This window comes from Nocardia heshunensis (assembly GCF_054782115.1).
This window is the reverse complement of sequence record NZ_BAAGTC010000009.1, coordinates 562567-674661: the sequence shown is the minus strand read 5'-3', so window position 1 is coordinate 674661 and position 112095 is coordinate 562567. Positions and strand designations below refer to the sequence as shown.

Genomic DNA, 112095 nt, shown 5'->3' with positions numbered 1-112095 from the left:
CGGACTTGCGGTGGGGCGAAGCGATCTGACCGCGCGGGTGACCCGCATGCGGATGCTCGCGGCGGGCGTGCCGATGATGGTGCTCGGCTACGGAGGGGCGTGGCTGCTGGGTCGCTTCGGCGATGTCGCTCCCAACGAGTGGGCTCGATTGCGCACGGCCGAAGCGCATTCCGGCTCGACATTCGAGATCGTGGGGTCGGTGGGGTTCGCGCTGACGGTGATCGCCGTACTGCTCCTCGCCGCGAATCGGTTGCACCACATCCTGTTCCCCGTCATCGCCGTCGGAACCCTGCCGTTGACGGTGTATTCGGCGCACATCATCGCGGTGTGGCTGCTCGGCGACATGGTGGCGGAATCCTCCGGCAATGCCCTGCTGGTCGTCTTCCTCGCGGTCACCATCGCGGCGTCGACGCTGTGGGTGCTGACCGTGGGTCGGGGGCCGTTGGAGCGCGGGATGTCCTGGTTGTCGGATCGGGCCACTGCGGGGCGGGCTGTCGCGATTGGATGACAGTCCGGTCGGTACCGGGCAGAATGCGGGACGGCGCGGCCGGGTCCGGCCGGCCGCGACGTGAGACAAGGGGATTCGGGTGCCCAGCAGTCAGATGATCGCCGCACGTCAGCGCTTCTTCGGCGAGGACGCCGTGGATCCGGCCACCGGTGCGGTGCGCGACGATCGAGTGCTGGTGTCCTGGTTCGGGTGCGCGAGTTTCGCGGTCGCCCTGGGCGGGGTGGTGTTCCTGCTGGACGCGTGGGTGCCGCGCGGCGCGACCTCTGGGTATGTGCCGACCTCGCCGGAGGAGGTGGCCGCGCTGGCGCCGGTCGCGATCTTCATCGGGCACGGGCATTTCGACCACGCCGCCGATGCCGGGACGATCGCGCGGGCCAGTGGCGCGGTGGTGCACGGCACCGCGGAGCACTGCGCGACGGTCCGCAAGCAGGTGGCCGGGTCCGAATTGTCTTGTAAGGAACTGGGTTCCAGCACTTCCGCGCCGGGTGAGCGGCACGATTTCGAACTCGCCCCGGGGCTGTCGGTCACGGCCGTCCGGCACATCCACTCCGCACGCACGCCGCGACACGAGGGGCACGATGCCTCGAGTCCCGTGCGGCCGCGGCCGTGCCTGTGCGACATTCGCACGTACCCACCGAATCTGACCGATGCCGGTCATCTGGCGCGCAATCTGTTCGCGCCCGAAGGCGGGGTGCTGCTGTACCAGTTCCGGCTCGGCGAGTTCGTGCTGACCTGGCATGATTCGTCCGGCCCGCTGTTGGACAAGGCTCCCGGCGTGCTGGATGTGCTGCGCGGCCTGCCCGCCTCGGACGTGCATATCGGCGCGGTGCAGGGCTTCAATCAGTTCACCAACGGGCTGCGTGATCCGCGCAGTTATGTCGAGGCGCTGCGGCCGAAGGTGTTCGTGCCCAACCATCACGACAACTGGCTGCCGGTGATGACCGCGCGCGGCGAGGCATTCCGCACCCCTGTGCACGAGGAACTGGCCCGGATCCCCGAGGCGCAGCGACCCGAGATCCGCATGCTGCTCGACCGCGACGACTACCTCGCGCCGGGCTGCCTGGCTTTCGACCTGCCGAAATCCTGAGCGCCACCGCCTGATTCAGGCGATCATTCCGGGTCCCGCTTCCGGGGCGACGTCACGTGCGGTGAGTTCCTTTCCGCACGAATCACATTCGAGATGCACGTGCGCCTCGCCCGGGCAGTCGCGATGCCGGTAGTAGACCGGCGGCCCGTCCGGGGCCATGTGGGTGTCGCCCCAGTCCCGGAAGGCCATGAGGATCGGGTACACGTCGTGCCCCTTGGCGGTGAGCCGGTACTCCGCGTAGGTGCCGGTCTCGGTCGGCTGCTTGGCCAGAATCCCGTGCTCCACCAGGCGATCCAGCCGATCCTGCAGCCGGCCGCGGGAGATGCCGAGGTACGCCTGGAAGCCGTTGAAGCGGCGCACCCCGGAGAAGGCCGCCTTGAGGATGAGCAGTGTCCACCGGTCGCCGAAGACCACCAGCGCCCGGGTGATCGAGCACGGCTCGTCGGAAAGTTCCTCGTACCGCATCTTCCGATCCTACCCATCTGGTCCTAATATGAGACTGCATTGGAGCGGTCTCGAAATGGGACCACATTCGGAGGGTGAGACATGTCCGACCGCTATGCCACGCTGGAATCACTACTGGCCGACCGCTACACCTGCCGGGCCTTCCGCCCCGAGCCGGTCCCCCGCGCCGATATCGAAGCGATCCTGCGGCTGGCCCAGCGCACACCATCGTGGTGCAACACGCAGCCGTGGCAGCTGGTCATCACCGAGGATCCGGCCGCCACCGACCGGTTCCGCAAGGCGCTGCTGGATCACATCGACGGCGCGGCCATCGCCACCGACATCCCGTTCCCCGCTTCATACGAGGGCGTCTACCGCGACCGCCGCCGGGAATGCGGCGGGGCCCTGTACACCGCGGTCGGCGTCGCGCGCGGCGATCACACGGGCAGCATGCGCCAAATGCTGCGCAACTACGAGCTTTTCGACGCCCCGCACGTCGCGATCCTGACCACCGAGGCAGATCTCGGGACGTACGGTGCGGTCGACTGCGGGCTGTATCTGACGTCGTTCCTGCTGGCGGCGCAGAGCCTCGGCGTGGCCACCGCCCCGCAGGCCGCGCTCGCGACCTACTCGCCGTTCCTGCGGGAGTACTTCGACCTGCCCGCGAATCGCCAGGTGCTGGCCGGAGTGTCGTTCGGGTACGCGGAGGACGCGCATGCCGCCAACGGTTTCCGGACCTCGCGGGCAACGCTCGATCAGGTGGTCACCTGGCACGGCTGATCAGCGGAAGCGGAGCACCATGGTGACGCTGACGGTCCCGGCCGGATTGGCCTTGCGGGTGCCCTCCACCTCGACGAAGCCGAGCCGCTCGTAGAGCCGCAGCGCCGGATTCTCCAGGCGGACACTCAAACTGACGGCGTCGTAGGTGTCGCGCGCGGCGTCGAGCAGGGCCGACATCAGGGCCGTACCCAGCCCCGTGCCACGACTCTCGGGAGCGACACCGATGGCCAGCTCCGGAGTGTCGGCGTCGACATAGCCGTAGGCGGGGTCCGCGGGATCGAACAGGCGCAGCCAGGCAGCACCCAGCGGTACCCCGTCGAACCCGCCGACCACGCCGAGATCGCCTGCCGCGCCCCAGCCTTCGACGTAATGGCCGAGGTGCGGGACGTCTCGCAGCTCGTCGGGCGAGTGCCTGCCCTGCTCCCGGGAGTAGGAGGCTTCATAGAGCATCGCCCAGAGGAGTTTCTCGTCGGCGGGTTCAGCGGGTCGAACGAACATTCGTTCAGCCGATCACGAATTCTGCCGAGGTGCCAGTGAATTCGCTGTTGGCTCCCGCGCCGTCGCGGCTGTCGCCGGTGTAGCTGATCCGGTATCGCCCCGAGGGTGCATCGTCCGGAACCGTCCACTGGATGCGGATGGTCGACGCGGCGGGCTGCCCGTCCGGGCGGGACCAATGCAGTTCGGTGCACCAGTCGTTGTCGTCGTAGCTGCGCCGCCAGTTGTCACCGGAGCCCTGCTGGATTTCGAAGTAGGTGCCGTCCAGCCGGAAGTCGTTGTTGGGGTGCGCACCCACGAACTCAACCGAAACCGTCTGCCCCGCACCATAGTTCGCATCCGGCTGGGTGAGCACATCGCCGAAGGCGCGCCCGGCGTGCGGCAGGTCCGCGGGCACCGGCGGCAGGAAGTTCGGCTGCAGCCCGAAGCTCCAATCGAGCGGCGCGGGTCCTCGTCCGAGGTCGATGCGCGCCGCCAAAGCCTTTGCCAGCCGGTCGAATTCCTGCATGTGCGCCGACAGCGTCCACCGGCCGTACAGGGTCTCACCGCCCTCGTACTGCTGGGTCGCGTACTCCTCCGGCGTGGTGACATACCCGTTGTAGCCGTTCGAATAGCCCTGCACGAGCACATTCTCGATCGGCACATTGAGCGCCCGCGCCACGATCCGCCGAATCCGCAACCCGGACACCACCGTGTACTCCGACGGCCCCGACGCCAACACCAGATCACCGATCCGCATCAACTGCAACGGCACCACCTGCGGCACCCACGGCCGCGGCGGCAGGATCCCCAGCGGCGCCAGAATCAGCTTGGGCGCCTGCACATCCCGCATCCACTGCTCGATCGGCGAGTTCAGCCCGCCGAGCGCGGCCACCATCGGATTCGAGTCGCCCTCTTGCAGGAACGACAGCTGGGAGTTCCAGTTGTCCTCCGTGCTGGTCGCCATCGCCGCCGCACCCATCATGGCGGGCGAGGTGCGCGCGGGCTTCCCATCCGGCGTGTAGTCGCCGTCGATGGCGGTATCGGAGAGGTCCACATAGTGCAGCACCGAGTCCACACCGGCGCTCGTCATCGGCGACGCGGCATCGAAAGCCTTTCGGCCCGCCTGATATTGGCGCTCGCCGATCATGGCGCAGTTGGTGCGATTGTCCTCGGTGGGACCCGACGGGTGCATCGGCCGGATCCAGAGGTTGGGGGTCATATCCCCCGGGTTGGTCTGTGGGAAGGCCGCCACGAATGCCGGTGCGCCTTCGAGATGACGCACACCCATCTCGTCGTGCTCCCAGCGATAACTGGCATAGCCCTTGTTGTCCGCGGAGATGAGGGTGTTGCGATCGGTCAGGCTCGTGCCGTGCGTGGCGAACCAGGTAATCGCCCCAACGTCCCTGCCGCCCTTACGGAACCGCAGCACCGTGATCTTCGGATCGATCGCGTCCGGAAACTCCGCCTTGTCCTCGGCCGGGTTCTCCTCGAACGCCACCCGCGACCGATTGGCACTCGCATCGTGCAACTCGCCATGCCCGAGCATGATCGACCCCGGCCCGATGTTCTCGTGCGCATTCACGATCGCCTTGACGATCCCGTTCACCTCGGCATCATGCGAGTTCTGCTGAAACCCCATGGCCGCTAGCGAATACGCATACTCACGAGCGCTGCCACCGCACGAGTTGTGGTTGTGCGTGGCATTGATATTGACGTTCCGCTCGGTGTACAGCCCACCGAACCGCTGCTGCAACTGCTGCATCACCACCAGGTGCACCGACTGGAACAGGCAAGCATTGTCGGTGTTGACGAACGCAACCCGATCCCCGGTGGCCTGATCCACCACGATGTAGGCCCGCGCATAACACCGCGTGAGGAGTCCGGTCGTCACCTGATCGGCCTCGGAGTACCCCATCATCCCCTGCCCGGCAGGAGCCCCGGTGATATCCGCGATCCCCACCCCGACCTGGTAATCCTGCCCCGCGGCCTGCTGCCGATTCGGCTGCACCCCAACCGCATTCGCACCAACCACCACGCCGGCCCCCACGCCACCAACCGCAGCGCCCACCAGCACAGCCCGCCGGGACAGCGTCATAACACCCTCACTTCCACACCGCAGCATGCGAACCCCGGCCCGCACCCACAAAAGAGTGAACCCGTTCTATTTCAGGTTTCCCGCAGACTAGTCGGTCACTTGACCAATTTCTAGCCGAGTACCCCGACGACCGCCCGCCACCCTAACCCCGCCCGCCCCGCACCCCGGGCCGCACACGCCGAATATCAGCAGGTCACCGCGCTTCCGCCAACCGAATCAGCGCCTCCCGAACCAACTCCGGCCGCTCATCCACAATGAAGTGCCCACACCCCTCCACATACTCCACCGTGTAGTCATCCGCCCGAGCCGTCTCCGCCGCGGCCAACGAGTAATGCACGGCAGCATCCCCCTTCCCGAACAACGCCCGAACCGGCACCGTCGCCGCCCGAACCTCCGGCCTCCGCACCGAAGCAGGAATCTCCTTCAGCAGAAACGTCCGATACGTATCGGTCGCCGCCCGAGCCACTATCGGATCCCTGAACCGCTGCGAAAAGACCTCGATGGTCTCCCGATCCATCCCATGCCCCTCCGACATGGCATTCCCGAACAACCACTCCAAGAACCGAGTCCGCCGCTGCAACGGCACCCCCACACTCGCCATCAGCGGCTGATAAGCCAACAGCCGCCAAGCCTGCCGAGCCACATCCCCCTTCGGCGCCCACGGATGCGCCATGTTCAACACCAGGAACCCACCGAACCGCTCCGGCTCCCGCAGAACCATCCGATACCCGATGAACCCACCCCAGTCATGCCCCGTCAGCAGCACGTCCTGCTCGAGCCCCAACGCATCCATCAGCGCCAGCACATCCGAAGCCACATCGTCCTTGGCCCAGCGATGCGGCGCCGCCCCCGACCACCCGTACCCCGGCAGATCCGGCGCGATAATCCGCAGCCCTTCAGGGGGATTCGCCAACAGGTCCCGGTAGACGAAGTGATGCTGCGGCCACCCGTGGAGCGCGAGCACCGGCCGTCCCTCCCCCGCCTCGGTCACGTGAAATCTCACGCCTCGCGCCGAGACAAAGCTCCGACGAACGCCTGAGATAGCGGGTAGATCTCGATCAGCAGCCATGACTCACGCTAACCCTCCACGCCCCCGACGAACCCGGAGAATTCTTCGACGATCGCTGCCCCGCCGGACATTCGGCTAGTCGGCGACGTGGAGTCGGCGCATACAGCGGACGACCAGATCTGCCGGGGAAGCGTTGCGCTCGGCGGTGTCGTCTTGGGCCCACAGTTCCAGTGCCACCCGAATGGCACCCGCGGCGGCCGCCGCAGTCAGTCGATTGTGGAACGGATCTCCTTGTGGCCCGGTCAATTCCGTCAGAATGCGGTACAGCTCGCGTTCGGCGTCGAGGTTGATGCGTTGCCAGACGGCCCGGAGTCTCGGGTCGGTGTCCATGGCACGCAGTAGGCCGCGGGTGGTCTCCAGGTCGTCATGGCCGTCTACCGGGGCCATCGAAGCGACGGCGGCGGATTCGAATTCAGGGAGGGTGGGCAGGCGGGGTGGGCCGGTGGCTATGTCGACCAGCCAGCGTTGGGCGCCCGCCGCGAGCATCGGTTCGACGGCCTCCTCCTTGGTGCCGCAGTAGCGATAGAAGGTGCGCAGGGCTACGCCGGATTCGGCGGCGATCTGCTCGGCCGTGACCGCGGCGGTGCCGTGGGTGGCGAAGAGGCGGGCTGCGGTTCGGGCTATTTCCATGCGGGTTTCGGTCTTGCGGCGTTCCGCCAGGGACGGGCGGCGGGCGGGTTCGAGGGGTTGGGCGGACATATCACCTCCTTTGACGTGGGACTTGCATGAATCCTAATCGACGGGATGCCAGGGTGGCACGTTGTGCCAATCAGGCGTACCGTGTCAGGCAGAGACAGCTAGTTGTAGGAGGAATCGCAATGGAGCGTTTTGACGGGCGTCGAGTAGTGGTGACCGGAGCCGGGTCGGGGATCGGGCGGGCTACCGTGCATCGGATCCTGGCCGAGGGTGGGCAGGTCGTTGGCGCGGACGTGAATGAGGCCGGGCTGGCGGAGACTGCGAAGCAGGCCGCCGAGAACGGGAATGGGGATCGACTCACCACGGTGACGATCGATATCTCCAACGAAGAATCCGTGAAAGCTGGCGTGGCCGCGGCGGTCGAGACCCTCGGCGGGATCGATGCGCTGATCAATGCTGCGGGCATTCTGCGGTCCGCGCACACGCACGACATGCCGTTGGCCGACTTCAACAAGATCATTACGGTCAACCTGACCGGGACCTTCCTGATGATCAAGGAAGCACTCCCCCGACTGCTGGAATCGGACAAGGGTGTGATCGTGAACTTCACCTCTACGTCCGCGTTCTTCGCGCATCCCTACATGGCCGCGTATGCCGCGTCCAAGGGCGGGATCATGTCCATGACCCATGCACTGGCGGCGGAGTACTCCAAGCAGGGACTGCGGGTGGTTGCCGTTGCACCGGGCTCGATTTCGAGTGATATGACCGATGGGCGGGGGCCGGGGCTGCCGGCGGATGCCGATCTGAGCCTGTTCATGAAGCTCGCGCCGGGGATCGGGCAGGGGTTCGCCTCGCCGGATACCGTGGCGGGCGTCGTCGCCATGCTGGCCTCGGATGACGGGGCGTTCATCACCGGCACCGAGATCCGGATCGACGGCGGCACGCACTACTGACAGCCGCATTGCGAACGGCCCCGCCGGAGGATTCCCGCGGGGCCGTTGCCGTGCAAGGGGTTTCAGGGTTGCCACTACCCGATTTGCAAGTTTTGCGATCTACGGCATAGTGCGTGCCATACGGTTTGAGCGATGCCAGACCGTAAGGGGGTTGAGTCCATGTCGCCGATAGTGGCAATTGCCTGCTGGCACAACAACACCGGTTGACCGATCCCGCCATGCTCGAACGTTGTTGTGTACAGGAAAGGTTGGGCTTCACCCATGGCGAAGCACCGTAGGCAGACGGCAACTCAGCGCGTATTGGTGCGCGCCGCCGTCTCGGCCATCCCGATGACCGCGGCGCTGGGTATCAGCGCCGTCGCCCACGCCGCGCCGCAACCCGGTGTGACCCAGCCGGATCCGGGCTCCCCCAATGCCGGTGCCGCCCAGCCGGGCGTCAGCACACCCGCGCCGCCGACTCAGAAGGTCTCGCCGCAGGACGATGCGCACGGCGTGGCGCCGCAAAGCGATTACGCACCGACCAGGCCGGACCCGAAGCGCGACTATCCCGCCGCTCCGATCGAGCCGGGCGATCTGCACGCACCGGAACCGACACCGGATATCGGCGTGATCGTCCCCACCAACCCGCGCGAACTGCGCGCCGGTGATCTCACCGCCATTGCCCCGGACTTCCTCAGCGACGATCAGGTCGCCCAGGTCAACAGCGCACTGGCGGGCCCCGAGGCCCAGATCTCCCAGTTCACCCGGTCCGTCGGCGTCGCTCCCAGCCGCGCCGACCATATCGCGGCGGGCGCCTTGGCGGGAGCCGCGGGCGGCGCAGTCATCGGTTGCATCGCGGGCGCGGCCATCGCCACCCTCCCGGCGGGCCCCCTCGCTCCCATCATCGCCCCGCTCACCGCACCGCCCGGATGCGTGGTCGGCGCCGTGATCGGTCTGGCGACCGGCACCCTCCTCGGCGCCGGAGCGGGCGCGCTGATCTGACAGTGCACGTGCGAACGGCCCGGCGGGAGGAATCCTGCGGGGCCGTTGCCGTCCAACGGGTTTCAGGGTGGTTCCGGGGGAAAAGTCATACATGAGGACCATTCGGCCCTGAATTCACAGGGAATTGGTTCCGGTCCGGGGCGATCTCGGGCATCGTTTGTGACCATGAAGTCGATATCCTTACGCCGGACCGTCGCCCATGTGGCCGCTGTCGGCGCGATCGCTCTGATTCCTCTTGCCGCAGTGACAGTTCCGGCCTCCGCGGATGTCCCGCTCCAGCCCACCCCGAGCGATGTGGCGTGGCCGCATCACGACGACGGCTGGAACAACGGCTGGGACAACGACGACTGGCACCACCGCCACGACCGGGACCGCGACGACTGGAACCGGGACCGGGACGACTGGAACCGCGGCGACGACGACTGGAATCGCGGCAACTGCTGCTGGCGTCAGATGCTGCCGCCCACCGGCAGCTGGTAACCCCGCCACAGACGAATACCTCGCGCATAACCCCCTTCATGCGCGAAATGCGAAGGCCCGCCAGGAGATCCCTGGCGGGCCTTCGCATTGACGAAAAGCCGGAAACCTTAGGCGGTTTCGGTGATCGGGCGATCGACCCAGCTCATCAGGCCGCGCAGCTTGGCACCGGTGACCTCGATCGGGTGCTCGGCGTTGGCCTTGCGCAGACCCTCGAGCTCCTTGTTGCCGCCCTCGACGTTGGCGACGAGGCGCTTGACGAAGGTGCCGTCCTGGATGTCGGTCAGGATCGCCTTCATGCGCTCCTTGGTCCCGGCGTCGATGACGCGCGGGCCCGACAGGTAGCCACCGAACTCGGCGGTGTCGGAGACCGAGTAGTTCATGCGGGCGATGCCGCCCTCGTACATCAGGTCGACGATCAGCTTGAGCTCGTGCAGCACCTCGAAGTAGGCCATCTCCGGCGCGTAGCCCGCCTCGACCATGACCTCGAAGCCGACCTTGACCAGTTCCTCGGTGCCACCGCAGAGCACGGCCTGCTCACCGAAGAGGTCGGTCTCGGTCTCTTCCTTGAAGGTGGTCTTGATGACGCCCGCGCGGGTGCCGCCGATGCCCTTGGCGTAGGACAGCGCCAGCGCCTGGCCCTCGCCGGTCGGGTCCTGGTCGATGGCGATCAGGGCCGGAACGCCCTTGCCGTCGACGAACTGGCGACGCACCAGGTGGCCGGGGCCCTTCGGGGCGACCATGCCGACGGTGACATCGGCCGGAGCCTTGATCAGGCCGAAGTGGATGTTGAGGCCGTGGCCGAAGAACAGCGCGTTGCCCGCGACCAGGTGCGGCTCGATGTCGTTGGTGAAGATCGAGGCCTGCGCGGTGTCGGGCGCGAGGACCATGATGACGTCGGCCCACTCGGCGACCTCGGCCGGAGTGCCGACGGTGAGGCCGGCTTCCTCGGCCTTGGCGCGGGACTTCGAGCCCTCCTTGAGGCCGATGCGGACGTCGACGCCCGAGTCGCGCAGGCTCAGCGAGTGCGCGTGGCCCTGGCTGCCGTAGCCGATGACGGCGACCTTCTTGCCCTGGATGATCGACAGGTCAGCGTCGTCGTCATAGAACATCTCGACTGCCACTTTGGTCAGCTCCTTCTTGGATTCAGTGATTAAGCGTTGTGGATCCCGGCCAAAAGCATGCCGGGATGACGAGCGGGTGGCCGCCGTGGCGGCCGGTTACTAGCGAGTCGCGGTGATGGACTTGGGTCCACGGCCCACAGCGACGACGCCGGACTGCACGATCTCTCGAATACCGTACGGCTCCAGCATGCGCAGCAGCGCGTCCAGCTTGGAGCGGGTGCCGGTGGCCTCGATGGTCAGCGCGTCGGGCGACACGTCGATCACCTTGGCGCGGAACAGGTTCACCGACTCGATGACCTGGGTGCGCACGCTCGCGTCGGCGCGCACCTTGACCAGGATCAGTTCGCGGGCCACCGAGGACTCGGCATCCTGCTCGACGATCTTGATCACGTTGACCAGCTTGTTGAGCTGCTTGGTGACCTGCTCGAGCGGCAGATCCTCCACCGTCACGACGATGGTCATGCGCGAGATCTCGGGGATCTCGGTACCGCCGACCGCGAGCGACTGGATATTGAAGCCACGCCGGGAGAACAGGGACGCCACGCGCGCGAGCACGCCCGGCTTGTCCTCCACCAGCACGGACAGGGTGTGGGTGGTGGTCATTCCTGCGACCCCTTCTCGTGCGACATGGCCTCGTGGATGACGGCCGGTTCGGCGATCGACTCGTCGTCGTCGAACAGCGGGCGGATGCCGCGCGCGGCCATGATCTCGTCGTTGGACGTACCGGCGGCGACCATCGGCCACACCTGCGCGTCCTTGCCGACGATGAAGTCGATCACCACGGGACGGTCGTTGATCGACTGCGCCTCGCGGATCGCGGCCTCCACGTCCTCTTCCTTCTCCACGCGAATGCCGTGGCAGCCCAGGGCTTCCGCGAGCTTCACGAAGTCGGGGATGCGCAGGGTGTGGGTGCCCAGATCGGTGTTGGAGTAGCGCTTCTCGTAGAACAGGGTCTGCCACTGGCGGACCATGCCCAGGTTGCCGTTGTTGATCAGCGCGACCTTGATCGGCACGCCCTCGACGGCACAGGTGGCCAGCTCCTGATTGGTCATCTGGAAGCAGCCGTCACCGTCGATGGCCCAGACCTCGCGGTCCGGCATGCCCATCTTGGCGCCCATGGCGGCGGGCACGGCGTAGCCCATGGTGCCCAGGCCACCGGAGTTCAGCCAGGTGCGCGGCTTCTCGTACTTGACGAACTGCGCGGCCCACATCTGGTGCTGACCGACGCCCGCGCAGTAGATCGCGTCGGGACCGGCCATCTGGCCCAGCTTCTCGATCACGAATTCCGGCGAGAGCGAACCGTCGGACGGGGTCTTCCAGCCCAGCGGGTAGCTGTCGCGGATGCCCGACAGGTAGGACCACCACTCGGTGAGATCCAGCAGCGGGGCCTTGCCCGACGCGGCCGGGTCGGCCTTCAGGGTCTCGATGAGCTCGGTGATGACCTCACGGCAGTCGCCCACGATCGGGACGTCCGCGTGGCGGTTCTTGCCGATCTCGGCGGGGTCGATGTCGGCGTGGATCACCTTGGCGTTCACCGCGAACGAGTCCAGCTGACCGGTGACGCGGTCGTCGAAACGCGCGCCCAGGGTGATCAGCAGATCCGAACGCTGCAGTGCCGCAACGGCTCCCACGGTGCCGTGCATACCCGGCATACCCATGTTGAGGGTGTGTGAGTCCGGGAACGCGCCGCGCGCCATCAGGGTGGTGACCACCGGGATGCCGGTCAGCTCGGCCAGCTCCAGTAGTTCCTCGTTGGCGTCGGCCTTGATGACGCCGCCGCCGACGTAGAGCACGGGCTGCTTGGCGTCCATGATCATCCGGGCGGCCTCGCGCACCTGCTTGCCGTGCGGCTTGGTGACCGGACGGTAGCCGGGCAGCTTCATTTCCGGCGGCCAGGAGAACGTGGTCTGCGCCTGCAGCACGTCCTTCGGGATGTCGACCAGGACGGCGCCCGGGCGGCCGGTGGAGGCCAGGTGGAACGCCTCGGCGAGCATCCGCGGGATATCGATCGGGTCGGTCACCAGGAAGTTGTGCTTGGTGCACGCCATGGTGATGCCGGAGATGTCGGCTTCCTGGAAGGCGTCGGTGCCGATCAGCGAACGGCCGACCTGACCGGTGATGGCCACCAGCGGCACCGAGTCCATCTGCGCGTCGGCGATCGGGGTGACCAGGTTGGTCGCGCCGGGACCGGAGGTCGCCATGCAGACGCCGACCTTGCCGGTGGCCTGGGCGTAACCGGTCGCGGCGTGACCCGCGCCCTGCTCGTGACGCACCAGCACGTGGCGGACCTTGACCGAATCGAACAGCGGGTCGTAGACGGGAAGAACAGCACCGCCCGGAATACCGAAAATCGTGTCGACGCCGAGCTCCTCGAGGGAGCGGACAACAGACTGCGCGCCGGTGACCCGCTCGGGCGGGACCTGGCGACGATTCGGGGTAGCAGCCACAGCCGGGGTCGGCTGGGCCGTAGGCGCGGGCTTACGGGCCGAGGGCCCGGGCCGTGCGGTAGGTGCGCTCACCGTCTTGGTTCCTTTACTGCTTGTCGTTCCAGTTCATGGACTTGCCTGAACACAAAAAAGCCCCCGACAGCCAGGTGGCTGTTCGAGGGTGGCGCGTCGCAGCTGCGAGCTGACGTAAATGACCTACAGTCGTCGGCTCAGCGCTGGACGCGCCGGCCGATTACGAGAAGCTCGGTTCGATTCACGCGCTCGACGGTAATTGCGCGTTGGTCGATGAGTCAAACAGCTGACCTATTGGGTCTCATTATGTGAGACAGTGCGGTTGATCGGGTCCGTTCACCGTGATGCAAGGATGTGGGTGTGTCCTCACAGCATCAGTCCGTGCCACCTGCTCGATCGTCCCACACGCCCGAGTCCGAATCGGACGCGGGTCAGGTGATCCGCATCCCCCGGCTCGCTCACATGGGCGTGTTCATCCTGCTGTTCTGCGTCGCGTTCCCGTTCTTCGGCTGGCCGCAGGTGCTGTGGGTGCTGTTCGCGATCCCGCTCGTGGTGGCGATCTGGGTCGAGCGCACCCGGACCACCGTCTCGGACAATGGGATCGACACCCGCACTCTTTTCGGCTCGCGCCACGTCGACTGGTCCGATGTGAAGGGACTGCGCATCCCCAAGCGCGGCTACCTGCAGGTGCACCTGGCCGACGACTCCGATGTGACCTTGCCCGCAGTCGGCTACGGACAGCTCGCGACTCTGGTCGCCGCCTCGAACGGCCGCATCCCGGACCCCTTCGCCGAGCCCGAGGAAGAGGCCGCGGAAACCGTGGAAGAGGACGACGACAAGGGCGAGTCCGCGCCGGAGTAACGTTGAGGCCCGCCGGAGCACGTCTTTGCGGAAATGTTCCGGCGTAGTCGCCACAGCCCCCTGCGACACGAACCGAGGACCTGACCCATGCCACCGCTTCGCTCACGCACCACCACCGTCGGCCGCAATGCCGCGGGCGCTCGCGCCCTCTGGCGCGCGACCGGTCTCGAGGATTCCGACTTCGGGAAGCCGATCGTCGCCATCGCGAACTCCTACACCCAGTTCGTGCCCGGCCACGTGCATCTCAAGGACGTCGGCGAGATCGTGGCCGAGGCGGTACGGGCTGCCGGTGGCGTCCCGCGTGAGTTCCACACCATCGCCGTGGACGACGGCATCGCCATGGGACACGGCGGCATGCTGTACTCGCTGCCCTCGCGCGAGATCATCGCGGACTCCGTGGAGTACATGGCCAACGCCCACACCGCGGACGCGCTGGTCTGTATCTCCAACTGCGACAAGATCACTCCCGGCATGCTGAACGCCGCCATGCGGCTCAACATCCCCGCCGTGTTCGTCTCCGGCGGTCCGATGGAGGCCGGTAAGGCCGTGGTCGTCGGCGGCGTGGCCCAGGCTCCGACCGACCTGATCACCGCCATCTCCGCGAGCGCCTCGCCGAACGTGACCGATGACGGCCTGTCCGAGGTCGAGCGCTCCGCGTGCCCGACCTGCGGCTCCTGCTCGGGCATGTTCACCGCCAACTCGATGAACTGCCTCACCGAGGCGCTGGGCCTGTCGCTGCCGGGCAACGGCTCGACGCTGGCCACGCACTCGGCCCGCCGCGCCCTGTTCCAGAAGGCCGGACGGGTGATCGTGGACATCGCCACCCGCTGGTACCGCGACGACGACGCCTCGGTGCTGCCGCGAAATGTGGCCAATGCCAAGGCTTTCCACAACGCCATGGCCCTCGATGTGGCCATGGGCGGTTCCACCAACACCGTGCTGCACACCCTCGCCGCCGCGCAGGAGGGTGAGATCGAGTTCGATCTGCAGAGCATCGACGAGATCTCGCGCGGCGTGCCGTGCCTGTCGAAGGTGTCGCCGAACTCCGATTACCACATGGAGGACGTGCACCGCGCCGGTGGCATTCCGGCCATCCTCGGCGAGCTGCGCCGCGCCGGTCTGCTGAAGACCGACGTCACCACCGTGCACACCAAGTCGTTCGACGAGTGGCTCGATACCTGGGACATCCGCTCCGGCAAGGCTTCCGAGGAAGCCGTCGAGCTGTTCCACGCCGCGCCCGGCGGGGTCCGCACCACCGTGCCGTTCTCCACCGACAACCGCTGGTCCTCGCTGGACACCGACGCCGAGGGCGGCTGCATCCGCGACAAGGCGCACGCCTACACCGTCGAGGGCGGGCTGTGCGTGCTGCGCGGCAACATCGCTCCGGACGGCGCGATCCTCAAGACCGCGGGCATCGACGAAGACCTGTTCACCTTCGAGGGCCCGGCCGTGGTGGTCGAGTCCCAGGAGGAGGCGGTCTCCAAGATCCTGAACAAGGAGATCAAGCCCGGCGATGTGGTCGTGGTCCGCTACGAGGGCCCCAAGGGTGGTCCCGGCATGCAGGAGATGCTGCACCCCACCTCGTTCCTGAAGGGCGTCGGCCTGGGCAAGGTCTGCGCGCTCATCACCGACGGGCGTTTCTCCGGCGGCACCTCGGGCCTGTCCATCGGCCACATGTCCCCGGAGGCGGCGGCCGGCGGGTCCATCGGCCTGATCGAGAACGGTGACCGCATCCGCATCGACGTGCACACCCGCGCGCTCGAATTGCTGGTCCCCGAAGAGGTTCTCGCGGAGCGCCGCGTGAAAATGGAAGCGTCCGAACGGCCTTGGCAGCCCGTGAATCGCGAGCGCCCGGTGACGACGGCGCTGCGCGCCTACGCCGCGCTCGCCACTTCCGCCGACAAGGGTGCCGTCCGGTACGTGCCGTAATTCAGGAAAGCAAGGGAATGACAATCGAATACATCGGCAAGGCGGACACGATGCTTGCCGAGTACACGGCCATGCTCGCGCGGTCGGATGCCCGCAACGCCGAAGCGAAGGCGCTGCTGGCCGAGGCCGAGGAATTGGCCGCCGAAGTGCGGCATCTGGAGTCGACGGAGTTCATGATGACTCCGGACGAGATCGCGCAGAGCACCGCGCACAAGGCGATGCTCAGCCAGCAGATCGACATGAAGTCGAGTCGGGTGCTGAATCTCCACCGGGAGACCTTCCAGGAGTGGGAATCCTGGACCTCACGGCAATACTGAGGTGAAAGAAAGCGGCCGGGATGATCTGAGATCATCCCGGCCGCTTCGTATTCGGGGGGGTCGTTCAGAACGGGCCGATACCGGCCAGCGGGTTGCCGCCGTGCAGATAGACGTACGTCAGGATGGCCGCTGCCACGGCTGCCACGAAGGCCGCCAGTGAGCCCATGAACGGCCTGGTCGACCAGCCGCGGTTGCGGTCCAGCGACAGTCGGCCGGGGCCGGTGAGGATCAGCACGGTGGTCAGGCCGACCAGGATCGATTCCAGCTCGGTGGAATTCGCCTTGGCCGAGTACTGGAATCCGGGCACCATGCCCTGCTTCCACATCCACGCGTCGAGGATCACCGCGAGCAGCGCGCCCGCCGCCAACGGCGACGCCAGGCCGATGACGACCAGCACGCCACCGCCGAGTTCACCGGCGATGAGCATGGGCGCGGCGATGTCGACGTGCTTCCAGCCGCCGTTCTCCATGGCGGTCTTGATGCCGTCGAGGCCCGGCCCGTGGAACCAGCCGGTGGCCTTCTGCAGGCCGTGGTAGATGAAGGTGCCGCCGATGACCAAGCGCAGCAACAGCAATCCCAGGTCCAGGGTGCCGCGCCGGTCGTCGCGACGGCGGGGGCGGCCGTTGCCGTCGGCGGGCGCGGACGGCGCGGGCGGGATGCTGGCGAAGGAGTAGGTCGGGGACGGCTCGGCGGTGGTGGAGTTGGCCGCGCCCGGAATCGCATTGCGCACCTGCGAGTAGAGCGGGACCTCAGGATCGAGACCGAGTTCCTCGTCGGTGCGTGGCAACTTCTCGGTGGTCTGGACATCGGTGCGGGGCAGTTTCTCGGTGGTCTGCACACCACCGGTCATGCCGGTCTGGACGCCGGACACGGAGGCGAACTGCTCGGTCGGCGAATCGAAGGGGCTGCGGACCGGTTCACCGGCCGGTCGCGGCGCTGCGGGCGTGGTGTCGCCCGGCACGGCGGACGGCTCGGTCGGCTTGTCAGTCACGCGGGCCAGACTATTAGCCGGAAGGCTGCGACACACAGCAGAACACGGGCGTGTCCAACGTCCGATTCGTGACACGTGTGGCAGAACGACATCGCATCCACCCTCCGGCGACCCCTCGATCGAAAGATTTGCGCCACCCCGTCCGCGCATCGGCGGCAGGTTTTCCGTAACGTTCCAGGCATGAGTTTGGTTGCCGCTGGCCGGGTCGGGGTGGGCGCACGCAGGGTCGTGCTGGGTGTGACCCTCGGCGCGCTGCTGCTGTCCGGCTGCGCTCGCTTCGACGATCGCGCGTCGAGCCCGTTCACGACCGAGCCGACCTGGCAGGACGCCGAGCCCAACAGCACCACGCCGAAAGCGCCGCCCACCAACGCGAAACGACCGGATCTGCCGTGCGTGGATCCCGAGATCGCGGTGGTGGTGTCGTGCCTGGACACCACCGGCGGGCTGGTCGCGTTGCCCGACGGCGGCAGCGCGCTGGTGGCCGAACGCACCACGGGCCGGATCCTCAAGGTGGTCGCCACCGACGAAGGTGAACCGCCCGCGCCCGTCGAGATCGCCAAGCTGGATATCGATCCGGCCGGGGACGGCGGCGTGACCGGGCTGGCGCTCTCGCCCACCTTCAGCGAGGACGGGCTGCTCTACGCCTACATCACCACTGCCAGTGACAACCGGGTGGTGCGCATCGCCACCGACGGCGGCGGCGTGCCCAAGCCGATCCTGACCGGAATCCCGAAGGGGCTCAACGGCAATCGCGGCTCCATCGACTTCCTGCGGGATCGCATGGTGGTGCTGACCGGGGACGCGGGCAATCCGGCGCTGGCGGGCGACAATTCCTCGCTGGCGGGCAAGCTGCTCAGCATCGACTCCCCCGCGCCCGGCGCGACCGCGAATGTGATGGTGTCCGGGATCGGCGTGGCGGGCGGAGTGTGCACGGACGGTAAGGATTCCATCTGGTTCACCGACCGCACCGCCACCGAGGACCGGCTGCAGCGGGTCGGGCCGGACGGGGTCGCGGTGAAGGCGTGGACGTGGTCGGATCATCCGGGCGTGGCGGGCTGTGCGGCCGCCTCCGACGGGGTGGCGATCTCGCTCACCAATCAGAAGGGGCTGGCGATCGCCACGGCCGACAAGACGTCGCACGCGGTGACCGCGGCGCCGTCGGTGCTGGCACAGGACAAGTACGGGCGGCTCGACGGCACGGCGCTCGCGGGTGACGGCAATATCTGGGTGGCGACGGTGAACAAGCCGGACGGCAATCCCAATCAGTACGACGATCGCGTGGTGCGGATTCCGCCGCCGACCTCGGGCGGGGTCGGCGAGCGAAGCTAGTTCGATCAGCAACACTGCGGCGCACAGCGAATGCTGTGCGCCGCAGTGTTGTTCAGGGCACGTTCGGACAGTGTTGCACTGGCCGGTGTGGGTACCAATCCGAGTGAAATCCCAGTGTTTACATCCGCGGACCGGGGCACCTACCGTGAATGAGCAATCTAGTGGCAACACTGGAGGAATCAGATGGGCAGCGTCGATTTGGGTTCAGCGGCTTTGAATCTCGCGGATGTGGTCACCTCGATCACCGCGAACATCACCTACCTGCTGCACTCTTGGGGCAGCGCGTAGGTCACTCGACCGGCATCTGCAGTTCGATGACCCACTCGTCGGACGCGGGATCGCCGGGAGCCTCGAGGTAGACCTCACGAATGGGAGCGTTGGGCTTGTAACCGTTTTCGTCGGCCCAGCGCCCCATGGCCTCGAAGGCCACACACAGATCCGTCAGCTTGCCGCGATGCGCCAGCGTGGCCGCCCGCGACACCTCCGGCAACAACAGCAGATCCAGCGGGCCCCCGGGGGCCGCGGTGCCCGCGACCTGGTGCGCGACGTGCACGCGCAAACCCTCGTCCAGCTCTTCGTAATACACGATGGGCGCGCCGGTGATGGTGAGACCGGCCTCCGGAATCGCCTTCGCCATCCGGGAATACAGCCGCTCGATGATCGGCCCGACCGCGGCCTCGCCGGATTCGGCGGCCACATCGGTCATTTCGGCGACATAGGTGGCCGACAGCGGTTTCACGATGATTTCCTGCTCGGGCATGACGCCCTCCCTTTCGATACGCAGGAGCCTCGCCTCGACACTCGCGAGCCGTGCGGTATCCGCGGCCACCTGGGTGGCCAACTGAGCGCGGCGCAGTTGCAGCATGCCGTGCAACCGTTCCGCCGACAGTTGCCCGTCGAGCATCTCGGCCACCTGGGTGAGGGTGAACCCGAGATCCTTCAACGCGACGATCCGATTGAGCCGTGCCAGCTGATCGGCCGCATAGAACCGATAGCCCGAACACGGATCCACCTCGAACGGCAACAGCAGTCCGATCTCGTCGTAATGGCGCAGCATCCGCACGGACACCGACCCGAACCTGGCGAAGTCTCCAATACTGAACATGACTCCTCCAGGTTTAGGACCTCACACGGTGTGAGGGTCAAGCCTCATGATCGCTCAGAAAGCTCGGGGCGCGCGGCTAGTGCCGCGCGCCCCGAAACAAGAATTGGGGCGAGTGGAGTCAGGACCGTGGCGCACGATAGCCCTGCGGCTCGATTCCCTCGGCCGCGGCGGCGAAACGCGCGGCGGTGGCCCGCAGGTCACGGGCCAGTTCCGGGTTGTCCAGGACGTCGAAGTCGACGGTCAGGGCGCCGAGCAGGAAGGTCAGCGATCGCGCGTCCTCCGAGCCGATGTGCAGCAGGCAGTGGTGATCGTCGACGGGTTCGAGGCGGCCGTAGGTGGCGGTGGCGCGGGCCGCGTCGGAATCGGCGGACGCGTGCAGGCGCAGTGTGGCCCGGAACGGCCAGCGCTGGGCGATACCGGCGGCGACGAAGGCGGCGGCATCGTCGCCCGGCAGTGCGCGGGGCAGGAAGCGCGGGCCGACAGGGGTTTTCGGCTCCATGCGATCCACCCGGAAGGTGCGCCAATCCTCGCGGCCGACATCCCAGGCCACCAGATACCAGCGTCGGCCCCAGCTCACCAATTGATGCGGTTCGACGGTCCGCGGCGTCTCCGAGCCCGCGTAGTGGAAGCGCAGTCGCTGTTCGTCTCGGCAGGCTGCGGCAATCGTGGTGAGTACGTCGGCACCGATCGCGGGTGTGGTCTCCGGGGTCTGGACGGTGGCGATCTGCAAGGCGTCCAGGCGATTTCGCAACCGGTCGGGCAGCACCTGCTCGAGTTTCACCAGTGCGCGCAGCGCGGTCTCACTCTGGCCCGCGACCCCGCTGTCGGTGGCGGTGCGCAGGGCGATGGCGATGGCCACCGCCTCCTCGTCGTCGAGCAGCAGCGGCGGCAACTCCGCGCCCGCGCCGAGCCAGTAGCCGCCGGTGATGCCCTTGGCGGCCTGCACCGGATAGTCCAGGGCACGCAGCTTGTCGATATCGCGGCGCACGGTGCGGGTGGTGATGCCCAGCCGGTCGGCCAGATCCTGCCCGGACCATTCGCGGCGCATCTGCAACAGGCCGAGCAGCCGCAGCAATCGGGCGGAGGTTTCTTTCACAGTGAAAAGTGTGCCAGGACTATAGGACCGAAGCTGTCCTATAGTCCCTCTAGGGTTTGTCTTATGAACAACGAGGCCATCACTCCCTTCCGCATCGACATCGACCAGTCCGCGCTGGACGATCTGCACAGCCGGCTCGCCGGGGCGCGGTGGCCGGATGAGCTGCCCGGGGTCGGCTGGGAGTACGGCATCCCGCGCGAGTACCTGCGGGAGCTGGCCGAGTACTGGCGCACCTCCTACGACTGGCGCGCACACGAGGCGGAGCTCAACAAGATTCCGCAGTTCACCACCGAAATCGATGGGCAGAACGTGCATTTCCTGCATGTCCGCTCCGCGCAGGCGGATGCGCTGCCGTTGGTCCTGACCCACGGCTGGCCGGGCTCGATCGTCGAATTCCTCGATGTGATCGGCCCGCTCACCGATCCGGCCGCGCACGGCGGCGATCCGGCGCAGGCGTTCCACGTGGTGATCCCGTCCCTGCCCGGCTTCGGATTCTCCGGCCCGACCACCGAAACCGGTTGGAACACCGGGCGAGCGGCGGCCGCCTGGGCGGAACTGATGCGGCGCTTGGGTTATCAGCGCTACGGCGTGCAGGGCGGCGATATGGGCGCGTTCGTCTCCGCCGAGCTGGGGCGCATCGACGCCGAACACGTTGTCGGCGTGCACCTCAACGCCGCCACATTCGGGTTCATCCCGTTCGGCAAGGTCTCCGACGAGGAGCGGGCCACCCTCACCGAATCCGAGCAGGCGCGCCTGGAACGCCTCGCCGACTTCCTCGGTGACGACAACGGCTACTTCCAACTCCAGGCCACCCGGCCCCAGACCCTCTCCTACGCCCTGGTCGACTCCCCGATCGGCCAGCTGGCCTGGATCATGGAGAAGTTCAAGGCCTGGACCTTCCCGTCCACCGCCCTGCCGGAGGCAAGCATCGACCGAGATCGCCTGCTCACCAACGTGATGCTCTACTGGCTCACCGGCACCGCAGGCTCCGCCGCCCGCCTCTACTACGAGAACATGCACGTCCGCAATTACCACGCCACGCCGTCCCCCACCCCGATCGGCGTCGCAGTCTTCGCCCAGGACATCGCGATCCGCCGCTACGGCGAGCAACTCAACAACCTGGTGCACTGGTCGGAATTCGACCGCGGCGGCCACTTCGCGGCCCTCGAGGCCCCGGACCTCTTCACCGCCGACCTCCGTACGTTCTTCACCGCCCTGCCCTGATCCGCCACCTCGACACCCCGGCGGCGGTGACGCGCCCTGCGTCACCGCCGTTGCGCGGGAAAGGCACTCCCATGGCTCCGGTGCTCGACCGGCGAAAGCTCAACCGCGCCACCCTCGCTCGCCAATCCTTGCTGGCCCGCAGCGATATGACGGTCGCGCAAACCGTGCGTCACCTGATCGGCCTGCAAGCGCAGACCCCGCACAGCTGGTACCTCGGATTCTTCTCGCGCCTCGCCGATTTCACCCCCGACCGGGCCGCCGAACCGCTGTCCGACGGCCGCCTGGTGCGGATCGCGTTGATGCGCTCGACGATTCACCTGGTAACCCCCGAGGACGCGGCCGCACTGCGACCTCTCATCCAGCCGGTCCTGGACCGCGACCTGCACCACAACCATCTGCACGGCAAGCCACTCGCGGACATCGACATGACCGCCCTGGAAGCGGCCGCGGCCGAATTGCTGAGCGAAAAGCCGCGCACCAACAAGGATCTCGGCGTCCTGCTCGGTGAGCGCTGGCCCGAATGCGCCCCCGCCTCACTCGTCTACGCCGCACGCACCCGACTGCCGCTGGTGCAGGTGCCGCCCCGCGGTGTCTGGGGCCGCAGCGGACCGATCGCCCACACCACCCTGAGCGCCTGGCTCGACTCCGAGCCGACCACCACCTTGTCCCTCGACGAGATGGTGCTGCGGTACCTCGCCGCCTTCGGCCCGGCCACCGTCGCGGACGTCCAAACCTGGTCCGGCCTGACCCGCCTGCTCGAATTCACCGATCCGGCGGCGACAACCCGCGCGGTGGTCTTCGACCATCCGATCTGAGCGCTGGGTAGAAACGCCTGTGGCGCACGGCAATCGCCGTGCGCCACAGGGTTGTTCGGGGTTCCGTCAGCCTTCGACGCCGCAGGCGGCGAGGACGAGTTCGCGGACTCGGGCGGCGTCGGCTTGGCCTCGGGTGGCCTTCATGACGTCGCCGACGACCTTGCCGGCGGCCTGGATTTTGCCGGAGCGGATCTTTTCGGCGATGTCGGGGTTGGCGGCGAGGGCCTTTTCGACTTCGGACTGGAGGGCGGAGTCGTCGGAGACCATGCCGAGGCCCTTGGCTTCGACGATGGCGGCGGGGTCGCCCTCACCGGCGAGGACGTAGTCGACGACCTGCTTGGCGACCTTGTTGTTGATGGTCTTGGCCTCGACCAGGCCCGCGACCTCGGCGACCTGCTTGGGGGTGATGGCGAGGTCTTCCAGCGAAACCTCGTGCTCCTTGGCCTTTTCCGTCAGGTAGGCGACCCACCAGGAGCGGGCGGCGTCCACCGAGGCACCGGCGTCGACGGTGGCGATGATCAGGTCCAGGGCACCGGCGTTGACCAGGTCGCGGAAGACCTCGTCGGAGAGGTTCCAATCCGACTGGATGCGGGCGCGGCGCAGCCACGGGTATTCGGGGATGGTGCCGCGCAGTTCCTCGACCCAGGCGGCGTCGGGGGCGACGGGCTCGAGGTCGGGCTCGGGGAAGTAGCGGTAGTCCTCGGCGGACTCCTTGATGCGGCCGGAGGAGGTGGTGCCGTCGGTCTCGTGGAAGTGGCGGGTCTCCATCAGGATTTCGCCGCCCTCGGACAGCACCACGGCCTGCCGCCGCATCTCGAAACGCACCGCGACCTCGACGCTCTTGAGCGAGTTCACGTTCTTGGTCTCGGTGCGGGTGCCGAATTCCTTGGCGCCCTTGGGCATCAGCGAGACGTTGACGTCGCAGCGCATCGAGCCCTGCTCCATCTTCACGTCGGAGACGTCGAGGGACTTGAGCACCTCGCGCAGCGCGGTCACGTAGGCGCGCGCCACCTCGGGGGCGCGTTCACCGGCACCCTCGATGGTCTTGGTGACGATCTCGATGAGCGGCACACCGGCGCGGTTGTAGTCGAGCAGCGAGTGCGAGGCGCCGTGGATGCGACCGGTCGCGCCACCGACGTGCAGCGACTTACCGGTGTCCTCCTCCATGTGCGCGCGCTCGATCTCGACACGGAAGATCTCCCCGTCGTCGAGCACCACATCGAGGTAGCCGTTGGTGGCGATCGGCTCGTCGTACTGGCTGATCTGGTAGTTCTTCGGCTGGTCCGGGTAGAAGTAGTTCTTGCGCGCGAACCGCCCCCACGGGGTGATGGAACAGTTCAGCGCGAGCCCGATGCGGATCGCGGACTCGACGGCCTTCTCGTTCACCACCGGCAGCGAGCCCGGCAACCCCAGGCAGACCGGGCACACCTGGGTGTTGGGCTCGGCGCCGAATTCGGTCGGGCACCCACAGAACATCTTGGTCGCGGTGCCCAGCTCGACATGTACCTCCATGCCCAACACCGGATCGAACCGGTCGATGACATCGGAGTAGTCCATCAAGTCCACGGTCGCTGCGCTCATGCGCACCATCCTATTAGTGACCGGTCCGACCACCGTCGAGGTGGTCGGACCGGGCGAGCTGGGCAGCCGGACAAGAACAATCAATCGATGGCGATGGCCTCCACGATGGGCAACCGCGCCGCGCGCAAGGCGGGCGGGATCGCGCCCAGGAGGGACAGCACGAGCGCGATGATCGCGTACGCCACCAGCAGCGGGCTGGCGTGATACGGGATGTCCATGGCGATGGCATGGCCGAGGGCGAAGGTGGACAGGTAGTGCACCGCCGAGCCGATCGCCAGACCCAGCAGCGCACCGGTCACCCCGATGCCCGCCGCCTCGGTGAGCACCGTGCGCAGCAGGAACTTGCGACTCGTGCCCATGGCCCGCAGTACCCCGAGTTCGCGACGGCGGTCGAGCACCGACAGCATCAGGGTGTTGAGCAGGGCGACGGCCGAGACCATGACAACGATCCAGAGAATGGCGGCGCTGATCGCGGTGCCCTGCTGGACACTCGACGAAATCGCGGTCACCGCTTGCCGTCCGGTATCGACGTGGATGTCGGCGGGCACGGCGGCACGGACGGCGGCCATCACCGCGGCATGATCCGCGCCGGGCGCGAAATCAAGGCCGAGGATCGTCTCACCGGGACGCTGATACCACTGCCGCATGATGTCCAGGTCCATCAGGACCACGCCCGCGACGGCCGAGAAGTACGGCACCACCTTCAGGACCGTGACCTGATGCTCACCGCTCGGAGTCGGCAGGGTCAGCGGCGAGCCCTCGTGCACGCCGAGCGTGCGGGCTACGTCGCGGGAGATGACGATGCCGGTACCGGCGGCCATCTGCGCCAGTTCCGTGGGGCTCACGCCGTCGAGTGCCTGGGTGCGCGCGACGGCGACGCCGCTCTCGTAGGCCTGCAGCATCACTCGGCCGCGGCCCAGCGTGGCGAAAGCCATTTGCGCCGAACCGACTCCGGCCACGCCGGGAATGGCGCGCAACTTCTCCTTCAGATCCGCGGGCAGCAGCGGACCGGTCGGGAACTGTGCCATGTCGGTCGGGCTCACGAAGATATCGGTGCGCGCGAGGCCCTCGAAGCTGTCGGTGGCGGCGGAGACCATATTGCGGCTGGCATTGCCGATGGCCACGATGGCGGTCACCCCGATCATGACGGTCATGACGGTGGCCCAGACCCGGCGCGGGGCGCGTTCGATGGTGGTCGCGCCCAATGCGCCGGGCGCACCGAACAGGCGGGCCACCCCGGCGACGGCGCGCACGATGGGCTCGGTGGCCGCGAAGCACAGGAACACCGCGCCCGCGATGGACAGCGAGACGGCCGTGATGGACAGCTTGCCGAGGTCGGCGCGGGCGACCACGATCGCGCCCACCACCAGCGCCAGGCCGAGAGTCGCCGAGGCCCAGCGGATCAGCGGCCGGACGGTGTCGGCCGTACCGACGCCGACCGGGGCCAGCGCCTCGATCGGCGCGACCTTGTAGACCTGCCGAGCGGCAATGGCGGCCGCCGCGACGCTGGCCAGCACACAGGCCAGGACCGCCACCGGCACCGCGTACCCGGGCACCTCGTATTCGGTGCGCGACTCCACGGAGTTCATGATCGCGGCGGGCAGCTGGTTGATCGCGGCGCGGCCCATGAAGATTCCGATGATGGACCCGATGATGCCGCCCCACAGCCCGAGCAGCGCGGCCTCGGTGATCAGGTCCCGCACCATCGGTGTGCGCTTGCCGCCCATGGCCCGCAGCAGCGACAGCGTCGGACGGCGTTGCGCCACGGCCATACTCATCGCGTTGTAGATGAGGAACGAGGAGACGATGAGCGCCGATGCCGAGGAGGCGAGCGTCGAATACCGCACCAGCGTGACCGCCCCGCCCGCCTGCGCGGTGCGCAGATCGGGGTCGGCGACCACGGCGTGACCGTTCACCACCTTCGTGATGTCCGAACGCAACTGCCCCACATCGGCATTCGGCGCGGCGACGATCTGGATCGAGTCCAGGCGCCCGGCCCGGTCGGTGATCTTCTGCGCCACCGGCAGCAACGCGATCACGAGGTGCCCGCCGTTGATCTTGGCGGCGGCGCCGTCGTCGATCACCCCGGCGACGGTCGCGGTGACGGTGCCGAGCTGGAACTTGTCACCTTCCTTGTGCCCCATGGCCGATCCGACCAGCACCCCGTTGGACACCGTGAGCAGCTTGCTCGCCTGATCCTTCAGAGTGCCGCCGAGATCGCTGCCCAACTGCGCCACCGACGCGTCCGCGCCGATCAGCAACGCCCGATTGTCATCGGCGCCGATGGCCTGCCGCAGCATGGGTACCGCCGTGCCGACCCCCTTCACGGTGCGGATCTGTTGCAGCAGACTCTGATCGAAGCCCGCGTCGGTGACGCCGCTGACCTCCAGCGCCGCATTGCCGCCGAGGCTCTTGGCGAGCTTGTCCACCGATCCGGTGATGGAGCCGGAGATGCTGAACACCGAAACCAGCAGTCCTGCAGAGACTCCCATCACCACCATGGACATCATGGTGCGCCCGCGGTGGGCGAGCAGTTCGCCGATATTGAACAGCCGTAGCCGATCCCAGGCCGCCCGGATCACGCGCGCACCGCCCCGGCGTCGTCGGCGGTATCGGTCTCGGTGTCGGTCTCGATGGACACGGAGAGCTCTTCCGGCACCGTCCGGACTTCCCCGTCGTCGGTGCGCTCGACCCGGTCGATGGAACCGATCCGCCCGTCGCGCAGGTTGATCACGCGATCGCAGTAGCGCACCGCACCCATGTCATGGGTCACCATCACCACGGAGTTGCCCTCCTTGGTGATGTCTGCGAGCAGCTGCAGAATCGACGCCCCGGTCTTGGAATCCAGGTTGCCGGTGGGCTCGTCGGCGAGGATCAACGGCGGATCCATGATCAGCGCCCGCGCCACCGCGACCCGCTGCATCTGCCCGCCGGACAGCTCGGCCGGGCGATGCTCGGCGCGCTCACCGAGCCCGACCAGGTCCAGCAGTTCCAGCGCCCGCGGCTTGGCCTTGCGCAATCCGGTGCCGTCCAGCAGTTTCGGGATGGCGACGTTCTCCCACGCGGTCAGCGTGGGCAGCAGGTTGAAGAACTGGAAGATGAAACCGACCCGGTGCCGCCGGAATTCGGATTGCCGGTCGTCGTCGAGGTCGCCGATCTCCTTGTCCTGGAATCGAATCGATCCCGAATCGGGTGAGTCCAGCGCACCGAGCAGATGCAGCAGCGTGCTCTTGCCCGAACCGGACGGCCCGACGATGGCGGTGAACTCCCCCGCATCGATGCGCAGGCTGACCCGATCCAGGGCGTGCACGGTCTGCTCGCCCACCCGGTATTCCTTGGTGACGTCGGTCAATTCCAGCATTCCCTGTTCCCCTTTAGCTTGTTACCAGCCGGTATATATCAGCTGGCCAGCGCTCGCGCATGTGGACGGCGGAAATACAGGCCATCGGTGTCGTACGCGTCGAGGATCGCGCGCAGCGCCGGCTGCTCGGCGGCCAGCTCGGCGCGCACCTGCTGCACCGACTTGCCTTGCGCCAGTGCGTGATCCAACTTGACGTTGAAATGGTTGTCCCAACGGTGCCGCAGCGTGAGCAGCAAGCCGGCGGGCCCGCCGAACAGGCGCTCGAGCTCCGGCAGGTCCTCGAACAATGTGGGATCGGCGGGATTCAGGGGATGTTTGCCGCGTGCGACCCGATCGAGCACGGTGTGCACGATGTCGGTGCGAGCGTGAAAGTCAGCCCAGGACATGGCCCCAACCTCTTCTTCGGTCAGATACTGCGTGGTGCGCCGCGTCTCGTGGCGGGCGCGATTCCGTTGTCCCCAAGCTACGGTCGCCGCCCCACCCGTGTCGTCGTGCCGCAGACGCGACTTGGCCTCCTACCCCGGTAGGAGACCAGCCCCTGCCACCGAACGATTTACGCCGTCTGATTCGAAGGATAGCCTTGCAGATTGACGGGTTCTCCGCCCGTGAAAGGAAGGAGATCCCCGACCCTCACGGATCGGGATTTCTGCTTCATCGACGACTGCCCGCCCGGAGCGCTCCGTTGAGGTCTTACGCCATCTCCACAGACTGCGACCGCTCGCCCAGCGGCCAGAATGTTCTTCGCGGCATTGATGTCCCGATCATGAGACACCCCGCAGCTGTCGCACGTCCAGGTACGCGTGCCCAAAGCCAGCTCTGCCACCACAGTGCCACAGGCCGAACATCTCTTGGACGACGGATACCATCGGTCGATCGCAATCAACCGACGTCCGTACCACGCGGCTTTGTACTCGAGCATGGCCCGAAACTCTCGCCAGGCGGCGTCGGAAATCGCGCGGGCCAGGCAATGGTTTCCGACCATATTCCCAACGGCGAGATCTTCGATCACGAGCGTTTGGTTCTCACGCACGAGCCGAGTAGTCAGCTTCTGCAAGCCGTCTCGCCGCCGATCGGCGATCCGAACGTAAACGCGCGCAACTTTTCGACGCGCCTTTTCCCGGTTCGCCGAGTTCCCCTTTTTTCGGGCCAGCCGACGTTGCGCACGTGCGAGCCGCTGCCGATCACGCCGTTCGTGCCGCGGGTTCTCGACCTTCTCACCGGTGGACAAAGTGAGCAGATGGTGGAGACCGACGTCGATACCGATCGCGCCATCCGTTTCCGGCAGCGGATGCACCGTGGCGTCCTCGCACAGCAGAGAAACGAACCAGCGTCCGGCCGCATCTCTCGTTACCGTGACCGTCGATGGCTGACAATCCTCGGGCAGCGGCCTCGACCATACGATCCGCAGCGGCTCCCGCATCTTCGCCAAGGTCAGAACCTGACCCCGGAGCACGAACCCGGATCGGGTGTACTCAGCGGACGCGCGCGAGCGTTTGCGCGACTTGAATCGCGGATGATCAGCGCGCTTTGCCCAGAAATTGACGAAAGCAGTCTGCAAATGCCGGAGGGCCTGCTGCAAGGGGACCGAAGACACCTCACTCAGGTACGCGAGTTCCTCAGTCCGCTTCCAGGCAGTGAGCATCGCCGAGGTTTGTCCGTAACCGATCCTCTCGCCACATGCCTGCGCAGCGGTGCGTGCTTGCAGTGCAAGGTTGTACACCTTCCGCACGCTCCCGAAGGTGCGCTCCAACTCTGCAGCCTGACCTGCCGTCGGGTAGAAGCGAAATTTGAACGCCCGCTTGACCGGCGCAAATCCCATGCGCCCCATGGTAATAAACCTGATCCGAAAATGCCCGCGCTTTTCGGGGTGATCGATTTGCCGGAATTCAGGAACAATTCGGCCGGTAGGGAGAAGCGATGAACGTGACCCTAGCCACCCCCGAGGCGATCGGCCAGGTGTGGCGGGACTTGCGGGAGTGGCTGTCGGACAGCGCTGCCCGAGGCCGCGGGTTCTTGCGCAATCCGCTCGCGGTCTACCGGAGCTGGGTGGACGACAACGGTTTCGACTACCCCGTCTCCATGGTGTTGCTGGCCGATCTGATGGTGTTCACCATCGGTGTGATCTGCTTCGCGCAACGCGTCGCGGCCGGCTACTTCCCTGGCGGTCTGGCACTGGCCGCACTGATCGTCATCATCATGACCGGGCCACCCTGCGTGATCCTGAACTTCCCGCCCCGCCCAGTGCTGCTCGCGGCACTGGCCATGGTGGCGGTGGCCCTTTTCCTGGCGCAACCGGTGTCGTTCGATCTCGCGCCTCTGATGCTGATCGTCATCACCGGCGAGATCGCGGCCATCGCCCGTACCGCGATCGGCACGGCGGTGGGACTGGCCATGTTCGCCGAGCTGCTGTTCTTCCGGTTCGTCGGCCATACGGACGGCGTGGCGTTTCCGTGGTTCGCGCTCGGCATCCTGTTCGGCTGGTTCACCGGTCAGCTGCTCAACTATCAGCGGCGGTATCTCTATCAGGAGCGCGACTATCAGCACATTCGCGCGCTGCAGGCGGCCGGCGAGGAGCGTCGGCGCATCGCGCGCGAGGTACACGATGTCATCGCGCACTCGCTGAGCATCACGCTGCTGCACGTGACCGCCGCCCGGCACGCGCTGCAGACCGACCGGGATGTGGACGAGGCCGTCGACGCGCTCGCCGATGCCGAACGGCTGGGCCGCCAGGCCATGGCCGACATCCGCCGCACGGTCGGCCTGCTCGACGGGCAACCGGCCTCGCTGCGCCCGGAACCCGGCCTCGACGACATCGAGGACCTGGTCTCGGATTTCGTGCGCGCGGGCATGACGATCGACTTCCGCGCGACCGGCGACCCCCGGGAGGTCTCGGCCGGTCTCGGGCTGGCCGCGTACCGGATCTGTCAGGAGTCGCTGGCCAATATCGCCAAACACGCGCCCGGCGCGCAGGCTCAACTGCGAATCATGCTGCACCCCAGACACATCGATCTGGCGGTGACCAACACCCTGCCGCCCGGGGCGCTGCCGCGACCCGGCAACGGCATGGGCATCACCGGCATGCGCCAGCGCCTGGCGGTGCTCGGCGGCAGCCTCACCGCCGGACTCGAGGACGACACCTGGCAGGTGCGCGCCCGCATTCCGACCACCGGCCAGTTCCCGTGTATCGCCGCGGCCGAACAGGGTCTGCGCACCGTGCTCACGACCATGACCCACAAGCCCCTGCAGGAGGGTGTGTGACCGACCGTTCGGACGAGGAGTTGATCGGCGTCCTCGTGGTCGACGATCAAGAGCTGGTGCGCGGCGGTCTGCGCCGAATCCTGCGCCGCCGGGACGGATTCCTGCTCAGCGAGGCCGCGGACGGGGACGAGGTGCCCACGGCGGTGGACACGCACCGCCCCGACGTGGTGCTGATGGATCTGCGCATGAAACGCATCGGCGGCATCGAGGCCACCCGCACCCTGCGCACCCGCGCCGACGCGCCCCCGGTACTGGTGCTGACCACCTTCGACGACGACCAGCTGCTCTCCGGCGCGATCCGGGCGGGCGCGGCGGGATTCATTCTCAAGGACTCCCCCGCCGAGGATCTGATCCGCGCGGTGCGCACGGTGGCCACCGGCGGTTCGTGGCTGGACCCGACCGTCACCCCGCGTGTCCTGACGACCTACCGTTCGGCGCGTCCCACCCCCGCGCCCGGTGGCAATCGCCTGGCAGAGCTGACCGTTCGCGAGCTCGAGGTGCTCGAACTCATCGGCAGAGGCCGCCTCAACGCTGAGATCGCAGCCACACTCGGTATCTCGGAGGTAACGGTGAAGAGCCACGTGGGACATATCTTCGGGAAGCTTGGGTTACGCGACCGTTCGGCGGCCATCGTCTTTGCGTTTGACCACGGCGTAGTGGCACCGGGAGAATCCACCCCCTAGAGGGGTGGGTCGCGGGTTCCAGTCCGCTTCCCTCCCGATGAGTTGGAGGTTGGACGGGGTGGATGCACCGCCATCGCGGGCCGGAAGCAGGTTCGGGCCGTACGAATTGCAGTCGCTGCTGGGCAGAGGCGGCATGGGTGAGGTCTACGAGGCCTACGACACCTCCAAGGATCGGGTGGTAGCCCTCAAGCTGCTACCGAGCGAGCTCGCCGAGGATCCCGCCTACCAAGAGCGCTTCCGCCGCGAATCGCAGGCGGCCGCGCGGCTGGCGGAACCGCACATCATCCCCATCCACGACTGGGGCGAGATCGGCGGTCAGCTCTACATCGACATGCGGCTGGTGCGCGGGCAGGATCTGCGGTCGCTGCTGGATCGGTTCGGGCCGATGCCGCCGCTGCGCGTGGTCGGGATCATCGAGCAGGTCGCGGCGGCGCTGGACGCGGCGCACTACTCGGGGCTGGTGCACCGGGACGTCAAACCCGCGAACATCCTTGTCACCGAGGCGGATTTCGCCTATCTCGCGGATTTCGGTATCGCGCGCGCGGAGGGCGACGCCACCATCACCATGGCGGGCACGGCCGTCGGTTCCTACGCCTACATGGCTCCCGAGCGGTTCGACTCCGGACCGGTCTCCGGCCGCGCGGACATCTACTCGCTGGGCTGTGTGCTGCACGAATGTCTCACCGGCCAGCGGCCTTTCCCCACCCAGAACATGAGCGCGCTGGTGCGCGCGCACCTCTCGGAGCCGCCACCGCCGGCGAGCCTGCTGCACCCCGGGATTCCGCCCACGCTGGACGGCGTGATCGCGAAGGCGCTGGCGAAGGATCCGAACGCCCGCTTCTACACCGCGGGCGAATTCGCCCGGGCCGCGCGGATGGCGCTGGTGGGCGGCCGGACCGCGCCGCCGCCGCAGCCGCCGCGTCCGGGTGGCCGCACGGTGCCGCCGGGGCCGCCGTTGGGTCCGCCGCCGTTCGGCCCGCCGACCACGGTGCTGCCGAATCAGGGCCCGCGGAATCAGGGAGTGCCGACCGGTCGGGACTCTGAACCGACGCTGCTGCAACCCAATTCACCGAACACACCACCGCCCGCACCCAAGCTGACCACCGCCACCGGCTCCATCCCGGCCTACATCACCGGTTCGTTCCCGGCCGCCGAGGAGCCCTCGCCCACCGGTGATCTGCCGGTGATCCTGCCCTCGGATCCGACCCGGGTGCGGGTCAGCGACTTCCACTTCACTCCGCTGCCGCCCGAGGCGCAGGAACAGGCGGCCTGGGGGCACGCGCGAGCGCAGCAGCAGGACTTTCCCTACGCGCCCGCACCGGATCCCGCGCTGTATCCGACCGCCGAGCACGCCATCGTGTCGGGCCCGGCCTTCGAGCCGCGCAAGCGCCGCCGGGGCAAGTCGGTGGCGCTGCCGGTGATCATCGGCGTGCTGGTGATCGCGGTGGCCGCGATCGCCGGTGCGGTCGGCTGGCAAGTCCTCGACGGCTCCGGCAACGAAGCACCCATAACGACGGCAGCACAGGGTGTTCCGGGGACCACCGCGCCGCGCTCGCAATCCGCGGGCCCGACGGTGACCACCACGGCGCCCGCCACCACGGCGCAGCTGCCGCCGGGAGCGACGCCCTGTCCACCGACGTACGGGACGCTCGGCGGCTACACCTCCTCCGCGGTCGGAAACACCGGGACCTCATGTCCTTTCGCGGAAGCGGTTCGCCAAGCCTATGCCGACGCAACTTCTGGTCGGCCGGGCGCGACGGTTACTGTGAATGCAGTAAGTCCGGTGACGGGCCGGTCTTACACGATGAACTGCACGGCTGCAGGCAAATTGGTGACCTGCAACGGTGGTGAGAACGCGGTGGTGTATGTCTACTGATCCAATTCCGGCCTGTCGCAAGGGGTTTGTGCGCGGGCTGGCCTTGGCGGCTGTCCTGGCCGTGTCCGGTTGCGGCGTGAATCTCGGTGCGGTGCACCATGCTTCGGCGCAGGCCGATGAGATCAAGCAGGTCGGCGACAGCTCCGAACTACCGTCCCCGAATATGATCGCGCCCGGTTTGCCTGAATTGTTCGGGCTGCCGAAATCCGTCGCGTTCGCAGCGGATTTCGCGGATCTGCGCAACGGCCTCGACGGTCGCGTCGGCGTGGCCGTCATGCCCGTCGGCGGCGGCGAGGTCACCCAGCTCGGCGACTGGACCACCGGTATCGCCTGGTCCACCATCAAGGTCCCGCTCGCCCTGGCCGCGCTGCGGCACGATCCGGACGGCATGCGCGCCACCGCCGAGGCCGCCATCACGTTCTCCGACAACGATGCGGCGCAACAACTCTGGACCTCGCTGGGCAACGGCAGCCAGGCCGCCGACGCGGTCGAGGCGGTGCTGCGCGAGGCCGGTGACACCAGCACCGACGTCGCCGCGCGCCACACCAAACTGGCCGCCCTGGAATCCGATGATCTGCTCGCCTTCGGCGCCACCGACTGGTCGCTGGCCGATCAGGTGCACTTCGCCTCCAAGCTGCCGTGCCTGCCGCGCGCCAATTCCGTTGTCTCGCTGATGAGCGAGATCACCCCCAGCCAGAGCTGGGGTCTGGGCCGGTTGATCGGCGCGGAATTCAAGGGCGGCTGGGGTCCCGACGACGACACCGGCAAATACACCGTCCGCCAGTTCGGTCTGGTCCCCACGCTGAACGGTCCGGTGGCCGTGGCGCTGGCGGCCGAACCCACCTCCGGCAGCTTCGACGACGCCACCGACATGATGGACAAGCTCGCCCTGCTGGTCGGCGATCACCTGCCCGACCTACGCGGCGGACTCTGCTCGCACTAGCCCGGGCCGTTCCCGAAAAACCCTCCTGGCCAGCCTATTTGCCCCGTGTCACGGTGCCACACAACAATCCTTGCGATTGACCGGGCATAGGTGTGTCCGCTAGGAACAGGGAACGCACCGGGACTCGGGGCAGATGGAGGTTCGGTGTGAAAACGCGTTGGCGCGGACGACGGTTCGCGCACGGGTGCCTCGCACTGACCTCGCTGGTCACGGCGCTGACCCTGGTGGCCGGATGTTCGAGCAAGCCGGTTCTGGTGCCGGACAAGACATCCAGCGCGGCCGCGCCGACGGTCACCATCCCGGCCACGGTGATGGCGCTGCCCGGCACGCTGGCCTGGGATTTCAACACCACGCTGGCGCCGACGCTGGCGGGCAAGGTGGGGCTGGCGGTGCTGCCCGTCGGTGGCGACAAGGTGGTGGCGCTCGGGGATTGGACCTCGGGGCCCGGCTGGTCGACCATGAAGGTCCCGTTGACGCTGGCCGCGCTGCGCAAGAACCCGGGCAATCAGGCGGCCGCGGTCAATGCCATCGAATACTCCGACAACACCGCGGCCGACACCCTCTGGCAGTCGCTCGGCAGCCCGGAGGTGGCGGCTCAGGCCGTCCAGGACGTGTTGCGCGAGGGCGGCGACAGTGAGACCACCGTGCCCGCCGCCCGGACCCGGCCCGACTACTCCGCTTTCGGCCAGGCCGACTGGTCGCTGGCCAATCAGCTGAAATTCACCGCGAAACTGCCGTGCCTGCCGCAATCCGACGTGGTGACCTCACTGATGGGCAAGATCAGCTCGGGGCAGCGCTGGGGTCTGGGCACCCTCGACGGGGCGGTGTTCAAGGGCGGCTGGGGACCCGATCCCAACGGTGACTACCTGGTCAGGCAGTTGGGATTGCTCCCCGTCGCGGGCGGGCAGATCGCCATTGCCATTGCCACCCAACCCAAATCCGGGTCCTTCGACGACGGCACCGCCATCCTCACCAAAATCGCCACGCTGATCGGCAAACACCTCGACGAACTCCAGGGCGCGGGCTGCCCCGCCGGGTAGCCGGGCAGTTGTAACCAGCGCTTCACGGGGGTGGAGCCCACCGAGCGTCACCTTCAGGGCAAGATGGGCACCATGCGCATCGGAGTCTTGACCGGAGGCGGAGACTGCCCTGGCCTCAATGCCGTGATCCGTGCTGTCGTTCGTACCGCGAACGGCCGGTGGGGGGATGCGATCGTCGGCTTCCAGGACGGTTGGCGCGGGCTACTCGAGGATCGCAAGATCCAGATCCTCAACAACGACCGCACCGACCGCCTGCTCACCAAGGGCGGCACCATCCTCGGCACCGCCCGCACCAATCCGGATGTGCTGCGCGCCGGGCTGCCCCGCATCAAGCAGACCCTCGACGACAACGGCATCGACGCGCTCATCCCGATCGGCGGCGAGGGCACGCTGACGGCCGCCTCCTGGCTGGCCGACGAGGGCGTGCCCGTGGTGGGCGTGCCCAAGACCATCGACAACGACATCGACTGCACCGACACCACCTTCGGCCACGACACCGCGGTCGCCATCGCCACCGAGGCCATCGACCGGCTGCACACCACCGCGGAATCGCATCAGCGCGTCATGCTCGTCGAGGTGATGGGACGGCACGCCGGCTGGATCGCCATCAACTCCGGCATCGCCTCCGGCGCGCACCTGACCCTGGTGCCCGAGGTGCCGTTCGACGTGGACGAGGTCTGCGCCATGGTGAAACGCCGCTTCCAGCGCGGTGATTCGCACTTCATCTGCGTGGTGGCCGAGGGCGCGCACCCGGACCCGAGCTCCTTCAGCCTGCGCGACGGTGGCATCGACGAGTTCGGGCATGTCCGATTCACCGGCGTGGCACAGCAACTCGCGCCGGAGATCGAGCGGCGCATCGGCAAGGAGGTGCGCGTGACCGTGCTCGGGCACGTGCAGCGCGGCGGCACCCCGACCCCGTTCGACCGGGTACTGGCAACGCGTTTCGGGGTGCACGCGGCAGAAGCCGTGCACGCCGGGCAATTCGGGCAGATGGTGTCGTTGAAGGGCAGCGAGATCGAACTGGTCCCACTCTCGGAAGCGACCAAGCAGCTCAAGCTGGTGCCGCCGGACCGCTACCGGGAGGCCGCGGCCTTCTTCGGCTGAGCCTTCTTCGGCTGAGCCGGAACCGGCTGCCGCCCAACACCCGACAACACGGCCCCCGCCACTCCGGCGGGGGCCGTTCGCTTTCCACGGTCCGCAGGGGCATGCCGCCCCTCGTCATCCCGGCATGTTTTTGGCCGGGATCCATCCCCGCAGCGTTGGATTCCGGCCAAGAGCACGCCGGAATGACGGGCGGATGCTCACTCGCGGTGCTGGGCCGCTCAGTTCTCGCGATGCTGGGCATAGTGGCGGGCCGCGCGGGCGCGGTTGCCGCAGGCGACCGAGCACCACTCCTGGCGCGGATGCGACTTCAGGAAGTAGCGCACGCAGCGCGGGGCCGGGCAGGTGCGGATCTGCGACGCCACCGGGCCGGTGAAGAACTCGACCGTCGCATCCGCCAGGCCCGCCATGACCGTGTCGAGATCATCGGCGGTCAGCACCCGCTCGAGCGTGCGGGGTCCGCTACGGCCCCAGCCGAGCAGGCGTTGCGTGGGGGCGGTGGCGTTGTTGAGTGCCGTCAGCGCTTCGGGGAACGGCGGCAGCACGGCTGCATCCGCGGAGCTGGGCGCTTGGGGCGACACGTATTCCGCGAAGACCGCGCGGACGTTCTGACGCAGCTCCACCAGGGCGGTGCGGTCGGCCTCGCCGGGTAGGTAGTCGTCGAGATCCATCCGCGTGCCGAGGTGGGCGGCGTTGGTCTGCAACCACTCCCGGGTGGACTCGGGGGTGGCGAAGGCATCGGTCAGGCCAGAGCTGGTGGCGCGGATGGTGTTCGCCAAACGGAGTGCCAAGGGATCGACCATGCACCCGATTCTAACGGGTATTGATTTCTAGGTCCATTATGTTCTAACGTACAGACACAAGATCTTCCGTTAGAACAATCGATCAGCCGTTAGAAGGATGAGGCCCGAGATGATCACTCCCGTCGAGAACGCACCCCTGCTGGACGAGGTCCGCAAGCGCATGGGCCGGGTGCCGAACATGACCAAGGTGATGGCGAATTCGTCCGCGGTACTGGAGGGTTACCTCGGACTGTCCGGCGCATTGAAGAAGGGCACGCTGCCGGCACCGACGTCGGAGCGCATCGCGCTGACCGTCGGCGCGGCCAACGACTGCGGCTACTGCGTCGCGGCGCACACCTTCACCGGCAAGCGGGTCGCCAAGCTCAGCGACGCCGAGGTGGAAGCCGCCAAGGCCGGGACCTCCGAGGACGCGAAAGAGGCTGCGGCCGTGGCCTTCGCCCGGGAGCTGACCGAGAGCCGCGGCAAGGCCGATCCGGCCGACGCGCTGGCCGCCGGGTGGACGCAGGAGCAGGTGCTCGAAATCGTCGCCCTGGTCGCGCTGCAGACCCTGACCAACTACGTCAACAAGGTCGGCGAGACCGAGAACGACTGGCCCGCCGCCTGATCCGGCCGCCCACCGCCGATACCGACAGTCACGAACACTTTTGAAGAAGGTCGATCATCATGAACGCCGTCCGCACCGTGAACCCCCAGTCCGCGCAGGTCCTGAACGCCCTGCTGCACAACGGCATCGTCATCCGCGCCCTGGCGCTGGCCCTGGCCACCATCGTCCTGCTGACCCTGCACCACCCGACCTGGATCCCGTACTCGGTCAGCCTGTACGCGATCTGGAACGCCGCCGCGGTGACCCTGAACTCGGCTCGCGCCGCCCGCTCGGCCTGATCACCCGCGCTCGGGGCGATCGACGGACCGTATATGTTCCGCACGGAATTGCACTCACGGTGCACGAGATTCTACTGTGAGCTCACGAGTGCACCCGTGAGAAAGTGAAGGCCCCGTGACCGCTCCGAGCGCGACCGCCCCGGTCTCCGAGATCGATTCGATCGAGGAGTTCGAAACCGATTGCGCCGCAGCCGAGACCACCGGCCGCTTCCCTGTCCTGCGCAGTCTGCTGCGCAACTGGACCGTTCTGCGCGCGGTCGCGCTGGCCGTCACCACGGTCGTGCTGCTGATCCTGCATCACCCGGCCTGGGTCCCCTTCGCGGTCAGCGCGTACGCCATCTCCAACGCCACCGCGATCACCTTCGGCGCGGCCCGCACCGCCTGATCCGCGTGCGCACTCTCTGGATCCGGATGCGCACAGCCTGATTCAGCTGTCGAAGCGCCCCGCGGCGAGGGCGGTGGTGAAGCGGTCCCAGTCGGCGGGCGGGAAGATCAGCGCCGGGCCGGTCGGGTTCTTGCTGTCGCGGACTCCGACACCGCTGGATAGGAAGGCGATCTCCACGCATTCCTTGGCGCCGGTGCTGCGGATGCTCTTGAACCACCGGACGCCGGGTTCGACGGTCACGTCGCGTACTCCTTCGCTACCCTCCGCAGGAGGTCTCTGCTGGTCGTCTCGTCCAGCGCGGCGCGCTGAATCGCTTGGTACGCCTCGCGGTACCGGTCCACCGCGGCCTGCTTCTCCAGATAGAGGTCGCCGAGGAAGTTCTCCAGGTAGACGATCGTGGGTTCGACCGGTCGGTTTCCCGCGTCGCGGCCGAATTCCAGGATCACGAACGGGCCGACGGTGTGACCGATCGGCACGCCCGCCGAGAAGGGTAGTACACGAACAGCGATCGACGGCAGTGTCGACATGTCCGCCACGCGCCGCAGTTGCGCGGCCATCACGCGGGGACCGCCGACAACGCGACGTAATGCGGTTTCGTGCACCACGACATCGAAAGAGGCGGGACTTCGCTTGCGCGTCAAGAGGCTTTGACGACGGGTCTTCAACTGCACTCGACGGTCGAGTTGGTCGGGTGCAGCATCCGGCCAGTAATCATTGATCAGCACGCGTGCGTACTCGGCGGTCTGCAGCAGTCCCGGAATGATCTCCGGCTGATAGGAGATGAGGGCGCGGGCCGAAGCCTCCAGGCCCACATACACATTGAAACCTTCGGGGATCAGATCGTCGTATTCGTGCCACCAGGACTTGACGCTGGCCTGTTGCGCGAGACCGGTCAGTGCCGTACTGAACTCGTCGTCGAAGTCGTAGATGCGGCACAACTCCCGGACATCGAGCACCCGGATCTTCTCCGCATTACCGGTTTCGAGTCTCTGCAGCTTGGACTCGCTCCACTCCATCAACGCCGCCGCCTCGGCGATCGTCAGATTGACCTGCATCCGGCCTTCGCGCAGGTATCGCCCCAGCTGACGCCTCGGCAATGTCGAACCATGCTCGGACATCGAATCCTCCCCCACGAAGGCGGTTTTCGGTCACTGCGAATGATGCTCCCACGCGATATGAATGCTGACCTGGAGCTTTCGGAAAGTTTCCCACCGCACGGAAGCTTGGATTGTCGGTTCGCCGAAACGGTGCTGGACTGGAGTCGCGCCCGGTGAGAACCGGAGCCCTGATATCTCTGGACCCACTCGTCCCCGAGCCGGGCGCACCCCCTCCCCCGTTCCCGGAAATCCCGGCCGCGCATCACAGCGCGTGCGATACCGGCGTGGCGGCAGCCGAATCCCGTTACTCTGTCTGGAGGCCCGGCGCATGTGCGCCGCACGCCGAGCACCAGCGCCGGACCGCGAATTGTTCAGCCCCCTGCGCTGCCCCGGTGAGCGTCATGATGTATCTGTTCGACTGCACGATGGACCCCGGCGACCTGGCCCTCCCCCAGGCCCATCAGGCCATGCAGATCCACAAATTCTGCACCGTCGACAACTGCCTGGTGCGCCGCCGCGCCCGCCAAATCCTGGTCGACCGCGGCCAAATGGTCCTCGGCCCCCGCGCCGCCCGCCGCCCCGGCTGCTAACCCGAAACCACCACCACCGCAACCACCACCAACAAAACCAGCGCCACTACTGCCAACCCCAACACCAGCAGCGCCGTCAGCTGCGAAGCCTCCGCCCGCTGCGACGTCGGAACCAGCCCCGGCCGAACCGGATTCACCCCGAACTGTTCCGGCGGCACCCCGTAGCCAGGCCCACCCGGCGCAGCAGGCGCACCCGGCGCCACGCCCCCGTACATCCCGAACCCAGGCTCCCCACCCGCACCCGGCCCGCCCGCGACAACCACGCCCGCAGCGTGACTTCCGCCGTTCCCCGTCGCACCGAATCCCACGGAAGCATCGGATCCCCCAGTCGTTTCCGGTGCCGCAGTTGGGGCGGATGCTGCGGTCACGTCGGCGGTCGATTCCGACGTAGCCGCCGAAACCTCCTCCAGCACATCGGAGCCCGCATCGCCTCCCGTGCCCGCCGTAGCTCCACCACCGCCGGAGCCGCTCGTCGGCACGAACGCCCCGGAATCCGGATGCCGCGTCACCGCCCCCGACTGTCCCTGCGGCCCAGCGGATTCCGGTTCGGCTCCGTTGTCGACACCGACCGGCACCTCCGAGCTCTCATCACCGTCGTTGGGCTCGGTATCCGCGGTCGACGCACCGGGCGGCGTCAGCGCGGTCGACGGCTCCGCCACAAGTTCGTCGAACCCAGGCGATTCGGGCAATCCGTTACCCTGCCCGGCCATGTCTTCTTGTGGGTCGCCGGGAATCACCGGTTGCGCCACCACGTCGGTCGGCCGCTGCGACGGGTCGACCGTGGGGGCGTCCACGGGATTGGGGCGGACGGTCGGTCCGGAGCTCACGCGTTCGGTGACCTGCTCCGCGTGCTGGGGCACCCAGCCCGGGGCCGCGGGTTGCGAGGGTGCCGGGTATCCGGCGGGGGGCTGGGCGGGCGGCGTGGCCGATTGCGGTTGGGGTACCGGGTAATTGGGGGCGGGGATCGGGTTCGGTTGCGGGACCGGCACGACGGCGGGCTGCGGCGGGGCCGGGTAGGCGGCGGGTTGTTGCGGAGGGCCTGCCGGTTGCTGGGGAGGGACGGCGGGGTAGCCCTGGGGTGGGGGTGGGTAGGCGGCGGGGGCCGGGTAGGGCTGGGCTGGGTAGGGCTGGGGGGACGCCGGATTGGGGTAGGTCGGGCGTTGGTGGACCGGGTGTTGGGCCGGGGGGCCGGAGAGGGCGGCGCGGGCGGCCTTGGCAAAGGCGACGCAGGTGGGGAAGCGGTCGACGGGGCGCTTGGCCATGGCCTTGGTGAGGACCGCGTCCATGGCCGGGGACAAGCCGGGGCGGCGCATGCTCACGGGGGGCGGGAGGAGTTGGAGGTGGCCGCGGATGAGTTCGGCGGGGTGGGGCGAGTCGTAGGGGCCCGCGCCGATCAGGAGCCAGTAGAGGGCGCAGGCCAGGGAGTACTGGTCGGTGGTGGGGTCGAGGGGCGCGCCGGTCATCTGTTCGGGGGAGGCGTAGGCGAGGGTGGCGGTGAACATGCCGGCCTGGGTGAGGTGGGTGGAGTCCTCGCGCAGGCGGGCGATGCCGAAATCGGTGAGGAACACGCGTTCACCGTGCCCGGCGACGGCGCGCGCCAGAATGATGTTGGCGGGCTTAACGTCTCGGTGCAGCACCCCCATGCCGTGCGCGTAATCCAGTGCGCTGGCGACACCTTCGATCACCTGCACGGCGCGCTCGGGCGGCAGGGTGGCGACATTGATGCCCGCCGCGTCGACCCCGTCCACGTACTGCATGGAGATCCACAGCATGTCGCTCTCGGTGCCGCGGTCGTACACCTCGACGATATTGGGGTGATCCAGCCGCGCGACCAGATCCGCCTCGCGTTCGAACCGCGCCCGGATCTCCCTGTCCGCGTACAGTTCCCGATTCAGCAGCTTGAGTGCCGTCAGCTTGCCGAGGCGGGGATGGCGGGCCAGATACACCGAGCCCATCCCGCCCTGGCCGAGCAGCCGTTCGATGGTGAACCCGGCGAACACGTCACCACTGTTCAGCACTGTTCACGACCCCCTTCCGGTGACGTACAAGTCCGTGAGCCTACCCGCCGAAACGCCGTCCGGGCAGGTCAGCCCGGGGTCACCAGACCGGATTCGTAGGCCAGGACCACCGCCTGCGCGCGATCGCGCAGGTTCAGTTTGGTGAACACCTTCGACACGTGTGTCTTCACGGTTTGCTCGGCCACGAAAAGGCTTTCGGCGATCTCGGCGTTGGACATGCCGCGCGCCACCAATTCCAGCACCTCGCGCTCGCGCGGGGTGAGCACCTCCAGCCGCGGTGCGGGCGCACGCCGGGCCCGGCGGCGTGTCACATCGGCGATGAGCCGACGCGTCACGGTCGGCGCGAGCAGGGCATCACCCGCGGCGACCACCCGGACCGCGCGCACCAGTTCCTCGGCGGGCGCGTCCTTGAGCAGGAATCCGGAGGCCCCGATGCCCAGCGCCTCGTACACGTAGTCGTCGATGTCGAAGGTGGTCAGCATGAGCACCCGCACCGGCGGCTCGAACCCCGCCGACAGGATGGCCCGCGCCGCGTCCAGCCCGTTCATCTCCGGCATGCGCACATCCATCAGCACCACGTCGGGCCGTAGCCGTTTCGCTTCGGCCACAGCGATTTTCCCGTCCGCCGCGTCCCCGACCACACTGATGTCGGGTTGCGCAGCGAGCAGCGCCCCGAACCCCTGCCGCACCATCGCCTGGTCGTCGGCGATCAACACGGTTATCCCCACAGTCGCACCTCACGCACGCACCCGAGTTTGCCACGTCACGGGCGGGGCGGCTCCCACGAGACCAACTTCGCACCCCACCGGGCCTCACACCCCGAGTTCGAACGCCCCCGCCGCGATCGGCACCGGCGCCAGCGGCAGCTCCGCGTGCACCTCGAAACCACCGTCCGTGCGCGGCACGGCCGTCAGGATGCCGCCGACGGCCGCCGCCCGCGCCTGCATACCGGCGATGCCGCTGCCCGCGGTGATCGACTGCTCCCCCGGCCGTACCTCGACCGCACGATCATTGGCGACCTGGAGGGTGAGTGCCGCCGCGCACGCGACGTGCACCCGCACCGCCGCGCCCGGCGCGTGCCGGGTGGCATTGGCCAAGGACTCCTGCACGATTCGGTACAGCGCCAGCCCCGTGGTGTCCGGCACCGCGTCGAGGCTCCCGTCCACGGTCCAGCTGATCGGCACCCCGGCCCGCTGCGCGCCCTCGAGCAGCACCGGCACATCGGCGGCCGACGGCTGCGGGGCGTGCTCGGGCAGTTGCCCATCGCTGCGCAGCACGCCCAGCATGCCGCGAATCTCGTTGAGCGCGGCCCGCGCTCCGGTTCCGATGGACTCGAATTCGGCGCGCGCGTCGGCCGAGAGCCCGTTGATCCGATACGGCGCGGTCTGCGCCTGCACCACCACCATCGACATGTGGTGTGCCACCACGTCGTGCAGATCCCGCGCGATGCGCGCCTTCTCCTCGAGGATGGCGCGACGCGCGCGCTCCAGCTCGGTCTCCTCCTCGGACTTCAGCAGCGCCTGCCGCGACACCACCACCCAGCGGATGAGCAGCCCGAACACCACCAGCCCGGTGATGGCCAGCGGCCAGCCGAATCCGGCCTCCGCGAAACTGTCCCCGGTCTTGGCCATGGTGGTGGCGAACAGCAGCGAGGTCGCGACCCACACCACCCCGACCATCCGGATGGGCGCGCGCACCGCCACCGCGAAGACCAGCGCGAACAGCGCGAGGATGTGCACCACCTGGAACGGGATGGTGTTGCCGGGCTGATTGGGCACGGCCAGCGCGATCAGCAGCGCCGATCCGGCCGAAACCGCCCACCCCAGTAAGGGATTCACGCGCAGCAGCACGATCGGGAACGCCGCGAACCCGGCGATGAACGGGGCCGCGGCCGCGGGCACCTTGTGGGTGAGGTGCAGCGTCGGCCACGCCACCGCGATGAAGGTGATCGCGAGGATCACCGTGAACCCGTCGAACACCTGCCGCGCTCGGGCGGTGCGGGCCTGCACAGACTTCTTTCCGACCATGCCCTCGACGGTAGAGACTCGGTGTGGCCACCACGTCATACCGGTGAGTGATCTCCTACCCCCTACCCGGGTACGACATCGGCCCGCCTCTCCCCCGGCTCGCCTGTCCCGGAACCGTCCCGCAGGCTGACGCCCTGGTCGAGACGCGATTTCTAGATTTTGAGTCATGAGAGCGTTCCCGAATTCCCGCAGGACTTCGCCCCGTTCCACCCCGATGTCCGCCCCCGTAGCCACCGCGTCCACTACCGCGCTCGCGGCGACCACTCCCGAGCCCACCGGTCGCGAGGTCCGCTGGAGCGGGCTGCGCCGAGTCGCCGCCCTCACGGCCGCCGCGACCGTCGCCTGCTCGGCGGGCATTGCCTTCGCCCCGAGTTCGAGCGCCGCGATCCCCGGACCGGTGGTGCCGGAGAACGCGGCCGCTCGCATCGGCATTCTGGAATCGGTTGCCGCGCACCCGGATCCCTCGCTCATCCCCGAGGATTTCGTCACCTTCGCCGGTTATCGCCCGGTGGTCGAGGGCGGCATGCTGATCAACCCCAAGGGCGACTGCTCCTCCCCGGTCCCGCTGCCCGCCGAGTTCGATCTGGCCTGCGATGCCCACGATCTGGGCTACGACCTGCTGCGCTACGCCGCGTCGACCGGCCAGCCGCTGGGCCCGTGGGCCCGTCAGACCGCGGACGCGGGCCTGGAACGCCGCATGCACGCGGCCTGCGACACCCGCGCCAACCCGCTGTCCCGCTCCGAATGCCACGTCATGGCCGGCATCGCCGCCACCGCCGTGGACCTGAACTCGGTGCGCCAGGACTACGGCAACCCGATCTACGAGCCCTTCTTCGAGCACACCGGTACGGGTCCTTCCCCCGCCACACTCGCCCTGTCCGGGATCGGTCTGGCCGCTGGATCGGCGCTCGCGGCAACCATCCTCATCCGCCGCACCCGCTCCCGCCGCGCTGCCGGCACACGGCTGCGCGGCGGCGATGTGGCGGTGGCGCTGTGACCCGCGTGCCCGGACCTCAACCTCGTCATCCCGGCGGGCTTTTGGCCGGGATCCACCCCACCGCGTTGGATTCCGGCCAAGAGCACGCCGGAATGACGGAGGGCTCCGCCGGAGAGCCGGGCAGGTCGCGAATCCGGTTCGGATCGTCCATATTTCGCGTGCCGCGGGTGGGGACCAGCGCGGCGATAGCAGGTGGGACCATGATTTCGCTGGCTCCGGGATTGTTGCCGCGCACGCCTTCGGCGCAGGCGATTCTGACCGCGCTGCTGGTGTTGATCGCACTGGGTGTGGCCGCGCTGATTCGCATGGTGCTGCGGTGGACTCGGTTCGGGGTGACGCAGGTGGAGCGTGCCCGAGTTCCGGTGTCGATCGTCGCGCTGGGGCTCGTCGGAGCCTCGATGAGTTATGCCGAGCATTGGCAGAACAAGCTGCGGGCCGCCATGGGCGTCGGCGGGATCGGACCGGTGTACTGGGCGCAGTGGCTGGCGTGGACCGTGCCGCTGATCGCGGTGGTGCTGGCCGTCGTCGCCGGAGTCCGTTGGGTGGTCCGGCGATTGGGCCGGGTGCGCGCCGTGGCGGTGGGTGTCGCCGCGGTGGTGGCGTTGCAGCTGGTGATCGTGCCGACGGTGGTGGAGTGGCGCAGGTCGGCGTATGCGGCGGCCAACTCGTATGTGGATCCGGAACTGGCGCAGCCGGATTCACCGGCCCGGTCGGGGAGTCCGGTGTCGATGGCGAGCTGGCCATCGCTGGGTGCGCAGGGCCGCCGATTCGTGGCGGGCACCCCGGCGCGCACCGTCCGCGTCTATGTCGGGCTCAACTCCGCTCCCGACCTGGATTCCCGGGTGGCGCTGGCGGTTCGGGAGCTGGAGCGCACCGGCGGCCTGCAGCGCGACAATCTGGTGGTGACGGTCCCGACCGGTTCGGGCTGGATCGACGGTGACGCCGCCAAGGGTCTGGATGCCCGCTTCGGCGGTGATGTGGCGCTGGTCGGCCTGCAGTACTCGGACGCCCCGAGCTGGGTCACGTTCCTGTTCGGCCGCGATGCCGCCGAGCAGTCGGCGCGGGCGCTGTTCCGGGCGGTGGAGCAACGGATTTCGGCGCTACCGCATCCGCCGAAGCTCTACATCTACGGTCAGAGCCTGGGCGCGCTGGGCGGCAGTTCCGTCTTCGCCGACGACGCCGATCAGGACAGCCGCACCTGTGGCGCGCTGTGGGCGGGCCCGCCCGCCGGGGACGTGCATCACGGCCACGCGACGGTGCTGGCGAATGCCTCGGATCCGGTGGTGCACTGGTCGCCGTCCCTGCTGTGGCGCGCACCGGATCTCACCGGCACCCGCCCGGACGCCCCCGTCCCCCAATGGCTTCCGGTGATCAGCTTCCTGCAGACCACCGCCGACCTGCTGGGCGCGCTGGACGCCCCGCCCGGTCACGGTCACCGCTACGGCACCGACCAGGGCACGGTGCTGCCGGGATGCTGAGCGGCGGAACGGAATTCGCGGGTGAAGTCTGCCGCGAGCCGTTCGATGGCGGCCGCCGCGTCGAGGCGGGAGCGCCAGCTCTGCGGGATGGCGTGTACGCCGAGCCGCGCGCCCAGCAGCGCTCCGCACACCGCGCCGGTGGAGTCGCTGTCGCCGGAGTGGTTGACCGACAGCAGTACTCCGTTGCGGAAGATCTGTTCCGGTGTGCCCCCGGCATTCTCGGCGCACACCGCCGCGCAGACCCCGATGGCCAGCGCCTCCGGGCCGATGACTCCGGTCCCGAGCGGTTCCAGCAGTCCCGGCAACGGCATGGGCCGCCCCCGGAAGGCGACCGCGTCCGCCAGCCCCACCGCCTGATCGAGCGCGTAGGTGGTCTCCTCGTGATCGCGGTGGCGGATCAGTTGCGCCCGCGCGTGTTCCACCGCCGCCCGCACATCCATGCCCCGCCCCAGCCCGTGCACCATGGCCGCAAGCGCCCCCGCGGGCAGCCACGCGCCGGGATTGCCGTGCGTGAGTGCCGCGGCGTCACAGGCCAGTTCGAAGGAGAAGTCCGGTGACGGCGTGAATCCCAGTGGCGCGGACCGCACCACGGCCGCGCACCCTTTGGAGTCGTTGATGGGATGCTCCCGCGTGCCCAGCGGCACCCCGGGCCGCTGCCGGGCCGCCACCCGCCGCATGGCCGAGATGGTGGTCTGGGTGGGTCCGCGATTGGTCATCAGTTCCGGGTATCCGGTCAGCCCGCTCTGCAGTGGGACCGGCTGTTCGGGCACCGCCTGCCCCTGGCCGCGCAGCCACACCAGCAGGCTCTCCTGGATCAGCCCGACGGTGGCGGCGGTCCCGCGTTCCCGGATCCGCGCGCCGCGGATGAGCGCCTCCATGGTGAACAGCGCCAGCTGGGTCTCGTCGGAGATGCGGCCCTTGTAGCCGTTGCCCTCCCCGGTCACCCCGGCGATCCCGTAGCGCTGCTGGATGTTCGGCAGCAGCATGGTCTCGATGGGCGCGCCGAGCGCGTCGCCGATCGCCCCGCCGTAGAGGCAGCCGAGCACGGTGTCCTCGCGCGGCACCCATCCGGTGGCGGTGGCGCGCGGCCGCCGTACCAGCGAGACCGGTTCGGCCACCGTCTCCCAGGCGGCCTGCGCGAATTCGAAGCAGGTCTCGTAGCGGTCGCGCGGGTCCTTGGCCAGCGCCCTGTGTAGCACCGCGTCCAATTCCGCGGGCAGTTCCGGCCGTAGCGCGGTGACGTCCGGCGGCGGGGATTGCAGATGCCCGAGCATGACGGTGGCGATATTGGGCGCGTCGAACGGCCCGCGCCCGGTGAGCAGCCGGAACAGCGTGCAGGCCAGCGAGTATTGATCCGAGCGCGGCCCCATGGGCGCGGAGGTCAACTGTTCGGGCGAGGCGTAGGCGAGAGTGGCGTTGAGCATGCCGGTGCGGGTCAGGTGGGCGGTGTCGTTGAGCACCCGCGCGATCCCGAAGTCGCTGAGCAGGGCTCGTTCCGCGAATCCGGTCCCGATGCCGCCGGAGCGCGACAGCAGGATATTGGCGGGCTTCACATCCCGATGCAGCACGCCGCGCCCGTGCGCGTAATCCAGTGCGGCCGCGGTCTGCACGATGATCTCCAGCGCGCGTTCGGGCGCGAGATCGTAGGGATCCACCGACGCCCCGTCGACCCCGTCCACGTACTGCATGGCGATCCACAGCTGCTGATCCTCATCGCCCCGGTCGTAGACGGTGATGATGTTGGGATGGTCGAGCTGGGCGATCACATCGGCCTCGCGCTCGAACCGCATGCGGGTCTCGGTCTCCCCGAACATCTCCCGATGCAGCAGTTTGAGCGCGATCAGTCGCGGGAGCCGAGGGTGGCGGGCCGCATAGACCGAACCCATTCCGCCACGGCCCACTTCGCGCTCGATCACGTAGCCAGCGAAGACCTCGCCGCGTCGCAACATCCCCAAGAAAACCCTTCACACACGACGAACGAGAGCCAGCCTACCGGTCTGGACCGACGCGCCGCAGTCGTTGCCGGATCGGCAGGAAGTCGACCGTCCGGAACCGGACACACCGGGCGGACAGCAAACGGCCCCCGCCGGTGGATACCGGCGGGGGCCGAATTCGCTTGTGCGAACTGCTTGATCAGGCGATCGGGCCGCGGGCCGCTTCGTAGGCCGCGCCGACGCGGTAGAGGCGGTCGTCGGCCAGGGCCGGGGCCATGATCTGCAGGCCGACCGGCAGGCCGTCGTCGGCGGAGAGGCCGGACGGGACCGACATGGCGCAGTGCCCGGCCAGGTTGGTGGGCAGGGTGCACAGGTCGGAGAGGTACATGGCCAGTGGGTCATTGACCTTCTCGCCGAGTTTCCACGGGGTGAAGGGGCTGGTCGGGGAGACCAGCACGTCGACGGACTCGTAGGCCTTGTCGAAGTCCTGCGCGATCAGGTTGCGGACCTTGTTGGCCTGACCGTAGTAGGCGTCGTAGTAGCCGCTGGAGAGCGCGTAGGTGCCGATCATGATGCGGCGCTTGACCTCCGGGCCCAGCCCGGCCTCACGGGTCAGGGACATGACCTGCTCGGCGGAGTGGGTGCCGTCGTCACCGACGCGCAGGCCGTAGCGCATGGCGTCGAAACGGGCCAGGTTCGAAGAGACCTCGGACGGCAGGATCAGGTAGTACGCGGGCAGCGCGTACTCGAAGTGCGGGCACGACACCTCGATCACTTCGGCACCTAGATCCTTGAGCTGCGCGACCGCGGCATCGAAGGAGGCGAGCACGCCGGGCTGGTAGGAGTCGGAGTGAAGTTCCTTCACCACACCGACTTTCACGCCCTTCAGATCGCCCTTGGCACCCTCGCGGGCGGCGGCGACCACCGGCGGCACCGGCACATTGCGCGACGTGGAGTCGCGCGGGTCGTATCCGGCGATGACCTCGTGCAGCAGCGCGGTGTCCAGCACGGTGCGGCCACACGGGCCACCCTGATCCAGCGAGGACGCGCACGCGACCAGGCCGTAGCGCGAGACCGTGCCGTAGGTGGGCTTGGTGCCGACGGTCGCGGTGACCGCGGCGGGCTGGCGGATCGAGCCACCGGTATCGGTGCCGATGGCCAGCGGGGCCTGGTAGGAGGCGAGCGCGGCGGCCGAGCCACCACCCGAACCACCCGGAATCCGGTCGGTATCCCAAGGATTGCGGGTAGGCCCGTACGCGGAGTTCTCGGTCGACGAACCCATGGCGAACTCGTCCATGTTCGTCTTGCCGAGGATCGGGATTCCGGCGGCACGCAGCTTGGTGGTCAGCGTCGCGTCGTACGGCGACACCCAGCCCTCGAGCATCTTCGACCCGCAGGTGGTCGGCATGTCGGTGGTGGTGAAAACGTCCTTGAGCGCCAAGGGAACACCGGCCAGCGGCGAGGCGACGGTGCCGCCCGCGACCTGCCGGTCGACCTCGGCGGCGGTCACCAGCGCCTGTTCACCGGCGACGTGCAGGAAGGCGTTGATCTCCCCGTCGACTTCGGCGATGCGCTGAATGTGCGCCTCGGTGACTTCGACCGCGGACACGGCACGCGAATGAATCTTGTCCGCGAGATCGGCCGCGGACAGCTTCGTCAGGTCTGTCATGCGCCCTCTCCCAGAATCTGCGGAACCATGAACCGCTGCTCATCGACCGCGGGAGCCATGGCCAGCGCCTGCTCCGGGGTGAGGCAGGGCGCCACCACGTCCGGGCGGGTGACGTTGGTCTCCGGATTCGGGGATGCGGTGGCGGGCACGTCCGCGGCGGCGACCTCGGAAATCTGTGCGACGTGGGTCAGGATGGAATCCAGCTGACCGGCGTACAGATCGAGTTCGTCGTCCGTCAAAGCGAGCCGGGACAGCCGGGCGAGGTGAGCGACCTCGTCCCTGGAGATGGCGGGCACCGCGGGACCCCTTTCGGCATGGTTCGAGCTTGGGTAATGGCCATCCGACAGCCTAGTGGGTGTCCGCGGGTCACCGGTCGCAGGTGTGCGCGAGACCTGGCAACATCAATGTGTAACCGATGGGTAAGTGGCCCGCCTCACACGAAACCTTCGATTCGATAACCGGGTCTCGAGGGTGTAAGTATTGCGGGACTCGGGTACCCGTCCGAAAGTTTCACTGGCAAAAGAAAGAAAGGAAGGCACGTGTCCTACCTGCTTCGCGTGCAACTTCCCGATCGCCCAGGAAGTCTCGGATCGCTCGCCCTCGCGCTGGGTTCGGTCGGCGCGGACATTCTCTCGCTGGACGTGGTCGAACGCGGCGACGGTTTCGCGATCGACGACATCGTGGTGGAGGTGCCCTCGGGTGCCCTGCCCGACACCCTGATCACGGCGGCCGAATCCCTGCACGATGTGCAGGTCGATTCGCTACGCCCGTACTCCGGGATCCTGGACACCCACCGGGAACTCGAGTTGATCGATCAAGTCGCCAATGCGCGCGACGATCGGTTGCAGGTCCTCGTCGACGGCGCGCCGCGGGTGCTGCGGGTCGGCTGGTCGACCGTAATCGATATGGGCCCGCAGGGGGCCTACCGCGTGGTGGGCTCGCAGAGCGCACCCTCCACCCAGGCCGCCTCGGCGCCGTGGATGCCGCTGGAGAAGCCGACCGTCCTCGACGGCGACGGCGACTGGGTGCCGCAGCTGTGGAAGGACATGGACACCAAGCTGGCCGCCGCGCCGCTGGGCAATACCGGCAAGGTGCTGCTGCTGGGCCGTCCGGGCGGGCCGGACTTCCGGCCTTCGGAGGTGGCGCGGCTGGGCTATCTGGCCGGGATAATCGCCACCGTCCTCGGCTGAGTTTCTTTCTGCCCCTTACTTGTTCGCCTGCTTGTTGAGGGCGTCCAGGAATTGCAGTGCGCCGATGCCGCCGAGCGGTCCGGCGATGAAGATATTGCCGATGACCGCTCCGATCGCGCCCAGCGCGGCGCCGGTCACCAGGCAGCCGCCGAGGAATCCGGGGATCGCCAGTGCGCCGATGGTCATGGTGCCCGCGGCCGCGCCCAAGACGATGCCACCCGCGACACAACCGATGGTCGCGCCGACGACGGTGCCGATCAGGGTGCCCAGGGTGACGCCGAGCCCGGCCATGGTGGAGAAGTTCATGACCGCGGTGTTGAAGTCCGGGGACTGCCAGTCGAGGGCGGTGTCGTGCAGCGCGGCATCCGTGAGCGCTGCCGGGATGACGGGTGCGGCATCGGTGACCGGGACGGCCCGCGCCGGATCGGTGACCGGGGTCAGGGTCGCGGTGGCGCCGTGGATGTCGGCGGTGATCGGCCAGTTCTTGCCGTCGCGCTGGTAGGTCAGCGGAATGCCTTCCAGCGCTTTCCCGTTCGCGTCACGCACCGAGAAGCGGCCGTCGGTGGCGGTGAGGGTGCCGCCATCGGTGCTGACGTGCACGGCACCGTCCACGATCTCGGCGGTGAAGTGCAGTCCGGAGGGCTGGTGCGCCGGATCCGGTTGCGCCGGTTCGGCATTGGCGGTGGCTGCGGTGGCCAGGGCGACGGCGGACAGCGCGGCGACAATGGCCGCGTTCGGGGTACGCATGGGGGACTTGCCTCTCATCAGGTTGGTGCGACATGCCTTCGGGTCAGGGTGCGAAGGCGATCAAGCGACGGACGTGGTGTCCGGTGCGGGCAGGAATCCGGTGCGCAGGAAGAACCGGATGCTCGCGTCGACGGCGTGCGCGTCGAGGTGTGGCGCGGCGATGTTCGCGCCGCGCAGACCGCGGTCGGTGCGGGTGCGGTCGAATCGGATCGGCCCCGGGGGTGTGGGGGGCCGGGCCTGGAGCAGGGCTCGACACCGCTCGCCGTCACTGCCGAGACGCGAGAGCAGGTCGATCCAGGTCGGCTCGGATACCGGGGTCAACCGGTAGCCGAGGGTATGGAGTCTCTCGAGAACTGTTGCGAGAGAGGTCGGTTCGGGCGCGAGGTGGTGGTACACGCCGGTGCCGCCGGTGTACAGCAGGTGGGCGACGGCATCGGCCACATGGTCCACCGGCACCAGGTTCACCGGCATGCTGTCCTCGGGCGCGACACCCAGCGCGACCATGGCGCGCACCATCGTCCAGAAGGCGTCACGCTGATTGCCCGCACCGGTGCGGGAGTGCCCGCTGATGCGCCCCGGCCGGTGTACGGCGACGGGCAGGCCGCGTTCCCCGGCTGCGAGCACCAATCCCTCGGCCACCCATTTGGCCTGAATATAGCCATTGGCAAGGACTTTCGGGGCGGGTGCGCGATGCCCCTCCGGAATCGGATCGGGGTTCGCGTCGGCCGCGACGGCGGTATCGCAGGCGGAGATGTAGTGGACCGGGATGGCCCGGTGCAGAGTCGCCAGCCGCAGGATCTCCCACGTGCCGTCCACGATGCCGGGTCGGAGCCGTGGATACGGGGTCAGATGATGTACAGGCGCACCGTTGTGCACGATGGCATCCACCGATTCCGCGAGCGCCCGGTAGTCGTCCGGCTCGAGCCCGAACGCCGGTCGCGCCAGGTCCCCGACCGCCACGCTCACTCGATCCCAGGGCACCTCGATTCCGTACCGCCGCAGACTATCTCGCAGCCGAGTAGCGGGGTCTGGGCCGTCCGGGGAGGCCCGGACGAGACAGGTCACCCGGGTGCAGGGCAGTCGCAGCAGGCTGTCGAGCAGGAATGCGCCGAGGAATCCTGTTGCGCCCGTGAGCAATATCCGGCGCGGCGTGCTCGCGGCCACGATTCCCGGTACCCGGAACTCGGGATCCAACCGGGCGTCGGCCGCCAGGTCGGGGACCGGTCGCGGGCGGTGCCCGCCCGCCGCTAGTTCGGCGGCGAGTTCGGCCACGGTGGCGGTCTCGAAGATGGTGCGCACCTCGACCGGCATGGCCAACTCGTCCCGGATGCGGGCCGCCAGCCGGGCGGCGGTCACGGAATCGCCTCCGAGCGTGAAGAAGTCGTCGTCGATGCCGATCGAGTCGACCCCGAGCACATCGGCGAAGAGCGCACACAACCCGCGCTCCCGGGCATCGCGCGCGGCACGCGATGGCCCCGGCGCAGCGGGCCGAGGCAGGGCAGCCCGATCGAGCTTGCCCGTCACCGTCACCGGCATCCGATCGAGCACGATGAAGGCGGACGGAATCTGATAGCGCGGAATCCGATCCAGCAGATGCCGCCGCAACTCCGCCGGACGTGGCGGCACGCCACCGGGCACCACGTACCCGATCAACCGATCGTCCACCACCGCACAGGCCGCCGACGTCACGCCGGGATAGGTAGCGAGCGCCGCCTCGATCCCCGCCGGTTCGATCCGCACCCCGGCCAGATTCACCTGATCATCGGTGCGCCCGAGGTATTCGAGCCGCCCGTCGAGCAGCCGCCGCACCCGATCCCCGGTGCGATAGAACCGTGCCCCGGGCAGACCCGCCGGATCAGGGACGAAACGCGCGGCCGTCAGCCCCGGCCGCCGGTGATACCCCAACGCCAGCGACTCCCCCGCCAGATACAACTCCCCCGGAGTCCCCGGCGGAACCGGCCGCAACCGAGCATCGAGCACCTCACAGTGCACCCCCGAAACCGGCTCCCCGATCAGCGGTTCCGCACTGTCCGCCAGCCGCGCCCAGGTGGCGTCGACGGTGGCCTCACTCGGCCCGTACAGGTTGTAGGCGGCGATTTCCGGAGCGGCCCGCAGGGCATTCCACAGCGCCGGCCCCACCGCCTCACCACCGAGCGCCAGCACAGCGGGCCGATACCCGCCGGGCGCCAGCATCCCGGCCGCCACCAACCGCTCAGCCGAAGTCGGCGTGACATCGAGAAAATCGATCCGATGCCGCGCCGCATACTCCACCAGCAACTCCGGCCGCACCCGCACCTCACTCGAAACAACATGCAGCTCATGCCCATTCAACAGCCACAGCAGCCCTTCCCACGAGGTGTCGAAACACAACGAGGCAGTAAGCGCCGCCCGTCCGGGAACAGCCGAGTCCGCGATGAACGTCCGCCGATGGCTCGCCGCAAGATTCACCATCGCGCGATGAGTGATCAACGCGCCCTTCGGTTTTCCGGTACTGCCGGAGGTATAGGTCAGGCACAGCGGCATATCGGCGCGAACACGCGGCAGACCCGCCTCGGAGAGCTCACACTGCGCACCGTTTGGACCGTCTGCCGACACCACGACCGTGGCCCCACTGTCGGCATACAGATATGCCAGGTGTTCCTCCGGATGATCCGGATCCGCAGCCACATACGCGGCTCCCGTCGCGAGGGTCGCGAACAGCGCCACGATCGCATCGACCGTGCGCGGCATGACCAGCAGCACCACCGACCCCGGCCCGGCGCCGCGGGCGTGCAGATGCGCGGCCAGCGCCTCGACCCGTCGTCCCAGCTCGGCGAAACTGATCCGATCCACGGCATCGACCACCGCGATCCGCTCCGGTGTCGCCCGTACCCGAGCACGCAGCATTGCGACGACGGTGTCATCGCTCGACTCCTGCACCGACTGTTCCGCACGGTCGTGCCAGGCATGCAGCAGCGCCTGGTCCGCGGCGTCGAGGAGTTCGAGTTCTTCGACGGGCTGATCCGGTTGGGAGAGGAGGGTTTCCAGGAAGTGGGGTAGGCGGCGGGCGTGGGCTTGGAGTTCGGCGGGGGTGTACAGGGCGGGGTTGCCGTCGATGATGAGGCGGATGCCTGCTTCGCCGTAGTCGTAGAGGCGGAAGGCTATGTCTTCTTCGACGCCCGCGGCGACGTTGCGGACTACGGCGGGGGCGTCGGCGAAGCAGAGGCCGAAGTCGAAGGGCATGACGTTGACGGAGGGGCCGGAGACTCGGCGGTCTACGTTGGCGCTCAGGCGGTTTCGGAGGAGGTCGCCGTAGCGGTAGCGATGGTGGGGGCGGCTGGTGCGGAGGTGGTCGCGGATTTGGGTGGTGACGTCGGTGAAGGTGGTGGCGGGGGTGAAATCGGTCCAGCTGTGGATGGCGTTGACGGTCATGGTGGGGACGCGTAGGGCGGGGGTGCCGATGCGCATCATGACCGGGAGGACCAGGTTGATTTGGTCCGCGCCGGTGAGGCGGTGCAGGTAGGCGGCTACACCGGCGATGATCGCTTCGGCGGACGTGGCGGTGCGTAGGCCACGCAGGGCGGTCACCAATTCCCTTGGGAAGTCTGCAATTACGCGAGTCATCTGGGGAGACAGTGGTGCGGTGCGGCCGGATGCGCCGACCGGTTCGGGGCGGTCACGTTCGTAGTTCGCCCAGAAATCCGCCGCGCGGGCATAGTCCTCGGAGAGTTGGTCGCGGTGATCGTGTTCGGCGACCGCTTCGAGGGAGCCGAAATTCACCGGTGGCAAGACGGTTCCGGCGATCAGTGCGGTGTAGGTCTGGGCGACGCGGCGGGCGAGCAGGACCAGCCCGTAGCCGTCGAGGACGATGTGGTGGAGGCGGTGGTACCAGAGCACGGTGTCGTCGTCGATGCGGAACAGCGCGTGCGCGAACAGCCGGTCGGTGTACACGCACCGGTCGGTGCCCATGTCCGTGGACATCCACTCCTGCGCGGCCGCAAGAGGATCGGGCTGCCCGAGCAGGTCGGCGAGGTGGATCGGGCAGTCGGCGGGTTCGGGTTCCTGGCGTGGCCCGTCGGCGGTGTCGCGGATGCGCAGGTGCAGGGCCGGAGTTTCGGCGACGGTGGATCGGATGGCCTCGGCCAGGACGTCCTCGCGAACCTCCCCGCGGATCTCGACGTACTCACCGATGTTCAGCATGGCCGTGGCGGCGAGTTGCTGTTGCTGCTGCCAGATCTCGTATTGCGCAGCGGTGAGCCGCATCAGCTCTCCCGGGCGGAGCCGGTGAGCAGCCGCCACCAGGCATCCAGGGTGGGCTGTTCGAGCAGGTCCATGAAGCCGATCTCGCACCCGGCGGCGCGCCACCGCTCCACCAGCGACAGCACCCGCACCGAGTCGAGGCCGGCCGCGAACAGGTCCGCCGTAGGGGCCAGTTCACCGGGGTCGAGGAACAGCTCGTCCGCGATGTCGGAGCGCACGCGGTCGAAGGTGAGCGGTGGGGACACAGGGTGATTCGCTCTCAGTCGAGGGGGCGGTCGCGGAGTTCGCGGCGCAGGATCTTGCCGCTGGGGTTGCGGGGAATACGGTCGGCGAACTCGAAGCGGGACGGAATCTTGAAGGCGGCCAGCCGGTCTCGGCAGAACTCGAACAGTTCGCGGGCGGTCGCGGTGGCCTCGGGTCGCAGCGCGACGACGGCGTGCACGCGCTCGCCGAATCGCTCGTCGGGACGGCCGATCACGGCGACATCGGCGACCGCCGGATGTGCGGCCAGCACGTTCTCGATCTCGGCGGGGTAGATGTTCTCCCCCGCCACGATGATCAGATCTTTGATGCGGTCACACAGGAACAGGTAGCCGTCCGCGTCGAGATACCCGGCGTCGCCGGTGTGAATCCAGCCGTCGCGCAGGGTGTCCGCGGTGGCCTCGGGATTGCGCCAGTACTCGAGCATGTGGCCCGGAGTGCGCAGCCGGATCTCGCCGACCGCGCCGATGGGCAGCACCGTCCCGTGCTCGTCCACGATCTCCACGCCGAAGCCCGGGTACGAGCGCCCGGCCGCGCGCAGCAACGGACTGCCCGGCCGGTGCACGTGTGGCGGCAGGCAGATCGCGGTGTTGCCGGTCTCGGTGAGGCCGTAGATCTGCGCGAACTCGCAGCCCAGCCGTTCGATCGCGGTGCGCAACAAGGCTTCCGGGATCGGCGAGCCGCCGTAGACGACCTTGCGCACCCCGGCCAGCGCGTCCCGCTCCGTGACGGGCTCGTCGAGCATGAGCCGCAGCATCGACGGCACCACGCACACGGTGGTCACACCGAATTCCGCCACCAGCCGCACGGCGGCGGCACTGTCGAAGCGCGGCATGGCCACCATGGCGGCTCCGGTCGCGAAACCCTGTGCCGCCCACCAGAGTCCACCGACATGGAACCCAGGTATGCCGATCAGCCCGACATCCCTGGCTTGCCAGTCGATCCAGTCCAGGCCCGCGTCGGCGAGCGCGTCGCGCACGGCGAAGAAGCTGCGGTGCGCGAGCACGACGCCCTTGGGCAATCCGGTGGTGCCGCTGGTGTAGAGCTGGACGACCGCGTCATCGGGGCTCACCCGGTGTTCGGGCTCGACCGACGGCTGGCCCTCGTACCAGTGCGGGAATTCCTCGGTGGTGACCACCGGAATATCCAGCTCGACCAGCGCTGCCCGCAGCGCGGTGTCCACGAGAATCAGCGTCGTCCCGGAATCACCGATAATGTAGGCGATTTCGGGTGCGGTGAGCCGGAAGTTGATCGGCACCAGCACCATTCCGGCGCGAGCACAGCCGAGCAGGGCCGCGTAGTAGTCGACCGATTCCAGCCCCAGATAGGCCACCCGCGCCCCGGGTTCCATTCCCACGGCCCGGAATCCGGCGGCGATCCGGTCGGCGGCCCGATCCAGCTCCCCGTAGCCGAGCGCGCGATCACCGCAGATCACCGCGGTCGCGGCCGGATCCGGATGATGGCGGGCCAGCTCCGCGAGGGTGGCCGGGCGCACGCCGATCATGCGGCGCTCGCGGTGTCCACGACCACGACCCGGATCTTGCCGTCGCAGGCCCCGCCGTGCTCGTCCCGGAATCCGTAGCTGGTCTCCAACGCAATCCGTTCGGACGCGTCCGGGCCGGGCCGGTAGCGGGTCGCGCGGTCGATCACGAACTCACCGGTGAACGAGCTGGAGTCGATGGCGCGTCGAAAGATATTGCGGGACTCCGCGATCAGCACATCGGGCAGATACCGGCGCAGAAACTCCGGCATGCTCCAGTCGTCGAGGACCGGGCCGGTGCGGTGGCGGACCATGGTGGCCATGGTCTGGTAGAGCAGCTGGTTGTAGCAGATGCCGACCTCGACGGCATTGAGATGTCCGGTGTCGTCGATGTAGCAGGGTTCGGGGATCGAGAACGTGCCCGTGCCGACGACCCGGTCGTCACTCACGGTGACCGTCAACGACTTCAGGTAGCGGCAGTGCGGCTTGTAGCAGCGCAGCACCACCGCCAGCTCGTCGGCTCCGGCTTCGAAAACCGCTGTCGTGAGCGTCATTTCAGTCCTCCACGGCATCGTGCACGGTGACCCGCCAGGACACGGCGGGCTCCGGGGTGTCGGTGTGCACGGCGCGGTGCACCAGACTGCGGTTGTCCCAGACCAGGACGTCACCCGCCTCGAAGGTCTGCAGGTGGACCGGAACCATGCCGGGGGCGCCGTCGAGTTGTCCGGTGGCGGTGAGCAATTCGCGCAGCAGCTCGGGCCGGGACCGGCCGTCGGGGCCCTGGACGGATTCGGTGAAGCCCTCGCTCACGTACAGCACCCGCTCCCCGGTGTGCGGATGCTCGTACACGGTCGGCATGGTCACCGGCGGCGTCTTGGCGTCGATCTCGGCCAGCAGCTCGCACACCGGGCGGAACACATCGTCGGGCCGGATCTTGAAGTAGCGCCGCACCGTATGGGTCGCCGTCGTGCCCTCGACCGCCTTCTTCAACTCCGGCGACAGCGCCTCGTATGTCTTGGCCAGATCGATGAACAGGGTGCCGCGATTCCGCTCGGGCACCACACGTGGACTGGTGAGGGTGATGTCGAACGGCCGCGGCATGAACTGGTAGTCCGAATGCCAGAAACGTCCGGTCTTCGGTACGCCGACGCGCTGCCCGCCCTCGACCACATTGGAGGACACGAACACCTCGCGGTGCTCCGGATGATGGTAGGCGGGCTCGTAGTACGCCTCCGGCGTGCCCAGCCGCCGCCCGAGTGCGAGGAATCCGGCGACGTCGAGGTCCAGCCCGCGCAACAGCACGATCTTGTCGCGGTAGACCGTCTTGCGCAGCAATTGCACGTCTTCGGCGCTGTCCGGGTCGAAATGCTCGGCCACCAGGCCCATCCCGGGCTGGGGTGTCATTCTCACGGGTTCCTCCGATCTCGGGGTGCGGCCATCGGGAGGAGTCGCGGCCGCGGTGCGCCCGGTTCCCCGACACCCGGAGTTTGTGATCTGTTCGACAACCGGGAACCCGGATGGCCCGCCATCCGACGGCTGTCATGTGCTCTCCGCAATCCGCGCGACGCCGCGCCCCGTTCCCGGACCCCGTTCCCGCCGCACCGGCCCGGCTCTGCTGCTGGCCGGAGCCCTGCTGGCCGCCGGCTGCGGGACCGCCGCGAAAGAGTCCGGCCCCGCCGACCTTTCGCAGACTCCGCTCACGGCCGCCGCGACCAGCTACCCGCTGACCATCGACAACTGCGGCCGCAGCCTCACCTTCGACCGCGCCCCCAGCCGGGTGCTGCTCACCAACGGCGCATCGGTCGCCGAGGCCGAAAGCTTCATCACCCTGGGCCTGCAGGACCGCATCGTGGCCAACAGCCAGTCCTACGGCATCTCCGATCAGCCCGGCATGGCCGACGCGGTGGCGGCACTGCCCACCGGCGGGCTCACCCTCAACGAGAACAGCGCGGTGCCGCGCGAACAGATCCTGGCGCGCAAGCCGGATCTGGTGGTGTCCACCTGGTACGGCGAATTCGACGACAAGATCGGGTCGATCGGCCGGGACGCGCTGGCGGCGGCCGGAATCCAGGGCTTCGTCGACCCGGCCAACTGCGCGCTCGGCAATCCGAACGCCTCGGCCGCCGACAAGGAGCGCGCCAAGGGGCAGACGGTGGACGCCTCCTTCGACCTGCTGCTCAACCTCGGCCGCATCTTCGACGTGCAGCAGAAGGCCGTGGATTACGTTAAACAGCAACGGGATCGGATCGCCGCGATCCAGCAGCGGGTGGCCGGTCAGCCGAGACCGAATGTGCTGCTGGTCTACCCAGGCATGGCCGCGATGAACTCCAACGGCTTGCCAGCGTTTTCGGCGGCGGCATCTACGACGATGTGATCAACCGGGCAGGCGGGCGAAACCCGTTCGGCGGCAAGAGCTCCGAGGAACTCGCCGACGTGAACGCCGAAGCGCTGGCCGCGAGCCCCGTGGACCTGGTGGTGATCGGCCGCTACCGCGCCGACGAGGATGCGGCCAAGATGGCCGACGAGCTGTTCGCGAAGTTCCCGCAGTGGGCGGCCTCGAAGAACAAGAAGTTCATCACCCTGTCCGACAGCCCCTACATCGGCCCGCTCAACGCCGTCGCCATCCAGAAGATCGCCGATGCACTCCACCCCGCCGGCTGATCGCGGACGCGTGAGTGATGGACGCGTGAGCGGTGGACGCGTGAGTGATGGACGCGGTAACGGCGGACGCGGGACCACGCAGGCGGCGGGACCGCATCCGGTGTCCGGCAAGGCTTTCGGGCCCTTGCTGGCCGTGCTGTGCGCCGGATTGGCGGTCGCCGTCGTGGCGGCCGTCGGCCTGGGCACGGTGAGCGTCGCACCGCCGGACGTGCTGCGAGTGCTGGCCGCGCACCTGTTCGGCGGCGCGCCCGCCGATCCGCTCACCGATCAGATCGTGTGGAGCTTCCGCGCGCCACGCGTGCTGCTAGCCGCCGTCGCCGGGGCCGGGCTGAGCCTGGCCGGGCTCTGCCTGCAGAACCTCGTCCGCAACCCGCTCGCCGACCCGTACCTGTTCGGCGTCACCTCCGGTGCGTCACTGGGCGCGGTGCTCGCCATGACCACCGCGACCCTGGCGGCCACCGGATTCGGCGTCACCGGAAGCGCGTTCGCGGGCGCGCTGCTGAGCCTGGCGCTGGTATTCGCGCTGGCCCAACGTGGCGGGCGATTACTCGGCGCGGACCTGCTGCTGGCCGCGATCGCCGTGTCATACCTGGGTACGGCGGCGACCAGCTACCTGCAATTGCGCGCCAAGCCCGCCGAACTGCGCGGCGTGATGTTCTGGCTGCTCGGCTCCCTGACCGGGGCAAGCTGGTCGAGCCTTCTCGCCCCGGCCGCCGCAGTGGCCGCCGCACTGCTTGTGTTACCCGCACTCGCGCGCGGCATGAATGCGCTCGCCCTCGGCGACGACACCGCCGCCGGACTGGGCATCAACCCGAACCACCTGCGCATCTGGCTTCTGGTGATCTCCGCCCTGCTCACCGCGACGGTCGTGGCGGCTGCGGGCGGCATCGGCTTCGTGGGCCTGATCGTCCCGAACGCCGCCCGGCTGCTGGTCGGCCCGAATCACCGCCGCGCCCTGCCGGTTTCGCTGCTGCTCGGCGCGATCTTCCTGGTGCTGGTGGATTTGGCGGCCCGGACCGTGGACCGCCCCAACGAGATACCCATCGGCATCCTGACGGCGGCCCTGGGCGCACCTGCCTTCCTGGTGCTGCTGCGACGTGGAAGGAGCAGCGCACGATGAGAAATGCGCAGCGCCCCAAGAGAATGCGCGGGATAGCATGAGGATTTCCGTGACCGGACTCGGGGTCACGATCGACGCCGCACCGATCCTGAGCGGCGTAGAACTGGAGATCGCACCGGGCTCGTTCACCGGACTGGCCGGACCCAACGGGTCGGGCAAATCCACCCTGCTGCGCTGCCTGTACCGCGCCCTGCGGCCCAGCGCCGGGGTGGTGTGCATCGGCGACGAGGACGTCTGGCGCACCAGCGCTCGCCGAGCGGGCCAACGCACCGCGGTGGTGGCCCAGGACCACGGCCTCGACCACGGCTTCTCGGTGCTGGAAATGGTTGCCATGGGGCGCATCCCGCATCAAGGCGTATTCGGCAGCGACAGCGCCGCCGACCGGGACATGGCACACGCGGCCCTCGAACGGGTCGGCCTGACTCAGGCGGCCGGACGCATGTTCTCGTCCCTCTCCGGCGGCGAACGCCAACGCGCCCTACTCGCCCGCGCCCTCGCCCAGCACACACCGGTCCTGCTCCTCGACGAACTCACAAACCACCTCGACCTGGGCGCCCAACTCGAATTACTCGAACTGGTCCGAGATCTCGGCCTCACCACCGTCGCCGCCCTCCACGACCTCGACCACGCCCTCGCCTACTGCGACCACCTGATCCTGCTGTCCGACGGCGCGGTCGTAGCCAGCGGCCCACCTGTCGAGACCCTCACCCCCGAACGCGTGGCGACACTCTTCGGTGTCCGCAGCGCCATCGTCGATCACCCCCTCACCGGCCGCCCCCATTTGGTCACTGCCCCAACCGAACTCATCTCGGCGGCCCCCGAACCCGCACCGACCCCGGAGAAATCCGCCCGGGCAGCGTCCCAACCCAAAAGCGTAGTGCCCGAACCCGAACCGGCAGAGAGGGATCCACTCGGATGACCGAATCCGCGAGCGTCGACACAAACCCCGGCACCACGGGGACACCACCCGGCAAGATAGCGCCAGCACTCTCCGAGGCCGAGGGTACGGGCGGCGGGGCATCACCCGAGGCCGACTGCCGAAGCGTGAGCGGGACGGCGCTTTCCGGGATGGATGGTCGACGGCGGAGCTCGGCGGTGTCTGTTGGGGCGGCGGCCGTCGTCGCGATGGTGTTCGTGGTCGCGGTCAGCGTCACGGTCGGGGATCGCGCCTATCTCGACCAGGGTTTGCCCTATCCGGGTGGGGTGGCGGCTGCCACGTATGGCGTGTTGCGGTTGATTGCTGGTCTGGCGGGTGGATTCACGCTCGGGTCGCTGGTCTATGCCTTGTTCTGCGCGGCTCCCACCGGGAAGGGGCGGATGGCGGTGGATGGGTATGCGGCCGGGCGGATCGCGGAGCGGGCCGCGGCGGTGTGGGCGCTGAGTGCGGTTGCGTTGGTGCCGGTTACCGCTGCGGACGCTGCGGGGATGTCGCTCGGCACCGCGGTGCGGCTGCGGGCATTGCCGCCGCTGATCGAGGCGGCCGAGAAGCCCAAGGCGTGGCTGGTCGTCGCCGTTCTGACGATCGTGGTCGCGGTGCTGTTGCGGTTGACGCTGTCGTGGAACAGTTTGTTCGGACTCGCGGGAATCAGTGCGGTGGCGGTCATTTCACCGGCGGTGGTTGGTAATGCGGGAGAAGGGCCCAATCACGATTACGCGACCGGTGCGGTTATTCCGTTCACCATCGGGCTGTCGCTGTTGGCAGGGTTGAGCTGGAACGTGCTCGGTCAGTGGCGGCGGGTCAGCGGGCCCGAGAGCGCGGGGCGGTTCCAGGTCGCGCTGCGGCGGTACCGGGTCGTCGTGGGCGCGGCGGTGGCCGTCATGGTTCCGACGGCAGTGGTGCTGATGCTGATCCTCGACCCGCCCAGCGTGTTCGGCGGGATCTACTCCTGGTTGGCGATCGGCGCGGCGCTGCTGCTGGCCGCTCACCTGGCGCTGGTCTGGTGGCTTGGTCACCTGGCTGCCGAATCACCGCTCCTGCCAGGCGTCTTGGCTGTCGCGGCGGCGGCCGAGGTGGTGTGGCTGGGGATTTCGATCGCCATGGCGATTCAGCCCGCGCCCGCGTTCGCCAATCGCTCGTTCACCGCGTTGCAGGTATTCCTGGGCTTCGATCTGCCGCATCCGCCGGATGTCTGGCGGCTGTTCACCGTCTGGCGCTTCGACATCGTGCTGGGCACGGCCGCGATCCTGCTGGCGGCCGCCTATCTCGCCGGCGCACACAGACTTCGCCGTCGTGGCGACGACTGGCCGCGCTGGCGCACACTGTCGTGGACGCTCGGCTGTCTGGCGTTGCTGCTGGTCACCTCGTCCGGCATCGGCGCGTACGGCTACGGCATGTTCAGCGTGCACATGATGACCCACATGGCGCTCAATATGTTCATCCCCGTGCTGTTGGTGCTCGGCGCGCCGGTGACGCTGCTGCTGCGTGCGGTGCCGCCCGCCGGACGCGCGGGGCAGCCGGGACCTCGGGAATGGGTGCTGTCGCTGATGCATTCGCGGTTCACGCGGGTGCTGAGCAATCCGATCGTGTCGCTCATCATCTTCGTGGTCTCGCTCTACGGCCTGTATTTCACGCCGCTGTTCGATCAGCTCATCCGCTTCCACTGGGGGCATCTGCTGATGAACATCCACTTCCTCATCACCGGATACCTCTACTACTGGGCCATCATCGGCATTGATCCCGGACCCAAGCGGCTGCCGCATCTGGGCCGCCTCGGCATGCTGTTCGCGATCATGCCGTTCCACGCGTTCTTCGGTGTCGCGGTGATGTCCTCGGACACCCTCATCGGCGCGGATTTCTACCCGCAGCTCCAATTGGGTTGGATGCACGACCTTTTGGCCGATCAGCGGCTCGGCGGCACGCTGGCTTGGATCTCCGGTGAGGTGCCGGTGCTGCTGGTGGTCGGTGCGCTGCTGTCGCAGTGGGCCAAGCAGGAGCGTAAGGAGGCCGCGCGTTTCGATCGGCACCAGGAGGAGTATCCGGAGGACGACGAGCTGGCCGCCTACAACGCCATGCTCGACCAGCTCAGCGCCCGTCGCCGCTAACCTCTCCCCCGAAAGTTCCGCAGCCGCAGGCTGTTCCACACCACGAACAGCGACGAGAATGCCATCGCGCCACCCGTCAGCAGCGGATTCAGCAAGCCCGCCATGGCCACCGGGACGGCGGCCACGTTGTAGCCGAAAGCCCACATCATGTTTCCGCGAATGGTGCGCAGGGTGGCGTGCGCGAGTTCGATGGCGTCGGGCACCGCCGCCAGGTCCTCGCGCACCAGGATCATGTCGGCCGCGCCGATCGCCACATCGGTGCCGCGGCCGATGGCCAGCCCCAGATCGGCGGTGGCCAGCGCGGGACCGTCGTTGATGCCGTCGCCGACCATCGCCACCCGATGACCCTGCGCCCGCAGGCTGCGGACCACTTCGACCTTGCCCTCCGGCAGCACCTCCGCGATCACTTCGGAAATCCCCACCTCGTCCGCGATCGCCTGCGCGGCAAAGGCATTGTCGCCGGTCACCAACAGCGTGCGCAGGCCCAGCCGGTGCAGCCGCGCGACCGCGTCGGCCGCGCCCGGCCGGGCCGTATCCGCCACCGCGAGCACCGCGACTGCCCTCCCGTCCACAGCGAAGTACACAGCCGTGCGCCCGAATCGCTGCTCCCGCTCCAACTGTCGCGCCAGCGCGGACGGAATCGATACGCCCGCATCACTGAACAGGGCAGCCCGTCCGATCAAGGCCGCGCGACCTTCGACCAGCCCCCGGGCACCCAGACCCGGCAGGGCCACGAAATCGGTGACCTCGGGCAGCGATTCCCGTGCGACACGGCCGTGCGCGGAGATTGCCGCAGCCACCGCATGCTCCGAGGCCGACTCCAAACCTGCTGCGAGACCGATGATCTCGGCCCGGTCCTCACCCTCGACGGTGTGCACTGCCACCACGGTCATCGCACCCTCGGTGAGCGTCCCGGTCTTGTCGAACACCACCGTGTCGACCGTCCGGCTGGCCTCGAGCGCGTCATGCCCCTTGATGAACACACCCAGCTGCGCGCCGCGCCCCGACGCCACCATGAGTGCGGTCGGCGTTGCCAGCCCGAGTGCACACGGGCACGCGATGACCAGCACCGCCAGACCCGCGCCGATGGCCGCGTCCAAACCCGCGCCGCTCACCAGCCAGCCGGTGAAAGTCGCTGCGGCGAGCACCAAGACGATCGGCACGAACACCCCGGAGATGCGGTCGGCCAGCCGCTGCAACCCGGCCTTCCCGGCCTGGGCCTCCTCCACCAGCCGGATCATGCCCGCCAGCCGGGTCTGCGCGCCCACGGCCGCCGCCTCGACCACGAGACGACCGGTCAGCGACACCGCGCCGCCGGTGACCGCCGAGCCGGGCCCGACCTCGACCGGCGTCGACTCGCCCGTCATGGCGGATGCATCGACACTCGAACTACCCGACACCACCAGGCCGTCGGTGGCGATGGTCTCGCCCGGCCGGGTCAGAAACCGCGCGCCCTCGGTCAATTCCTGGATGGGCACGATGATCTCGCGGTCGTCGCGGGTCAACACCGTGACGTCCTTCGCGCCCAGTGCGGCCAGGGCGCGCAGCGCGCCACCCGCGCGCCGCTTGGCCTTCGCCTCGAAATACCGTCCGGCGAGCACGAATACGGTGACGCCGCCCGCGACCTCGAGATAGATGGAGTCGGCGTGCAGGATGGCATTCCACACGCCGTGCACGGGTGCTGGATCGCGATCCCGGAACAGCAGCGTGACAATCGACCACAGCGTCGCCGAAGTGATGCCCAGCGACACCAGCGTGTCCATGCTGGTCACCCCGTGCCGCAGCCCGGCCAGCGCGCGCCGGTGCAGCGGCGCTGCCGCCCACCCCACGATCGGTGCGGCCAGTCCCAGCAGAATCCATTGCCAGCCGGTGATTCTCGTGCTCGGCTCCACCGCGAACATGATCGACAGGTCGGCCAGCGGGAAGAACAACAGCAACGCCACCAGCAGCCGCCGGAACAGGTCGGCGGCGGCCCGGTCCTCGGGCTCGGTGTCGAGTATCGGTGTCGCGCCGGTGATCTCGCTCGCGCCGAAACCGGCCGCGATCACGGTGTCGCACAGCTGGCGCGCGTCCAGCTCGGGCGGCGCGTCCACGGTCGCCACCCCCGTCGCCACGTTCACCGCGGCGGTCACACCGTCGAGTCGGTTGAGGGCGCGCTCCACCCGCGCCGAACAGCTGGCACAGCTCATACCGGTCACCGCCAGCCGCACCCGCTCCGCAGGGGGCGCGAGCAGCATCGAATTCTGCACAGTCACAGTCTCTTCCGTCGATCAGGCAGCAGGATCGTGCCGGGACAGGTGGTTGGTGCGGCGACCGCCGCGCGCGCCGTGGGGCACCGGCACCGGTTCGTGATTGCGCCCGCCCTCGTCCGGTTCGCCGTCCAGGTGGCGGCGCAGCAGCACCGCCACCACCAGCCCGGCGATCACCACCAGATGCGAGGCGCCACGGGCGAGAGTGGTCTCATGGCGGGCCATGTCGAGAATCACGAACAGGGTCACGATGCTCGCGAAGCCGCCCAGAATCGGGATCAGACCCGCCGCAGCGCGGGTGCGCAGCGCGCAATAGACCATGCCGATGCCCAGGGCCAGGTTCCACGCGGTGCTCTCGTTGAACAGATGCCCCGCACCGGAATGCGCGAGATGGTCGGTGTGCACCCCCATCCCGACACCCACGAGTTGCGCGATGCCCAGCGCGCACTGCACCGCGCCGATCAATCCGAGCAACAGTCGCAGCGTCTCCAACCGGTCATCGCGGCCGCCCGGCAGCACACCTTCGGCAACCGCGCGGGACACGATCAGCTCGGTCAGATCCGGCGTCGGCGTCACCGGGCGCATACGCAGCCCCCGGGTGGCGGCCACCGCCGCGTGATACCAGTCCGCACAGGCGGCGCACTCCTCGAGATGCGCGTCCACCTGCGCCGACGGCACCGGTTCGGGTTCGTCATCGATGCACGCGGACAGCGCTTCCTGACACACTTCGCACTTCACGTCGAAAGGTGTCGGATATTCGGGGCAGAAAGTTCCCGGGCTCCGCTGTGACATTGTCGGCGGTCGGCGAGTTTGCCGGTCGGCGTGCGGATCCGACTATGGTGAGCCGGTGCACTCGGCGTCGAGCGATGCCCGGATCGATGTGCTCGCGATGGCCGCCGCGCAGGGTGACAGGCGCGCCACCGAGCAATTCGTCCGCGCAACCCAAACAGATGTGTGGCGCTTCATCGCGCACCGGACCGACGCCGGCCGCGCCGACGACCTGACCCAGGAGACCTACCTACGAGCGCTCGGCAGCCTGCATCGATTCGAAGGACGATCGACCGCGCGGGCTTGGCTGCTGTCCATCGCGCGCCGCGTCTGCGTCGATGAGATCCGCACCGCCATGGCGCGACCGCGGGTGTCGTGGAGCGCGGACTGGGAGGAGGCCGCCGACCGCGGTCGCGCCGGGGCCGATGCGGCGGTGCTCGAATTCGCCGAGGTGAAGATCATGCTCGCGGCCCTCACCGAGGAACGCCGGGAAGCGTTGATCCTCACCCAGGTCTTGGGGCTGTCCTATCAGGAAGCCGCCGAGGTGTGCGGCTGCCCGACCGGCACCATTCGTTCCCGCGTGGCGCGCGCCCGCGAGGATCTCATCGCCGCCGCGCGGGGCGACGACGCGGCCGACGCCCGAGGCTGAATCCACGGAAGCTGTGGGCTCGAGCACTCGAACATCGCTGCCACCTGCCGATTCGCTGCCACCTACGTAGGAACTTAGTAGTTTCTCAGCGTTTACCTACTATTCAACTACGTAGGCCATCTACGGTCTTACTTAGTAGATGAGTCACCCGACGTGACCTGAACCGGCAAGCAGAGAGGCAATGTCGCCATGCAGCAAGCCCATCGATCACGCCCCACCGTCCGCCGCCTGGGCCTGATCCTGGCCCCACTCGTGGGCGCCGCGGCCGCGGTCATCGCCGCCGGGCCCGCCACCGCGGAATCCCTGTCCCGCAGCGGCTTCTCGACCGGCCCCGACGCGAATTCCTCGCAGTCCGGCGGCAATCCCAACCAGCGCGGCATCGTCACCCACGGCGACGACCACACCGGCATGCACGACAGCGACCCCTTCGGCTACCTGCACACCGACATGAATCCCGTACTGCAGAACCAGCATCCGCGCGAGGTGGACGACTTCTCGCAGACCGCGCCGCAGCCGCTCAGCTCGCGCGCGGGCAATCCGGCCGGTTGGACGCCGAACTGGAACGACGACGGCACCGGCTACACCGTCTGCCCATCCCTCGCCAGCTACTGCTGACCCCGACCCGCGCACGCGAGCCCCCGGAGCCCGAAATGCCCTCCATCGCAAGCACTCTCCCCACCGACGCCAACACCGACGGCACCGACACGAAGCCGACCACCACGACCAGCAGGACCCGCCGTCTGGGCCGAGTAGCCGCCGCGCCCATGGCGGTCGCAGCGCTCGCCGTCGCGGGTCTACCGCTGGCCGCGACCGCGGAGGCCGACCCGAACGAGCGCAAATCCCGCCCGAGCGCCGGATGCCTCTGGGCCGGAAAGACTTACGCCGAGCAGACCACTGTCCGCGCGGGCGGCACCACCTTCCGCTGCGGCACCAACGCCGGCGCCCCCTACTGGTTCGCGGGCCAAGCCGCAGGCCCCATCACCGCGGCCCCCAGCCCCGGCGCGGTCGCCTCCCCGATCGGCCAATTCAGCCCCGGCGCAAGACAACCCGGCACCAGCTACAACGACTACTGCGTAGGCAACCAGCTCATCCCCGGCACCGACGACGTCTACCAGGTGGTCCGCGTCCCCAGCGGCGCCACCCTCTGGAAAGCCGCCCACCCCATCGACCAATGGACCTTCGACGACCAGCGCCCCTCCCCCACCTGGCGCACCGCCTCCCTCTGCATCGACGGCGTCCTCACCTAACCCAAGCCCCGCCCGCACCCCCTCAGCGGGCCTGCCAGGTTGGCTGGCTCGGCCCCCAGGGCCGAGCCGGTCCGCCGACCCGGCCGGTCAGACCGCCAGCCGCATGACGGTCAGCGGCGTTCCGGCCATGGTGCGCCAATCCCTTTCCGGGACATGGGCGAAACCTAGGCGGTCGTACATCCGCCTGGCGTCCTGCATCGTCGGCATGGTGGTCAGCACCACCGCCTCGAAGCCCTCGGCGCGCGCCGTGTCGATCACCTGCTTCAGCAGCGCCGTTCCCACGCCGAGCCCCCGCGCCTGCTTGGACACCGCGAGCATGCGGAACTCCAACTCCCCCGGCCGCGCGATATCCGCGTACGGCGTCCCCGGCCGCGCCATGGTCAGCGAGCCGAGCACGACCCCATCACGCACCGCGACGAGAATCTCCGCCGACTCCGCGCGCGTGGCGGTATCGGCGAGCTCCGCGACATAGTCGCTTTGCGGGTTCACATGCCCCTCACCCACATACACCTCGACGGTCAGATCACCGACGGCCGAGTAGTCCCCGACCTCGGCGTCCCGAATCTCCACGGCTGCGTCATCGCGCGTCCGTGCGCCCTGCTCACCCATCACCACAACTCCGTCCTCATCGCCCCACGACATCCCGTCTGGAGTCGTACTCAGTCAACTGCTTTCGGGTCCTCGGAGACCGCGTCGGGTCCGCCTTCGAGGAGCTTGGCGAAGCCCGCCTCGTCCAGGATCGGTACGCCCAACTCCTCCGCCTTGTCGGCCTTGGAGCCGGGTGAGTCGCCGATGACCACGAAAGCTGTTTTCTTCGAGACGGATCCGGCGGCCTTGCCGCCGCGGATGAGGATCGCTTCCTTCGCGCCGTCTCGGGTGAAGTTCTGCAGGGAACCGGTCACCACGATGGACAGGCCCTCGAGGTTGCGTTCGATGGACTCGTCACGTTCGTCGACCATGCGGACACCGGCGGCGGCCCATTTGTCGACGATATCGAGATGCCATGGGACGGTGAACCATTCGGTGACCGCGGCGGCGATGGTGGGGCCGACGCCGTCGGTGGCGGCCAGCTCCTCGGGCGACGCCTCGCGGATGGCGTCCATACTGCCGAAGGCGGTGGCGAGGGCGCGGGCGGCGGTGGGACCGGCGTGGCGGATGGACAGCGCTACCAGAACACGCCACAGCGGCTGCTCCTTGGCGGCGTCCAGATTCTCCAGCAGGCGTTTGCCATTGGCCGACAGGGTGCCGTTCTTATTGGTGAACAGCGTCGTGGTCAGCAGCGTGTCGGCGTCGAGAGCGAACAGGTCACCCTCGTCGGCGATCGCACCCGACTTCAGCAGGTCGATGGCGGCCTCGTAGCCGAGCGCCTCGATATCGAACGCCCCGCGCCCCGCCACGTGAAAGACGCGCTCCCGCAACTGCGCCGGGCAATACTGCTGGTTCGGGCAGCGGATGTCGGCGTCGCCCTCCTTGGCCGGAGCCAGCTCGGTGCCACATTCGGGGCAGTGCGTCGGCATGACGAAGGCGCGCTCGCTGCCGTCGCGGGCATCGACCACCGGACCGAGCACCTCGGGAATCACGTCACCGGCCTTGCGGATGGTGACGGTGTCGCCGATCAGCACGCCCTTGCGCTGCACCTCCGACGCATTGTGCAGGGTCGCCATGGCCACCGTGGAACCCGCCACCGTGACCGGCTGCATGACCGCGAACGGCGTAACCCGGCCCGTGCGACCGACATTCACCTGAATGTCGAGCAGCTTGGTAGTGGCCTCCTCCGGCGGATACTTGTAGGCGATGGCCCAGCGCGGCGCCCGCGAGGTCGATCCCAACCGGCGTTGCAGGCTGAATTCGTCGACCTTGATGACCTGGCCGTCGATCTCGTGCTCGATATCGTGGCGGTGCTCGCCCCAATAGTCGATGCGATCGACCACCGCGTCCGCGCCCTGCACCCGAATCGTGTGCGCCGATACCGGCAGCCCCCACGCGGCCAGCGCCCGGTACGCCTCGTACTGCGATTCCGGCGCGAACCCCTCCAGCCGCCCGAATCCATGGCAGATCATCCGCAGTCGCCGCCGCGCCGTCACCGCCGGATCCTTCTGCCGCAGCGACCCGGCCGCGGTATTGCGCGGATTCGCGTACGGCGCTTTGCCTTCCGCCACGATGCTGGCATTGAGCGCCTCGAAGTCGGCCAGCGTCATGAACGCCTCGCCGCGCACTTCCAGGAGTTTCGGCACCGGGAAGTCATCGGAGTGGATCAGCTCGTGCGGAATGTCCTCGATGGTGCGCGCATTCAGGGTGACGTCCTCACCCGTGCGTCCGTCGCCGCGCGTCGCGCCGCGCACCAGCTTGCCGTCCTCGTAGACGAGGTTGAGCGCAACCCCGTCGATCTTCACCTCGCACACGTAGTGGATGTCGGTGCCGGCGTCGGCCTCCACCTTGGCGATCCACTGCCGCATCTCCTCGGCATTGAAGACATTGTCCAGCGAGTACATCCGCTCCAGGTGATCGACCGGCGCGAACTCGGTGGTGAATCCGCCGCCGACCAGCTGGGTCGGCGAATCCGGCGTGCGCAGATCCGGGTGCGCCTCCTCGAGCGCCAGCAGCCGGTTGAACAGCTCGTCGAACTCGCCGTCGGTGATGATCGGCGCGTCCCGCACGTAGTAGCGGAACTGGTGGTCACGGACCTCCTCCGCCAGCCGCTGCCACTCGACCCGCTCGTCCCCGCTCGCCGCGGTGATCTCGTTGCCAGATTCGCTCACCCCGGTACTTTATCTCGCCCGACCGACAGTCCCGATCAACATTCCCGCACGTCGCGACACTATCGAGACGATTTCGGAGTGGCCGGGAACACCCTCGCGACCGCCCGGGTTCCAGCAAGCATGGACCTTGCCAAGGCACTCGATTTCGCGCGCTCCCACCACCGTTCGGTGCTGACCACCATCCGCCGCGACACCCGCCCGCAGCTGTCCAATGTCACCCATTGGACCGGCGACGACGGCATCGTCCGCGTCTCCATCACCGCCGACCGTGCGAAGTACCACAATCTGCTCCGCGAGCCCTGGGCCGCGCTGCACATCTCCAGCGACGACTTCTGGAGCTACGCGGTCATCGAGGCCACGGCCGACCTCACCCCCGTCGCCACCGACCCGCACGACGCCACCGTGGACGAACTCGTCGCCTACTACCGCGCGATCAGCGGCGAGCACCCGGACTGGGACGACTACCGCCGAGCCATGGTCGCCGACCGCCGCGTCATGCTGCGCCTCGTCCCCACCCGCGCCTACGGCCTCACCCGCTGAGGTCAGCACAAACGCTGGGCCGCACCGCTATTCGGCCGCGGTGAACTCCGGGTGCGGCAGCGTGGCACCGGTTTCCAGCAGGCTCTTGAGGTTGGAGAGGATGGCGGGCCAGCCCTGGCTGATGGTGGGCAGGACGGTGCTGTCCGGCGGGAAGCCGTTGTGCACGACGGTGAGCTTCACGATCTCGCCCAGGTCCTCGAGTTCGAAGGTGACTGTGGAGCGCGGTTCCGCGCCCCAGACCGCAACCGCGTCGGCGGGCATGCCCATCGCCTCGGCGAAGGTGTCGTCGAAGGTGTGCCACGTGTAGGACAGCTTGGTGTACGGGTCGGCCGCCAGTACCACCTGGCCCGGGTTGACGCCCGTCCAATTCTGCTGGTGCCAGACCATTTCCGAGCCGGGCTGCCAGTCGGTGTCGAAGGTCGCGCCCCAGTACTGCTTGGTGAAGGCGGGTTCGGTCAGCGCTTGCCACAGGCGCTCGGGGGTGGTCTTGATGTAGCTGACGTAGACGAAATCCTCGCTCATGGGGGAACCCTCCAATGCTGATTTGAGATCGGCGAGCACGTGCACCCGCCCTCGGTGGTAGCGGTTGATCCAGCGGTCGGCGATGGCATTGACCGGTTCGGGATTGAGGTAGTGCAGCTTCTCGCGGCCGCGCCGTTGTGTCGCAATCAGATTGGCGGCCTCGAGCACCGCGAGGTGTTTGCTGACCGCCTGCCGGGTCAGGGCCAACTCGGAGCAGAGCTCGCCGAGGGTCTGACCATTGCGTTCCTCCAGACTGTCGAGCAGTCTGCGGCGGGTCGGATCGGCAAGTGCCTTGAACACGTCGTCCACGGGGACACCTCACACCATCACCATAGGCAACCGGGAGGTTGCATGTTTCAGAATAGGCAACCCATTGGTTGCCTGTCAATCCGGGCGTCCGAGTACAACCGACCGGCATCGCCCGCATAGGGTGGGTCGCAATTACGGCCCGCTACCGGCAGGATGTCCAAGGTGTTGCGTAGTTTTCAGGTGACGAACCATCGGTCCCTCGCCGAACCGCAGGAACTGCGGCTCACCCGGGGTAGCGGGCCGATCGCCACACCCGTCACCGCCGTATACGGAGCGGCCGCCACCGGCAAGACCGGGCTCATCGACGCGCTCGAGAAAATGCGCGACGCCGTGTTGAATTCGGTCACCGGGTGGGATCCCTACTCCGGACCGGTCCGCACCCCGCACCTCGGATTCGTCGACCGCCCTTCGGAATTCGTCGCCAACTTCGTGGCCGAGGGCTGCCCGTACACCTACGGCTTCCGCCTCGACAATGCCGACGTGGCCGCCGAATGGCTGCACTCGCACCCGCACAACCGCAAGCGGGTGGTGTTCGAGCGCGCGGGCGACGACATCCGCATCGGCCCGATGTTCGAGGCCGCCCGGTACGGTCTGGGCGCGGTAGTGCCGCTGGTGCGCCCGAATGCGCTGCTACTCAGCCTGTCCGGGCAGTTGTACGCCGAGCCGCTGGTCCCCGCCTACCGCTGGTTCCAGTCGCTGCTGGAAGTCCAGTGCGGGCAACCGGATCCGTCCGAGATCGCGCACCGGGTGGGTTCGCACATCTCCCGCTCCACCGATCACGCCGTGCGGCTGCTGACCCTGCTGCGCTCCGCCGATCTGGGCATCACCGATCTGCTGCTGCCCTCGGACGACCCCATGTACGCGGACTATCTGCGCGATCTGGACACCGATATCGCCGCCACCACAAAGGAAATCGAGTCCTGCACCATCTCGGCGAACTACGCCGAGGAGCTGTTCCTCGAACACGGCATCACCGTCACCCTGCTGCAGCGCGAGCTGGCCAACCTCTACGCGGCCCGCGACGCCCTCTACTCCCGCATGGTGGCCCGCCGCGGCGTCGGCCTGGGCCTGACCCACGAGGGCATCGAAACCGCCTTCGACATCACCGACGAATCCAGCGCCACCCTCGCCATGCTGCGCCTGCTGCCGCCCATGCTGGACGCCCTCGACACCGGCGGCGTGCTGGCCGTGGACGATATCGACGCCGCCCTCACCCCCGAGACCGCCGACAGCATCATCCAGCTGTTCCAGAACCCCGAAACCAATACCCAGGGCGCGCAATTGGTGTTCACCACCGCCAACCGCACCCTCATCGACCGCGGCAACGGGCGGTCGCAGTCCAAGCGCACCACGGTCTGGCAACTCCGCCGCCAGCAGGGCGTGTCCGAACTCACCGCCCAGTAGCCGGTCGAGCATGCTTGGACGCCACCGCGCCTAGCATGGGGATCATGGCCATCCAGTTACTGCTCGTCCTCATGGTCGCCGTCGCCGTGGTCGCGGCGATCGCGTACTACCGCCGCGGTACTGGCAGCGTCGGGCGCGGGATGCCGAGCGACCCGTCGGGGTTCCTCGGCCAGCGCTCACCGGTCGGGTTCGAGTCGGGAACCCTCTACCTCACCGGCGTGAGTCCGCACCCGAACGTCCCCGGCGAGCAGTACGTCACCATCACCGGCAGCATCTCCGGGCCGTCGGTGGTGGCACACGAGGTCTACGGCCGCTTCGCCTGGGACACCGCCCAATGGCCGTCCATCGGCGACCAGATCCCCGTCGCGTACCCATCGGGCAAGCCGAACAAATGGCAACTCGACCACCCCGGCGCCCGCCCCTACTTCGGTTCGCGCCGGCCGAAGAATCAGGGCTGAAGCAGGTCTCGAACGAACTCCTGCTTCGCAACCAAGTCCCTTCAGAACTCGTCGTCGTACAAACCCGATTCCCGCGAGATACGCGCGATCTCATCCAATGCCTGCGAGCGGTCGCGACGGCGACGCTCGCGGTAATCCAGAACAGCCTGCAGCGGGATCCGCCGATGCGTACCGCGATACTCGACCGGAAGCTCGCCGTTATCCACCAAGCGGCATACGTACGTCCGCGACAGTCCGAGCAGATCGGCGGCGGAGGAGGTCGTCACCAGCGCATCCACGGGTCCGATTGCAACCCCTCGCCCCTCGCTGAGATGTTCGAGCAGCGCCACGACCACCGCACGAACGCTCGCAGGAACCCTTACCGGAACTTCGTCGATGACGATCGTCGACGGCTTCCGCGTTGCGGGAGGCAGCGATGCGAGCGCCTCCCGAATTTCATTTCTCATCGACTGCGGAACGTCGGGTTCCACCCGGCACACGGTCATTGCCGCCTCCTTTCATCGCAGTTCGCAACACCAAGGATGCGCCCCAAACGACACAAACGCAACTAGCGGCGGATGGCGGCGATGCTGCCGATGCGTGGGTCGAGCGGACCGGCCGGGCGGTCGAGGTGGGCGGTCATGTCGTTCCAGCTGTGGAACTCGGTGTTCCAGCCGATTTCGTCGAGCCAGGCTTCGACATCGAAATCGGCGGGGCGGGCCATGTGTTCGGGGGGCGCTTCCCGGCCGACGAAGGTGCGCAGTTCGCGGTACGGGGGTGCGTCGGGGTCGACGGCTACGCGGCCCGCGCCGAAATGGCTTCCGGGGGCGGACAATTCGGTGAGGGTCTCCACGACCCGCCGGTTCCAGTCCTGGTTCAGGTAGCCGAGCGACCCCTCGTCGACCCAGTAGGTCGGCACGTTCGGCTGAAACCCGCTGTCCAGCAGCGCTTTACGCCAGTCCTCACGCAGATCGGCGACGACGACCCGGCGCTGACAGGTCGGGGTCGCGCCCGTTGCCGCGAGGACGGGCTCCTTGAAATCGAAGAGTTCGGGTAGGTCGATCTCGAAGACGGTGATGTCCTCCGGAAGATCCATACGGTACGCCCGGGTGTCCAAACCCGCTCCGAGCAGGACGACTTGGCGGCAGCCCGCCGCTATCGCCGCCGCGAAGCGCTCATCGACCAAGCGGACGCCGATGGTCCTGCCGTCGTAGAACTGATCGGCGAGCGCCCCCAATTGCGCCCACCGCTGCTCGTCGAAGCCGGCTCGTGCGGCGGCGACGAAGGCCTGCGCCAGCGGGTCGTCGTAGAGCCGATCCTCCCGCTCGCTCTCCCGAGCCCTGATGACGGCGACCCCGATCGCGGTCACGGCGACGCCGTCGACCGGCACTTTCACTGTTTCGGCCATGCTTGCTCCCCAGTGCAAATTAACTTGCCGCCCGGCTAGGTATCTGCCGGTGAGACAGACGGTAGGCTGCTTACTTGCCGGTCGTCAAGGCAGTTGGGCGAAACAATGTGAAGGGAATCGATGGACGGGCGTCGCAGTGACACACGCGAGCGGATCCGGTCCGTCGCCATGGAACTGTTCTCCGAGCGCGGCTACGAGAAGACCTCGCTGCGGGAGATCGCCGAACGCCTGGGCGTCACGAAAGCCGCGCTGTACTACCACTTCCGGACCAAGGAAGACATTGTCGCCAGCCTGTCGGAGGATCTGCGCGGCGGCATCGACGAGATCGTGCGCTGGGCCGAGGCAACCCCGCCGGGACCCGAACGCGCCCGCGAGATCGTCACCCGCTACGGGGACCTGCTGCACAGTCTCGGCAAGGACATGATCCGGTTCTGGGCCGAAAACCAGCCCGCCTTCCGCGATCTCGGCTTCGGCACCAGCCTGCGCTACCAGTTCCGGGTGCTGGCCGATCTGATGGCCGCGCCCAGCACGGAACCCTTGGACATCTTCCATGCCCGGCAGGCATTGCTGGCGATCAGCTGGAGCCTGTCCATGATGGGCGATCTGGCGCTGCCGGACGAGGAGAGCAATGCCGCGTCCGTCGCCATCGCCCTGAGTATTCTCGACCGGATGTGAATCCGCCCGCCGTGCAGGCGGATTCACCGAGCCTCACTCGAAGTCGAGCGACTCCGGATCCTCCGCGTAGGCGCGGGCCGTCTCCGCGGCCAGGCTCAGCGCCTGCCGCGCCCACGCCAGCGGCGCACCGGCCAGCCCGCACGCCGGGGAGACAATCACCTGTTCGGCCAGCAACCGACGCGGGAATCCGAGCCGATCCATCAGCCGCACACCGGGTTCGGCGATCTCGCGCCAGGTGATCGGTTTGGCGGGCGGGGTCGTCGGCACCAGGCCGAGCACCAGATGCTTTCCGCCGTCCAGCAATTCACCGATGCCGTCGAGATCGCCGGTGCCGATGGTGGCCAGATCGAAGCTGACCGCGGCGGCGGTGCTCTTGCGCAGGAAGCGCAGCGCGGGGTGGTCGGCGCAGGTGTGCACCAGCACGGGCACCGACTGACGGGCGATCAGGGTGTCCAGCACGTGCAGGGCTTCGGGTTCGGGCATGGCGCGCACGGTGTTCAGCACGCTCACGCCCTTCAGGGTGCCGTCGAGCACGGCCGTCAGATCCGGCTCGTCGATCTGGAGCAAAACCTGGGCGCCCAGTCGCTTGCCCACCTCGGCAACGTGATTCGCGATCCCCTCGGCCATGGACTCCGAAAGATCGCGCAGCGCACCGGAATCGGTCAGGATCCGGTGCCCCATCGGCAATTCGACCTCCGCCGCCACCGACAGCGGACCGGCCACCTGCACCTTCACCGGATGCCCGGAACCCGCGAAACCGCCGATCTCCCAGGCCTCTTCGAGCGCGTCCAGGTCGGTCCGCAGCAGATCGTGCGCCCGCCGCGCCACCGCGCCCGGCCTCGCCCCCAGGCGGTAGCCACGGGTGGTGCTGTCGAATTGCATGTCGACCAGCAGCGCCGACACCCGCCCGAGCAGGTCCGCGCCCACGCCGCGCGCGGGCAACTCGACCAGGTGCGGCAGCTGCCCCAGCTCGCCCACCACGGTCGCCGCCGCCTCGCGCGGATCGGTCCCGGGCCACGACCCGATCCCGGTCGCGATGCCCCCGCGCAGCACCGGCGTATCGCCAGCGTTGGTCATTGCAACCTCATTCGTCGGTATAGCACTCATCGGTCGGGTCGCAGCTCGTTCGCCGGGCGGCGCTACGGCCTATTCGTCGGTATCGCCGCGGTCCGGGCCGCTCGAATTCTCGTACCAGTCCCAGCAGGTCGCGTTCACGAACCAGTCCCAGGTCTTGCCCGCACGCTCGGAGCCGTCGCTCGGCGCGGGCTGCGGGTCGCCGGGCCGGAATTCGCCGGTGTCGGTCCGGGCCAGCTGCTGCGGCTGCTCGGTCACCCCCGCCGGGTGCACGGCGCTGAAGCGGCCGCGGCGGGCCTTGCGGCGCGGACGCAGGCGCGCGGGCTGCGGCATGCCGCTGGCCCACACCACACGACCGGACCTGATGGAATGAACTTGTTGTGCCACATATGATTTCGCGCGGGCGCGCGAGCCGCGGTCGCTCACCGGCCGCTTTCCGCGAGCAGTTCGCTCGGGTGAGGTTCACGGTCGGTACCGGAGATGGTGCCACTGCCGAGCACCTCGTCACCGGCGGTGTCCGGGCGGTAGAGCACCACGGCCTGGCCGCGCGCGACACCGGTCAGCGGTTCGCGCAGGCGCACCACCAGCCCGCCGTCGACGGCCTCGGCGACCGCGGCGGCGGTACCGCCGTGCGCGCGCACCTGGGCGACGCATTCGATGGGGCCGGACGGGATTTCGCCGGAGGTCCAGATGGCGCGGTCGGCCAGCACCGTCCACACCTCGAGGTCCTTGGCCGAACCCACCCGCACGACACCGGAGTCCGGATCGATATCGGTGACGTAGCGCGGCTTGCCGTCGGCGGCCGGGCCGGGCAGACCCAGACCCTTGCGCTGACCGATGGTGAAACCGTGCACGCCTTCGTGATCGGCGAGCTTGGTGCCGTCGGCATCGAGCACCGCGCCCGGGCGGATGCCGATCTTCGCGCCCAGGAACGCCTGGGTATCGCCGGAGGGGATGAAGCAGATGTCGTGGCTGTCGGGCTTGTTCGCCACCGCCAGACCGCGCTCGGCGGCCTCCTCGCGGATCTGCGGCTTGGGGGTGTCGCCAACCGGGAACATGGCGCGCGACAGCTGTTCGGGGGTCAGCACGGCCAGCACATAGGACTGGTCCTTGTCGGCATCCACGGCCCGGCGCAGCACACCGTCCTCGAGCCGCGCGTAATGCCCGGTGACCACGGCGTCGAAGCCCAGCGCCACCGCGCGGTCGGCCAGCGCCGAGAACTTGATCTTCTCGTTGCAGCGCAGGCACGGGTTGGGGGTCTCACCGGCGGCGTACGCGGCGACGAAGTCGTCGATCACGTCCTCCTTGAACCGGTCGGCGAAATCCCAGACGTAGAACGGGATTCCGAGCACGTCGGCGGCCCGGCGGGCATCGCCGGAATCCTCCTTCGAGCAGCAGCCACGCGATCCGGTGCGTAGCGTGCCCGGGTTCGCCGACAGTGCCAGGTGCACGCCGACCACCTCGTGTCCGGCGTCCACGGCACGGGCGGCCGCCACGGCGGAATCAACGCCACCACTCATCGCGGCAAGCACTCGCATCTAGAAGCCTCCCTTCGCTCCGGCCAGTCCGGCCGCCTTCGCCCGCTCGACCACCTGCGGCAGCGCCGCCAGCAGGGCATCGATATCGGCGTCGGTCGAGTTGTGTCCCAAGGTGAATCGCAGGGATCCGCGCGCCAGCGCCGGTTCCACACCCATGGCCAGCAGCACATGGGAGGGTCCGGCCACACCGGCATTGCAGGCGGATCCGGTCGAGCATTCGATCCCGGCGGCGTCCAGCAGCATCAGCAGCGAATCGCCTTCGCAGCCGGGGAACGTGAAGTGGGCGTTGCCGGGCAGGCGCTGCGCACCGGTCGGCCCCTCGTGTCGCGGGTCGGGGCCGTTGAGGATCGCCTCCGGCACGACGGCGCGGACACCGTCGATGAGCCGGTCACGCAGCCGCTCCAATTCGAGCGTGCGCAGCGGCAATCCGGCCACGGTCTCGCGAATCGCGGCCGCCAGTCCGGCCGCCGCGGGCACATCCGAGGTTCCCGAACGCAGGTCGCGCTCGTGCCCGCCGCCGTGCAGCAGCGGCACCGCCGGCACCTGCCGCCCGAGCAGCAGCACTCCAGCCCCGTGCGGCCCGCCGACCTTGTGCCCCGCGAACGAGGCTGCGGCCAGACCACTGCGGGCGAAATCGATGGGCAGCTGAGCCGCCGCCTGCACCGCGTCCGAGTGCATGGGCACCTCGAATTCCTGTGCCACCGCGGCCAATTCCTCGATCGGCTGAATCGTGCCGACCTCGTTGTTGGCCCACATGACGCTCACCAGCGCGGTCTCGTCGGCGTATTCCGCCAGTGCGGCCCGCAGCGTCCGCGGCGAGACGACGCCCTCGGCGTCACACTCCAGCCATGTGATCCGCGCACCCTCGTGCTGCTCGAGCCATTCCACGGTGTCCAGCACCGCGTGATGCTCCACCGAGCTCACCAGAATCCGCGTCCGCTTCGGATCCGCGTCGCGGCGAGCCCAATAGATCCCCTTCACCGCGAGGTTGTCACTCTCGGTCCCGCCCGAGGTGAAGATCACTTCCGAGGGCCGCGCCCCCAACCCCGCCGCGATCGACTCCCGAGCCTCCTCGAGCAACCGCCGCGCCGCTCGCCCCGACCCGTGCAACGACGACGCATTCCCCGTGGTCCCCAAGGCAGCACACATCGCCTCGATCGCGACCGGGAACATAGGCGTAGTGGCCGCGTGATCGAGGTAGACCGTCTGGGCACCGACCGGACCCGGGAAAGCCGACTTCATGACCGTCCAAGGATAGCCGCCCCCGTCCCCGCGATATTCCCGCCATCCCCGCACCACCGCGCGCCCCCGCTCCACGACCCCACGCCACCCCCGCCACACCCGCACCCCGATAGCACGAAACGGGCCGCATCCGAGTTCGCGGCGGGCTCCTCGCCCGGGCCGGGTGGCGGTGAGCTCCGCACCCTCAGCTGTCCTCGCCCGGTTCATCGGCCGGTCATGGACAAATGACCAACTAGATACCTGGAACCGGTTTCATTCGGGTCGCATTTCAAGATCGACCCGTGAGGAACAGCTATGCGCCACAACGGCGTTCGTAAGTATCGAAGCAAGGGCTTCGCCGTGGCGGCCGCGGCCGCCTTGGTCGCGTTCGGGGGGTCGGCGATGACGTCGACCGTCGCGCACGCCGCTGTCACCAGCCCGAATCTGATTGTGGACGGTGATGCCGAGGCCGTGGCGCAGTGTTCGCCCAAGGGGCTGGACGGGATGACGTTGCCCGGGTGGAACATCGGCAAGGGTGAACCGAACGCAGTGTGTTACGGGCAGCCGGGCTGGCCCGACGCGTCCTCGCCCGGCCCGTCCAACCGCGGGCAGAAGTTCTTCGCAGGTGGTGGCACGGGCAATGCCGAGATGGATCAGACCATCAATGTCTCCGGGGCCGGTTCCGCCATCGACCAGGGCGGCGTGAGCTTCGACCTCAACGGATGGCTGGGCGGGTACGGCGCGCAGGATGATCGGGTCAATATGACCGCGACCTTCCTCGGGGCGTCGGGCAACCAGCTCGGCTCGGCCGAGTGCGATGACGTGAGCAGCATCGATCGTGGGCTCAAAACCGGTCTGCTGCAGCGGGATACGAAGGGGACGCTGCCGAAGGGCACGCGCTCGGTGAAGATCCAGTTGAACTTCAGCTGGACCGACGGTGACACCAATGATGGTTACGCCGACGACCTTTCGTTCACCATCGGCGCTTCGCTGCCCGCGCCGAAGCTGAGCGCGCCCGCCACCAGCGTGCCTGGGTACGACCACGTGTTCGTGGTCTACATGGAGAACCAGGACTATGACGGCCTCAGCGGGATCATCGGAAATCCCCTGGCGCCCTACATCAATGGGCTGCGACCGCAGGCGGCGACGCTGACCCAGTCCTACGCCACCACGCACCCCAGCGATCCGAACTATGTGGCGCTGGCGGCGGGTGGCCTCTACGGGCTGGTCGACAACAGCGTGACCACCACGACCCTGGATGCCAACCACATCGGCACCAGCGTGGACGCGGCGCACAAGAGCTGGAAGGGCTACGCCGAGGACGCCAACGGCAACTGCGATCAGACCGCCCACGGCCAGTACTACCAGGACGATCTGCCGTTCCTGTACTTCAAGAACATGAAGTCCGACCCGACCTACTGCGCGGCGCACCTGCAGCCGCTCACGCAGATGTCCACGGACCTGAAGTCGGCCGCGACCACCCCGAACTTCGTGTGGTTCGCCGCCAACGAATGCCACAACATGGAAGGCTGCGGCGTCGCCTCGGGTGACAGCTGGCTCAGCACCACGCTGCCCACCATCTTCAACTCCTCGGCCTGGAAGCAGCAGCGCTCGCTGCTCATCCTGACCTGGGACGAGGGAGCTACCAAGGCCTTCGGCCCGCTGTTCCCGAACCGGGTCCCGACGCTGATGTTCGGCTCGCAGAACACGGTGAAGGCCGGTTCCACCAGCTCCGAGCGCACCGACCAGTACGGCCTGCTGCGCACCATCGACACCGCGCTCGGCCTGCACCCGCTGACCAACAACGACCGCTACGCGGCCACGGTCAACGACATCTGGTCCGGCCACTGATCGACCGCTGAACACCGCCCGGTACCCGGCACGTTCCTTGCGACGTGCCGGGTACCGGGCAGACGCGTTCGCTATTCGACGCCGAGGGTGACCTCGGTCGACTTGATGAGGACCTTGACCGCCGAGCCTTCGGCGAGACCGAGGTCTTCGGCGGCGGCGCGGGTGATCGACGAGGTGATCTCGTCACCACCATTGAGACGTACGCGAATCACGGCCATGGCGTCACCGAAGGTGATCGCGGTGACCGTGCCATCGAGTTGGTTGCGAGTACTCAATTTCATGGACCGACCCTACGCCGGGGAACTCCCCCGTCGGCCGGTATTCGCCGCCCCATCGAATCACCCTGGAACAGGCCATATTCCAGGTATCCACGACAGCCGACACGACAAAGGCCCGGAGCCGATGGCTCCGGGCCTCTTTCAATGGCGTGACGAGTCAGCCGGTATGGGTCAGCCGATCTTCGGCAGCGCGTGAACGCCGTGGCGCTTGACAGCGTCCAGCTTCTCCGGGTTCAGGTCGAGCAGCTTCAGGATCGACGGGGCGATCTGGGTGGTGGTGACGGCCTCGGTGATGACGTCCTTCTTCACGCCGCCACCGAAGACGACCAGCGGCACGTCGCGGTCGGCCGGGTTCGCGCCGCCGTGCTCGGCGATCTTGCCCTTACCACCGGTGTAGACGGTGCCGACCTGCGCGACGCCGACCAGGTCGGGGTGGCGGGGGTCGTTGGCGGGGGCGCCCAGGTAGTTGGCGGCGTCGGCGCCGGCGTGCACGTCGACCAGACCGGACTTGGTGTACGCCTTGGCATTTCCGTTGATGTCGTTACCGGTGCCGTTCTGCGCCAGCAGGAACTGCTTGGCGAAGTCGGCGGCCTCCTGCGAGCGGTCGCTCAGCCACAGCAGCATGGCGTCGTCGTCCACGCTGAAGGCGACCAGGTCCTGCTTGGCGTCGGCGTGCTTGGCCTTCCACGCGGCGTTGAGGGCCGTGATGATCGGGGCGTCGTCGATGCGGGTCAGGTCCGAGGGCTTGGTCGGCGACTGGCCGTGCTTGGCGGAGAGGATGACGGTGGTGGACTTGTCCACGCCCTTGTTCTTCAGCTCGGCGAGCAGGCGGGCCAGCTGGCCGTCGACGTAGTCCAGCGCACCCGAGAGCAGCGGGCCGGGGGTCACGCCGTCGGCCTCGTAGCCGCCGGTCTGGCCGTCGGACTTGGGCAGCTTCTGCGCGACCGACACGGTCTGGAAGTTCATGCCGAAGATGGCGGGCACGCCGACCTGCTTGGACCCCGAGTGGTCCTTGCCGTCGATCTCGTTGAGGACGGCCTGCACCTTGTAGCTGTCGTACTGCTGGGTGGACTTGTCGTCCTTGGTCCAGTCCTGGCCCGCGATCGGCGAGTTGGAGTTGACCTCGGGGGTGAACAGGTCGTCGATCGAGTTGCCGGACTTGCCCTCGAGGATCGAGTAGGCCGGGTGCTTGTCCGACCAGGCGGTCAGCTTGCCGGCCTCGTGCAGCACGTCGAAGACCGAGTTCACCTGCAGGTACTGGCTCGGGTAGACCGGCTTGCAGGTGGCCGGGTCGACCGGCATGGCGGCCGGGTTGAGCACGCTGGCCGGGTTACCGGTCATGCCCAGGATGCTGCCGGGCAGGCCCGCCAGGCCCTGACCGGCGTCGAGCGCGGTCTGGTCCTTGTCCATGGCCTCGGTCATCGCGACCTCGGCGCCCTTGGTGGCGTGCGCACAGTCGGTGGTGCCGGCCGGCAGCAGGTCGTGGTTGAAGGTGTCGTCGTAGTAGACGCCCGACTGGCCCGCGGTGGCGCCGGTGAACTGGGCGACCATGCCGGGGAAGGAGTCCGAGGGGTTGGTGGTCTGCGCCTTGGTGTACTGGGCGCCGTTGTTGGCCATGGCCGCCAGCGCGGAGTTCGGGTGCTGCTTGATGTACCACGCCAGATCGGCCTGGTGCATGCCGTCGACCGAGATCAGCAGGACATGGTCCTTGTCCTTGCCGCCCTTGTCCTTGTCTTTGTCGTTGTCCGGACCGGCGTTGGCGATACCGGTCGCGGTGCAGGCCAGCGCGACCGCGCCGACGGCAGCAGCCAGTCGAATACTCTTGCGGGACATGGATCCTCCTCATCCGACGACACAAAACTCTTGTGCCGCAGCTCTCTACACGGCACGTGCACAGCACGGGCCGGAAACATGTGGGGTTGTTACGGGATCAGCGAAGGTTCAGGCGTCGTAACCGATTGCGGCACTGCGCACTTGGCCGACATACACCGAGGAATGGTTGTAGGCGAGGATGGCCTGACGCCAGCCGTTCGCGGTGGATAGATCGCCGCCGGCCGCGCACAGATAGCGGCCCGCAGCCAAGGCGGCATCGTCGATATTGTCGGGATTACCCGAAAGATCATTGGTGGCAACAGGTTTGGCGGACTGCAGCGCGGCCGCCAGCGCCTGATAGTCGGCGCCGGCGCGCACACCCCAGTGTCTCCAGGTGTCCGGGATGAACTGGAACGGTCCCATCGCGCGGGCATAGCCACCGTGCCCGGACTTCGAGGTCGGATCGAGAATGACGGCATTACCGGCGGTGCCGTTGAGCGGCACTCCGCGGATCGGTGGCTGTACCAGCCCGTCGGGCGCGATGGTCGCCCCGCCGAAACGGGCGTGATTGCTTTCCACCCGGGCGATTCCGGCCAGCGTCGTCCAGCCGAGGTGACAGGAGGGCTGGGCCTGCGCCATCACGACGGTCGCGTACCCGTACGCCTCGAGCGCCCGCAACGGAATGCCGTACTTGTCGGCCCGCGGACGCGCCCACGCCTGCAACTGGTCGATCTTGCCGGTCACCGCGTCCAGCCGGATGGCCGGAACCGGGCCACCCGCACCCGGGGCCGCGGGCGCGCGGTCGGGCGCACCGGCGCACCCGGCCACCGCGACCGCGGCGGCCGCGACGACCAGGGACAGCCGTGCTCCGGCCAACCGTCGACCGGAGCCGTACGAGTTCGTCATCATCTGCCGAAATTCACTGTCGCAATCGAGATTTCGTTCCGGTCCGCTAGCCGCAGGGGTGCACGGCGGGCGGGACGACCGGGGCCTTGGACGCCGGGGGCGTCGCGGGCGCGGCCGTGGCGGGCTTCGAAGGCGCGGGCGCCGGCGGCTTCGCGGTTCCGGGGGCCGGGGCGGGAGCCGGCGGCTTGGGGGCAGCCGGTTTGGGAGCAGCCGGTTTGGGAGCAGCGGGAGCCGGTGGCTTCACGACGACGGGCGGCTTGGGCACCACGGTGATGATCGGCGGACCGTCGTGCAGCTCCAGCGACACCGGCTTCGCACCGACCGCCGGAATCACGCAGGTCGGCGAGGCGGCGGGCGGCTGGGTCGCGGACTGGACCTGGACCGTCGTCACCGGCGCCGTGGTCGCGGCGGGCGGCTGGGTGGTCGCGGGCACCGTGGTGGTGACGGCCGGCGCGGGGGCCGTGGTGGTCGCGGGCGGCGTGGTGGTCGCCATCGGCGTCAGCGAGATCACCGCGGAGGTGGTCGGCGCGGGAGTCGTTGTGCTCGTGCCCGGATCGGGTGCCGTGGTGGTCGCGGGCGTGGTGGTCGCCGGAGTCGTGGTGACCGGGACGGTGGTCGTGGTGACCGGAACCGTGGTGGTGGAATTCGGGTCGGCGGTCACGGTGACGGTCGTGGTTCCCGGATCCGTCGTGTAGCCGGGATCGGTCGTGCTGGTCCCCGAATCGCCGCCGCCGAGGGTCAGCGCCGCGCTCACGTCGACGGAGATGCCCGGCATCGCGGTGGTCGTGGCGGCGTCCGTGGTCGTCGTCACGGGCGTATCGGTCGTGGTGACCGGCGTGGTGGTCGGATTGTCGGTATCCGTGGGCGCGGCGTCATCGGTCGTCTGCAGCGGTGAGTCCGCGGCGTCGAGAGTGGTGCCGTCGCCCGGTACCGGAGAATCACCCGGCGTCTGTCCGTCGGTGGAATCGAATGCCGCGGTGGCGGTCTGGTCGTCGTAGCTCTGCGTCGCGGGGTCGGTCGCCCCGACGGCGGTGGCGCTCGCGGCGGCGGCCGGGCTGTCGCCCCGGGTATCGGCGGCGGCGACGGCACCGACGACCAGGCTCATCATGGCCGCGCCTGCGGCCACCTTCGTCAGATTGCGACGCAGGCGCGGCGCGATGCTGATGCCCGCGATCCACTGCCACCGTTCGGAACTTTCGATGAAGGGCTGCTCCGAGGCGGTCGAGCGGTCGAGTTCAGGCGCGTTGTTATCCAATGGTGTCCCCAAGTGAATTCGTCGTCCACCATGAGTCGCCGCGTCAATTAGCTCTGCGGGCAGCGAATTTCAGCGTTCACTTATCCCAGACCTTCTCAGGTGAGAATCAGGAACCTCATAGCGACGAAGACTGTGCAAGGCGCTCGAGCGGAACGCAACTCCCGTCAGGCAATAAGACAAATCGGACATCACTACTCCGCAACGGGGCAGCCGTCGCTTCGGACAGGCAATACGAGCCTCTCCGGCCGACAAGAGAATTCGCAGCAAACGGCCTCGAGACCCTTCCCGGTCACCCACCGATCGCCGCCCGGCCGTCCACGAAAACCACTGCCGACAAGCGACTTCCGCACCGCCGCGAAACCCGGTAGCACCGCCCCGGACCTGCCGACAGACACAAATTGTCACGCCATCCCGACGGGTGAATATGCCGTGTTTACAGGTGAATACGAGACATCCTGGCGGTGACGAGACAATCGCCGCCGTTCACGAATGTTTAAGCTGGCAACCGGTGTGATCCACCCGACATGGCGCCGATACTGTTCGGCGGGTAAAAGTTCTTGAGCGAATCTGTATTGCGTGGCCAATGAATTCGCCAGCTCGTGACGATCGATGGAGAGGCCGCCGTGCAGATGACCGCAACCCCCCTTGCCCACGCCGCGGCACGGCCGGCCACGAACCGGCGCAAGGCGGGTCAGCGCACCTGGCCCTGTGAGCGACCGGAGATCGGCGTCTACCTGCGCCGCCGCCGCGAGGCGCTGGGGCTGACGCAGGAGGAGGTCGCCTCGGCCGCCTCCACCACGCTGTCGTCGCTGCGCAAATGGGAAGCGGGACTGCGCAATCCCAGCGTCGAGGGTCTGGCCGCCTGGTGCCGGGTGCTCAATCCCCCGGACTGGATGCTGCGCAAGATCACCTCGCTGGCCCTGGGCGGTCTGGACAACCTGCGCGCGGAGATGTCACCACCCGTGGTCGGCGCCGACGATCTCGATCACCTGGAAGCCTTCTCCGGCCCCGCCTACTACCTGGGCTTCCCACAACTGGACGTGCTGGCCGCCAATACCGCGGCGCGGCAACTCGTTCCCGGGCTGATCCCCGCCGACGTCGGCGCCGATCGCCCCGCCAACGTGGTCGAGTGGATCATGACCGAGTCCGCCCGGGAGCTGGTGGTCAACTGGAAGGACACCGCGATCCGCGCGATCCATGCCCTGCGGGTGATGGGTCCGGGCACGGTCCCGCAGTCGCGCCTCGACGAAATCTTCAACTCCTGCTATTCGCAGTCGCCGGTGGAATTCAAGCGCTTCTTCACCACCGACCCCGCCGAGACTCCCGACAGCGACGACCTGATCATCCGAAACCCGCTGTCGGGCAACGTGGAACGCTACACCTACCGGACTCTCCGCCCGATGGGCCCGATGCGGCCCTACGAACTCGTCCAGCTCGCCCGCAGCACCACCGCCGGTTAGGTCACCGAGTCGAGCGACGAGAAGACGACCACGTTGGACTCGTAGCTCTTCGCGGCCTGGTCGAAAGTGCCTCCGCAGGTGACGACTTGGAGTGTCGCCCCACCCCGGGGGCCGAAGACCAGCTGATCCGGGAACTGCGATTTGAGGTACATGCGGACGTCGGTGACCTTGAAATGGGCGATCTTGCCGTCGGCGCGGGTGACGTCGATGATGTCGCCGGGCTTGGTCTTCTTGAGCGAGAAGAAGACTCCCTCGCCCTTGTAGGAGTCGACGTGGCCGAGGATGACCGCCGAGCCCTCCTCACCGGGCGCGGGGCCCTTCTGGTACCAGCCAGCCTGCTGATAGTCGGCGGGGACCTGCACCGAGCCGTCGGTGTTGAGGCCCACCGAGATCAGCGATCCGGTGGCCTTGATCGAGGGGATGGCGAAGGACACCGGAGTCGAACGGGTAATCGCCGCAGCGGTTTTCACCGCGGCGGGCGTGGTCACCGGGGCGCTGGTCACGGCGGCCGGATGGGTGCCCGAGGACGAGGAGCAACCCGTCAGCAGGGCCGCGATCACGACCGCGCCGGTGAGCACACCGAGCAGAGATCGTCTGATTCGCAAGGGGTTTCGGCGCGGGGAGCTCATTGCGCGCTCACCGCCTTGGACATGCCGCCCGCGCCGGTCTCCGGGGCGCCCTTGGGGACCACGTAGCCGCCGGGCGGGACCTGGTCGGTGACCGCGGTGCCGCCGGGGATGCCGGTGGTCGCGCCGACGGGAATCGTCATGCCCTGCACCGTGTCTGCTCCGGCCGCGCCCGCTCCGGCGGTCACCAGATCGACGCCGCCGAGTCCACCGCCCTGCACATCGCCACCGATCTGTGTGCCACCGCCGACCTGAGCGCCGCCCCCAGCGTTCCCCCCGACCTGCACACCGCCGCCCACCTGAGCACCGCCACCGGCGTTCCCGCCCACCTGGACACCACCACCGACTTGTGCGCCGCCCCCGGCATTTCCGCCGACCTGGACACCACCGCCGAGCTGCGCGCCACCACCGGCATCACCACCGATCTGCGTGCCGCCACCGACCTGAGCGCCCCCGCCCGCGTTCCCGCCGACCTGGACACCGCCACCGACATTGCCGCCACCCTGCGCATCACCACCGGTTTGCACACCACCGCCGACATTGCCGCCACCCTGCGCGTCACCACCGGTCTGCACACCACCACCGACGTTCCCGCCACCCTGCGCGTCACCACCGGTCTGCACACCACCACCGACATTGCCACCACCTTGGGCTCCGCCGCCCACCTGCACACCACCGCCGACATTGCCACCACCCTGCGCATCCCCACCGACCTGCACACCACCGCCGACATTGCCACCACCCTGGGCACCTCCGCCGACCTGCACGCCGCCACCGGTATTGCCACCCACCTGGGCTCCCCCGCCCACCTGCACACCACCGCCGACATTCCCGCCCGGAGCCGCACTCGGGCTGGGCGCGGGTGTCGTGGCGCCGCCCCCGGCCTGCACCCCCACGCCGACCTTGACGCCGCCGTCCCCGATGCCCACATCGACGCCCAATCCGACGCCCGGGGCCGGGGTCGTGGACGGGGCGGGGTCCGCGGAGGCCGATGCCGCGCAGAGCGCGACGGCTGCCACGGCGAGCGCCGCGGCGGTGAATGTCCGTGCCGACATGGTGAATTCGCTTCCAGCAGTTCTTCTTCGACTCCCTTCCGTCGAATGGACCGGGCGGTGTGTTACCCCGTATCGGCCCGGATGCCGAAAGTTGGCGACAATGCCGGAGCATTCAAAACTGGACGTTTGCGCAACTCCCTAACGTCCGAGGCCCCGATCCCCTAACGCGCCTCGCTCGCCACCGATGCGGCCTCCCACGCGAACCCATCCGGATCGGTGAAGGATGCCGCGCCACCACCGATGACCAGCCGGTGCGAACCATCACCGTCCGAGGACACCCCCGCGTCCTTGGCGAGCGCGCGACGCTTGTAGAGCGCCAGCTTGACCGGGCCGGACGCCTCGAACTCGACATACATCGGCCCGAAGCTCTTGCCCACCGTCAGCCCGTGCTCGACATAGAAGCGTTTGCTCGCGCCCACGTTCGCGACCCCGAGCAGCAGCACCAGGGAGTCGAAGCGCTTGACTGCCGGCCCGCTGTCCTTCTTGGCCGAGGTCGCCACCTTCCAGATGGCGCCGTCGGGGGCCTGCACGACGCCGCCGTAGCCCCACATGGACTTGGCCGCCGGTTTGAGCGAGGTCGCACCGGCGGCCAGCGCCGCATTCAGATAGGCGTCGGCGTCGGCGGGCTGGGCCACCGTCAGCGAGAGGGTGAAGCCCCGGAATCCCGAGCTGGGTTCCTGCGCGGCCCGCAGACCCAGGCGCGCGTCCAGGCCGAAGGCCGCCGTGTAGAAGTCGGTGGCCGCCTGGACATCGGCGACATCGAGAGTGATGTTTTCAATGGAAGTCATGTCCGCAACGCTAAGCCGACCCCGCTGACCAGCGCTTCTCGATTCCTGATCACTTCCGGACCCGGAACTCCTCGACCGCGCGCACCGCCTCGGGCAGTTCGATGTGATCCTCCGGGTACGCCCCGAGATGCCCGCCCGCCGGCAGCACGGTCGCCACCGCGCCCAGCTCCCGCACGAGGATCCCGACGTGCTCGAGCGGCTCGGGGGCGTTGACCGGATCATCGATGGCCTGCAACACCCGGAACCCGTTGGCGGCGGCCCGGATTCGCGGCCAGTCGAAGCCGCCGTCGAAGAAGGAGGCGAGCAGGTCGTAGCCGACCTCGTGCGCCGACGCCGAGACCAGCACCACGCCCGCGAAGACACCCGCCTCGGCATCGTGGGATTCGAGCAGGCGCAGCACATTAACCGCACCGATGCTGTGCCCGACCAGAATCGTGTCCTCCGGCTTGCCGGATACCGCCCCGGCCAACGCCTTTCGCCACGCGTCCCGCTCGGGCGCGTCGGGATCGGGCAGGCCGGGGATGACCACGTCGTGGCCGAGGCGGGTCAGGTCGGCGCGGAACGTGGGGAACCAAACGCTGTCCGCGCGGGCCTGCAGGCCGTGCGACACCACGATATTGCTCATGCGGTAACTCCTGGATCGACTACGGGAGCACCGAACGTGGCACGCACGCCTGTCATTCCCCTGGCAGCGCAGCCCGCTACGCGTGGTAGGGGTGGCCACCCAGGGCGGCGGTGTGGACCGCGACGCGGGAGCGCGACAGCCGCATGTTGGCGCGTTCCTGATCGGTCAGGTGGTGCCGGGCGTGCGCCCGGCGGACCGGACCGGCGAGCACCGACAGCACGGTCAGCGGAGTGTGGTTACGGGGAAATGCGATGATGGCCATGATGAAACTCCTTCACGGAGAAAGGGGCTCACCGCGAGAATTCCGATTGCGGGCACACGAAATACGAACGTCGATGAAAGTCGACGAACGGATTCGGAATCAAGCAGCAATCAGAGTGCGGCAAGCCGGGAACGAGAATTGTTTTAGACCCGGACTCGGATACGGACTATCGCCGGAACTCATTCGTCCCTCACCTCCTTGCCGCCGGGGCGCACAGGGGCGCCGCTTACCGTGATACGCAGCAACAATGGGGAGATCGCAACACCGAGACCGATGGCGCGGGCACCCCTCTCGTCAGAGCTTCGGCACTGTACGACGTGATCCCTCGACGGGAAGCCACTTCGGGTGACCCCTTAATCCGGGGAAACCTGTCCTAACCCTGGGCGTCTCTCGACGTCGTCGGATCAGTGGCCTGTGTTCGTACAGGAGCCTCGCCTAGCGAGGTGCTGACCGACCCATATTGACCATGAATCGCCACAAAGTCAAATAGTCGGAATTCGACGACGGGCCGGCCCACATTTCGGACCGGCCCGTACCCCGAGTCGAATTACCCGACGTGGACCGGAGATTCGGTCAGCGTGGTGCGGCGCACCGCGCCGGTGCCGACGGCCTCGAGGTTCTCGGTGCCGTGGATCACATCGGTGAAGGCGCGGGCGACGGTGTCGTCCTCGAGTGCTTGCTCGCAGCGGCGGGCCAGCTCGAAACGGTCCTCCGCCGGGTATTCCAGTGGCTGCAAGGAGATTTCGGCGACTACGCCCTTGGAGCGCAGCACCCGGCGGATGGAATCGCCGAGCGAGTCGACACCGACAAAGCCTGGGACCGTGGACAATTCGCCGTTCCGGTCCAGGTAGCGCAGCCGCATCGGCTGCACCGGGGTCCCCGAATCGACCGACGCCTGGAACAGGGCCGGGCGCAGGGTGCCGTGGGCGCGGCCGCACCAGGTGGTGCCCTCCGGGAAGAACGCCACCCGCTCACCGGCGGCGGCCCGGTCTGCCATGGTCGCGATAACGCCCGGAAGCGCCCGCAGCCGTTCGCGTTCGATGGGGATCACGCGCACCCGCTTGGCGACATCGCCGAGCATGGGCCAGTCGATCAGGTCGGCGCGGGCCACGAAACTCATCGGCTCGACCACGGTCAGCGCGACGATATCGGTCCAGCCGACGTGGCGAGCGGCGATCAACACGCCGCCCTCGTGCTCGGACTCACCCCGGTTGTCGAGGATGCGGACCCGAATTCCGCAGCAGGCCAGCAGGGCTCGCGCATAGCGGCTCTGCAGCCGGGCGCGGCGACGGCGCGGAGTGACGAAGTGAGCGAGCGGGAAGCTCAGCAGCACCCCGGCGACACCGGCGATGCGGGCGGCAACCCGCAGCGTGCCCGCCTCGTCGGGAGCATCGACACAGGAAGGGCCACACGGGCTGTGGGGCATCCAGGCGTGGGCGTCCGCCTCCGCGGGCGGACACGACAGCGAACCGGCGTCAGGAGAAAGCAGAGCGGGCATCATGGGGCATCACCGGGCGTCCAGGCTGTTGGCCGCGCCCTGTAGGCGCTCCAGGTAACGAGTATTGATGGTCGAAAGTCCGAGCAGGGCCACGAAATCGGCCACCGCGAAGTCCGGGTCGTGCGCGGGCTCGCCGCAGATCTCCGCGCCCAGGCGCAGGTAGCCGCTGAGCAGCGGGGGCAGCTTCGGGCGGGCCGGGGCGGTCAGCTCGTCGAGGGTGCGACCCGCCACGACGACCAGGTTGTACGGGCGCACATGACGTTCCGCGTCCAGCGCGTGCTTCTTGAGCAGCATGTCGCGCACGCCGCGCACGTTCACCCCCGGCTCGTCCTCCGGGTTCATCTGCATGGGCACCGACACGCAGCCCATCACCCAGTCGTAGCCGGTGAGCTGGATGTAGTGCAGGATGCCCGCCCACATCAGGGTCAGCACCGAGCCGTTGCGGTGATCGGGCACCACGCAGGCGCGGCCCATCTCGACGATCCGATTGCCGACGGGATCCAGTGCGGCCAAATCGAATTCGGTGGCGGTGTAGTAGCCACCGGCCGCGGTGACCTTGTCCGGCGGCAGCATGCGGTAGCAGCCGACGAACTGCTCGGTGAGCTCGTCGCGCACCAGCAGGTGATCGCAGTGGTCGTCGAAACGGTCGGCATCGAGGCCGGTTCCGTTGTCGGGGATGGTGAATCCGGGCTCATTGGCGAACACCTGGTAGCGCAGGCGCTGTGCGGCCTCACGATGCTCGGCATCGGAGGAGACGACCAAGGAGTACTGGGAACGCCCGGAGGTGCGAGGCGCTTCCGGAACGGACTTCGGCGCGGCTGCTAGCAGGCTGGAATTCGACGCTGCCATGGCTGTCATACGCTTGATCAAGCCAGTCCCAGACTGCGCTGGAGCGACCGCCGGATTACCTGACGATGCCAGTCCGGTGAACGCGACGCAGACCGCACCGGGAGTTCATCCGAGCGCCTCGAAACGTTCCCTACCAGGACAAACGTTCGTATCCTGGCGGGGTACCGGCGAGGTCGGAGGCCCTGGAATCGTGGTGGGCGAGCGCCCCGCGAAACGTGGAAGAGGCAAGACTACGCCCGCCCCTCGAGGCACGCGAGGCGGGGTCCACCCCCCGATACAGGCAGCGCCCGAGCCCCCGGAAACCGGCGCGGCGCAGTCCCGGAGAACCAGTCGGTCCGGCCCGGAACAGCAGCGCGGTTCAGTCCCGGAACAGCAACGCCGAATCACCGAATTCGTGCCACAGATACGCGGACTCCAGCGCCACCCGATACGCCTCCCGCACCACCCGCGGCCCCGCCACGGACTCCAGCAGATGCAGATGCGACGCCCCCGGCGCATGCCACCCGGTAATCAACCCGTCCACCGCCCGCGCCGGCCGCGAACCATCCAGCACCAGATCCGTCCACCCCGCCACCGCCCGCACCGAACCAGCCTCGTCCACAGCGGATTCCAACGCCCGCGTCACCGTGGTCCCGACGGCCACGACCCGCCCACCCGCGGCCCGCGTAGCATTCACCAGCCGCGCCGTCATCTCCGGCACCGCGAACCGCTCCGCACTCGGCGGCTCCCCCGCCTCCGGCGACGAGACACCCGTATGCAGCGTGATCGGCGCGAGCCCCACCCCACCCGCCACCAACTCGGTCACCAGTGCCTCGGTGAAAGGCCGCCCCGCACTGGGCATTTCAGCACTCCCCGGAATCAGGCCGAAGGCAGTTCGGTAATACGACGCCGACCACCGCTCGGCGACATACGAATAGGTGATCGGCCGCCCGTACCGCGCCAGCAGTGCCCGCACATCGACTGGATGGGAACCGTCGACGGTGATCGCGGCGACCCAGAGGCGGTCCGAACCGGGCAGCCAAGGTCTGCGCAACTCGGCCAGATGGTCGGCCGGAAGGTGCACGCGCGCACCCGGTTCCGGTCGTTGGCCCTGCCAAGGAACACCGGCCGGGTCGCGCAGCTCGACCACCCATTCGCCGCCCTCGAGCCAGGTCGAGAAGTGCAGTACGGCCGCGTCCCCATGGAAGTGCGCGTCGACGGCCGCGTTGATCATGGCGGAGTTGTTGACCACCACCAGGTCTCCTGGCAGCAGGAAGGTCGGCAGTTCGCGGAAGCGGGCGTGGGTGAGGGTTCCCGCGTCAGCGACCATCAGGCGGACCTGGTCGCGCTCCAGGCCGCGGGCCTCGGGTGGGCGGGTCGCCGAGAGGTCGGCGGGGAGCAGGAAGGCGAGCTCTTCCATGCCGAGTGTCATTGCGTCACCTGCATTTCCGAGGCGAGGTATCTGCCGCTGGGTGGGCGGGAATCGAGGAGGTGCAGGAGGGCGGGGACGACCGTTTCGGGTTCGGGGCGGTCGGAGATGTCTTCGCCGGGGAAGGCGGCCTGGTGCATCTCGGTGCGCATGTCGCCGGGGTCGAAGCTGTAGATCCGGAGGGCGGGGTGCTCGGCGGCGAGGACGTTGGTGAGTTGGTCCAGGGCCGCTTTGGAGGCGCCGTAGCCGCCCCAGCCTTCGTAGCCGCCGACCGCGGCGTCGGAGCTGATGTCCACCACGGTCCCGTTCGAAGCGCGCAGCGCGGGGAGTGTCAGTTGCAGGATCGCCAGCGGGGCAATCACATTGGTGGCGAGGACGGACGCGAGTTCGTCGAGGGGGTAGCTCTCCAGGCTGGGCAGCGGGCTGGGGCCGAGGCTGCTGGCGTTGTTGAGCACCAGGTCCAATCCTCCGGCGCCGACCGCCGCCGCGATCCGCTCGCGGACCGCCGGATCGGCGACATCCCCCGCAATGGCAATGGCGCGAGTCGCGGACCGCACTCGTTCGAGTCGGTCCGCGCCCCGCGCCACAATGATCAATTCCCAGTCTCGGTCGGCGAGCGCGAGCGTGACCGCCCGGCCGAAGCCCGCCGATGCCCCGGTGATCAGGGCTCTTTTCTTGTTTTCAGGCATACCGCCATCGTGAAACCTGAACTTCACTCGAGGTCAAGGAGTTTCTCCCCGAGCGAATCAGGCGTTCTCCCGGGCAAAGCTGCGCGCCGCGATCACGACCAGCACCACGGTCACCGCTACGGTCACCGCGCTGCCGATGTAGACCTCGTGCGCCCCGAAGTCGCCGCGGAACAGCGCCCGCGCCGCATCCACGGTGTGCGAGAACGGATTCACCTTGCCGATGTTCTGCAGCCACTTCGGTCCGACCGTGAGCGGCAGCAGGATGCCCGACAGCAGCATGATCGGCACAGACACCGAGTTCAGCAGCGAGGCGAGGGTGTCCTCCGAGCGCGCCCACAAGCCCAGCGCGTAGGACGCGGCCGCCAGGCCACCGCCCATGATGGCGATCAGCACCAGGGACAGCACCAGTCCGAGCAGGTTGGGCCGCAGGCCGAAGGCCACCGCCGCGACCCCGACCAGTACCAGCGCCTGCACGATCAGGACCGTCATGTCCTTGAGCACCCGGCCCAGCAGCAGCGCGCCGCGCGGGGCGGGCGTCACGCGCTGCCGTTCGATGACACCGGCCCGAAGTTCGGCCACGATGCCGAAGCCGACGAACAAGGCACCGAACAAACCGGTTTGGATGACCAGTGCGGGAGTCAGGATCTTCCACGGATCCACGCCGGGCCCGAACGAGGACGAGACGCCTTTCACCAGTGGACCGAACAGGACCAGGTAAATGATCGGCTGCATCAGCCCGATGATCACCCAGACCGGGTTGCGTAGATTGGCCCGCAGCTGGGACCAGTAGATCAATCCGGTGTCGCGGACGAATGTCATGACCGGTCTCCTTCCCGGAGCGAACGCCCGGTGAGCGTGAGGAATACGTCGTCGAGGCTCGGACGCTTGACGGTGAGCGCACCGGGCGTAATGCCCTTGTCACCGAGCGCGGCCAGCAGCGGAACCACCGCGGCGTCACCGTGTTCCACGGTCAGGTGCACGAGACTCTTTCCGGCAGGGGCGTTCTCGGTGCGCAGTCGCGAACGCAGTTCCAGCACCTCGGCGGCTACGTCCATGGCCAGATCGGCACTGGCGGAGTCGATTTCGAGGCTGATCACGTCGCCGGAGATGCGTCGTTTGAGCTCGTCGGGCGTGCCCTCGGCGACGATGGTGCCGTTGTCCATCACCAGGATGCGGTCGCACAGCGCGTCCGCCTCCTCGAGGTAGTGGGTGGTGAGCACGATGGTGGTGCCCTCATCCCGCAGTCGCCGGATGTGATCCCACAGGTTGGCGCGACTCTGCGGATCGAGCCCGGTGGTGGGCTCGTCGAGATAGATGAGAGTCGGGTGATGGACGAGCCCGAGCGCGATATCGACGCGCCGCCGCTGCCCGCCGGAGAGCTGACTGCATTTGCGCCGCTCCAGGCCGTCGAACTCCAGCGCCTTGGCCAGTTCGGCGGCATTGCGCCCGGCCTCGGCCTTGGACAGCCCGAAAAGCCTTGCCTGCAACACCAATTCGTCGCCGACCAGCTCGTTCTCATTGGTCGATCCACCCTGCGGCACATAGCCGATGCGGGAGCGCACGGTCCGCGGCTCGGCCCGCAGATCCGCCCCGACGACTGTGGCTTCCCCGGCGGTCGGGGCGAGCAGTGTCGAGATCATCCGGAGGGTGGTGGTCTTACCGGCCCCGTTGGGACCGAGCAGACCGATGATCTCCCCGTAGTGCACGTCGAAGTCGATACCGGAGACCGCTTGCACGTCACCGGTTTTGGTTTTGAACGTCCGGGCCAACCCGCGTACCCGGATGACCGGATCGGTGGGTTCACCACGGACGGGTGATGTCGTTTCCACGCTTCAACGGTAGAAACGACAACCCATTTAGTCAAGCTTGAGTATTAAAACTTGATTAGCTGACCGGCGGCGGCACCACCACGCCGCCCATGAACCCCGACCAAGCATCCAACTCCCCGCTCTCGACCCGCCCCAGCGTCGTGCGCGACCACTCCAGATCCGCGCGCACGTGCGCTGCGGCCAGTCGCAGCGAATCGGCGACATGATGCGGAATCGCCTCGCGGGGATCGCCGCTGCCCGCCAGGATCCGCGCGATCTCATTGTCGAAATACAGCAGATCCGCCTCGAACTTCAGGATCCGACTGTTCAACGCCGCCACCACCTCCGGCTTGGCGGCCTGCGGAAACAGCGCCACCGCAGCGAAATACGGATGCTTGACCATGTCCGCGGAAAACAGCGCGTCCCGCAGCATCGACGCGAACTCCTTCTCCCCATCCCCCGTCAGCCGATACGTCCGCCGCTCCGGCCGCGCCCCCTCCTGCCCCACACCCTCCACGGAAATCAACCCATCCCGCTCCAACGTGTTCAACGCCCCATACACCGACCCCGGCTTCACATTCGCCCAGTTGTCGGCATCCCAGGACAACAGTTCACGCCGAACGTCATATCCGTGCACAGGCTGCAGCAGCCGAACCACCGCCAGCACCAGCAATCGGGTTGTAGGAAGAGCCATCCTCGCAGGTTAACTCCAACCGGAACGACAACGGGCCCCCCACCACCGGTGGGGAGCCCGTTCGGGTGTGAGCTGCCGTCAGGCCGCTACTCGCTCCTTGTTCGGAGCCTTTGCGGCGCGGGGCTTTTCGACCTCGTTGAAGCCGGGGCGGGCGCTGCCGATGAAGGCGACCAGCCAGGAGGCTACGGCGGCGAAGCGGTTGCGGAAGCCGACGAGGTAGAAGAGGTGGACGGCGAGCCAGGTGACCCAGGCGATCAGGCCGGTGAACTTCACCTTGTCGTTGATCTTGGTGACGGCGGCGAAGCGGCTGATGACGGCCATCGAGCCCTTGTCCCAGTAGGTGAACGGGGTGGCGGCGGGCTTCTTACCGCGGATGATGTCGGCGACGTGGCGGCCCTCCTGCATGGCGACCGGCGACTGGCCGGGGTAGCCGTTGAGGAAGGTCATGTCGCCGATGGCGAAGATGTCGGCGTGGCCGCCGACGGTGCAATCCGGGTTGATGAGAAGCCGTCCGGCGCGGTCGGTCTCACAGCCGGTGGCCTCGGCCAGAATCTGCGCGAAACCGCCGGCGGCGACACCGGCTGACCACACCACGGTCTCGGCGGCGATGCCGCGCTCGACGCCGTCCTTGCTCTTGACGGTGACCTTGCCGTCCTCGATATCGGTGACGAAGGTGTCGACCAGGACCTCGACGCCACTCTTCTCCAGCGACTGCTTCGAATACTCCGATAGCCGTCCGCCGAAGGGCGGCAGCACGACGCCCGCACCCTCCACGAGAGTGACCGTATCCTCCAGGTGGAAGTACCTTTTCGCGAGTTCCTTGAGCTGACCGGCCACCTCGACGCCGGTCGCGCCCGCGCCGACGACCACGAAGCTGAGCAGGCGGCGGCGGGTCTCCGGGTCGGCATCCTTGGCCTGCTCGAAGACGCGGGTGATCTGCGCGCGCAGGGCGCGGGCATCGTCGATGGTCTTGAGCGAGAACGTCTTGTCCGCGAAATCGTCGCGGCCGAAGTAGGACTGGCTGGCGCCGGTGGCGGCGATCAGCTTGCCGTAGCGGATCTTGCGGGGACCCTCGGCTGTCTCATAGGTGAGGATCGCATTGGGAGCGTCGATCGCGGTGACCTTGCCGAGGCGGGTTTCACCGTTCTTGTGCTTGCGCAGGATATTCGCGATGGGTGGCGCGATCTCCTCCGAGGCCAGCACACCGGTCGCTACCTGGTAGAGAAGCGGCTGGAAAAGATGCTCGGGGGTACCCGAGATGAGGACATAGTTGACACCCGACTTGTTCAACTGCTTGGCGGCGGCAAGACCACCGAAGCCCGAACCGACGATGACGACATCGGCGGTTTCGATATCCGCCTCCACGTTCCTGTGCATATCGAAAGACATGACTGCTCCCTTCTGTCATGACTAACCGCGATTCGGAACGTCGTTGTTCCAGGTGTCAGGGCGCATAATCTAGATGACTCTTATCTACGTTGATCATGAATTGGAGAATTGCCGTGGAGCTGCGCCAACTGGCCTACTTCGTGGCGGTCTGCGAGGAGCTGAGCTTCAGCCGGGCCGCGAGCCGCTGCTTCATCTCGCAGTCGGCCATCAGTCACCAGATCGCCAGGCTGGAACGCGACCTCGGCGTGAACCTCTTCGAGCGGTCCACAAGATCGGTCGTACCCACCGACGCGACCACACGGCTACTTCCCCTTGCGAAGCAAATGCTGAGCCTGGAATCCGCCATTCGCGCAGCTGTACGGGCCTCCGGCCCACGAATTCGCCTGGCAGCCAATATGAGCTTCGCAACAAGATCGCTCTCGGCCATCGCCGGAGCACGCGAGGCGCATCCCGGCGCGGAGATCGAATTCGTCATCAAGCCCTTCCGCCAGCGCATTCAGGCCGTGGCCGACGGGGACTGTGATCTTGCTCTCATCCGGGGCAGTGTGGATCAGCCCGGACTGACCGTCGAGAAGCTCTGGGTCGAGGATCCCGTCATCGCCACCTCCACCTCGCACCCCCTCGTACAGAGCGGCGGCGACGTCACCCTCGCGGAATTGGGCACCTACCCGCTGCTGCTCCCACCCGAATCCGAACAGGTGCTGTTGCACAACGTGGTCCGCGGCGCCTTCGCCGATCTCCCCTCCGGCCCGGTCTTCGGCCCGCCTATCCCGCCCGACCACACCGCCACCATGGAACTCATCAACCGCCCCGACGCCTGGACCATCCTCTACGCCGACACCCAGACCGAGGGCATCGCTACCCTCCGCCTCACCGGCCACCCCCTACGCATCCCGGTCTCCGCCGTCACCCGCTCCGAAGGCCGCACCTCCCCCATCGTCACCACCCTGCTCGCCGCCCTGCACTGCGCCTAGCGCGGATGCGCGGCCGCGTAATTCGCGAGACCCGCCGCGAAGGATTCGAACATCGGCTCGAGCATCGAGCGCACGAACCGCGCCTCGACGGGTGCGAGCGCCGGGGCCGGATCCAGATGCACCTGCCAGGTCAGCGTGCAGTGCTCGGCGTCGAGTGGTGCGAACGAGATGTCCTCGATCATGCGGCGGGCCAGCGGAATCGACATGGCGTCCGCGCCGAAGGTGAAGCGCGCCGCCGGCTCCCAGGCCAGAAACCGCTCCCGCACGGTGATCCAGCGCAGGTGGATATCGCGAATCGCGCCCGCCGCACGGTCATTCGAGTACCAGGTGGTGGCTCGATAGCCGCTCGCCCAGCGGGTCTGCCCCTCCCCGGTGGCGAGAATCTCGAAGGTGCGTGCGGCCGATGCCGCCACCCTGCGCTCACTGCGCAGATGCAGGCGCATGGAGTCGATGTCGCCGAGACCGCTCGGCCGCAGGGCGAACATCACTTCGCCGCCACCAGACGGCGGGTCACGCGGATGGTGCTGCGGCGGGGCAGGATTCGCGGCAGGCCGGAGGAGAACGCGTTGGCGAGGCCGGAGACGACACTCGGCGGCGGGGTCTTGCGGTCGAGGGTGCGCAGTGCGGTCGCCACCACCTGTTGCGGGGTCTGGCGACTGCCCACACTGGCGGCTTCGCCCGCCACGTCGAAGAATTCGGTGTCGGTGGCGCCCGGGCAGACCGCGAGCGCGGTGACTCCCGCGCCTTCCAGTTCACCCCAGAGCGCCTCGGTGAACGAGAGCACGAAGGCTTTCGTCGCGCCGTAGACGGCCATGAACGGGATGGGCTGGAACGCGGCGGTCGAGGCGATATTGACGATGACGCCGCGATCGCGGCGCACCATGGGCGGCAGTGCCGCATGGGTCAATTCGGCGAGCGCGGCCACATTCACGGCGATCTCCTCGCGGACCTTCGCCGCCGTGTGATCGGCCAGTGCGCCGTGGGTCGCGAAACCCGCGTTGTTGATCAGGATGTCGATGGGGTTCGCCGGATCCTCGAAAAGCGCGGTCACGCTGGACAGTCCATCGGCCGACGCGAGGTCCGCGGGCAGGACGCGCACCGAGACACCGTGCGCCGCCTGCAATTCCGTTGCCAATTCGCGCAGCCGGGGTTCGCGCCGGGCCACCAGGACCAGATCACAGCCCCGGGCTGCCAGGGCGGCGGCGAAGGCCGCGCCGATTCCGCTGCTCGCGCCGGTCACGACCGCTGTCGCCGGATACCACTTTCGCATGATTCCTCCTAGGTGAACATGTGTTCAGTTATGTATACTTAACAGCTGTTCAGTGATCGATGTCAAGGAGGAAATGTGGCGGAGACCCGTCAGCGCCGTGCCCGCGGGCAGGGAGAACAGCTCCGCGCCGAACTGGTGTCGGCCGCGATCGATCTGCTGCTGCAACCGCAATCGCTGGCCGCGCCGTCGCTGCGTGCGATTGCCCGCGCCTGCGGGGTCGCACCCAGCGCGGTCTACATGCACTTCACCTCGCAGGACGAACTGAACTACGCCGTCACCGCGGAACTGTTCGATCGGCTGCGCACGGCCCTCGACACCGCCGACCCCGTCGATGCGACGCCGACCGAGCGCATGCGCGCCCTGCTGGACGCCTATCTGGATTGGTCGGAAAACCAGCCGGGCGCATACCAATTGCTGTTCGAACGCCCCGACCCGCTCGGCTCCGAGAGCCGGGGGCCCGGCCTGGACCTGCTCGACCGCATCGCCCGGCTGCTACCCGGTGACGATCCCGAGGCCCACCGCGCCACCGCCCTGCGCATTTGGTGCGCGGTGCACGGTGTGGCCTCGCTGCGCGTCCACAAGCCAACCGCGCCCTGGGCCGCGGACGCCCGCGCCGACGCCTGGGCACTGGTCTCAGGACTGATCGTCAAGCCCTGATCACGTGCCGCGCCAGGTGAATTCGCACGGCGCGGCATCACGATTCGACCTACGCTGGCTGCGTGGGGAATGAGAACATGCGCGCGTCCGACGCCGACCGCGAGCAGATCGTGAACAAGCTGCGGCTGGCGATGGACGAGGGGCGGCTCACGCTGCACGAGTTCGATTCGCGGTTGCAGCAGGTGTATTCGGCCCGCACGTACGGGGAACTCGCGCCGGTGCTGTCCGACCTACCCGCGCAACGGGGTACCGGCAAGGCCGCGAAGGCCGAACAGGGCAGCGTTCCGGTCTGGGTCAAGATCATGTGGACACCTTGGGTTTTCGTGAACCTGCTGGTCCTGGTGATCTGGCTGGCCACCGGCGCGGGCTACTTCTGGCCGATCTGGGTGGAAGCGCCCTGGGGCCTGGCCCTGCTCATCCCCACCACCATCGGCATTCTGGTGCAGCGGGACTCGAACCGGCGGCGCGCCGCACGCGAAGAGTTTCGGCCGCAGTAGGTTCAGTAGGGCAGCAGGTTTCAGAAGGCCAGCGCCGCCGCGACCGCGAGATGCAGTCGCAGATCCTCGGGCTCCTCGTCCTCGATCGTCCAGACGATCTCCTCCATCGCCCGCATGAACGCCCACGCGTGCGCCCGGTCCGGTGAGACGTCGAGCGCCGCCGCCGTCCGCTCCACCACTGCCCGAGCATGTTCCGGCGTCCGATCGCTCTGCACCTGGATCATCACCAGGAATCCGGCGTCGAACGCCGCCTCCCCGAGATACGCCTTCGGGTCGATGAGCAGCCACGGCTCCCGTTCCGCCGCAACAATATTGCCCAGGTGGGTATCCCGATTCACCACCAGCAACGGCCCATCCGGCACCACCAACTCGGCGCACCGCTCGGCGGCCCGATCCAATAGCCGACCCGGAATCACCTCGGCAACTTCATCTTCCGGCTCCAGAAACATTCGCTCCCACCCGGCCACCATCCCCGCCGCCGTCGGCAACTCCGGAAATCCGTCCGGCACCGCCACCGGCTCCCGCCGCAGCCGCGAATACAACCGGCACGCCTGCTCGACCTTCCCGATATTCTCCGCCCGCCCCTCCAGACTCGGAAACCCCGGCTGATACAGCAATTCCGTCCCCGGCCGCGCCCACTCGAGCAGCATCGCCCCACTATCCGAGTCGTACTCGAACAATCGCACCGCCCCCTCCCCGCCATAGCAGTACAGCCCGGTAGCCTCCCCGCAGTTCTCCTCATCCACCACCGGGATCTTGAGCACGGCCACCGACCCGTCTGCACGCCGCACCGGCGCAACCCACGAATGCGTCCCGCCCCCAAAGCTTTCCCCGATGACCTCCAGCCCCCACTCCACACACCGCCGCTCCACCACCCCCGGCAGCGCAGCCAGCCACACCGGCCCCCGCTCCCCGAAATAGTTCGCGATGGTCTCCGCCACGTTCGGCGGCAACGAGATTGCCATCAGGCCGTATGCCGAAGCCGGGTGATGACGCGATCCAGTTCCGCACGAATGTGCACCAGGTCGGCAAGTGACGCCTCGGGCTCGGGCGCACTCTCACCGCGATACTCGTTCGCCGCCAAGTCCTGTTCGATCAATCGCCGAATGTATGCCGACTTGGACAGCCCGAGATGCACCGCCTGCCGAGTCGCGCGACGATCCAACTCGTCCGACAGCTTCACCGATCGCGGTTTCAACTCCAGGGCCGAGTCCTGACCGACCTTGATCCCGAGATCTCCCGGGTCGATCGATCCAGCCGTCTTGTCGATGACCAGACGCTCGGTTAGCGCCTGAATCTCTTCGGGGGTCGTAGGAAACTCTGGCTCAGTCATGATGGTCTGCCTCCCATTTCTCGAATTCGACCAGCAGCTCCGCGGTCAAGTGTGTCGCATTGAAGATGTACAGGTCGGGCCCATCAACTCGGGCGTATATCGCCAGCGGTAGCCCAGCATCGCTGCGGGCGAAGATCGCCGCAGCGCGTAGGCGGGTGGCCGGATCCACGACCGGCTGTAACCACACTCTCAGTCGACCCGCCTGCCACGCCTCAACGATGTCGAAAACGTCGTCCACCGCGACTCCGGTTTTCGCCAGCATCGCCGCCAATGCGAAGTACCACTCAATCGCCACTTCATGAGACTACCCGGGAACTACCCACTCGAGGGTGAGGTTGTCACCTGCCATAGGGTTGCGCACATGATTCAGCTCTCGGTTCTGATAGTCGGTGGCGGTCCGGTCGGCCTGACGCTGTCGATCCAGTTGACGCGGATGGGCATCGATCACCTGGTCGTCGAGGCACGGACCGAGCCGTCGCCGCATCCGAAGGCGCGGGGGATCTCGGCCCGGTCGATGGAGATCTTTCGCAGGCTCGGATTGGAGGCCGAGATCCGTGCGGCCGGATTGCCCGCCGAGCATGTCGCGTTCTTCCGTGGGCGCACCCTCGACGACCCGGATTACGTTCGCACGCTGCCGGTTTCGGAGGACGCTGGCCACACGCCCGCGCCCGGCCTGCTGTGTTCCCAGGATGCGCTGGAACGAGTCCTGTCCCTGCGAGCGCGGGAACACGTGCGGCGGGGCGTCCGGTTGATCTCGTTCGAGCAGACCGAATCGGGAGTGACCGCGACCGTTCGCGAGGACAGCACCGGCAGCGAGTCGGTGGTGCATGCGGATTGGCTGATCGGCTGCGACGGCGGGCACAGCACCGTACGACACGGCAGCGGCATCGTCATGACGGGACCTACCGACCTCGGTGAATTCCTCAGTGCCCGCTTCGAAGCACCACTGGGTGAGGTGGTGGCGGATCGGGTCAGCGCGTCGTATTTCCTCGCGCGCGGCGGCGGCTTCCTGGCGGTCGACAATGATCGGCAGTGGGTCTTCCAGCATCCGCTGCAGGGCGCGGAACCGAGCGAGCTCGATCTGATCGAGTTGATCCGAAGCGGTTCCGGGCGAGCGGATCTGGACGTCACGATCCACAGCACCGCCGTGTGGCGGGTGGATGCCCGGCTGGCCGACACCTATCGATCCGGCAGGGTGCTGCTGGCCGGGGATGCCGCACATGCGATTCCGCCGACGGGTGGGCACGGGATGAATGTCGGCATCGGGGACGCCGACAATCTGGCCTGGAAGCTGGCTGCGGTCGTGACCGGTGCGGCTGCCGAATCTCTGCTCGATACCTACGAATTCGAGCGTCGTCCGGTGGCTCGTCAGGTCATCGACATTTCCATCGCCAATTCGCACAACCGCTCGAGCTATCGCATCGACGACGAACTCCTGCTCGGAACCGGCTACCGCGAGACCGGCACCGTTCTCGCCACCGACGGCTACGCGCCGTCAGCGGACCTCGGCGACCGCCTTCCCCACGCTTGGCTCGCCGATGGCCGCTCCACCCTCGACCTGGTCGGCGCCGGTCACGTCCTTCTCGCCGGATCCCAACTCCCCCGAGGGCTCCGCGACAGCTGCGGCCTCTCCCCCACCACCGCCCTGCTGGTCCGTCCCGACGGTCACATCGCCGCCCGCGCCTACGGCTGACGGCGGGTCCGGTTGCGGCGCCGCGGTTTCAGTGGTCGGAGGTGGAGTCGGCGCGGCCGGTTCGGGGACCGGGGTCTCGTGGACCGTGCGCCACAGGTAGGTGCGGCCGTCGGTGACGAGTACGGCGGTCACCGTGCGCCGACCGGTCTTGACCGCTCCGAGCCGGTTCTCGGCGACGAAGCGGACGACGATCAGTTGGCCGCTGCGGGCGATCTCCTGGACGTCGGAGACTTCGATCTCCACGCCTGCCAGCACGTTTCGTGCCGACCACATGCCGGCCAGAAACGCCTCTCGATCTACGGCCTGGCCGGTGGTCACCACCGAGGTGAACTGTTCGTCCAACGCGCCGGAGATGCGGTCGAACACCTTCGGTAGCGCGTCCGAGCCCAGCCATTCGGCCAGATCGAAATGCAATGCCGCGACGATGTCGGTCAGTTCGACCCCTTCGTCGCCGGGTACAGCGGCCTCCTTGGCCCTTCCGGCAGTCGGCTCGACCCGTCCACGCCGGGGATCGAATCGCCCTCGCACCGGGCAAGACTGCCCGACCCCCGCCGCGGCGGCAACTGTTAGGTCAGTGCACGACCGGCGGCGTGTAGGTGCACGGGCCGAGGGAGCACAGGAAGTTCCAGATCCCGCCACCCATCGACTGGGCCGAGCCGGACGTCTGCGCCGACCCCGAGGCCAGGTCGGAGGAGCCGTCGGAAGATCCGGTACCGGCGACCTGAGCGACAGTCGGAACGTCCGCGACGGCGGGTCCGATCCCGGCGATCAACGCGCCGGAGACGGCAGCGGTGGCGAGCAGAATACGCATGGTGAAATGCCTTTCGTGAACCTGTGGCCGGGCAGCGGCCCGCCCGCAGGAACAATCTAAACGGCGTTATTTCACAATGCAGCAAAACCCGTGAAAACAACTGTCCCCCGGCCGATTCCGGCCGGGGGACAGTCGATTGCGCTCAGCGCGAGGTGTTTCAGCCCTTGTGGGCCTTGACCGCCTCGGTCAGCTGCGGGGCGACGTTGAACAGGTCGCCGACGATGCCGTAGTCCGAGATCTCGAAGATCGGGGCCTCTTCGTCCTTGTTGACGGCCACGATGGTCTTCGAGGTCTGCATGCCCGCGCGGTGCTGGATCGCGCCGGAGATGCCGAGGGCCACGTACAGCTGCGGGGAGACCGTCTTACCGGTCTGACCGACCTGGAACTGGCCCGGGTAGTAGCCGGAGTCGACGGCGGCGCGGGAAGCGCCGACGGCGGCACCGAGGGCGTCGGCCAGCGGCTCGACGACCTTGCCGAAGTTGTCGGCCGAGCCGACGCCACGGCCACCGGAGACCACGATCGCGGCCTCGGTGAGCTCGGGACGGTCGCCGCCCACGTTGGGCTCACGCGAGACGATCTTGACGACGCCCTCTTCCTGCGCGGGCAGCTCGACGACGACCTTCTCGCCGGCTGCGGCCTGCGGGGCGGCCTCGATGGCACCCGGGCGCACCGAGATCACCGGCACGTCGCCGGTGGCCTTGGCGTCCACGGTGAACGCGCCACCGAAGATGCTGTGCTGCACCGAGCCGTCGCCGTTCACGGCGATGGCGTCGATGAGCAGACCGGAACCGATGCGGGCGGCCAGGCGACCCGACACCTCCTTGCCCTCCGCGGTGGCGGCGACCAGGATCGCGGCCGGGGCGGCGGATTCGGACAGACCGGCGAGCACGTCCACCTTGGGGGTGACGAGGAAGCCCTCGGCCTGGTCGCCCTCGGCGACGTAGATCTTCTCGGCGCCGGCGGCGGCCAGGGCGTCGGCCAGCTTGTCGGCGGTGCCGGGGGCGGCAACGACGACGGCGGCCGGGGTGCCCAGCGAGCGCGCGGCGGTGAGGAGTTCGGTGGTGACCTTCTTGGGCGCACCTTCAGCGTGCTCCACGAGCACGAGTACTTCTGCCATTGTTCTTTCTCCTGAAGTTCGTTCGCTCGGGGGGCTTTAGATGATCTTCTGACCGACCAGGTAGGTGGCGATCTGGTTGCCGCCCTCACCCTCGTCGACGATCTTCGCGCCCGCCGTGCGCGCCGGCTTCGGGGTCACACCGGTCACCTGGGTGCCGGCGTTCGCAACGCCCACGGTCTCCGGGTCGACGCCCAGATCCGCCAGCGTGAAGGTGGAAACTTCCTTCTTCTTCGCGGCCATGATGCCCTTGAAGGACGGGAAGCGCGGCTCGTTGATCTTCTCGGTGACCGAGACGATGGCCGGGAGGGTGGCCTCGAGCTTGAAGACGCCTTCGTCGGTCTCGCGCTCGCCGGTGATGCGCTCGCCGTCGACGACCAGCTTGCGCAGGTGCGTCAGCTGCGGCAGGCCCAGGTACTCGGCGATGATCGCCGGAACCGCGCCCGCGCGACCGTCGGTGGCCTCGTTGCCCGCGATGACCAGTTCGATGCCTTCGATCTGGCCCAGCGCGGCGGCCAGGATGTAGGCGGTCTGCACGGCGTCCGAGCCGTGGATGGCCGGGTCGTTGATGTGGATGGCCTTGTCCGCGCCCATGGAGAGGGCCTTGCGGATCGCCTCGGTCGCCCGGTCCGGACCTGCGGCCAGCACGGTGACCTCGCCGCCCTGCGCCTCCTTGATCAACAGCGCCTCCTCGACGGCGCGCTCGTTGATCTCATCGAGGATGGCGTCGGCGGCCTCGCGGTCGAGGGTGTAGTCCCCGCTGGAGAGCTTGCGCTCGGACCAGGTGTCGGGAACCTGCTTGATCAGTACGACGATGTTCGGCATGGGTCTTCGTCGACCTCCTGTTCTGGTGGCACTGGGGTGGCGGTCGCACGAGGTAGTCACGTACGTCCACGAGTAGCTCGTTCGGGAGATTACCCTACGTTAAGTTACTCGTGGGTAACTTACGGTGTGAGTTTCTGCATCGGTTGATCCGGTCGCGGGTGTGATATGCGCAACCGCTAACGTCGGAGCAATGAGCGAGGCCGTGAGTCCTGTTGAAAATCCCACCGATCCCCTGCCTTTGACCGGTGAGCGGACCGTGCCCGGCATCGCCGAGGAGAACTACTGGTTCCGGCGGCACGAGATCGCGTATGTGCGTCTGCTCACTCATTGCGAGGGCAAGGTTGTGCTGGAGGCGGGCAGCGGAGAAGGCTACGGCGCCAACATGATCGCCGAGGTCGCGACGCAGGTCACGGGCGTGGACTACGACGACAGCGCGGTCGCGCACGTGCGCGCCAAGTATCCGCGCGTGAAAATGGTGCAGGGCAACCTGGCCGACCTGCCCATCGAGGACGCCTCGGTCGACATCGTCGTGAACTTCCAAGTGATCGAGCATCTTTGGGATCAGGCGCAATTCCTGCGCGAATGCCTGCGGGTGCTGCGGCCCGGCGGCAAACTGCTGATCTCCACGCCCAACCGGATCACCTTCTCGCCCGGACGCGACACCCCGCTCAACCCTTTCCACACACGTGAACTGAATGCGGCCGAGATGACCGAACTTCTCGTCGAGGCGGGTTTCACCGTCGAATTGATGGCGGGCATCTTCCACGGGCCGGAACTCGTCGCGCTGGACGAGAAGTGGGGCGGGTCGATCATCGACGCGCAGATCGAGCGCGCCCTCGCGGGTGAGCCGTGGCCGTCCGATCTCGCCGCCGATGTGGCCGCCGTGCGCATCGACGATTTCGAACTGCTGGCCGACTCCGAGCGCGATATCGACGCCAGCCTGGATCTGGTGGCCATCGCGGTGAAGCCGTGACCGAGCACGCTTCGCCGGTGCCGGGCCAGTTCACGCTGGTCCTGCATTCCCATCTGCCGTGGCTGGCGCATCACGGGCGCTGGCCGGTCGGCGAGGAGTGGCTCTACCAGTCCTGGGCGGCCTCGTATCTGCCCGTGGCGAAGGTGTTGAGAACCCTTGCGGCCGAAGGTCGTTCGCATCTGATCAGTCTCGGCATCACGCCGGTGCTGGCGGCGCAGCTGGATGATGCGCACTGCCTCAAAGGCATGCATCACTGGCTGGGTAATTGGCGGCTGCGCGCCGACGAGGCGTCGATGGCGGGCAATACCGCGCTCGGCGGGCACGAACATCGGCTCGCCAGTGCGGCATTGGACGATTTCGAGACCAACTGGATGCACGGCGCGTCGCCGGTGTGGCGGCAGTTGATCGATGCCGAGGCCATCGAATTGCTCGGTGGCCCACTGTCGCATCCGTTCCAGCCGCTGCTGGACGCGCGGATGCGCGAGTACGAGCTGGTCGAGGGACTGGCCGACGCGCGGGCGCGCTGGGGGCACACGCCCGCCGGAATCTGGGCTCCCGAGTGCGGATTCACGCCGGGGATGGAGCGGACCTACGACAAGGTCGGCATCTCGCACTTCATGGTGGACGGTCCCGCGCTGCGCGGTGACTCCAGCCTCGGCCGCCCGGTGTGGGATT

Annotated in this window: 113 protein-coding genes and 1 riboswitch (2 of these 114 cut by a window edge); of the genes, 46 read left to right on the top strand and 67 right to left on the bottom strand. The window is 68.0% G+C overall.

What is annotated here, in order from left to right:
- A protein-coding gene (locus tag ACYVN4_RS31215; RefSeq protein ID WP_460725575.1) for a heparan-alpha-glucosaminide N-acetyltransferase domain-containing protein crosses the window boundary here: on the top strand, window positions 1-508 show its 3' end. It extends 587 nt beyond the left edge of the window; 508 of the gene's 1095 nt are visible here — the last part of the coding sequence; its start codon lies beyond the left edge, outside the window; its stop codon occupies window positions 506-508.
- 79 nt (window positions 509-587) lie between these two features.
- Entirely contained in the window at window positions 588-1595 is a 1008-nt protein-coding gene (locus tag ACYVN4_RS31210; protein WP_460725574.1) for an MBL fold metallo-hydrolase, read from the top strand.
- A 15-nt stretch (window positions 1596-1610) separates the two neighbouring features.
- Here ACYVN4_RS31210 and ACYVN4_RS31205 read toward each other — a convergent pair whose 3' ends face one another.
- Window positions 1611-2060, bottom strand: coding sequence for a winged helix-turn-helix transcriptional regulator (locus ACYVN4_RS31205; protein WP_460725573.1), 450 nt, complete (start codon window positions 2058-2060; stop codon window positions 1611-1613).
- A gap of 81 nt (window positions 2061-2141) precedes the next feature.
- Here ACYVN4_RS31205 and ACYVN4_RS31200 point away from each other — a divergent pair, with 81 nt between their 5' ends.
- Window positions 2142-2819: a nitroreductase gene (locus ACYVN4_RS31200; RefSeq protein WP_460725572.1), complete on the top strand. Its 678-nt coding sequence runs from the start codon at window positions 2142-2144 to the stop codon at window positions 2817-2819.
- Here ACYVN4_RS31200 and ACYVN4_RS31195 read toward each other — a convergent pair whose 3' ends face one another.
- The 4 genes from ACYVN4_RS31195 to ACYVN4_RS31180 all read right to left on the bottom strand — a co-directional run bounded on the left by ACYVN4_RS31195 (window position 2820) and on the right by ACYVN4_RS31180 (window position 7159).
- On the bottom strand, window positions 2820-3317 hold the full coding sequence (locus tag ACYVN4_RS31195; RefSeq protein ID WP_460725571.1) for a GNAT family N-acetyltransferase: 498 nt from the start codon (window positions 3315-3317) through the stop codon (window positions 2820-2822).
- 4 nt (window positions 3318-3321) lie between these two features.
- The gene (locus ACYVN4_RS31190; protein WP_460725570.1) at window positions 3322-5391 is read right to left on the bottom strand and encodes a neutral/alkaline ceramidase; all 2070 of its coding nucleotides are present in this window, start codon (window positions 5389-5391) and stop codon (window positions 3322-3324) included.
- A gap of 193 nt (window positions 5392-5584) precedes the next feature.
- Window positions 5585-6460, bottom strand: a complete 876-nt coding sequence (locus tag ACYVN4_RS31185) for an alpha/beta fold hydrolase (RefSeq protein WP_460725569.1) — start codon at window positions 6458-6460, stop codon at window positions 5585-5587.
- Between the two features lie 75 nt (window positions 6461-6535).
- Window positions 6536-7159, bottom strand: a complete 624-nt coding sequence (locus ACYVN4_RS31180; RefSeq protein ID WP_460725568.1) for a TetR/AcrR family transcriptional regulator — start codon at window positions 7157-7159, stop codon at window positions 6536-6538.
- Window positions 7160-7278: 119 nt separating this feature from the next.
- On the opposite strand from ACYVN4_RS31180, the gene ACYVN4_RS31175 reads away from it, so the two are divergent.
- From ACYVN4_RS31175 to ACYVN4_RS31165, 3 genes are all read left to right on the top strand, one after another.
- Entirely contained in the window at window positions 7279-8049 is a 771-nt protein-coding gene (locus tag ACYVN4_RS31175) for an SDR family NAD(P)-dependent oxidoreductase (protein WP_460725567.1), read from the top strand.
- Between the two features lie 261 nt (window positions 8050-8310).
- A complete protein-coding gene (locus ACYVN4_RS31170) occupies window positions 8311-9030 on the top strand; it encodes a hypothetical protein (RefSeq protein WP_460725566.1) in 720 nt (239 codons plus the stop codon).
- 165 nt (window positions 9031-9195) lie between these two features.
- Window positions 9196-9510 carry a hypothetical protein gene (locus ACYVN4_RS31165; RefSeq protein WP_460725565.1) on the top strand — a complete coding sequence of 105 codons (315 nt, stop codon included), beginning with the start codon at window positions 9196-9198 and terminating at the stop codon, window positions 9508-9510.
- 107 nt (window positions 9511-9617) lie between these two features.
- Here ACYVN4_RS31165 and ilvC read toward each other — a convergent pair whose 3' ends face one another.
- The 3 genes from ilvC to ACYVN4_RS31150 all read right to left on the bottom strand — a co-directional run bounded on the left by ilvC (window position 9618) and on the right by ACYVN4_RS31150 (window position 13150).
- Window positions 9618-10619: a ketol-acid reductoisomerase gene (gene ilvC, locus ACYVN4_RS31160; RefSeq protein ID WP_379364835.1), complete on the bottom strand. Its 1002-nt coding sequence runs from the start codon at window positions 10617-10619 to the stop codon at window positions 9618-9620.
- 111 nt (window positions 10620-10730) lie between these two features.
- Window positions 10731-11234 (bottom strand): acetolactate synthase small subunit, encoded by a 504-nt coding sequence (gene ilvN, locus ACYVN4_RS31155; RefSeq protein WP_379364703.1) that lies wholly within the window; start codon window positions 11232-11234, stop codon window positions 10731-10733.
- A complete protein-coding gene (locus ACYVN4_RS31150; protein WP_460725564.1) occupies window positions 11231-13150 on the bottom strand; it encodes an acetolactate synthase large subunit in 1920 nt (639 codons plus the stop codon). The genes ilvN and ACYVN4_RS31150 overlap by 4 nt, the downstream gene beginning before the upstream one ends.
- Before the next feature lie 300 nt (window positions 13151-13450).
- Here ACYVN4_RS31150 and ACYVN4_RS31145 point away from each other — a divergent pair, with 300 nt between their 5' ends.
- From ACYVN4_RS31145 to ACYVN4_RS31135, 3 genes are all read left to right on the top strand, one after another.
- Complete coding sequence (locus tag ACYVN4_RS31145; RefSeq protein ID WP_460725563.1) at window positions 13451-13951, top strand: PH domain-containing protein; 501 nt, start codon at window positions 13451-13453, stop codon at window positions 13949-13951.
- Window positions 13952-14038: 87 nt separating this feature from the next.
- Window positions 14039-15880 (top strand): dihydroxy-acid dehydratase, encoded by a 1842-nt coding sequence (gene ilvD / locus ACYVN4_RS31140; RefSeq protein ID WP_460725562.1) that lies wholly within the window; start codon window positions 14039-14041, stop codon window positions 15878-15880.
- Window positions 15881-15897: 17 nt separating this feature from the next.
- On the top strand, window positions 15898-16197 hold the full coding sequence (locus tag ACYVN4_RS31135) for a hypothetical protein (protein WP_460725561.1): 300 nt from the start codon (window positions 15898-15900) through the stop codon (window positions 16195-16197).
- Between the two features lie 64 nt (window positions 16198-16261).
- Here the strand turns inward: ACYVN4_RS31135 and ACYVN4_RS31130 are convergent, their stop codons facing one another.
- The gene (locus ACYVN4_RS31130; protein WP_460725560.1) at window positions 16262-17188 is read right to left on the bottom strand and encodes a DoxX family protein; all 927 of its coding nucleotides are present in this window, start codon (window positions 17186-17188) and stop codon (window positions 16262-16264) included.
- Between the two features lie 180 nt (window positions 17189-17368).
- Between ACYVN4_RS31130 and ACYVN4_RS31125 the strand changes: the two genes are divergently transcribed.
- Window positions 17369-18517, top strand: coding sequence for a PQQ-dependent sugar dehydrogenase (locus tag ACYVN4_RS31125; RefSeq protein WP_460725559.1), 1149 nt, complete (start codon window positions 17369-17371; stop codon window positions 18515-18517).
- A 289-nt stretch (window positions 18518-18806) separates the two neighbouring features.
- Here ACYVN4_RS31125 and ACYVN4_RS31120 read toward each other — a convergent pair whose 3' ends face one another.
- Together ACYVN4_RS31120 and ACYVN4_RS31115 are read right to left on the bottom strand one after the other, a co-directional pair.
- Complete coding sequence (locus ACYVN4_RS31120; protein WP_460725558.1) at window positions 18807-19622, bottom strand: MerR family transcriptional regulator; 816 nt, start codon at window positions 19620-19622, stop codon at window positions 18807-18809.
- A gap of 118 nt (window positions 19623-19740) precedes the next feature.
- Complete coding sequence (locus ACYVN4_RS31115; protein ID WP_460725557.1) at window positions 19741-20718, bottom strand: helix-turn-helix transcriptional regulator; 978 nt, start codon at window positions 20716-20718, stop codon at window positions 19741-19743.
- A gap of 63 nt (window positions 20719-20781) precedes the next feature.
- Here ACYVN4_RS31115 and ACYVN4_RS31110 point away from each other — a divergent pair, with 63 nt between their 5' ends.
- The gene (locus tag ACYVN4_RS31110) at window positions 20782-21942 is read left to right on the top strand and encodes an epoxide hydrolase family protein (RefSeq protein ID WP_460725556.1); all 1161 of its coding nucleotides are present in this window, start codon (window positions 20782-20784) and stop codon (window positions 21940-21942) included.
- A gap of 71 nt (window positions 21943-22013) precedes the next feature.
- Entirely contained in the window at window positions 22014-22757 is a 744-nt protein-coding gene (locus tag ACYVN4_RS31105) for a winged helix DNA-binding domain-containing protein (protein ID WP_460725555.1), read from the top strand.
- Between the two features lie 66 nt (window positions 22758-22823).
- On the opposite strand, the gene gatB is transcribed toward ACYVN4_RS31105, so the two are convergent.
- From gatB to ACYVN4_RS31080, 5 genes are all read right to left on the bottom strand, one after another.
- Entirely contained in the window at window positions 22824-24338 is a 1515-nt protein-coding gene (gene gatB, locus ACYVN4_RS31100) for an Asp-tRNA(Asn)/Glu-tRNA(Gln) amidotransferase subunit GatB (protein ID WP_460725554.1), read from the bottom strand.
- 80 nt (window positions 24339-24418) lie between these two features.
- Window positions 24419-26920 (bottom strand): ABC transporter permease, encoded by a 2502-nt coding sequence (locus tag ACYVN4_RS31095; RefSeq protein WP_460725553.1) that lies wholly within the window; start codon window positions 26918-26920, stop codon window positions 24419-24421.
- Complete coding sequence (locus tag ACYVN4_RS31090; RefSeq protein WP_460725552.1) at window positions 26917-27699, bottom strand: ABC transporter ATP-binding protein; 783 nt, start codon at window positions 27697-27699, stop codon at window positions 26917-26919. Before ACYVN4_RS31090 ends, ACYVN4_RS31095 begins: the two co-directional genes overlap by 4 nt.
- Window positions 27700-27737: 38 nt before the next feature.
- Entirely contained in the window at window positions 27738-28085 is a 348-nt protein-coding gene (locus ACYVN4_RS31085; RefSeq protein ID WP_460725551.1) for a hypothetical protein, read from the bottom strand.
- 167 nt (window positions 28086-28252) lie between these two features.
- On the bottom strand, window positions 28253-29518 hold the full coding sequence (locus ACYVN4_RS31080) for an RNA-guided endonuclease InsQ/TnpB family protein (RefSeq protein WP_460725550.1): 1266 nt from the start codon (window positions 29516-29518) through the stop codon (window positions 28253-28255).
- A 98-nt stretch (window positions 29519-29616) separates the two neighbouring features.
- On the opposite strand from ACYVN4_RS31080, the gene ACYVN4_RS31075 reads away from it, so the two are divergent.
- From ACYVN4_RS31075 to ACYVN4_RS31050, 6 genes are all read left to right on the top strand, one after another.
- Window positions 29617-30957 carry a sensor histidine kinase gene (locus ACYVN4_RS31075; protein WP_460725549.1) on the top strand — a complete coding sequence of 447 codons (1341 nt, stop codon included), beginning with the start codon at window positions 29617-29619 and terminating at the stop codon, window positions 30955-30957.
- A complete protein-coding gene (locus ACYVN4_RS31070; protein WP_460725548.1) occupies window positions 30954-31640 on the top strand; it encodes a response regulator in 687 nt (228 codons plus the stop codon). Before ACYVN4_RS31075 ends, ACYVN4_RS31070 begins: the two co-directional genes overlap by 4 nt.
- Window positions 31641-31698: 58 nt before the next feature.
- On the top strand, window positions 31699-33516 hold the full coding sequence (locus ACYVN4_RS31065; RefSeq protein ID WP_460725547.1) for a serine/threonine-protein kinase: 1818 nt from the start codon (window positions 31699-31701) through the stop codon (window positions 33514-33516).
- Entirely contained in the window at window positions 33506-34459 is a 954-nt protein-coding gene (locus ACYVN4_RS31060; protein ID WP_460725546.1) for a serine hydrolase, read from the top strand. Before ACYVN4_RS31065 ends, ACYVN4_RS31060 begins: the two co-directional genes overlap by 11 nt.
- Before the next feature lie 146 nt (window positions 34460-34605).
- Entirely contained in the window at window positions 34606-35499 is an 894-nt protein-coding gene (locus ACYVN4_RS31055; RefSeq protein ID WP_460725545.1) for a hypothetical protein, read from the top strand.
- Window positions 35500-35571: 72 nt separating this feature from the next.
- Window positions 35572-36603: an ATP-dependent 6-phosphofructokinase gene (locus tag ACYVN4_RS31050; protein ID WP_379364734.1), complete on the top strand. Its 1032-nt coding sequence runs from the start codon at window positions 35572-35574 to the stop codon at window positions 36601-36603.
- Between the two features lie 218 nt (window positions 36604-36821).
- Here ACYVN4_RS31050 and ACYVN4_RS31045 read toward each other — a convergent pair whose 3' ends face one another.
- Window positions 36822-37403, bottom strand: a complete 582-nt coding sequence (locus tag ACYVN4_RS31045; protein WP_460725544.1) for a CGNR zinc finger domain-containing protein — start codon at window positions 37401-37403, stop codon at window positions 36822-36824.
- 109 nt (window positions 37404-37512) lie between these two features.
- Here ACYVN4_RS31045 and ACYVN4_RS31040 point away from each other — a divergent pair, with 109 nt between their 5' ends.
- From ACYVN4_RS31040 to ACYVN4_RS31030, 3 genes are all read left to right on the top strand, one after another.
- Window positions 37513-38007, top strand: a complete 495-nt coding sequence (locus ACYVN4_RS31040; RefSeq protein ID WP_460725543.1) for a carboxymuconolactone decarboxylase family protein — start codon at window positions 37513-37515, stop codon at window positions 38005-38007.
- Between the two features lie 59 nt (window positions 38008-38066).
- A complete protein-coding gene (locus tag ACYVN4_RS31035) occupies window positions 38067-38285 on the top strand; it encodes a hypothetical protein (protein WP_460725542.1) in 219 nt (72 codons plus the stop codon).
- 115 nt (window positions 38286-38400) lie between these two features.
- Window positions 38401-38670: a hypothetical protein gene (locus ACYVN4_RS31030; RefSeq protein WP_460725541.1), complete on the top strand. Its 270-nt coding sequence runs from the start codon at window positions 38401-38403 to the stop codon at window positions 38668-38670.
- A gap of 42 nt (window positions 38671-38712) precedes the next feature.
- Here ACYVN4_RS31030 and ACYVN4_RS31025 read toward each other — a convergent pair whose 3' ends face one another.
- Together ACYVN4_RS31025 and ACYVN4_RS31020 are read right to left on the bottom strand one after the other, a co-directional pair.
- A complete protein-coding gene (locus ACYVN4_RS31025) occupies window positions 38713-38910 on the bottom strand; it encodes a DUF397 domain-containing protein (RefSeq protein WP_460725540.1) in 198 nt (65 codons plus the stop codon).
- Entirely contained in the window at window positions 38907-39788 is an 882-nt protein-coding gene (locus tag ACYVN4_RS31020) for a helix-turn-helix domain-containing protein (RefSeq protein ID WP_460725539.1), read from the bottom strand. The genes ACYVN4_RS31025 and ACYVN4_RS31020 overlap by 4 nt, the downstream gene beginning before the upstream one ends.
- Window positions 39789-40159: 371 nt before the next feature.
- Here ACYVN4_RS31020 and ACYVN4_RS31015 point away from each other — a divergent pair, with 371 nt between their 5' ends.
- On the top strand, window positions 40160-40357 hold the full coding sequence (locus ACYVN4_RS31015; RefSeq protein WP_460725538.1) for a hypothetical protein: 198 nt from the start codon (window positions 40160-40162) through the stop codon (window positions 40355-40357).
- Here the strand turns inward: ACYVN4_RS31015 and ACYVN4_RS31010 are convergent.
- The 3 genes from ACYVN4_RS31010 to ACYVN4_RS31000 all read right to left on the bottom strand — a co-directional run bounded on the left by ACYVN4_RS31010 (window position 40354) and on the right by ACYVN4_RS31000 (window position 44402).
- Entirely contained in the window at window positions 40354-42375 is a 2022-nt protein-coding gene (locus ACYVN4_RS31010; RefSeq protein WP_460725537.1) for a serine/threonine-protein kinase, read from the bottom strand. The genes ACYVN4_RS31015 and ACYVN4_RS31010 overlap by 4 nt on opposite strands.
- A gap of 68 nt (window positions 42376-42443) precedes the next feature.
- On the bottom strand, window positions 42444-43103 hold the full coding sequence (locus tag ACYVN4_RS31005) for a response regulator (RefSeq protein WP_460725536.1): 660 nt from the start codon (window positions 43101-43103) through the stop codon (window positions 42444-42446).
- Between the two features lie 84 nt (window positions 43104-43187).
- Entirely contained in the window at window positions 43188-44402 is a 1215-nt protein-coding gene (locus ACYVN4_RS31000; RefSeq protein WP_460725535.1) for a sensor histidine kinase, read from the bottom strand.
- Between the two features lie 166 nt (window positions 44403-44568).
- On the opposite strand from ACYVN4_RS31000, the gene ACYVN4_RS30995 reads away from it, so the two are divergent.
- Together ACYVN4_RS30995 and ACYVN4_RS30990 are read left to right on the top strand one after the other, a co-directional pair.
- Window positions 44569-45399: a hypothetical protein gene (locus ACYVN4_RS30995; protein ID WP_460725534.1), complete on the top strand. Its 831-nt coding sequence runs from the start codon at window positions 44569-44571 to the stop codon at window positions 45397-45399.
- A 200-nt stretch (window positions 45400-45599) separates the two neighbouring features.
- Window positions 45600-46877 carry an alpha/beta-hydrolase family protein gene (locus tag ACYVN4_RS30990; protein ID WP_460725533.1) on the top strand — a complete coding sequence of 426 codons (1278 nt, stop codon included), beginning with the start codon at window positions 45600-45602 and terminating at the stop codon, window positions 46875-46877.
- Here ACYVN4_RS30990 and ACYVN4_RS30985 read toward each other — a convergent pair.
- From ACYVN4_RS30985 to gatC, 3 genes are all read right to left on the bottom strand, one after another.
- Window positions 46838-48826 (bottom strand): ADP-ribosylglycohydrolase family protein, encoded by a 1989-nt coding sequence (locus tag ACYVN4_RS30985; RefSeq protein ID WP_460725532.1) that lies wholly within the window; start codon window positions 48824-48826, stop codon window positions 46838-46840. The genes ACYVN4_RS30990 and ACYVN4_RS30985 overlap by 40 nt on opposite strands.
- 184 nt (window positions 48827-49010) lie before the next feature.
- Entirely contained in the window at window positions 49011-50480 is a 1470-nt protein-coding gene (gene gatA / locus ACYVN4_RS30980; protein ID WP_460725531.1) for an Asp-tRNA(Asn)/Glu-tRNA(Gln) amidotransferase subunit GatA, read from the bottom strand.
- A complete protein-coding gene (gatC, locus tag ACYVN4_RS30975; RefSeq protein ID WP_379364766.1) occupies window positions 50477-50776 on the bottom strand; it encodes an Asp-tRNA(Asn)/Glu-tRNA(Gln) amidotransferase subunit GatC in 300 nt (99 codons plus the stop codon). The genes gatA and gatC overlap by 4 nt, the downstream gene beginning before the upstream one ends.
- 243 nt (window positions 50777-51019) lie before the next feature.
- Here gatC and ACYVN4_RS30970 point away from each other — a divergent pair, with 243 nt between their 5' ends.
- On the top strand, window positions 51020-51670 hold the full coding sequence (locus tag ACYVN4_RS30970) for an ACT domain-containing protein (RefSeq protein ID WP_379364768.1): 651 nt from the start codon (window positions 51020-51022) through the stop codon (window positions 51668-51670).
- A 15-nt stretch (window positions 51671-51685) separates the two neighbouring features.
- Here the strand turns inward: ACYVN4_RS30970 and ACYVN4_RS30965 are convergent, their stop codons facing one another.
- The 6 genes from ACYVN4_RS30965 to scoE are packed head-to-tail and all read right to left on the bottom strand — an operon-like array spanning window position 51686 to window position 59801.
- A complete protein-coding gene (locus ACYVN4_RS30965) occupies window positions 51686-52417 on the bottom strand; it encodes a hypothetical protein (protein ID WP_460725530.1) in 732 nt (243 codons plus the stop codon).
- Between the two features lie 60 nt (window positions 52418-52477).
- Window positions 52478-56659 carry a thioester reductase domain-containing protein gene (locus ACYVN4_RS30960; RefSeq protein WP_460725529.1) on the bottom strand — a complete coding sequence of 1394 codons (4182 nt, stop codon included), beginning with the start codon at window positions 56657-56659 and terminating at the stop codon, window positions 52478-52480.
- A complete protein-coding gene (locus ACYVN4_RS30955; protein ID WP_460725528.1) occupies window positions 56659-56901 on the bottom strand; it encodes a phosphopantetheine-binding protein in 243 nt (80 codons plus the stop codon). Before ACYVN4_RS30955 ends, ACYVN4_RS30960 begins: the two co-directional genes overlap by 1 nt.
- Window positions 56902-56915: 14 nt before the next feature.
- Entirely contained in the window at window positions 56916-58421 is a 1506-nt protein-coding gene (locus tag ACYVN4_RS30950; protein WP_460725527.1) for a long-chain-fatty-acid--CoA ligase, read from the bottom strand.
- The gene (locus tag ACYVN4_RS30945; protein ID WP_460725526.1) at window positions 58418-58951 is read right to left on the bottom strand and encodes an FcoT family thioesterase; all 534 of its coding nucleotides are present in this window, start codon (window positions 58949-58951) and stop codon (window positions 58418-58420) included. The genes ACYVN4_RS30950 and ACYVN4_RS30945 overlap by 4 nt, the downstream gene beginning before the upstream one ends.
- Before the next feature lies 1 nt (window position 58952).
- A complete protein-coding gene (gene scoE / locus ACYVN4_RS30940; RefSeq protein ID WP_460726769.1) occupies window positions 58953-59801 on the bottom strand; it encodes a (3R)-3-[(carboxymethyl)amino]fatty acid oxygenase/decarboxylase in 849 nt (282 codons plus the stop codon).
- A 139-nt stretch (window positions 59802-59940) separates the two neighbouring features.
- On the opposite strand from scoE, the gene ACYVN4_RS30935 reads away from it, so the two are divergent.
- From ACYVN4_RS30935 to ACYVN4_RS30915, 5 genes are all read left to right on the top strand, one after another.
- Window positions 59941-60771, top strand: a complete 831-nt coding sequence (locus tag ACYVN4_RS30935) for an ABC transporter substrate-binding protein (RefSeq protein ID WP_460725525.1) — start codon at window positions 59941-59943, stop codon at window positions 60769-60771.
- Window positions 60768-61058 (top strand): substrate-binding domain-containing protein, encoded by a 291-nt coding sequence (locus tag ACYVN4_RS30930; protein ID WP_460725524.1) that lies wholly within the window; start codon window positions 60768-60770, stop codon window positions 61056-61058. The genes ACYVN4_RS30935 and ACYVN4_RS30930 overlap by 4 nt, the downstream gene beginning before the upstream one ends.
- 40 nt (window positions 61059-61098) lie before the next feature.
- On the top strand, window positions 61099-62178 hold the full coding sequence (locus ACYVN4_RS30925) for a FecCD family ABC transporter permease (RefSeq protein ID WP_460725523.1): 1080 nt from the start codon (window positions 61099-61101) through the stop codon (window positions 62176-62178).
- Between the two features lie 49 nt (window positions 62179-62227).
- Window positions 62228-63097 carry an ABC transporter ATP-binding protein gene (locus ACYVN4_RS30920; protein ID WP_460725522.1) on the top strand — a complete coding sequence of 290 codons (870 nt, stop codon included), beginning with the start codon at window positions 62228-62230 and terminating at the stop codon, window positions 63095-63097.
- 176 nt (window positions 63098-63273) lie between these two features.
- Complete coding sequence (locus ACYVN4_RS30915) at window positions 63274-65220, top strand: cytochrome c oxidase assembly protein (protein ID WP_460725521.1); 1947 nt, start codon at window positions 63274-63276, stop codon at window positions 65218-65220.
- Here ACYVN4_RS30915 and ACYVN4_RS30910 read toward each other — a convergent pair.
- Both ACYVN4_RS30910 and ACYVN4_RS30905 read right to left on the bottom strand, forming a co-directional pair.
- Entirely contained in the window at window positions 65217-67457 is a 2241-nt protein-coding gene (locus ACYVN4_RS30910; protein ID WP_460726767.1) for a heavy metal translocating P-type ATPase, read from the bottom strand. The genes ACYVN4_RS30915 and ACYVN4_RS30910 overlap by 4 nt on opposite strands.
- Before the next feature lie 33 nt (window positions 67458-67490).
- Window positions 67491-68207, bottom strand: coding sequence for a zf-HC2 domain-containing protein (locus ACYVN4_RS30905; RefSeq protein ID WP_460725520.1), 717 nt, complete (start codon window positions 68205-68207; stop codon window positions 67491-67493).
- 109 nt (window positions 68208-68316) lie between these two features.
- Here ACYVN4_RS30905 and ACYVN4_RS30900 point away from each other — a divergent pair, with 109 nt between their 5' ends.
- The 3 genes from ACYVN4_RS30900 (at window position 68317) to ACYVN4_RS30890 (ending at window position 70133) form a co-directional block, all read left to right on the top strand.
- Entirely contained in the window at window positions 68317-68886 is a 570-nt protein-coding gene (locus ACYVN4_RS30900) for a sigma-70 family RNA polymerase sigma factor (RefSeq protein ID WP_460725519.1), read from the top strand.
- 189 nt (window positions 68887-69075) lie between these two features.
- The gene (locus tag ACYVN4_RS30895; protein WP_460725518.1) at window positions 69076-69501 is read left to right on the top strand and encodes a hypothetical protein; all 426 of its coding nucleotides are present in this window, start codon (window positions 69076-69078) and stop codon (window positions 69499-69501) included.
- A 35-nt stretch (window positions 69502-69536) separates the two neighbouring features.
- Window positions 69537-70133 carry a hypothetical protein gene (locus ACYVN4_RS30890; RefSeq protein WP_460725517.1) on the top strand — a complete coding sequence of 199 codons (597 nt, stop codon included), beginning with the start codon at window positions 69537-69539 and terminating at the stop codon, window positions 70131-70133.
- A gap of 87 nt (window positions 70134-70220) precedes the next feature.
- Here the strand turns inward: ACYVN4_RS30890 and ACYVN4_RS30885 are convergent, their stop codons facing one another.
- A complete protein-coding gene (locus ACYVN4_RS30885) occupies window positions 70221-70742 on the bottom strand; it encodes a GNAT family N-acetyltransferase (RefSeq protein WP_460725516.1) in 522 nt (173 codons plus the stop codon).
- A 50-nt stretch (window positions 70743-70792) separates the two neighbouring features.
- Window positions 70793-72892, bottom strand: a complete 2100-nt coding sequence (gene ligA / locus ACYVN4_RS30880) for an NAD-dependent DNA ligase LigA (RefSeq protein WP_460725515.1) — start codon at window positions 72890-72892, stop codon at window positions 70793-70795.
- 120 nt (window positions 72893-73012) lie between these two features.
- On the opposite strand from ligA, the gene ACYVN4_RS30875 reads away from it, so the two are divergent.
- Entirely contained in the window at window positions 73013-73432 is a 420-nt protein-coding gene (locus ACYVN4_RS30875) for a PPOX class F420-dependent oxidoreductase (RefSeq protein WP_460726765.1), read from the top strand.
- Between the two features lie 27 nt (window positions 73433-73459).
- On the opposite strand, the gene ACYVN4_RS30870 is transcribed toward ACYVN4_RS30875, so the two are convergent.
- On the bottom strand, window positions 73460-74263 hold the full coding sequence (locus tag ACYVN4_RS30870; protein WP_460725514.1) for an ArsR/SmtB family transcription factor: 804 nt from the start codon (window positions 74261-74263) through the stop codon (window positions 73460-73462).
- Window positions 74264-74443: 180 nt separating this feature from the next.
- Here ACYVN4_RS30870 and ACYVN4_RS30865 point away from each other — a divergent pair, with 180 nt between their 5' ends.
- Both ACYVN4_RS30865 and ACYVN4_RS30860 read left to right on the top strand, forming a co-directional pair.
- A complete protein-coding gene (locus tag ACYVN4_RS30865; protein ID WP_460725513.1) occupies window positions 74444-75667 on the top strand; it encodes an AAA family ATPase in 1224 nt (407 codons plus the stop codon).
- Window positions 75668-75711: 44 nt separating this feature from the next.
- Window positions 75712-76125 (top strand): hypothetical protein, encoded by a 414-nt coding sequence (locus tag ACYVN4_RS30860; protein ID WP_460725512.1) that lies wholly within the window; start codon window positions 75712-75714, stop codon window positions 76123-76125.
- Window positions 76126-76166: 41 nt separating this feature from the next.
- On the opposite strand, the gene ACYVN4_RS30855 is transcribed toward ACYVN4_RS30860, so the two are convergent.
- On the bottom strand, window positions 76167-76610 hold the full coding sequence (locus ACYVN4_RS30855; RefSeq protein ID WP_460725511.1) for an excisionase family DNA-binding protein: 444 nt from the start codon (window positions 76608-76610) through the stop codon (window positions 76167-76169).
- 62 nt (window positions 76611-76672) lie between these two features.
- Window positions 76673-77512: an SAM-dependent methyltransferase gene (locus ACYVN4_RS30850; RefSeq protein WP_460725510.1), complete on the bottom strand. Its 840-nt coding sequence runs from the start codon at window positions 77510-77512 to the stop codon at window positions 76673-76675.
- A gap of 168 nt (window positions 77513-77680) precedes the next feature.
- On the opposite strand from ACYVN4_RS30850, the gene ACYVN4_RS30845 reads away from it, so the two are divergent.
- Window positions 77681-78187 (top strand): TetR/AcrR family transcriptional regulator, encoded by a 507-nt coding sequence (locus ACYVN4_RS30845; RefSeq protein WP_460725509.1) that lies wholly within the window; start codon window positions 77681-77683, stop codon window positions 78185-78187.
- A gap of 33 nt (window positions 78188-78220) precedes the next feature.
- Here the strand turns inward: ACYVN4_RS30845 and ACYVN4_RS30840 are convergent, their stop codons facing one another.
- From ACYVN4_RS30840 to ACYVN4_RS30825, 4 genes are all read right to left on the bottom strand, one after another.
- Complete coding sequence (locus ACYVN4_RS30840) at window positions 78221-79264, bottom strand: methionine synthase (protein WP_460725508.1); 1044 nt, start codon at window positions 79262-79264, stop codon at window positions 78221-78223.
- A 69-nt stretch (window positions 79265-79333) separates the two neighbouring features.
- The gene (locus ACYVN4_RS30835; protein WP_460725507.1) at window positions 79334-79612 is read right to left on the bottom strand and encodes a hypothetical protein; all 279 of its coding nucleotides are present in this window, start codon (window positions 79610-79612) and stop codon (window positions 79334-79336) included.
- 71 nt (window positions 79613-79683) lie between these two features.
- Window positions 79684-80799 (bottom strand): tRNA 2-thiouridine(34) synthase MnmA, encoded by a 1116-nt coding sequence (gene mnmA, locus ACYVN4_RS30830; RefSeq protein ID WP_460725506.1) that lies wholly within the window; start codon window positions 80797-80799, stop codon window positions 79684-79686.
- On the bottom strand, window positions 80800-82041 hold the full coding sequence (locus ACYVN4_RS30825; RefSeq protein ID WP_460725505.1) for a cysteine desulfurase family protein: 1242 nt from the start codon (window positions 82039-82041) through the stop codon (window positions 80800-80802).
- 294 nt (window positions 82042-82335) lie between these two features.
- Here ACYVN4_RS30825 and ACYVN4_RS30820 point away from each other — a divergent pair, with 294 nt between their 5' ends.
- The gene (locus ACYVN4_RS30820; RefSeq protein ID WP_460725504.1) at window positions 82336-83871 is read left to right on the top strand and encodes an alkaline phosphatase family protein; all 1536 of its coding nucleotides are present in this window, start codon (window positions 82336-82338) and stop codon (window positions 83869-83871) included.
- Between the two features lie 71 nt (window positions 83872-83942).
- On the opposite strand, the gene ACYVN4_RS30815 is transcribed toward ACYVN4_RS30820, so the two are convergent.
- From ACYVN4_RS30815 to ACYVN4_RS30800, 4 genes are all read right to left on the bottom strand, one after another.
- Window positions 83943-84152, bottom strand: a complete 210-nt coding sequence (locus tag ACYVN4_RS30815) for a TOBE domain-containing protein (protein WP_460725503.1) — start codon at window positions 84150-84152, stop codon at window positions 83943-83945.
- A 168-nt stretch (window positions 84153-84320) separates the two neighbouring features.
- On the bottom strand, window positions 84321-85982 hold the full coding sequence (locus ACYVN4_RS30810) for an alkaline phosphatase family protein (RefSeq protein WP_460725502.1): 1662 nt from the start codon (window positions 85980-85982) through the stop codon (window positions 84321-84323).
- A 108-nt stretch (window positions 85983-86090) separates the two neighbouring features.
- Window positions 86091-86870: a lytic transglycosylase domain-containing protein gene (locus ACYVN4_RS30805; RefSeq protein WP_460725501.1), complete on the bottom strand. Its 780-nt coding sequence runs from the start codon at window positions 86868-86870 to the stop codon at window positions 86091-86093.
- A gap of 43 nt (window positions 86871-86913) precedes the next feature.
- The gene (locus tag ACYVN4_RS30800) at window positions 86914-88122 is read right to left on the bottom strand and encodes a hypothetical protein (RefSeq protein ID WP_460725500.1); all 1209 of its coding nucleotides are present in this window, start codon (window positions 88120-88122) and stop codon (window positions 86914-86916) included.
- Between the two features lie 599 nt (window positions 88123-88721).
- Between ACYVN4_RS30800 and ACYVN4_RS30795 the strand changes: the two genes are divergently transcribed.
- Entirely contained in the window at window positions 88722-89582 is an 861-nt protein-coding gene (locus tag ACYVN4_RS30795) for a helix-turn-helix domain-containing protein (protein ID WP_460725499.1), read from the top strand.
- On the opposite strand, the gene ACYVN4_RS30790 is transcribed toward ACYVN4_RS30795, so the two are convergent.
- Both ACYVN4_RS30790 and ACYVN4_RS30785 read right to left on the bottom strand, forming a co-directional pair.
- The gene (locus ACYVN4_RS30790) at window positions 89579-90211 is read right to left on the bottom strand and encodes a class F sortase (RefSeq protein ID WP_460725498.1); all 633 of its coding nucleotides are present in this window, start codon (window positions 90209-90211) and stop codon (window positions 89579-89581) included. The genes ACYVN4_RS30795 and ACYVN4_RS30790 overlap by 4 nt on opposite strands.
- On the bottom strand, window positions 90208-90537 hold the full coding sequence (locus ACYVN4_RS30785; RefSeq protein WP_460725497.1) for a hypothetical protein: 330 nt from the start codon (window positions 90535-90537) through the stop codon (window positions 90208-90210). The genes ACYVN4_RS30790 and ACYVN4_RS30785 overlap by 4 nt, the downstream gene beginning before the upstream one ends.
- Before the next feature lie 18 nt (window positions 90538-90555).
- Here ACYVN4_RS30785 and ACYVN4_RS30780 point away from each other — a divergent pair, with 18 nt between their 5' ends.
- Complete coding sequence (locus ACYVN4_RS30780) at window positions 90556-91428, top strand: hypothetical protein (RefSeq protein ID WP_460725496.1); 873 nt, start codon at window positions 90556-90558, stop codon at window positions 91426-91428.
- On the opposite strand, the gene ACYVN4_RS30775 is transcribed toward ACYVN4_RS30780, so the two are convergent.
- The 11 genes from ACYVN4_RS30775 to ACYVN4_RS30725 form a co-directional block, all read right to left on the bottom strand.
- Complete coding sequence (locus ACYVN4_RS30775; RefSeq protein ID WP_460725495.1) at window positions 91425-92051, bottom strand: glyoxalase; 627 nt, start codon at window positions 92049-92051, stop codon at window positions 91425-91427. The genes ACYVN4_RS30780 and ACYVN4_RS30775 overlap by 4 nt on opposite strands.
- A 49-nt stretch (window positions 92052-92100) precedes the next feature.
- Window positions 92101-92676 (bottom strand): alpha/beta hydrolase, encoded by a 576-nt coding sequence (locus tag ACYVN4_RS30770; RefSeq protein ID WP_460725494.1) that lies wholly within the window; start codon window positions 92674-92676, stop codon window positions 92101-92103.
- Window positions 92677-92752: 76 nt separating this feature from the next.
- A complete protein-coding gene (locus ACYVN4_RS30765) occupies window positions 92753-92938 on the bottom strand; it encodes a hypothetical protein (RefSeq protein WP_460725493.1) in 186 nt (61 codons plus the stop codon).
- Between the two features lie 279 nt (window positions 92939-93217).
- Window positions 93218-93388, bottom strand: a riboswitch (M-box (ykoK) riboswitch).
- Window positions 93389-93485: 97 nt separating this feature from the next.
- Window positions 93486-94436 (bottom strand): lysophospholipid acyltransferase family protein, encoded by a 951-nt coding sequence (locus tag ACYVN4_RS30760; protein WP_460726763.1) that lies wholly within the window; start codon window positions 94434-94436, stop codon window positions 93486-93488.
- A gap of 9 nt (window positions 94437-94445) precedes the next feature.
- Complete coding sequence (locus tag ACYVN4_RS30755) at window positions 94446-95294, bottom strand: GNAT family N-acetyltransferase (protein ID WP_460725492.1); 849 nt, start codon at window positions 95292-95294, stop codon at window positions 94446-94448.
- A gap of 349 nt (window positions 95295-95643) precedes the next feature.
- Window positions 95644-96696, bottom strand: coding sequence for an S-adenosylmethionine:tRNA ribosyltransferase-isomerase (locus ACYVN4_RS30750; protein ID WP_460725491.1), 1053 nt, complete (start codon window positions 96694-96696; stop codon window positions 95644-95646).
- A complete protein-coding gene (locus ACYVN4_RS30745) occupies window positions 96693-97382 on the bottom strand; it encodes an SDR family NAD(P)-dependent oxidoreductase (protein WP_460725490.1) in 690 nt (229 codons plus the stop codon). The genes ACYVN4_RS30750 and ACYVN4_RS30745 overlap by 4 nt, the downstream gene beginning before the upstream one ends.
- Before the next feature lie 57 nt (window positions 97383-97439).
- Window positions 97440-98201 carry an ABC transporter permease gene (locus ACYVN4_RS30740; RefSeq protein ID WP_460725489.1) on the bottom strand — a complete coding sequence of 254 codons (762 nt, stop codon included), beginning with the start codon at window positions 98199-98201 and terminating at the stop codon, window positions 97440-97442.
- Window positions 98198-99211, bottom strand: coding sequence for an ABC transporter ATP-binding protein (locus tag ACYVN4_RS30735; RefSeq protein WP_460725488.1), 1014 nt, complete (start codon window positions 99209-99211; stop codon window positions 98198-98200). The genes ACYVN4_RS30740 and ACYVN4_RS30735 overlap by 4 nt, the downstream gene beginning before the upstream one ends.
- A 55-nt stretch (window positions 99212-99266) precedes the next feature.
- Window positions 99267-99884 (bottom strand): PadR family transcriptional regulator, encoded by a 618-nt coding sequence (locus ACYVN4_RS30730; protein ID WP_460725487.1) that lies wholly within the window; start codon window positions 99882-99884, stop codon window positions 99267-99269.
- Window positions 99885-99962: 78 nt separating this feature from the next.
- Entirely contained in the window at window positions 99963-101273 is a 1311-nt protein-coding gene (locus tag ACYVN4_RS30725; protein WP_460725486.1) for an NAD(P)/FAD-dependent oxidoreductase, read from the bottom strand.
- 113 nt (window positions 101274-101386) lie between these two features.
- Between ACYVN4_RS30725 and ACYVN4_RS30720 the strand changes: the two genes are divergently transcribed.
- Entirely contained in the window at window positions 101387-102247 is an 861-nt protein-coding gene (locus tag ACYVN4_RS30720; protein ID WP_460726761.1) for a LysR family transcriptional regulator, read from the top strand.
- Here ACYVN4_RS30720 and ACYVN4_RS30715 read toward each other — a convergent pair.
- Complete coding sequence (locus tag ACYVN4_RS30715; protein WP_460725485.1) at window positions 102244-102732, bottom strand: SRPBCC family protein; 489 nt, start codon at window positions 102730-102732, stop codon at window positions 102244-102246. The two genes, ACYVN4_RS30720 and ACYVN4_RS30715, sit on opposite strands and share 4 nt — an antisense overlap.
- Window positions 102732-103517 carry an SDR family NAD(P)-dependent oxidoreductase gene (locus tag ACYVN4_RS30710; protein WP_460725484.1) on the bottom strand — a complete coding sequence of 262 codons (786 nt, stop codon included), beginning with the start codon at window positions 103515-103517 and terminating at the stop codon, window positions 102732-102734. The genes ACYVN4_RS30715 and ACYVN4_RS30710 overlap by 1 nt, the downstream gene beginning before the upstream one ends.
- Before the next feature lie 75 nt (window positions 103518-103592).
- Between ACYVN4_RS30710 and ACYVN4_RS30705 the strand changes: the two genes are divergently transcribed.
- Together ACYVN4_RS30705 and ACYVN4_RS30700 are read left to right on the top strand one after the other, a co-directional pair.
- A complete protein-coding gene (locus tag ACYVN4_RS30705) occupies window positions 103593-104174 on the top strand; it encodes a TetR/AcrR family transcriptional regulator (protein ID WP_460725483.1) in 582 nt (193 codons plus the stop codon).
- Window positions 104175-104236: 62 nt separating this feature from the next.
- On the top strand, window positions 104237-104671 hold the full coding sequence (locus tag ACYVN4_RS30700) for a DUF1707 domain-containing protein (protein WP_460725482.1): 435 nt from the start codon (window positions 104237-104239) through the stop codon (window positions 104669-104671).
- Between the two features lie 20 nt (window positions 104672-104691).
- Here the strand turns inward: ACYVN4_RS30700 and ACYVN4_RS30695 are convergent, their stop codons facing one another.
- From ACYVN4_RS30695 to ACYVN4_RS30685, 3 genes are read right to left on the bottom strand one after another with little or no spacing between them, the layout of a single operon-like run.
- Window positions 104692-105636, bottom strand: a complete 945-nt coding sequence (locus tag ACYVN4_RS30695) for an aminoglycoside phosphotransferase family protein (RefSeq protein ID WP_460725481.1) — start codon at window positions 105634-105636, stop codon at window positions 104692-104694.
- The gene (locus ACYVN4_RS30690) at window positions 105636-106004 is read right to left on the bottom strand and encodes a hypothetical protein (RefSeq protein WP_460725480.1); all 369 of its coding nucleotides are present in this window, start codon (window positions 106002-106004) and stop codon (window positions 105636-105638) included. The genes ACYVN4_RS30695 and ACYVN4_RS30690 overlap by 1 nt, the downstream gene beginning before the upstream one ends.
- Window positions 105997-106299 carry a hypothetical protein gene (locus tag ACYVN4_RS30685; protein ID WP_460725479.1) on the bottom strand — a complete coding sequence of 101 codons (303 nt, stop codon included), beginning with the start codon at window positions 106297-106299 and terminating at the stop codon, window positions 105997-105999. Before ACYVN4_RS30685 ends, ACYVN4_RS30690 begins: the two co-directional genes overlap by 8 nt.
- 66 nt (window positions 106300-106365) lie before the next feature.
- On the opposite strand from ACYVN4_RS30685, the gene ACYVN4_RS30680 reads away from it, so the two are divergent.
- The gene (locus ACYVN4_RS30680) at window positions 106366-107697 is read left to right on the top strand and encodes an FAD-dependent monooxygenase (RefSeq protein WP_460725478.1); all 1332 of its coding nucleotides are present in this window, start codon (window positions 106366-106368) and stop codon (window positions 107695-107697) included.
- Between the two features lie 571 nt (window positions 107698-108268).
- On the opposite strand, the gene ACYVN4_RS30675 is transcribed toward ACYVN4_RS30680, so the two are convergent.
- The 3 genes from ACYVN4_RS30675 to ACYVN4_RS30665 all read right to left on the bottom strand — a co-directional run bounded on the left by ACYVN4_RS30675 (window position 108269) and on the right by ACYVN4_RS30665 (window position 110447).
- Window positions 108269-108508, bottom strand: a complete 240-nt coding sequence (locus tag ACYVN4_RS30675; protein ID WP_460725477.1) for a hypothetical protein — start codon at window positions 108506-108508, stop codon at window positions 108269-108271.
- 157 nt (window positions 108509-108665) lie between these two features.
- The gene (locus ACYVN4_RS30670) at window positions 108666-109625 is read right to left on the bottom strand and encodes an electron transfer flavoprotein subunit alpha/FixB family protein (protein ID WP_460725476.1); all 960 of its coding nucleotides are present in this window, start codon (window positions 109623-109625) and stop codon (window positions 108666-108668) included.
- 36 nt (window positions 109626-109661) lie between these two features.
- On the bottom strand, window positions 109662-110447 hold the full coding sequence (locus ACYVN4_RS30665; protein WP_379356773.1) for an electron transfer flavoprotein subunit beta/FixA family protein: 786 nt from the start codon (window positions 110445-110447) through the stop codon (window positions 109662-109664).
- Between the two features lie 190 nt (window positions 110448-110637).
- Here ACYVN4_RS30665 and ACYVN4_RS30660 point away from each other — a divergent pair, with 190 nt between their 5' ends.
- Both ACYVN4_RS30660 and ACYVN4_RS30655 read left to right on the top strand, forming a co-directional pair.
- Window positions 110638-111420: a class I SAM-dependent methyltransferase gene (locus ACYVN4_RS30660; RefSeq protein ID WP_460725475.1), complete on the top strand. Its 783-nt coding sequence runs from the start codon at window positions 110638-110640 to the stop codon at window positions 111418-111420.
- Window positions 111417-112095 carry the 5' end (the start) of a 1,4-alpha-glucan branching protein domain-containing protein gene (locus ACYVN4_RS30655; protein WP_460725474.1) on the top strand. The gene runs 854 nt beyond the window's last position, so the window shows 679 of its 1533 coding nt (coding positions 1-679); it begins with the start codon at window positions 111417-111419; the stop codon falls past the right edge of the window. The genes ACYVN4_RS30660 and ACYVN4_RS30655 overlap by 4 nt, the downstream gene beginning before the upstream one ends.

What these genes read in the sequence shown, in the direction of transcription:
- ACYVN4_RS31205 (WP_460725573.1), bottom strand. Translation starts at nt 2,060, where the DNA reads ATGCGGTACGAGGAACTTTCCGACGAGCCGTGCTCGATCACCCGGGCG.
- ACYVN4_RS31200 (WP_460725572.1), top strand. Translation starts at nt 2,142, where the DNA reads ATGTCCGACCGCTATGCCACGCTGGAATCACTACTGGCCGACCGCTAC.
- ACYVN4_RS31195 (WP_460725571.1), bottom strand. Translation starts at nt 3,317, where the DNA reads ATGTTCGTTCGACCCGCTGAACCCGCCGACGAGAAACTCCTCTGGGCG.
- ACYVN4_RS31190 (WP_460725570.1), bottom strand. Translation starts at nt 5,391, where the DNA reads ATGACGCTGTCCCGGCGGGCTGTGCTGGTGGGCGCTGCGGTTGGTGGC.
- ACYVN4_RS31185 (WP_460725569.1), bottom strand. Translation starts at nt 6,460, where the DNA reads ATGGCTGCTGATCGAGATCTACCCGCTATCTCAGGCGTTCGTCGGAGC.
- ACYVN4_RS31180 (WP_460725568.1), bottom strand. Translation starts at nt 7,159, where the DNA reads ATGTCCGCCCAACCCCTCGAACCCGCCCGCCGCCCGTCCCTGGCGGAA.
- ACYVN4_RS31175 (WP_460725567.1), top strand. Translation starts at nt 7,279, where the DNA reads ATGGAGCGTTTTGACGGGCGTCGAGTAGTGGTGACCGGAGCCGGGTCG.
- ACYVN4_RS31170 (WP_460725566.1), top strand. Translation starts at nt 8,311, where the DNA reads ATGGCGAAGCACCGTAGGCAGACGGCAACTCAGCGCGTATTGGTGCGC.
- ACYVN4_RS31165 (WP_460725565.1), top strand. Translation starts at nt 9,196, where the DNA reads ATGAAGTCGATATCCTTACGCCGGACCGTCGCCCATGTGGCCGCTGTC.
- ilvC (WP_379364835.1), bottom strand. Translation starts at nt 10,619, where the DNA reads ATGTTCTATGACGACGACGCTGACCTGTCGATCATCCAGGGCAAGAAG.
- ilvN (WP_379364703.1), bottom strand. Translation starts at nt 11,234, where the DNA reads ATGACCACCACCCACACCCTGTCCGTGCTGGTGGAGGACAAGCCGGGC.
- ilvD (WP_460725562.1), top strand. Translation starts at nt 14,039, where the DNA reads ATGCCACCGCTTCGCTCACGCACCACCACCGTCGGCCGCAATGCCGCG.
- ACYVN4_RS31135 (WP_460725561.1), top strand. Translation starts at nt 15,898, where the DNA reads ATGACAATCGAATACATCGGCAAGGCGGACACGATGCTTGCCGAGTAC.
- ACYVN4_RS31125 (WP_460725559.1), top strand. Translation starts at nt 17,369, where the DNA reads ATGAGTTTGGTTGCCGCTGGCCGGGTCGGGGTGGGCGCACGCAGGGTC.
- ACYVN4_RS31120 (WP_460725558.1), bottom strand. Translation starts at nt 19,622, where the DNA reads ATGTTCAGTATTGGAGACTTCGCCAGGTTCGGGTCGGTGTCCGTGCGG.
- ACYVN4_RS31110 (WP_460725556.1), top strand. Translation starts at nt 20,782, where the DNA reads ATGAACAACGAGGCCATCACTCCCTTCCGCATCGACATCGACCAGTCC.
- ACYVN4_RS31105 (WP_460725555.1), top strand. Translation starts at nt 22,014, where the DNA reads ATGGCTCCGGTGCTCGACCGGCGAAAGCTCAACCGCGCCACCCTCGCT.
- gatB (WP_460725554.1), bottom strand. Translation starts at nt 24,338, where the DNA reads ATGAGCGCAGCGACCGTGGACTTGATGGACTACTCCGATGTCATCGAC.
- ACYVN4_RS31090 (WP_460725552.1), bottom strand. Translation starts at nt 27,699, where the DNA reads ATGCTGGAATTGACCGACGTCACCAAGGAATACCGGGTGGGCGAGCAG.
- ACYVN4_RS31085 (WP_460725551.1), bottom strand. Translation starts at nt 28,085, where the DNA reads ATGTCCTGGGCTGACTTTCACGCTCGCACCGACATCGTGCACACCGTG.
- ACYVN4_RS31080 (WP_460725550.1), bottom strand. Translation starts at nt 29,518, where the DNA reads ATGGGATTTGCGCCGGTCAAGCGGGCGTTCAAATTTCGCTTCTACCCG.
- ACYVN4_RS31075 (WP_460725549.1), top strand. Translation starts at nt 29,617, where the DNA reads ATGAACGTGACCCTAGCCACCCCCGAGGCGATCGGCCAGGTGTGGCGG.
- ACYVN4_RS31060 (WP_460725546.1), top strand. Translation starts at nt 33,506, where the DNA reads ATGTCTACTGATCCAATTCCGGCCTGTCGCAAGGGGTTTGTGCGCGGG.
- ACYVN4_RS31050 (WP_379364734.1), top strand. Translation starts at nt 35,572, where the DNA reads ATGCGCATCGGAGTCTTGACCGGAGGCGGAGACTGCCCTGGCCTCAAT.
- ACYVN4_RS31045 (WP_460725544.1), bottom strand. Translation starts at nt 37,403, where the DNA reads ATGGTCGATCCCTTGGCACTCCGTTTGGCGAACACCATCCGCGCCACC.
- ACYVN4_RS31040 (WP_460725543.1), top strand. Translation starts at nt 37,513, where the DNA reads ATGATCACTCCCGTCGAGAACGCACCCCTGCTGGACGAGGTCCGCAAG.
- ACYVN4_RS31035 (WP_460725542.1), top strand. Translation starts at nt 38,067, where the DNA reads ATGAACGCCGTCCGCACCGTGAACCCCCAGTCCGCGCAGGTCCTGAAC.
- ACYVN4_RS31020 (WP_460725539.1), bottom strand. Translation starts at nt 39,788, where the DNA reads ATGTCCGAGCATGGTTCGACATTGCCGAGGCGTCAGCTGGGGCGATAC.
- ACYVN4_RS31000 (WP_460725535.1), bottom strand. Translation starts at nt 44,402, where the DNA reads ATGGTCGGAAAGAAGTCTGTGCAGGCCCGCACCGCCCGAGCGCGGCAG.
- ACYVN4_RS30995 (WP_460725534.1), top strand. Translation starts at nt 44,569, where the DNA reads ATGAGAGCGTTCCCGAATTCCCGCAGGACTTCGCCCCGTTCCACCCCG.
- ACYVN4_RS30990 (WP_460725533.1), top strand. Translation starts at nt 45,600, where the DNA reads ATGATTTCGCTGGCTCCGGGATTGTTGCCGCGCACGCCTTCGGCGCAG.
- ACYVN4_RS30985 (WP_460725532.1), bottom strand. Translation starts at nt 48,826, where the DNA reads ATGTTGCGACGCGGCGAGGTCTTCGCTGGCTACGTGATCGAGCGCGAA.
- gatA (WP_460725531.1), bottom strand. Translation starts at nt 50,480, where the DNA reads ATGACAGACCTGACGAAGCTGTCCGCGGCCGATCTCGCGGACAAGATT.
- ACYVN4_RS30965 (WP_460725530.1), bottom strand. Translation starts at nt 52,417, where the DNA reads ATGCGTACCCCGAACGCGGCCATTGTCGCCGCGCTGTCCGCCGTCGCC.
- ACYVN4_RS30960 (WP_460725529.1), bottom strand. Translation starts at nt 56,659, where the DNA reads ATGCGGCTCACCGCTGCGCAATACGAGATCTGGCAGCAGCAACAGCAA.
- ACYVN4_RS30950 (WP_460725527.1), bottom strand. Translation starts at nt 58,421, where the DNA reads ATGATCGGCGTGCGCCCGGCCACCCTCGCGGAGCTGGCCCGCCATCAT.
- ACYVN4_RS30945 (WP_460725526.1), bottom strand. Translation starts at nt 58,951, where the DNA reads ATGACGCTCACGACAGCGGTTTTCGAAGCCGGAGCCGACGAGCTGGCG.
- scoE (WP_460726769.1), bottom strand. Translation starts at nt 59,801, where the DNA reads ATGACACCCCAGCCCGGGATGGGCCTGGTGGCCGAGCATTTCGACCCG.
- ACYVN4_RS30910 (WP_460726767.1), bottom strand. Translation starts at nt 67,457, where the DNA reads ATGCTGCTCGCGCCCCCTGCGGAGCGGGTGCGGCTGGCGGTGACCGGT.
- ACYVN4_RS30895 (WP_460725518.1), top strand. Translation starts at nt 69,076, where the DNA reads ATGCAGCAAGCCCATCGATCACGCCCCACCGTCCGCCGCCTGGGCCTG.
- ACYVN4_RS30890 (WP_460725517.1), top strand. Translation starts at nt 69,537, where the DNA reads ATGCCCTCCATCGCAAGCACTCTCCCCACCGACGCCAACACCGACGGC.
- ACYVN4_RS30885 (WP_460725516.1), bottom strand. Translation starts at nt 70,742, where the DNA reads ATGGGTGAGCAGGGCGCACGGACGCGCGATGACGCAGCCGTGGAGATT.
- ACYVN4_RS30875 (WP_460726765.1), top strand. Translation starts at nt 73,013, where the DNA reads ATGGACCTTGCCAAGGCACTCGATTTCGCGCGCTCCCACCACCGTTCG.
- ACYVN4_RS30860 (WP_460725512.1), top strand. Translation starts at nt 75,712, where the DNA reads ATGGCCATCCAGTTACTGCTCGTCCTCATGGTCGCCGTCGCCGTGGTC.
- ACYVN4_RS30855 (WP_460725511.1), bottom strand. Translation starts at nt 76,610, where the DNA reads ATGACCGTGTGCCGGGTGGAACCCGACGTTCCGCAGTCGATGAGAAAT.
- ACYVN4_RS30850 (WP_460725510.1), bottom strand. Translation starts at nt 77,512, where the DNA reads ATGGCCGAAACAGTGAAAGTGCCGGTCGACGGCGTCGCCGTGACCGCG.
- ACYVN4_RS30845 (WP_460725509.1), top strand. Translation starts at nt 77,681, where the DNA reads ATGGAACTGTTCTCCGAGCGCGGCTACGAGAAGACCTCGCTGCGGGAG.
- ACYVN4_RS30840 (WP_460725508.1), bottom strand. Translation starts at nt 79,264, where the DNA reads ATGACCAACGCTGGCGATACGCCGGTGCTGCGCGGGGGCATCGCGACC.
- mnmA (WP_460725506.1), bottom strand. Translation starts at nt 80,799, where the DNA reads ATGCGAGTGCTTGCCGCGATGAGTGGTGGCGTTGATTCCGCCGTGGCG.
- ACYVN4_RS30825 (WP_460725505.1), bottom strand. Translation starts at nt 82,041, where the DNA reads ATGAAGTCGGCTTTCCCGGGTCCGGTCGGTGCCCAGACGGTCTACCTC.
- ACYVN4_RS30820 (WP_460725504.1), top strand. Translation starts at nt 82,336, where the DNA reads ATGCGCCACAACGGCGTTCGTAAGTATCGAAGCAAGGGCTTCGCCGTG.
- ACYVN4_RS30815 (WP_460725503.1), bottom strand. Translation starts at nt 84,152, where the DNA reads ATGAAATTGAGTACTCGCAACCAACTCGATGGCACGGTCACCGCGATC.
- ACYVN4_RS30810 (WP_460725502.1), bottom strand. Translation starts at nt 85,982, where the DNA reads ATGTCCCGCAAGAGTATTCGACTGGCTGCTGCCGTCGGCGCGGTCGCG.
- ACYVN4_RS30805 (WP_460725501.1), bottom strand. Translation starts at nt 86,870, where the DNA reads ATGATGACGAACTCGTACGGCTCCGGTCGACGGTTGGCCGGAGCACGG.
- ACYVN4_RS30790 (WP_460725498.1), bottom strand. Translation starts at nt 90,211, where the DNA reads ATGAGCTCCCCGCGCCGAAACCCCTTGCGAATCAGACGATCTCTGCTC.
- ACYVN4_RS30775 (WP_460725495.1), bottom strand. Translation starts at nt 92,051, where the DNA reads ATGACTTCCATTGAAAACATCACTCTCGATGTCGCCGATGTCCAGGCG.
- ACYVN4_RS30770 (WP_460725494.1), bottom strand. Translation starts at nt 92,676, where the DNA reads ATGAGCAATATCGTGGTGTCGCACGGCCTGCAGGCCCGCGCGGACAGC.
- ACYVN4_RS30765 (WP_460725493.1), bottom strand. Translation starts at nt 92,938, where the DNA reads ATGGCCATCATCGCATTTCCCCGTAACCACACTCCGCTGACCGTGCTG.
- ACYVN4_RS30760 (WP_460726763.1), bottom strand. Translation starts at nt 94,436, where the DNA reads ATGCCCGCTCTGCTTTCTCCTGACGCCGGTTCGCTGTCGTGTCCGCCC.
- ACYVN4_RS30755 (WP_460725492.1), bottom strand. Translation starts at nt 95,294, where the DNA reads ATGACAGCCATGGCAGCGTCGAATTCCAGCCTGCTAGCAGCCGCGCCG.
- ACYVN4_RS30750 (WP_460725491.1), bottom strand. Translation starts at nt 96,696, where the DNA reads ATGACACTCGGCATGGAAGAGCTCGCCTTCCTGCTCCCCGCCGACCTC.
- ACYVN4_RS30745 (WP_460725490.1), bottom strand. Translation starts at nt 97,382, where the DNA reads ATGCCTGAAAACAAGAAAAGAGCCCTGATCACCGGGGCATCGGCGGGC.
- ACYVN4_RS30740 (WP_460725489.1), bottom strand. Translation starts at nt 98,201, where the DNA reads ATGACATTCGTCCGCGACACCGGATTGATCTACTGGTCCCAGCTGCGG.
- ACYVN4_RS30730 (WP_460725487.1), bottom strand. Translation starts at nt 99,884, where the DNA reads ATGGCTCTTCCTACAACCCGATTGCTGGTGCTGGCGGTGGTTCGGCTG.
- ACYVN4_RS30725 (WP_460725486.1), bottom strand. Translation starts at nt 101,273, where the DNA reads ATGTCTTTCGATATGCACAGGAACGTGGAGGCGGATATCGAAACCGCC.
- ACYVN4_RS30715 (WP_460725485.1), bottom strand. Translation starts at nt 102,732, where the DNA reads ATGTTCGCCCTGCGGCCGAGCGGTCTCGGCGACATCGACTCCATGCGC.
- ACYVN4_RS30710 (WP_460725484.1), bottom strand. Translation starts at nt 103,517, where the DNA reads ATGCGAAAGTGGTATCCGGCGACAGCGGTCGTGACCGGCGCGAGCAGC.
- ACYVN4_RS30695 (WP_460725481.1), bottom strand. Translation starts at nt 105,636, where the DNA reads ATGGCAATCTCGTTGCCGCCGAACGTGGCGGAGACCATCGCGAACTAT.
- ACYVN4_RS30690 (WP_460725480.1), bottom strand. Translation starts at nt 106,004, where the DNA reads ATGACTGAGCCAGAGTTTCCTACGACCCCCGAAGAGATTCAGGCGCTA.
- ACYVN4_RS30680 (WP_460725478.1), top strand. Translation starts at nt 106,366, where the DNA reads ATGATTCAGCTCTCGGTTCTGATAGTCGGTGGCGGTCCGGTCGGCCTG.
- ACYVN4_RS30675 (WP_460725477.1), bottom strand. Translation starts at nt 108,508, where the DNA reads ATGCGTATTCTGCTCGCCACCGCTGCCGTCTCCGGCGCGTTGATCGCC.
- ACYVN4_RS30670 (WP_460725476.1), bottom strand. Translation starts at nt 109,625, where the DNA reads ATGGCAGAAGTACTCGTGCTCGTGGAGCACGCTGAAGGTGCGCCCAAG.
- ACYVN4_RS30665 (WP_379356773.1), bottom strand. Translation starts at nt 110,447, where the DNA reads ATGCCGAACATCGTCGTACTGATCAAGCAGGTTCCCGACACCTGGTCC.
- ACYVN4_RS30660 (WP_460725475.1), top strand. Translation starts at nt 110,638, where the DNA reads ATGAGCGAGGCCGTGAGTCCTGTTGAAAATCCCACCGATCCCCTGCCT.